This is a genomic window from Streptomyces longisporus, from assembly GCF_039532765.1.
GTDB classification, from domain to species: Bacteria; Actinomycetota; Actinomycetes; order Streptomycetales; family Streptomycetaceae; genus Streptomyces; species Streptomyces longisporus.
Window position 1 is genome coordinate 228,284 of record NZ_BAAASG010000006.1, and the last position, 113,500, is coordinate 341,783.

At 68.7% G+C, this 113,500-nt stretch carries 99 protein-coding genes and 14 pseudogenes (2 of these 113 cut by a window edge); 52 read left to right on the forward strand and 61 right to left on the reverse strand.

Annotated elements, in window-relative coordinates:
* The 5 genes and pseudogenes from ABD355_RS10900 to ABD355_RS44625 all read left to right on the forward strand — a co-directional run.
* On the forward strand, window positions 1-947 hold the 3' portion of the coding sequence (locus ABD355_RS10900) for a thiamine pyrophosphate-binding protein (RefSeq protein WP_344399979.1). Its footprint begins 832 nt before the window's first position; 947 of the gene's 1,779 nt are visible here — the last part of the coding sequence; its start codon lies off the left edge, out of view; it ends in the stop codon at window positions 945-947.
* A complete protein-coding gene (locus tag ABD355_RS10905; protein WP_344399980.1) occupies window positions 919-1,572 on the forward strand; it encodes an SRPBCC family protein in 654 nt (217 codons plus the stop codon). The genes ABD355_RS10900 and ABD355_RS10905 overlap by 29 nt, the downstream gene beginning before the upstream one ends.
* On the forward strand, window positions 1,569-2,588 hold the full coding sequence (locus ABD355_RS10910) for a 3-oxoacyl-ACP synthase III family protein (protein WP_344399982.1): 1,020 nt from the start codon (window positions 1,569-1,571) through the stop codon (window positions 2,586-2,588). Before ABD355_RS10905 ends, ABD355_RS10910 begins: the two co-directional genes overlap by 4 nt.
* A gap of 9 nt (window positions 2,589-2,597) precedes the next feature.
* On the forward strand, window positions 2,598-3,662 hold the full coding sequence (locus tag ABD355_RS10915) for a histidinol-phosphate transaminase (protein WP_344399983.1): 1,065 nt from the start codon (window positions 2,598-2,600) through the stop codon (window positions 3,660-3,662).
* A gap of 226 nt (window positions 3,663-3,888) precedes the next feature.
* A pseudogene (locus ABD355_RS44625) lies at window positions 3,889-4,050 on the forward strand (IS701 family transposase); the annotation flags it as partial.
* Between the two features lie 126 nt (window positions 4,051-4,176).
* On the opposite strand, the gene ABD355_RS10920 reads toward ABD355_RS44625, so the two are convergent.
* Window positions 4,177-5,982 carry an alkaline phosphatase family protein gene (locus ABD355_RS10920; RefSeq protein WP_344399984.1) on the reverse strand — a complete coding sequence of 602 codons (1,806 nt, stop codon included), beginning with the start codon at window positions 5,980-5,982 and terminating at the stop codon, window positions 4,177-4,179.
* Window positions 5,983-6,805: 823 nt separating this feature from the next.
* On the opposite strand from ABD355_RS10920, the gene ABD355_RS10925 reads away from it, so the two are divergent.
* Window positions 6,806-6,979 (forward strand): hypothetical protein, encoded by a 174-nt coding sequence (locus ABD355_RS10925; RefSeq protein WP_344399985.1) that lies wholly within the window; start codon window positions 6,806-6,808, stop codon window positions 6,977-6,979.
* Window positions 6,980-7,034: 55 nt separating this feature from the next.
* Here the strand turns inward: ABD355_RS10925 and ABD355_RS10930 are convergent, their stop codons facing one another.
* Window positions 7,035-7,223, reverse strand: a complete 189-nt coding sequence (locus ABD355_RS10930; RefSeq protein ID WP_344399986.1) for a hypothetical protein — start codon at window positions 7,221-7,223, stop codon at window positions 7,035-7,037.
* Window positions 7,224-8,002: 779 nt separating this feature from the next.
* On the opposite strand from ABD355_RS10930, the gene ABD355_RS10940 reads away from it, so the two are divergent.
* Complete coding sequence (locus ABD355_RS10940; RefSeq protein ID WP_425585721.1) at window positions 8,003-8,167, forward strand: hypothetical protein; 165 nt, start codon at window positions 8,003-8,005, stop codon at window positions 8,165-8,167.
* Between the two features lie 29 nt (window positions 8,168-8,196).
* Here ABD355_RS10940 and ABD355_RS10945 read toward each other — a convergent pair whose 3' ends face one another.
* Window positions 8,197-9,810, reverse strand: a complete 1,614-nt coding sequence (locus ABD355_RS10945; RefSeq protein WP_344399987.1) for an alpha/beta hydrolase — start codon at window positions 9,808-9,810, stop codon at window positions 8,197-8,199.
* Window positions 9,811-10,468: 658 nt separating this feature from the next.
* Here ABD355_RS10945 and ABD355_RS10950 point away from each other — a divergent pair.
* On the forward strand, window positions 10,469-11,212 hold the full coding sequence (locus ABD355_RS10950; RefSeq protein ID WP_344399988.1) for a polysaccharide deacetylase family protein: 744 nt from the start codon (window positions 10,469-10,471) through the stop codon (window positions 11,210-11,212).
* Window positions 11,213-12,242: 1,030 nt separating this feature from the next.
* Here ABD355_RS10950 and ABD355_RS10955 read toward each other — a convergent pair.
* Window positions 12,243-12,830, reverse strand: a complete 588-nt coding sequence (locus tag ABD355_RS10955) for a TetR/AcrR family transcriptional regulator (protein WP_344399989.1) — start codon at window positions 12,828-12,830, stop codon at window positions 12,243-12,245.
* A gap of 106 nt (window positions 12,831-12,936) precedes the next feature.
* On the opposite strand from ABD355_RS10955, the gene ABD355_RS10960 reads away from it, so the two are divergent.
* The 3 genes from ABD355_RS10960 to ABD355_RS10970 all read left to right on the forward strand — a co-directional run bounded on the left by ABD355_RS10960 (window position 12,937) and on the right by ABD355_RS10970 (window position 16,036).
* Window positions 12,937-13,752 carry an oxidoreductase gene (locus tag ABD355_RS10960; protein ID WP_344399990.1) on the forward strand — a complete coding sequence of 272 codons (816 nt, stop codon included), beginning with the start codon at window positions 12,937-12,939 and terminating at the stop codon, window positions 13,750-13,752.
* 181 nt (window positions 13,753-13,933) lie between these two features.
* The gene (locus ABD355_RS44630; RefSeq protein WP_425585722.1) at window positions 13,934-14,323 is read left to right on the forward strand and encodes a hypothetical protein; all 390 of its coding nucleotides are present in this window, start codon (window positions 13,934-13,936) and stop codon (window positions 14,321-14,323) included.
* A gap of 687 nt (window positions 14,324-15,010) precedes the next feature.
* Window positions 15,011-16,036: a YihY/virulence factor BrkB family protein gene (locus ABD355_RS10970; protein ID WP_344399991.1), complete on the forward strand. Its 1,026-nt coding sequence runs from the start codon at window positions 15,011-15,013 to the stop codon at window positions 16,034-16,036.
* A gap of 172 nt (window positions 16,037-16,208) precedes the next feature.
* Here ABD355_RS10970 and ABD355_RS10975 read toward each other — a convergent pair.
* A pseudogene (locus ABD355_RS10975) lies at window positions 16,209-16,364 on the reverse strand (TniB family NTP-binding protein); the annotation flags it as partial.
* 1,111 nt (window positions 16,365-17,475) lie between these two features.
* On the opposite strand from ABD355_RS10975, the gene ABD355_RS10985 reads away from it, so the two are divergent.
* From ABD355_RS10985 to ABD355_RS10995, 3 genes are all read left to right on the forward strand, one after another.
* Window positions 17,476-17,688 carry a hypothetical protein gene (locus ABD355_RS10985; protein ID WP_344399992.1) on the forward strand — a complete coding sequence of 71 codons (213 nt, stop codon included), beginning with the start codon at window positions 17,476-17,478 and terminating at the stop codon, window positions 17,686-17,688.
* A 160-nt stretch (window positions 17,689-17,848) separates the two neighbouring features.
* The gene (locus ABD355_RS10990; RefSeq protein ID WP_344399993.1) at window positions 17,849-18,856 is read left to right on the forward strand and encodes an NADP-dependent oxidoreductase; all 1,008 of its coding nucleotides are present in this window, start codon (window positions 17,849-17,851) and stop codon (window positions 18,854-18,856) included.
* On the forward strand, window positions 18,853-19,656 hold the full coding sequence (locus ABD355_RS10995) for an SDR family oxidoreductase (protein ID WP_344399994.1): 804 nt from the start codon (window positions 18,853-18,855) through the stop codon (window positions 19,654-19,656). Before ABD355_RS10990 ends, ABD355_RS10995 begins: the two co-directional genes overlap by 4 nt.
* Before the next feature lie 8 nt (window positions 19,657-19,664).
* Here ABD355_RS10995 and ABD355_RS11000 read toward each other — a convergent pair whose 3' ends face one another.
* A complete protein-coding gene (locus ABD355_RS11000; protein ID WP_344399995.1) occupies window positions 19,665-20,102 on the reverse strand; it encodes a MarR family winged helix-turn-helix transcriptional regulator in 438 nt (145 codons plus the stop codon).
* 130 nt (window positions 20,103-20,232) lie between these two features.
* Here ABD355_RS11000 and ABD355_RS11005 point away from each other — a divergent pair, with 130 nt between their 5' ends.
* From ABD355_RS11005 to ABD355_RS11030, 6 genes are all read left to right on the forward strand, one after another.
* Window positions 20,233-21,741 (forward strand): MFS transporter, encoded by a 1,509-nt coding sequence (locus ABD355_RS11005; protein ID WP_344399996.1) that lies wholly within the window; start codon window positions 20,233-20,235, stop codon window positions 21,739-21,741.
* A 183-nt stretch (window positions 21,742-21,924) separates the two neighbouring features.
* The gene (locus ABD355_RS11010; RefSeq protein WP_344399997.1) at window positions 21,925-22,722 is read left to right on the forward strand and encodes a maleylpyruvate isomerase family mycothiol-dependent enzyme; all 798 of its coding nucleotides are present in this window, start codon (window positions 21,925-21,927) and stop codon (window positions 22,720-22,722) included.
* Between the two features lie 416 nt (window positions 22,723-23,138).
* Window positions 23,139-23,477, forward strand: coding sequence for an inositol monophosphatase family protein (locus tag ABD355_RS11015; RefSeq protein ID WP_344399998.1), 339 nt, complete (start codon window positions 23,139-23,141; stop codon window positions 23,475-23,477).
* A gap of 64 nt (window positions 23,478-23,541) precedes the next feature.
* Window positions 23,542-23,742, forward strand: a complete 201-nt coding sequence (locus ABD355_RS11020) for a hypothetical protein (protein ID WP_344399999.1) — start codon at window positions 23,542-23,544, stop codon at window positions 23,740-23,742.
* A 481-nt stretch (window positions 23,743-24,223) separates the two neighbouring features.
* Complete coding sequence (locus ABD355_RS11025; protein ID WP_344400110.1) at window positions 24,224-24,922, forward strand: nucleotidyltransferase family protein; 699 nt, start codon at window positions 24,224-24,226, stop codon at window positions 24,920-24,922.
* Between the two features lie 46 nt (window positions 24,923-24,968).
* Complete coding sequence (locus ABD355_RS11030) at window positions 24,969-25,835, forward strand: TIGR03620 family F420-dependent LLM class oxidoreductase (protein WP_344400000.1); 867 nt, start codon at window positions 24,969-24,971, stop codon at window positions 25,833-25,835.
* A gap of 255 nt (window positions 25,836-26,090) precedes the next feature.
* Here the strand turns inward: ABD355_RS11030 and ABD355_RS11035 are convergent.
* From ABD355_RS11035 to ABD355_RS11085, 11 genes and pseudogenes are all read right to left on the reverse strand, one after another.
* Window positions 26,091-26,477 (reverse strand): annotated as a pseudogene (locus tag ABD355_RS11035) (PP2C family protein-serine/threonine phosphatase); the annotation flags it as partial.
* A gap of 90 nt (window positions 26,478-26,567) precedes the next feature.
* Complete coding sequence (locus ABD355_RS11040; RefSeq protein ID WP_344400001.1) at window positions 26,568-28,031, reverse strand: aldehyde dehydrogenase family protein; 1,464 nt, start codon at window positions 28,029-28,031, stop codon at window positions 26,568-26,570.
* Window positions 28,032-28,100: 69 nt separating this feature from the next.
* A complete protein-coding gene (locus tag ABD355_RS11045) occupies window positions 28,101-28,616 on the reverse strand; it encodes a flavin reductase family protein (protein ID WP_344400002.1) in 516 nt (171 codons plus the stop codon).
* 45 nt (window positions 28,617-28,661) lie between these two features.
* The gene (locus tag ABD355_RS11050; protein ID WP_344400003.1) at window positions 28,662-29,462 is read right to left on the reverse strand and encodes an SDR family NAD(P)-dependent oxidoreductase; all 801 of its coding nucleotides are present in this window, start codon (window positions 29,460-29,462) and stop codon (window positions 28,662-28,664) included.
* A gap of 19 nt (window positions 29,463-29,481) precedes the next feature.
* The gene (locus ABD355_RS11055; RefSeq protein ID WP_344400005.1) at window positions 29,482-30,786 is read right to left on the reverse strand and encodes an acyl-CoA dehydrogenase family protein; all 1,305 of its coding nucleotides are present in this window, start codon (window positions 30,784-30,786) and stop codon (window positions 29,482-29,484) included.
* A gap of 34 nt (window positions 30,787-30,820) precedes the next feature.
* Window positions 30,821-31,645 (reverse strand): DUF8021 domain-containing protein, encoded by an 825-nt coding sequence (locus ABD355_RS11060; RefSeq protein ID WP_344400006.1) that lies wholly within the window; start codon window positions 31,643-31,645, stop codon window positions 30,821-30,823.
* Between the two features lie 162 nt (window positions 31,646-31,807).
* Window positions 31,808-33,262 carry a FadR/GntR family transcriptional regulator gene (locus tag ABD355_RS11065; RefSeq protein WP_344400007.1) on the reverse strand — a complete coding sequence of 485 codons (1,455 nt, stop codon included), beginning with the start codon at window positions 33,260-33,262 and terminating at the stop codon, window positions 31,808-31,810.
* Between the two features lie 166 nt (window positions 33,263-33,428).
* Window positions 33,429-34,733, reverse strand: a complete 1,305-nt coding sequence (locus ABD355_RS11070) for an MFS transporter (protein WP_344400008.1) — start codon at window positions 34,731-34,733, stop codon at window positions 33,429-33,431.
* A gap of 45 nt (window positions 34,734-34,778) precedes the next feature.
* Window positions 34,779-35,156, reverse strand: coding sequence for a nuclear transport factor 2 family protein (locus tag ABD355_RS11075; RefSeq protein WP_344400009.1), 378 nt, complete (start codon window positions 35,154-35,156; stop codon window positions 34,779-34,781).
* 6 nt (window positions 35,157-35,162) lie between these two features.
* Window positions 35,163-36,644, reverse strand: a complete 1,482-nt coding sequence (locus ABD355_RS11080) for a carotenoid oxygenase family protein (protein ID WP_344400010.1) — start codon at window positions 36,642-36,644, stop codon at window positions 35,163-35,165.
* Window positions 36,645-36,869: 225 nt separating this feature from the next.
* On the reverse strand, window positions 36,870-37,034 hold the full coding sequence (locus tag ABD355_RS11085) for a hypothetical protein (RefSeq protein ID WP_425585723.1): 165 nt from the start codon (window positions 37,032-37,034) through the stop codon (window positions 36,870-36,872).
* 549 nt (window positions 37,035-37,583) lie between these two features.
* On the opposite strand from ABD355_RS11085, the pseudogene ABD355_RS11090 reads away from it, so the two are divergent.
* Window positions 37,584-37,762: pseudogene (locus ABD355_RS11090) on the forward strand (transposase); the annotation flags it as partial.
* A 33-nt stretch (window positions 37,763-37,795) separates the two neighbouring features.
* Here ABD355_RS11090 and ABD355_RS11095 read toward each other — a convergent pair.
* The 8 genes from ABD355_RS11095 to ABD355_RS11130 all read right to left on the reverse strand — a co-directional run bounded on the left by ABD355_RS11095 (window position 37,796) and on the right by ABD355_RS11130 (window position 48,011).
* Window positions 37,796-38,716, reverse strand: a complete 921-nt coding sequence (locus tag ABD355_RS11095; protein WP_344400011.1) for an SDR family oxidoreductase — start codon at window positions 38,714-38,716, stop codon at window positions 37,796-37,798.
* A gap of 504 nt (window positions 38,717-39,220) precedes the next feature.
* Window positions 39,221-40,684, reverse strand: a complete 1,464-nt coding sequence (locus tag ABD355_RS11100) for an aldehyde dehydrogenase family protein (RefSeq protein ID WP_344400012.1) — start codon at window positions 40,682-40,684, stop codon at window positions 39,221-39,223.
* A 351-nt stretch (window positions 40,685-41,035) separates the two neighbouring features.
* Window positions 41,036-42,064 carry a DUF8021 domain-containing protein gene (locus ABD355_RS11105; RefSeq protein ID WP_344400013.1) on the reverse strand — a complete coding sequence of 343 codons (1,029 nt, stop codon included), beginning with the start codon at window positions 42,062-42,064 and terminating at the stop codon, window positions 41,036-41,038.
* Between the two features lie 136 nt (window positions 42,065-42,200).
* The gene (locus ABD355_RS11110; protein ID WP_344400014.1) at window positions 42,201-43,013 is read right to left on the reverse strand and encodes a helix-turn-helix domain-containing protein; all 813 of its coding nucleotides are present in this window, start codon (window positions 43,011-43,013) and stop codon (window positions 42,201-42,203) included.
* Window positions 42,964-43,806 carry a DUF8021 domain-containing protein gene (locus ABD355_RS11115; protein WP_344400015.1) on the reverse strand — a complete coding sequence of 281 codons (843 nt, stop codon included), beginning with the start codon at window positions 43,804-43,806 and terminating at the stop codon, window positions 42,964-42,966. The genes ABD355_RS11110 and ABD355_RS11115 overlap by 50 nt, the downstream gene beginning before the upstream one ends.
* The gene (locus tag ABD355_RS11120) at window positions 43,806-45,050 is read right to left on the reverse strand and encodes an acyl-CoA dehydrogenase family protein (protein ID WP_344400016.1); all 1,245 of its coding nucleotides are present in this window, start codon (window positions 45,048-45,050) and stop codon (window positions 43,806-43,808) included. Before ABD355_RS11120 ends, ABD355_RS11115 begins: the two co-directional genes overlap by 1 nt.
* A gap of 185 nt (window positions 45,051-45,235) precedes the next feature.
* Window positions 45,236-46,345: an LLM class flavin-dependent oxidoreductase gene (locus ABD355_RS11125; protein WP_344400017.1), complete on the reverse strand. Its 1,110-nt coding sequence runs from the start codon at window positions 46,343-46,345 to the stop codon at window positions 45,236-45,238.
* Between the two features lie 97 nt (window positions 46,346-46,442).
* Window positions 46,443-48,011, reverse strand: a complete 1,569-nt coding sequence (locus ABD355_RS11130; protein ID WP_344400018.1) for an SDR family NAD(P)-dependent oxidoreductase — start codon at window positions 48,009-48,011, stop codon at window positions 46,443-46,445.
* A gap of 246 nt (window positions 48,012-48,257) precedes the next feature.
* Between ABD355_RS11130 and ABD355_RS11135 the strand changes: the two genes are divergently transcribed.
* The 5 genes from ABD355_RS11135 (at window position 48,258) to ABD355_RS11155 (ending at window position 52,774) form a co-directional block, all read left to right on the forward strand.
* Window positions 48,258-48,755, forward strand: a complete 498-nt coding sequence (locus ABD355_RS11135) for a flavin reductase family protein (RefSeq protein ID WP_344400019.1) — start codon at window positions 48,258-48,260, stop codon at window positions 48,753-48,755.
* A gap of 104 nt (window positions 48,756-48,859) precedes the next feature.
* A complete protein-coding gene (locus ABD355_RS11140; protein WP_344400020.1) occupies window positions 48,860-49,789 on the forward strand; it encodes an alpha/beta hydrolase in 930 nt (309 codons plus the stop codon).
* A 71-nt stretch (window positions 49,790-49,860) separates the two neighbouring features.
* On the forward strand, window positions 49,861-50,922 hold the full coding sequence (locus ABD355_RS11145) for a sugar ABC transporter substrate-binding protein (protein ID WP_344400021.1): 1,062 nt from the start codon (window positions 49,861-49,863) through the stop codon (window positions 50,920-50,922).
* A gap of 8 nt (window positions 50,923-50,930) precedes the next feature.
* Entirely contained in the window at window positions 50,931-51,980 is a 1,050-nt protein-coding gene (locus ABD355_RS11150) for an ABC transporter permease (RefSeq protein ID WP_344400022.1), read from the forward strand.
* A 5-nt stretch (window positions 51,981-51,985) separates the two neighbouring features.
* The gene (locus tag ABD355_RS11155) at window positions 51,986-52,774 is read left to right on the forward strand and encodes an ATP-binding cassette domain-containing protein (RefSeq protein ID WP_344400111.1); all 789 of its coding nucleotides are present in this window, start codon (window positions 51,986-51,988) and stop codon (window positions 52,772-52,774) included.
* 376 nt (window positions 52,775-53,150) lie between these two features.
* On the opposite strand, the gene ABD355_RS11160 is transcribed toward ABD355_RS11155, so the two are convergent.
* Both ABD355_RS11160 and ABD355_RS44635 read right to left on the reverse strand, forming a co-directional pair.
* A complete protein-coding gene (locus tag ABD355_RS11160) occupies window positions 53,151-53,636 on the reverse strand; it encodes a transposase (RefSeq protein WP_344400023.1) in 486 nt (161 codons plus the stop codon).
* A 79-nt stretch (window positions 53,637-53,715) separates the two neighbouring features.
* Window positions 53,716-53,991: pseudogene (locus ABD355_RS44635) on the reverse strand (IS110 family transposase); the annotation flags it as partial.
* 572 nt (window positions 53,992-54,563) lie between these two features.
* Here ABD355_RS44635 and ABD355_RS11165 point away from each other — a divergent pair.
* The 6 genes from ABD355_RS11165 to ABD355_RS11190 all read left to right on the forward strand — a co-directional run bounded on the left by ABD355_RS11165 (window position 54,564) and on the right by ABD355_RS11190 (window position 61,446).
* Window positions 54,564-54,917: a hypothetical protein gene (locus ABD355_RS11165; RefSeq protein WP_344400024.1), complete on the forward strand. Its 354-nt coding sequence runs from the start codon at window positions 54,564-54,566 to the stop codon at window positions 54,915-54,917.
* Window positions 54,802-55,398 (forward strand): fumarylacetoacetate hydrolase family protein, encoded by a 597-nt coding sequence (locus ABD355_RS11170; RefSeq protein WP_344400025.1) that lies wholly within the window; start codon window positions 54,802-54,804, stop codon window positions 55,396-55,398. Before ABD355_RS11165 ends, ABD355_RS11170 begins: the two co-directional genes overlap by 116 nt.
* Window positions 55,399-55,550: 152 nt before the next feature.
* Window positions 55,551-56,840, forward strand: coding sequence for a bifunctional glycosyltransferase family 2/GtrA family protein (locus ABD355_RS11175; RefSeq protein ID WP_344400026.1), 1,290 nt, complete (start codon window positions 55,551-55,553; stop codon window positions 56,838-56,840).
* Window positions 56,841-56,857: 17 nt separating this feature from the next.
* Window positions 56,858-59,116 carry an ArnT family glycosyltransferase gene (locus ABD355_RS11180; RefSeq protein ID WP_344400027.1) on the forward strand — a complete coding sequence of 753 codons (2,259 nt, stop codon included), beginning with the start codon at window positions 56,858-56,860 and terminating at the stop codon, window positions 59,114-59,116.
* Between the two features lie 51 nt (window positions 59,117-59,167).
* On the forward strand, window positions 59,168-59,911 hold the full coding sequence (locus ABD355_RS11185; RefSeq protein WP_344400028.1) for a response regulator transcription factor: 744 nt from the start codon (window positions 59,168-59,170) through the stop codon (window positions 59,909-59,911).
* Complete coding sequence (locus ABD355_RS11190) at window positions 59,908-61,446, forward strand: sensor histidine kinase (protein ID WP_344400029.1); 1,539 nt, start codon at window positions 59,908-59,910, stop codon at window positions 61,444-61,446. The genes ABD355_RS11185 and ABD355_RS11190 overlap by 4 nt, the downstream gene beginning before the upstream one ends.
* 109 nt (window positions 61,447-61,555) lie before the next feature.
* Here ABD355_RS11190 and ABD355_RS11195 read toward each other — a convergent pair whose 3' ends face one another.
* The 6 genes from ABD355_RS11195 to ABD355_RS11220 form a co-directional block, all read right to left on the reverse strand.
* Window positions 61,556-61,819, reverse strand: coding sequence for a hypothetical protein (locus ABD355_RS11195; RefSeq protein ID WP_344400030.1), 264 nt, complete (start codon window positions 61,817-61,819; stop codon window positions 61,556-61,558).
* Between the two features lie 430 nt (window positions 61,820-62,249).
* Complete coding sequence (locus tag ABD355_RS11200; protein WP_344400031.1) at window positions 62,250-62,462, reverse strand: ATP-binding protein; 213 nt, start codon at window positions 62,460-62,462, stop codon at window positions 62,250-62,252.
* Window positions 62,463-62,500: 38 nt separating this feature from the next.
* Window positions 62,501-63,451 (reverse strand): branched-chain amino acid ABC transporter permease, encoded by a 951-nt coding sequence (locus tag ABD355_RS11205; RefSeq protein WP_344400032.1) that lies wholly within the window; start codon window positions 63,449-63,451, stop codon window positions 62,501-62,503.
* Window positions 63,452-63,513: 62 nt separating this feature from the next.
* A complete protein-coding gene (locus tag ABD355_RS11210) occupies window positions 63,514-64,377 on the reverse strand; it encodes a branched-chain amino acid ABC transporter permease (protein WP_344400033.1) in 864 nt (287 codons plus the stop codon).
* An 11-nt stretch (window positions 64,378-64,388) separates the two neighbouring features.
* Window positions 64,389-65,585 carry an ABC transporter substrate-binding protein gene (locus ABD355_RS11215; protein WP_344400034.1) on the reverse strand — a complete coding sequence of 399 codons (1,197 nt, stop codon included), beginning with the start codon at window positions 65,583-65,585 and terminating at the stop codon, window positions 64,389-64,391.
* On the reverse strand, window positions 65,582-67,258 hold the full coding sequence (locus tag ABD355_RS11220; RefSeq protein WP_344400035.1) for an ATP-binding cassette domain-containing protein: 1,677 nt from the start codon (window positions 67,256-67,258) through the stop codon (window positions 65,582-65,584). The genes ABD355_RS11215 and ABD355_RS11220 overlap by 4 nt, the downstream gene beginning before the upstream one ends.
* Before the next feature lie 275 nt (window positions 67,259-67,533).
* Between ABD355_RS11220 and ABD355_RS11225 the strand changes: the two genes are divergently transcribed.
* Entirely contained in the window at window positions 67,534-68,133 is a 600-nt protein-coding gene (locus tag ABD355_RS11225) for a hypothetical protein (protein ID WP_344400036.1), read from the forward strand.
* Between the two features lie 28 nt (window positions 68,134-68,161).
* Here the strand turns inward: ABD355_RS11225 and ABD355_RS11230 are convergent, their stop codons facing one another.
* The 7 genes from ABD355_RS11230 to ABD355_RS11260 form a co-directional block, all read right to left on the reverse strand.
* A complete protein-coding gene (locus ABD355_RS11230) occupies window positions 68,162-69,844 on the reverse strand; it encodes a thiamine pyrophosphate-binding protein (protein ID WP_344400037.1) in 1,683 nt (560 codons plus the stop codon).
* Window positions 69,845-69,865: 21 nt separating this feature from the next.
* Complete coding sequence (locus ABD355_RS11235) at window positions 69,866-70,615, reverse strand: SDR family NAD(P)-dependent oxidoreductase (RefSeq protein ID WP_344400038.1); 750 nt, start codon at window positions 70,613-70,615, stop codon at window positions 69,866-69,868.
* 29 nt (window positions 70,616-70,644) lie between these two features.
* A complete protein-coding gene (locus tag ABD355_RS11240) occupies window positions 70,645-71,526 on the reverse strand; it encodes an SDR family oxidoreductase (protein ID WP_344400039.1) in 882 nt (293 codons plus the stop codon).
* 152 nt (window positions 71,527-71,678) lie between these two features.
* The gene (locus tag ABD355_RS11245) at window positions 71,679-72,464 is read right to left on the reverse strand and encodes an IclR family transcriptional regulator (protein WP_344400040.1); all 786 of its coding nucleotides are present in this window, start codon (window positions 72,462-72,464) and stop codon (window positions 71,679-71,681) included.
* A gap of 84 nt (window positions 72,465-72,548) precedes the next feature.
* Window positions 72,549-73,391 (reverse strand): fumarylacetoacetate hydrolase family protein, encoded by an 843-nt coding sequence (locus tag ABD355_RS11250; RefSeq protein WP_344400041.1) that lies wholly within the window; start codon window positions 73,389-73,391, stop codon window positions 72,549-72,551.
* On the reverse strand, window positions 73,388-75,064 hold the full coding sequence (locus tag ABD355_RS11255) for a bifunctional 3-(3-hydroxy-phenyl)propionate/3-hydroxycinnamic acid hydroxylase (protein ID WP_344400043.1): 1,677 nt from the start codon (window positions 75,062-75,064) through the stop codon (window positions 73,388-73,390). Before ABD355_RS11255 ends, ABD355_RS11250 begins: the two co-directional genes overlap by 4 nt.
* Before the next feature lie 4 nt (window positions 75,065-75,068).
* Entirely contained in the window at window positions 75,069-75,563 is a 495-nt protein-coding gene (locus tag ABD355_RS11260; protein WP_344400044.1) for a VOC family protein, read from the reverse strand.
* Between the two features lie 247 nt (window positions 75,564-75,810).
* On the opposite strand from ABD355_RS11260, the gene ABD355_RS11265 reads away from it, so the two are divergent.
* From ABD355_RS11265 to ABD355_RS11275, 3 genes are all read left to right on the forward strand, one after another.
* Complete coding sequence (locus ABD355_RS11265; protein WP_344400045.1) at window positions 75,811-77,274, forward strand: benzaldehyde dehydrogenase; 1,464 nt, start codon at window positions 75,811-75,813, stop codon at window positions 77,272-77,274.
* Between the two features lie 34 nt (window positions 77,275-77,308).
* Window positions 77,309-78,829, forward strand: a complete 1,521-nt coding sequence (locus tag ABD355_RS11270; protein WP_344400046.1) for a carotenoid oxygenase family protein — start codon at window positions 77,309-77,311, stop codon at window positions 78,827-78,829.
* A gap of 430 nt (window positions 78,830-79,259) precedes the next feature.
* Complete coding sequence (locus ABD355_RS11275; protein ID WP_344400047.1) at window positions 79,260-79,631, forward strand: CocE/NonD family hydrolase C-terminal non-catalytic domain-containing protein; 372 nt, start codon at window positions 79,260-79,262, stop codon at window positions 79,629-79,631.
* Window positions 79,632-80,008: 377 nt separating this feature from the next.
* Here ABD355_RS11275 and ABD355_RS11280 read toward each other — a convergent pair whose 3' ends face one another.
* Window positions 80,009-80,182 carry a response regulator gene (locus ABD355_RS11280; protein WP_344400048.1) on the reverse strand — a complete coding sequence of 58 codons (174 nt, stop codon included), beginning with the start codon at window positions 80,180-80,182 and terminating at the stop codon, window positions 80,009-80,011.
* Window positions 80,183-81,118: 936 nt separating this feature from the next.
* Between ABD355_RS11280 and ABD355_RS11285 the strand changes: the two genes are divergently transcribed.
* Window positions 81,119-82,588 carry a multicopper oxidase family protein gene (locus tag ABD355_RS11285; RefSeq protein ID WP_344400049.1) on the forward strand — a complete coding sequence of 490 codons (1,470 nt, stop codon included), beginning with the start codon at window positions 81,119-81,121 and terminating at the stop codon, window positions 82,586-82,588.
* Window positions 82,589-82,597: 9 nt separating this feature from the next.
* Here the strand turns inward: ABD355_RS11285 and ABD355_RS11290 are convergent.
* Window positions 82,598-83,395, reverse strand: a pseudogene (locus tag ABD355_RS11290) (IS5 family transposase).
* Window positions 83,396-83,741: 346 nt separating this feature from the next.
* On the opposite strand from ABD355_RS11290, the gene ABD355_RS11295 reads away from it, so the two are divergent.
* The 3 genes from ABD355_RS11295 (at window position 83,742) to ABD355_RS11305 (ending at window position 84,815) form a co-directional block, all read left to right on the forward strand.
* Window positions 83,742-83,864, forward strand: a complete 123-nt coding sequence (locus ABD355_RS11295; protein ID WP_344400050.1) for a hypothetical protein — start codon at window positions 83,742-83,744, stop codon at window positions 83,862-83,864.
* Between the two features lie 95 nt (window positions 83,865-83,959).
* Window positions 83,960-84,256 (forward strand): hypothetical protein, encoded by a 297-nt coding sequence (locus ABD355_RS11300; protein WP_344400051.1) that lies wholly within the window; start codon window positions 83,960-83,962, stop codon window positions 84,254-84,256.
* Window positions 84,257-84,452: 196 nt separating this feature from the next.
* Window positions 84,453-84,815 (forward strand): hypothetical protein, encoded by a 363-nt coding sequence (locus ABD355_RS11305; protein WP_344400052.1) that lies wholly within the window; start codon window positions 84,453-84,455, stop codon window positions 84,813-84,815.
* 569 nt (window positions 84,816-85,384) lie between these two features.
* On the opposite strand, the gene ABD355_RS11310 is transcribed toward ABD355_RS11305, so the two are convergent.
* Window positions 85,385-85,888, reverse strand: coding sequence for a nuclear transport factor 2 family protein (locus tag ABD355_RS11310; protein WP_344400053.1), 504 nt, complete (start codon window positions 85,886-85,888; stop codon window positions 85,385-85,387).
* Between the two features lie 134 nt (window positions 85,889-86,022).
* Window positions 86,023-87,054 carry a medium chain dehydrogenase/reductase family protein gene (locus tag ABD355_RS11315; protein WP_344400054.1) on the reverse strand — a complete coding sequence of 344 codons (1,032 nt, stop codon included), beginning with the start codon at window positions 87,052-87,054 and terminating at the stop codon, window positions 86,023-86,025.
* Window positions 87,055-87,180: 126 nt separating this feature from the next.
* Between ABD355_RS11315 and ABD355_RS11320 the strand changes: the two genes are divergently transcribed.
* The gene (locus tag ABD355_RS11320) at window positions 87,181-87,828 is read left to right on the forward strand and encodes a TetR/AcrR family transcriptional regulator (RefSeq protein WP_344400055.1); all 648 of its coding nucleotides are present in this window, start codon (window positions 87,181-87,183) and stop codon (window positions 87,826-87,828) included.
* A gap of 583 nt (window positions 87,829-88,411) precedes the next feature.
* Here ABD355_RS11320 and ABD355_RS11325 read toward each other — a convergent pair.
* Window positions 88,412-88,750, reverse strand: coding sequence for a hypothetical protein (locus ABD355_RS11325; protein ID WP_344400056.1), 339 nt, complete (start codon window positions 88,748-88,750; stop codon window positions 88,412-88,414).
* Window positions 88,751-88,924: 174 nt separating this feature from the next.
* On the opposite strand from ABD355_RS11325, the gene ABD355_RS11330 reads away from it, so the two are divergent.
* Window positions 88,925-89,410, forward strand: coding sequence for a VOC family protein (locus tag ABD355_RS11330; protein ID WP_344400057.1), 486 nt, complete (start codon window positions 88,925-88,927; stop codon window positions 89,408-89,410).
* A 78-nt stretch (window positions 89,411-89,488) separates the two neighbouring features.
* Here ABD355_RS11330 and ABD355_RS11335 read toward each other — a convergent pair.
* Window positions 89,489-90,724, reverse strand: a pseudogene (locus ABD355_RS11335) (IS701 family transposase).
* 155 nt (window positions 90,725-90,879) lie between these two features.
* On the opposite strand from ABD355_RS11335, the pseudogene ABD355_RS11340 reads away from it, so the two are divergent.
* Window positions 90,880-91,503 (forward strand): annotated as a pseudogene (locus ABD355_RS11340) (transposase); the annotation flags it as partial.
* Between the two features lie 481 nt (window positions 91,504-91,984).
* Complete coding sequence (locus tag ABD355_RS11350) at window positions 91,985-93,538, forward strand: helix-turn-helix domain-containing protein (protein WP_344400058.1); 1,554 nt, start codon at window positions 91,985-91,987, stop codon at window positions 93,536-93,538.
* A 391-nt stretch (window positions 93,539-93,929) separates the two neighbouring features.
* On the opposite strand, the gene ABD355_RS11355 is transcribed toward ABD355_RS11350, so the two are convergent.
* The 5 genes and pseudogenes from ABD355_RS11355 to ABD355_RS11370 form a co-directional block, all read right to left on the reverse strand.
* Window positions 93,930-94,922 (reverse strand): D-2-hydroxyacid dehydrogenase, encoded by a 993-nt coding sequence (locus ABD355_RS11355; RefSeq protein ID WP_344400059.1) that lies wholly within the window; start codon window positions 94,920-94,922, stop codon window positions 93,930-93,932.
* Between the two features lies 1 nt (window position 94,923).
* Window positions 94,924-95,565 carry an aldehyde dehydrogenase family protein gene (locus ABD355_RS44640; RefSeq protein ID WP_425585724.1) on the reverse strand — a complete coding sequence of 214 codons (642 nt, stop codon included), beginning with the start codon at window positions 95,563-95,565 and terminating at the stop codon, window positions 94,924-94,926.
* 125 nt (window positions 95,566-95,690) lie between these two features.
* Window positions 95,691-96,364: pseudogene (locus tag ABD355_RS44645) on the reverse strand (aldehyde dehydrogenase family protein); the annotation flags it as partial.
* Window positions 96,365-96,405: 41 nt separating this feature from the next.
* Window positions 96,406-97,660, reverse strand: a pseudogene (locus ABD355_RS11365) (NAD(P)/FAD-dependent oxidoreductase).
* 339 nt (window positions 97,661-97,999) lie between these two features.
* A pseudogene (locus ABD355_RS11370) lies at window positions 98,000-98,296 on the reverse strand (ATP-binding cassette domain-containing protein); the annotation flags it as partial.
* A 94-nt stretch (window positions 98,297-98,390) separates the two neighbouring features.
* Between ABD355_RS11370 and ABD355_RS11375 the strand changes: the two are divergent.
* Together ABD355_RS11375 and ABD355_RS11380 are read left to right on the forward strand one after the other, a co-directional pair.
* Window positions 98,391-98,939, forward strand: a complete 549-nt coding sequence (locus tag ABD355_RS11375; RefSeq protein ID WP_344400060.1) for a SigE family RNA polymerase sigma factor — start codon at window positions 98,391-98,393, stop codon at window positions 98,937-98,939.
* The gene (locus ABD355_RS11380; RefSeq protein WP_344400061.1) at window positions 98,936-99,628 is read left to right on the forward strand and encodes a SecDF P1 head subdomain-containing protein; all 693 of its coding nucleotides are present in this window, start codon (window positions 98,936-98,938) and stop codon (window positions 99,626-99,628) included. Before ABD355_RS11375 ends, ABD355_RS11380 begins: the two co-directional genes overlap by 4 nt.
* 228 nt (window positions 99,629-99,856) lie before the next feature.
* Here ABD355_RS11380 and ABD355_RS11385 read toward each other — a convergent pair whose 3' ends face one another.
* The 7 genes and pseudogenes from ABD355_RS11385 to ABD355_RS11415 all read right to left on the reverse strand — a co-directional run bounded on the left by ABD355_RS11385 (window position 99,857) and on the right by ABD355_RS11415 (window position 104,132).
* On the reverse strand, window positions 99,857-100,402 hold the full coding sequence (locus ABD355_RS11385; protein WP_344400062.1) for a hypothetical protein: 546 nt from the start codon (window positions 100,400-100,402) through the stop codon (window positions 99,857-99,859).
* Window positions 100,403-100,833: 431 nt separating this feature from the next.
* A pseudogene (locus ABD355_RS11390) lies at window positions 100,834-101,163 on the reverse strand (hypothetical protein); the annotation flags it as partial.
* 70 nt (window positions 101,164-101,233) lie between these two features.
* Window positions 101,234-101,488 carry a DUF6192 family protein gene (locus tag ABD355_RS11395; RefSeq protein WP_344400063.1) on the reverse strand — a complete coding sequence of 85 codons (255 nt, stop codon included), beginning with the start codon at window positions 101,486-101,488 and terminating at the stop codon, window positions 101,234-101,236.
* A 153-nt stretch (window positions 101,489-101,641) separates the two neighbouring features.
* Window positions 101,642-102,202: a SigE family RNA polymerase sigma factor gene (locus tag ABD355_RS11400; protein WP_344400064.1), complete on the reverse strand. Its 561-nt coding sequence runs from the start codon at window positions 102,200-102,202 to the stop codon at window positions 101,642-101,644.
* A gap of 219 nt (window positions 102,203-102,421) precedes the next feature.
* Window positions 102,422-102,874 carry a hypothetical protein gene (locus tag ABD355_RS11405; RefSeq protein WP_344400065.1) on the reverse strand — a complete coding sequence of 151 codons (453 nt, stop codon included), beginning with the start codon at window positions 102,872-102,874 and terminating at the stop codon, window positions 102,422-102,424.
* A 101-nt stretch (window positions 102,875-102,975) separates the two neighbouring features.
* A complete protein-coding gene (locus ABD355_RS11410; protein WP_344400066.1) occupies window positions 102,976-103,977 on the reverse strand; it encodes a peptidoglycan-binding protein in 1,002 nt (333 codons plus the stop codon).
* A gap of 8 nt (window positions 103,978-103,985) precedes the next feature.
* A complete protein-coding gene (locus tag ABD355_RS11415; protein ID WP_344400067.1) occupies window positions 103,986-104,132 on the reverse strand; it encodes a hypothetical protein in 147 nt (48 codons plus the stop codon).
* A 317-nt stretch (window positions 104,133-104,449) separates the two neighbouring features.
* Between ABD355_RS11415 and ABD355_RS11420 the strand changes: the two genes are divergently transcribed.
* Window positions 104,450-108,247: an nSTAND1 domain-containing NTPase gene (locus tag ABD355_RS11420; RefSeq protein ID WP_344400068.1), complete on the forward strand. Its 3,798-nt coding sequence runs from the start codon at window positions 104,450-104,452 to the stop codon at window positions 108,245-108,247.
* Between the two features lie 223 nt (window positions 108,248-108,470).
* Here ABD355_RS11420 and ABD355_RS11425 read toward each other — a convergent pair.
* Window positions 108,471-108,802 (reverse strand): annotated as a pseudogene (locus tag ABD355_RS11425) (IS701 family transposase); the annotation flags it as partial.
* 358 nt (window positions 108,803-109,160) lie between these two features.
* Here ABD355_RS11425 and ABD355_RS11430 point away from each other — a divergent pair.
* The 3 genes from ABD355_RS11430 to ABD355_RS44650 all read left to right on the forward strand — a co-directional run bounded on the left by ABD355_RS11430 (window position 109,161) and on the right by ABD355_RS44650 (window position 111,068).
* Entirely contained in the window at window positions 109,161-109,331 is a 171-nt protein-coding gene (locus ABD355_RS11430; protein ID WP_344400069.1) for a hydrophobic protein, read from the forward strand.
* 359 nt (window positions 109,332-109,690) lie between these two features.
* The gene (locus ABD355_RS11435; RefSeq protein ID WP_344400070.1) at window positions 109,691-110,095 is read left to right on the forward strand and encodes an STAS domain-containing protein; all 405 of its coding nucleotides are present in this window, start codon (window positions 109,691-109,693) and stop codon (window positions 110,093-110,095) included.
* A gap of 397 nt (window positions 110,096-110,492) precedes the next feature.
* On the forward strand, window positions 110,493-111,068 hold the full coding sequence (locus ABD355_RS44650) for a DinB/UmuC family translesion DNA polymerase (protein ID WP_425585725.1): 576 nt from the start codon (window positions 110,493-110,495) through the stop codon (window positions 111,066-111,068).
* Here the strand turns inward: ABD355_RS44650 and ABD355_RS44655 are convergent.
* A pseudogene (locus tag ABD355_RS44655) lies at window positions 111,001-111,846 on the reverse strand (amylo-alpha-1,6-glucosidase); the annotation flags it as partial. The gene ABD355_RS44650 and the pseudogene ABD355_RS44655 overlap by 68 nt on opposite strands.
* 540 nt (window positions 111,847-112,386) lie before the next feature.
* Window positions 112,387-112,572, reverse strand: a complete 186-nt coding sequence (locus ABD355_RS11445; protein ID WP_344400072.1) for a hypothetical protein — start codon at window positions 112,570-112,572, stop codon at window positions 112,387-112,389.
* Between ABD355_RS11445 and ABD355_RS11450 the strand changes: the two genes are divergently transcribed.
* Together ABD355_RS11450 and ABD355_RS11455 are read left to right on the forward strand one after the other, a co-directional pair.
* Window positions 112,562-112,777, forward strand: a complete 216-nt coding sequence (locus ABD355_RS11450) for a hypothetical protein (RefSeq protein ID WP_344400073.1) — start codon at window positions 112,562-112,564, stop codon at window positions 112,775-112,777. The genes ABD355_RS11445 and ABD355_RS11450 overlap by 11 nt on opposite strands.
* Before the next feature lie 295 nt (window positions 112,778-113,072).
* Window positions 113,073-113,500, forward strand: the 5' portion of a protein-coding gene (locus ABD355_RS11455) for a VOC family protein (protein ID WP_344400074.1). 13 nt of this gene lie beyond the right edge of the window; 428 of the gene's 441 nt are visible here — the first part of the coding sequence; the start codon lies at window positions 113,073-113,075; its stop codon lies off the right edge, out of view.

The window sequence follows — 113,500 nt, forward strand, 5'->3', positions numbered from 1 at the left end:
TGGCCGGCGTGATGGGCCATGCCAACGTCGAGGACTGTCTGCGGCGGGCGGACGTGTGCCTGCTGGTCGGCACCCGGCTGCCGGTCCTGGCACGCGGGGGCCTTGAACAGGCCCTGGCCGCCACCGAAGTCGTATGCCTGGATCCTGAACCACCGTTCGTGCCGGGCACCGCACTGATCGGACATCTGCCGGACACGCTGCGCGCGGTGACCGGCCGGCTCCCGCCACGCTCACGCGCCTGCCCTCGGCACGCCGGCCCGCTTCCCACCCTCGTACCCGGCCCGGATGCACAGGCGCGAGGCCGAACCATCCCCTACGCCCAGGCGGTCGCCGCAGTGGAGGCGGCCCTCCCGCACGATGCGCACGTCTTCGTGGACGCCGGCAACGCGGGGGCCAGTGCGGTGCATCTGCTCCCGGCACCGCGCCACGGACGCTTCGTGCTGGCGGTCGGCATGGGAGGCATGGGCTACACCTTCGGTGCCGCAATCGGCGCCGCGCTCGCCAGCGGCCGGCGCACCTATGTACTCGCCGGGGACGGGGCTTTCTTCATGCACGGGATGGAAGTGCACACGGCCGTGGAGTACGCCGCACCCGTGAGCTTCGTCGTCTTCAACAACAACGCCCACGCCATGTGCGCGGTGCGTGAGGAGTACCTCCAGGGCGGCGTCCGCAGCGACGACCTCTTCTCCCGGACCGACCTCGCCGCAGGCATGGCCGCGGCCTTCCCGTCCCTGGAGGTCACAGGAGCCCACGACGCTGCACACCTGCGCCGTGCTCTGCTGCGCAGCAACGCGGGCGGCGGCCCGGCGTTCGTCGCGCTGGACTGCGACCCAGGTGAGATCCCTCCGTTCCGCCCCTTCCAGTCCTTCCTCGAAGCCACCCGAGGCACCCAGGCCACCGACAGCAAGGAGAGCTTCTATGAGCGAGGCGTCGTCCACGTTGGCTGACATCCCCGGTCTGATGAGGATCGAGAACCCCGGCAAGGAGGAGTTGACCGCGCACTGCATGGAGCTCACCCATGCCGTCTACCCCCACCACCAGGTCTACGGGCAGTACTGCACCATCCACGAGTACGTCGACTGCCCCCCGGAGCAGGTCTACGACTACCTGCGCCAGGGCCACCACCTGGAGGAGTGGACGTGCAGCCTGCGCAACTTCGCGCCCGCCGATGCACCGGGGCTGTGGGTCGGCTACGACCGGCTTGAGGACGACACCAGGATCTACTGCAAGGTGGTCGCCAATCCCGAGGCCATGACCGTGGACTACCACTGCTCCTGGGACCAGGGCGAAAGGCTGTGGATGATCTACCTGATGCGCGTCGTGCCGGCTCGCCTGGTGCTCGACAAGCCGGGATCGGTGATCACCTGGACCAACTGCCGGCACCCGTACTACGACGACAACCCGAGCCCCGACCTGGCTCCCCGCCCGGACCGCCCCTGGGTGGGCGATTTCTGGGACCTCTTCTACGCGGGGCACACCGTGGAGATGAACAACCTGAAGGCGATCCTCGAACACCGCCACCGCAATGGTCTGCCGGTCAGCGTGGCGCCGGTGAGGGCGGTGGCGCAGTGACCACGGTCAGCCTCACCGACGTCGCAAGCTACCTGCCCGGCGAGCCGGTTCCCGCGGGTTTCTACACCGAGTACCCCGGAGCCGAGGACAAGCTGCGCAGCCACCCCATGTTCAAGGTCCCGCCGATGCGGCACCACGTGGCGCCGGACGAGACCAACGCGGACATGATCGAACGTGCCGTGCAGCCCCTGATCGAACGGCAGGGAAGGGACGAGATCCGAGGTGTGGACGTGCTGTTGGTGCACAGCCAGCTGCCGGACCTGCCTTTCGTGGGCGCCGGCACCGAGGTGGCACGTCGGCTGGGCCTGAACCCGGAGTGGCTCATCGACGTGGCCAACGCGGGCTGCGCGTCCTTCGTGTACATGGTGAAGCTGGCGCGGCAGATCCTGAGCACCACCGACGCGAAGACCGCGCTGATCTGCAATGCGCAGAGCGCCGCGGGACAGTGCTTCACGCAGTCCGAGGTGCGCCGGCTCGCCCAGGCCGCGATCCCGGGCGACGGCTGCGGCGTGGGCTATGTGACGACATCGGCCGACAGCCCGGTGCTCGACGTGGAGACGAGGCATATCGGCGAGTACGCCGGGGACATGACCGTGGCGGTCGACGACGGCCGCAAGTACTGGGAGCCGGGCGAGTCCCAGCTGCGCATCGGCTTCACCGACTCCAGCGTCGCCAAGGTCCTGGCACGCGGCAACCGCCTCGTCCCGGAGGTGGTCACTGACCTGTGCCGGCGGCTCGGCGTGGCGACCGCGGACATCGACGTCCTCATCACCAACCAGCCCAACCGCACCTTCCTGCGGAACTGGCGAGAGGCGCTGCAATTACCCGCCGAACGGCATCTGAACACCTTCGACGAGTACGGCAATCTCTTCGGCGCGGCGATCCCGATCACCCTGGACCGTGCGATCCGGTCACACCAGGTCGCGGACGGTGATCTGGTGGTTCTCGGGGGGTTCGCCCATGCAGGCGACTTCGCCGGTGCCGTCGCCGTGCGTTGGCGCGGCGGGCGGGGCTGACGGATGAACATGCCCGTGCTGCATCGACTGGCCCTGAACGAGAGCCCGTACCCCCCGCTGCCCTCGGTCCGCAAGGCGATGCAACGTGCCGTTGCACAGGCCCACCGGTACCCGCAGTTCTATCCCGACGACCTCACCGAGCGGATCGCCGCATGGTGTCAGGTGAGTCCCGACCGCGTCGTGGTCGGCAGCGGATCGGTGGGAGTGGCCCTTCAGTTGCTGCAGGCTGTGGTCGAGCCCGGCGACACCATGGCCTACGCCTGGCGCAGCTTTGACGCGTATCCCCTGTTGGGCGCCATGGTCGGTGCTCACACCGTCCCCGTACCCCTGGCGCCCGACGGATGCCAGGATCTGGATGCCCTGCTGGCGGCGCTCGACGATCGCACCCGGGTCGTGGTGCTGTGCAATCCGCACAACCCCACCGGGACCCTGGTCGGCGCCGACGCGCTGTCGGCGTTCTTGCGTCAGGTTCCCCGGCACGTCACCGTCCTTCTCGACGAGGCGTATGTGGAGTTCGCCCGTGACGCCGATCTGCCTGATGCCCCCGCCCTCTTGGGTCACCACCCCAACCTGCTGGTCCTGCGCACCTTCTCCAAGGCGTACGGCCTGGCCGCCCTGCGGGTCGGCTACGGACTCGGCGACCCCGACCTGGTGGCACGAATGCGCCGGCAACAACTGCCCTTCGGGATCAACGCGGTGGCGACGGCGGCCGTGCACGCATCGCTTTGCGCCACCGACGAACTGCGCCGACGCGTGGACACCGTCATCGCCGAACGCAACCGGCTCCACCACCAACTCGTCCAGCGTGGCTGGCACATACGCCCGGGCCACGCCAACTCCCTGTGGCTCGCCGCCCCCGATCCGGTCGACGAAGGTGCCGCGGCACTCACCGCTGCCCACATCCAGGCGCGTCACTACCCCGGCGAGGGACTGCGGCTCACCGTCGGCAGCCGGGAGGCCAACGACACCGTGCTCGCCGCGTTGGCGGGAGTGGCCGACATGAAGCGTCAGGCAGGCATGCATCGAACGCACCACAGAACGAGGCGGTGGGCGCGTACCACCGGCGGCCGGTGAACGGTGGGACGGGGCAGGCCGAGACTCATGAGCAGCAGGAGGGGGGTCAGCATGGCCGAGGCGGATGCCAGGGCGGGAATCGGCATAGGTGGCGGCACCAAGGCGGGGCGGTCCCGCGCCGGTGGCGGCATCGCTGCAGTGTGATGTCCTCGCGGATCGACCGCGCGCGGGCGGAGGCGAGGACCAGGGCCGTCGCCGCGGCGTCCCGCACGGCCACGCCGGCACCACCACCGCCTCGGCCGCGCTGCCGGAGCGGGCCACCTGTTACCTATCCACCAACCGGCCCCGCCCCGACGCACCTCACGCCGCCACGAGCCCGCAGCCGCCGGCCGACCTCGCCGAGATCGTCCGCCTCTACGGCCTGCGGCCATGGATCGAGCAGAGCTACAACTGCGTGCTCTGTGCACCCCGGACGGGCGGGGTCGCGGCCGGGTCGACGGTTCCCGGCGCAGCAGATGACATCGAGACCATCGACACGGTAGGACAGGGGAGGGCGTTCCCCCGTCCTGGCCGGTCAGCCGACGGTCAGGGAGAAGGGACCGCCCAGCACCGAGTAGCCGTCATTGGCGAGGTAGTACACGTCATACGTACCCGCGCCGCCCAGTTTGTCGGTCGGGAAGGTCAGGGCGCCGCTGGCGTTGGGGGCGTAGGACCAGGTGAGCGAGGCCTGCTTGCCGGGGGTGACGCCCGCCGGGTAGATACCGATCCAGTTCTTGGCGCTCACCTGGGAAGCCGACGGCACCGAGTAGCGGAAGGTGACGTTGCCGCCGCTCGCGACCGCGTTCAGGTCGCCGGTGAGCGTGGGGACGGTCGCGGTGGACGGCGCGAACGCGGCGTTGAGCGGCGTGGCGTAGGTGTCGTTGGCGGTCAGTGCGGGCAGACCGAGGGCCGCCTCGATGGTGCGGCCTATGCCGTAGTGGTCGTAGTGGAGCGGGCTGCTGGTGCCGGCCGGGACGGTGCCCTGGGAGCCGACAACGGTGGTGACGACGTGATTGTAGGCCTCGCCCTGGCTCTCGTCCCACGTCAGAAGCAGGAGCGAGCGCTGCTGGGTGAAGGCCGCAGAGGCGAGGACCGGCGCGAGGGTCTGCTTCAGCCAGCCGTCCTGGGTCTTGAGGCTGGTGGCATTGCCGTTGCCGGAGGCCTCTCCGTCGTAGTAGTCGTCGGCGGCGACCCAGGAGAAGTTGGGGGTGGTGGCCGCGGACTTCAAGTCGGTGGTCAGCTGCGTGGTGTCGAACAGGTGGGCCGCGCAGCGGGAGGCGTTGCCGCTGATGTCGGTGTAGTTGATGAAGGGAGCGTCGTCGGGCTCGTAGTAACTGTCGTGGTCGTTCTTGGTGTTGCAAGGGGTGCCCATGCCCTGCTCGTAGGCCTTCCAGGTCTTGCCTGCCGCCTCCAGGGTGTCGCCGAGGTTGCGCTGGGGCGAGTTGATGTTGGGGAAGTACGTGGCGCCCTTGGTGTAGGTGTCGCCGCCGGCGATGGCGAGGTAGTTCTCGTCGCTCGGGTGGTAGACGCCGTGGAAGTCGGTGAGCGTGGCGCCCTGGCTCATGAGGCTGTGCATGTACGGCGTGTCCGCCGGGTCGTTCATGACCTCGGAGTAGTCGGTGTTCTCCATCATGACCATGAACACGTGGTCGTAGCCGGGGACCTTGGAGACAGGCGGGGCGAGCGGGGCCGGCGCGTCGACCGGGGTGTCCAGGGTGAGGGCGAGGTTGTCGAGGTAGCCGGTCTCACTGCTCGTCGACAGGAACTGCACCTCGACCTGGATGGAACGGGTGCCGGCCGGGACTGCGCCGTTGCTGCTGCGCGAGAGGAACTTGGTGGCCAGGCCCCGGTCGCTCGCGGAGACCGTGGGCAGCTTGGCGACGGGGCCGATCGGGTGGCCGCTGCCGTCGTGGAAGTGCAGGCTCACTGCGGCATGGCCGCTGTAGGTCGTCCAGCCGCCGAGCCAGCCGGACAGGTCGTAGTGCACGCCTCCGCCGTCGATGGCTGAGGCGGCCGAGGAGACGTCGACGGTCTGCGTCATCGCGCCGTCGCCGAAGTTTCCGGGCCCGAAGAAGGCCTTGCCCGGGGTCTTGCCGTCGCTGGGATACCCGAAGGCGGCGACGGAGTGACACACGACGTTCAAACCGCCGGCCTCGGTGGTCCAGCCGGGGATCGTAGTGGCCGCCGCCCAGTCGCCGGTGCAGTAACCGCCGCTCTCCGCATCGCCGTTGACGATCAGGTTGCCGCTGCTTCCGGCCGCCCGGGCGAGGGAGGGAACGACGACGATCAGTGCCCCGAGGAGAGCGAGAAGCCCGCCGAGGGATCTCCAGCGCAGTCGCATACTTGGTACCTCGTCCCCTTGATAAGGATGCCGTGAGGACACGCCCGCACGGCCTGAAGGTGCGCAACGAACGGGACATGACTACTGGTTGTCGCTGTCGAGCGGAAGAACTACGCCCGAACTTGACCAGACAAGTTCACGGCGGATGAGGCCTTGGTCGCCGCGCGGGCCATGACGAGCTCCGTGGTCGCCGTGGCAGGTGCACGCGACCGACCGGGCCGCCGAGCGCGAGACGACGGGCAGGCGGGGCGGGCGGCCCCTCGTCCACCGCACCGGCCTCTACCGCGTGGCTACGCGCGCGAGAGGGCTCTGGCCCACTCCATTGAACGCGCCGCCTCAGGCTCCCGCAGCCGGGGCAGGCCGCCTGCCGGGCCGTGCTCGGGGCCTCCACCCGGGCGGCCCTGCCGGTCATCTCAACCGACCCCACCAACACGTTCTCCAGCGAGGAGAACAGCAACTCTTCCTGCGGCCCTACGTCCACAGCCATGCCCCACTGACAGCCGTGGGCCGCATGAGCCGGTCGCGGGCGATGCCGCGCCGGGCGTCATCGTGCTTCTTCGCGCGCGACCCCGCGGGGTGTCGTATCGGGCCGGTGGGCCAGCATCTGCTCAGTCGTCGCCTGCCTGTGAGGGGTCATCATGCGTTCCATTCGCCGTGCCGCGTCCACTGTGGTGTTTGTGTGCTTGCTGCTGGCGAGCTGTGAGCCCGGCTCGCTCGGCACGTCGACGTCGTCCGAAAACCGGAGCCCGGCGGCGGGAGCATAGGCACGGCCGCGCCGGCTGGGCCGACCGCGGTGGGGGCGGGTCTGCAGAAGCAGTACACGGTGCAGCAGCAGATGGCCGTCGGCTCCTGCCACTACCGCTACGAGCACGGCGAGTCGCTGGAGGATCCGAAGTGCACGCCGGGCGTGATCTCCCCGGCGGTCACCCAGGCGAACTTGAAGTCGGTGATCTGCCGTAACTCAACGCCGCCTCCTACGGCTGCACCGGTTCCATGAGGTCGGCCGAGCTCGACCACCTGATCAGCCTGCGGCTCGGCGGGGACCCCAACGACTACCGGAACCTGTGGGTGGAGCCCGCCGATCCCGGTCGCAAGGGTTCCGGGGTGAACAACAGCGCCGACGAGAACCGGAACGCCCACGGCCCGTTGAGGTCGATCCGGGGGGCGTCGGAGTCCAGCACGGCGTGCGGCGCCAACCGCCCGCGGCCGGGCGTGAAGTCCTCGAAATAGCGTGCAGGCATGCCAGAGTCCTCCGGACGGGCTCGGGTGATGCGCGCGAACGTACTACCGAAGGCGTGTTGCGGGAAGACGCTCCCGCCACTGCAGTCTTGCCGGTCCGGATGCCCGGCTGTTCGGACTCGATCCCGGCACGCTGCCGTTTGAGCGACGTGGCATCTGGGCTGTCGCGCGGTACGGGAGAGAAGGGCGCCGCGCCCGCGGCGCCGAGTGTTCTTCCGCACGTCGGGGGCACCTCGTCCGGCACCGCTTCTGTGCTGGGGACGACTGCAGGTGTCTGCCCTGGATCACGGGTCACCTCGATCGGGTCACTGCGGCGCCCGGGCTGCGAGCCGACTGGACCATCCGCATGGTGATGGCCACGTCGGACGAACGGCAGGCATTCTGGATCGACTCCACCATCGTCCGCGCCCATCAGCACGCCACGGCCACGGCCTGAAAGAAGGGGGACCCTCCGGCAGGACGAACCGGACGATCACGCCCTCGGCCGCTCCCGAGGCGGACTGACAACCAAGATCCAGCTCGCCTGCGACGGCCAGGGACGGCCGCTGGCCGTCACGCTCATGGCCGGCCTGCGTCATGACGGCGTCTGCGCACGCCCGCTTCTCGAGCGGATCCGAGTGCCCCGCATCGGTCGGGGCCGATCGAGCTGCCGCCCGGACCGCATGGTCGCGGACAAGGCCTAACGCCTCCGGCGGCTTTCGCGCCTGCCTCCGCAAGCGCGGCATCAGCCACACCATTCCAGAAAAGCGGGGCCAGCAACGCCACCGCCGTAACCGGGGCCGTGACGGCGGTCGCCCACCGCGGTTCGACCGACGTCTACTGCCGACGCAACACCGTCGAACGCTGCTTCAACCAGCTCGAGAACTTCCGCGGCATGGCTACCCGATACGACAAGACCGCCGCCTGCTACGAAGCAGCGGTCTCTCTCGCGTCATTCCTGCTCTGAGCAAGATCCGTTTGAAGACGGTCCCTGGATCATTCCTCGCGACCGTCAGGGGAACTCACCGCTATTGGAAGGGGCTTGGAGGGGCACGTCATGTCGTGTGCCGGGACCGTCCCTTTGAGTAGATAGGCGTCGACGACCGAGTCCACGCACCTGTTGCCGTTCTGGTACTGGCCGTGGTCGCCGCCGCCGGTGACCGTGACCAGCCGCGAGCCCTTCAGCGCCTTGTGCGCGCGCAGTGCGCCCTCGTAGTACGTGGCCGGGTCATGCACGGAGTTGAGCATGAGCGTCGGCGGCAGTCCCTTGCCGGTGACCTTGGTGTGCGGGGCGTCCGACGTCGGCCAGTACACGCATGTCGCCGCATAGGCCAGCTCGCGGGCGCCGACCAGCGGGTACTTCTGCGTGTCCTTGGCGCTCTGCCGCAGCCAGTATCCAAGGTCGCGGTTCCACGGGGTGTCGTTGCAGGTGACGGGGAAGTAGGTGGCGTTGAAACCGGGGGAGAGGTAGTTGGTGAACGCCTTCTGGACCAGCTGACGTTGCGCCGTTGTCGCCGTGTCCCAGTGGTCCAGGGCTGCGAGGACGGAGGCCAGCGGGCGCCACCCCTGATCGGCGTTGTAGAGCGCCTGGAGGGTGAGGTTGTCCAGCTGGTTGGGACCGACCGTCAGCGAGCCGATGGTGATCGGGTGATCGTGCAGTGAGGCGCGGCGAGCCTCCCACTTGGCCTTCGCCTCGGCAGCCGTGCTCCCGTAGTGGTAGACGGAGTCGTACCTCGCGATCCACGGCAGGAAGTCCTGCTCGAAGCGGCGCTGGAAGCTCATCGGCTGGCCGAGCTCGGCCTGTTGCCAGGTCCCGTCAAAGGCCAGGTTGCTGTCCAGCACGGCGCGCTCGACGTGCTGCGGGAACTGCGTTGCGTAGTACGCCCCGAGCCAGGTGGCGTACGAGGGGCCGTAGTACGCGATTTTCTGCACTCCGAGCAGGGCACGGAACAGGTCCAAGTCGTGCACGGCCTGATCCGTATTGAGGTACTCGACCAGATCGCCGCTGCGCTTCTCGCAGTCCTTCGCGAACTGCCGGGAGCGGTTGACGACGCCCTGGAGCGCGGCGGGGGAGCGGTCGCGGAAATCGCCGGCGTAGAAGCCCTGGAACTCGGCGTCGGTCTGACACGTGGCGTGCGAACTGCTGCCGACGCCGCGCTGGTCGAAGCTGACCACGTCATACGCGGCGCCGACCGCGGGCGACGCCTTGACGAACGCCGCGGGCCGGATCAGCCCCGAGGCGCCCGGTCCGCCGGCGGCCATCATCAGCACCCCGCGCCGGTGGGCGGGATCCGTCGCGCGGTGCCGGGACACCTCGATGGTGAGGTCCGTGCCGATGCCTGGGTGATGCCAGTCGCGGGGCACGGTCATCACCGCGCATTCCAGGGTCGGTGCCTGGGCGCACGGCTGCCAGTCCAGCCGCTGGGCGGCGTAGCGGGCCGCAGCGGACGGCGACCCGCCGGCCGGTCCGGGCTGATGCGTAGCCTGTGCTGCCGTCGGCGCCACTGCCGCCGCGACGGCCGCGGCCATCACACCTGATGCGGCGGCCGCAGGCCACCGTGCGGTGCGGAACGCGCACGCCGAAGACGCGAACTTCAAGAACTTGGACATGGATAGTCTGGACACCGAACCCCCTCACCGCCGTGCTGGGCTGCGCGGCGTCTGATTCGATGTTCGGGCCCGGACGGCTACCGATCGATCATGCTGATGCCCGTCTTGTGGGTGGTGCCAGCACCACCCCGCGCTCCACCGAGGCGGGAGCGGTGCTACTTGTTCGCGCTCCGGCAGACGCCCGCCCACGCGATGGCCAAGGTCGCCGACGCGGACGGGCAGGCGACGGGTGGTCGCGCGGATCACGGACGCTGATGGCGGCCTGGTACAGGTCTGCCGCCTGCCTGCACAGTGCCATGCTGTAGATCACGTCGTCGGTCGCGCTGACGGCCGACCAGGGCCTGCCACCGTGGCCGTGGGTGCTCTTCCTCACCCCGGACACCAGCACGGACGAACGGGCCAAGCAACGCGATTCCTCCTTGGCCATCCGTGGGTTCTACCCGTTCCTGCACCTCAACCTCGCTGCGGACTTCCACACCGCACGGGGAGCCGGGGTGGCGGCAGGCGCGGCCGCAGTGATGACGGTCACTATCGGTTACTTTGTGACAAAGGCTGCAAATGCCCGTGAATCCTTTGCTTCGGTCAGGCATTCGGTCATCGTCGTGGGGTCCGTCCGTGTCATCCCGAGATGGCCAGCCATGCCAGGAGCAAAAACAGAATGCAGAACTCCAGTTCCGTCCGTCTGCTGCGCCGTGCGGCTCTCGGCTGCGCGGTGGCCCTCTCGTTCGCCCTGGCCGGTGCCGGTACGAGCGCAAGCGCCGCAACCGGCGCCGGCGCGCAGGCCGTCCCTGTCGGCGCCCCGAGCGCTTCGATCGCCCACAGTGCGGCGACGTACGGCCGGACCGTGGCACTCACCTTCGACGACGGCCCGGGGCCGTTCACGGGACAGGTCCTGGACCTGCTCGCCCAGTACCACGTACAGGCGACGTTCTGCCAGATAGGCAACCAGGCCGCCGCGAACCCCGCCCTGGTCAAGCGCATCCTCGCCGACGGCCACCGGCTGTGCGACCACACCGTGGACCACCCCCAGCCGATGCGTACCCTCCCGCACGCCACGCAGGTCCACGAGATCACCGCGGCCAAGGAAATGATCAGCAAGGCCGGCGGGCCGGGCACCCGGATCAGGTGGTTCCGTGCCCCCGGCGGCGACTTCAGCCCCGAAAACCGCCGGATAGCCGTGCAGGACGGTCTACGCCCGCTGGGCTGGACCGTCGACCCCCGTGACTGGTCGCGCCCCGGTGTCGCCTCGATCGTCGCCACCGTGAAACGGGAACTGCGCCCCGGCGGCATCGTCCTCATGCACGACGGCGGCGGCAACCGCAGCCAGACCGTGGCGGCCCTGCGCGAGCTGCTCCCCTGGATGACCCGGCAGGGCTACAGTTTCAGCCTTCCCGCAAGCTGACGCAGCGGCTTCATTCCGACACACCCGGGACCCGACGAGGTCTTCACGGGTACGGAAAGGGGCAGCCGCTCGGCGTGCGGTGCTCTCGCGCCGACAGGGTCTCCAGGCGGTGATGTGGTTCTGCGAGGTTCGACACGGCCCCGCTCAACGAAGGCGCTGGACTGCCGAACGCCAGCGCTGCCAACTCCAGCAACAGGCCGTCGACGTCGTGCCTGCGCCGCCTGCCCGGGCTGGAGCCCGGCCTCCCCGGCTGCGCAGGAGTGAGCGGGAACCGCAGGAACCGCGGGCTCGGCGGCGCGGACCTGGTATCCGAGTGAGGTCACCTGCCCAAAGTGCCAGGCCGGCCCGAACTACCGTGCACGCCCCACGGCCCGCACCACGAGCAGGTGGAGTGGGCGAAGGAGTTCACCCGCAAACTGTGGGGCTGAGGTACCACCACTGCGCCGCCGGGCCAACGTGGCACTGTGTCGTTTCCCAGGGGAAACGACACAGTGGGAGGAAACTCTGGCTGACCTACGAGCCTCACACGGTGTTTCCGCAGGTGGAAGCGTCGCGGTGCCCTTGTGAGCTGTGAGTGGCGGCGTGCGGCGAGACGGGTCAAGATAAGTACGCCGGGCGACGAAGCCCCTGGATTCGTCCCTGGTAGCGGGCCGACCGACAAAATGCGCTGACCTGGTGAAACGCAGCCACTGCCAGGTGACGATCCCGCGTAGAGGTGTGGAAATTCCCGCTGAACGGCCGTATGCCGGCGTCGTCGGTACGGGTGCTCGCGACCGGTTGCCAGACGGGGAAGCGGCCGGTGGCGAAGACTTCGAGTGTGATGAGGAAGACCGTGAAGGCCGCCGGGATGTGACGGAGCGGAATGGCGGGATGGTTGGCACCTGGGCGCGGTATCCGTCATCTGTGGCTGGCCGCCAGGTGGTTTCGCGCGGGATACTTCACCATGCCGCGGTGGGTTCTGGTGGGGCAGCAGCGCCTGTGCGCCGCCTTCCGTGGGGCAGCCAGGCTCGTCCACGAGGCGAAGAGCGGGCTACCGCGCAGGTGAGGCGTCGAGCAGCGCGAGGGCGTTGTGGACGCCCTGGTCGAGGACGTCGTCGGCGAGCTTCCGGTCGGCCAGGGCCCGGGAGAGTTGCAGCGCCCCGACCATCATGGCGAAGACGCTCAGCGCCTGCGCGCGTGCCGAGGGCGGGTTGTCGGGTGCCAGACGGGCTGCGATGTCGTCGATGACGGCCAGCATGCCCCCGGTGAACGCCTGCTTGGTCGCGTTTGTGCAGCGTCCGATCTCGTCGAGCAGGGCGGCGGTGGGGCAGCCGTTCTCGGGGTCGTCGCGGTGTCCGGGGGACAGGTACGCGCGGACGAACTGTTCGAGCCCGGGGCGGCCGGGCGCGAGTGCTTCAAGGCTCGCGTTCTGCGCGCTCAGCTGGTCGGCGACGGCGTTCGCGATGAGGTCCTCCTTGGAGGTGAAGTGGGCGTAGAAGGCGCCGTTGGTCAGGCCCGCGTCCGCCATGAGCGTTGAGATCCCGGAACCGTCGATGCCGTCCTTCTTGAACCGGCGGCCGGCCGCGTCGATGATCCGCTGCCGCGTCGCCTGCTTGTGGTCTTTCGTGTAGCGCGCCACGCACTCCTCCTTGTCGCTCCGGCCGGGAGGCCGCTTGCCGCCTGCCGATTCCCATCCTAGAGTAATTGCATTACGGTCATAATCCAATCGCTGAGGAGGTCCCAACATGACCACAAACCGGCCGGTAGCACTCGTGACCGGAGCATCGTCAGGCATCGGCAAGTCGGCCGCGCTCGCGCTCGTCGACGCAGGTTTTGAGGTCGTCGGAACGAGCCGCCGAGTCTCCGGGGATGCCCGCCGCGACGGCGTGACATTCCTCGACCTCGACGTGGCCAGCGACACCTCGGTCGCCCGCGCGGTCGACCGCGTGATCGAGAAGTTCGGGCGGATCGACGTCCTGGTCAACAACGCCGGCATCGGCTCCGCCGGCGCCGGCGAGGAACGCTCCCTTGCCCAGGACCAGCAGCTGTTCGACATCAACGTCTTCGGACTGATCCGCATGACCAAGGCCGTCCTGCCGCACATGCGCGCCCAAGGCCGCGGCCGGATCATCAACATCTCGTCCGTCCTCGGGTTCGTCCCCGCGCCGTACATGGCCGCCTACGCCGCGTCCAAGCACGCGGTCGAGGGCTACTCCGAATCCATGGACCACGAGGTCCGCCAGCACGGCGTCCGCGTTCTGCTCGTCGAGCCCGCCGTGACCAGGACCGCGTTCGAGGCGAACTCCCCGAAGCCCGCCATGCCTCTGCCGGTCTACGAGCAGCAGCGGCAGGTCTGCGAGCGCCTGATGGGCGCGGCAATGAAGGACGGCGACGATCCCGCCACCGTAGCCAAGGCGATCGTCGCCGCGGCGACCGACCCGAAGCCGAGGCTGCGCTACCCCGCCGGGTCGACCGCCGGACGCGTCAGCGCCCTGCGCCGCCTCGTCCCCTCCCGGGCCTTCGACCGGCAGATCCGCAAGCTCAACCAGCTGCCTACCTGACCGACACCTCCCGAACGCCGCTGCCCCGGCCGCTCCTTTTCGTAGCGCTTCCAGCGGATGGCACGGCGCTTGTAGCGCTGCGAGGCCGGCAGCCGGTTCAGGCCTACCTTCTTCAAGATCCGCCAGAGGCCGGACGTGCTGATCGCCACGTCGTGGTAGCGCTGCAGATACGCGGCGATCTTTGCGGGCCGAAGTGGTACTGCCGGCGCAGCCAGTTCAGTCAGGCTGGTCGTTCACCCACTGGAGCCTGCGCAAGCTTGCCGACTACTTCGGCCATCCACCGGCCGGGGTGTGCCGGGTGGTCATCGGCCGCGAGCGGCTGCGGGGGCTGCTGCACCGCCATCACACCTCCTTCCAGCGCACCCGTACCTGGAAGGAGATCAAGGATCCGGACGCCGACGCCAAACTGGACCGCATCGAGGAGGTGACCCGGCGCTTTCCTGACCGGTGCTTTCGCCTTCGACCAGTTCGGGCCGCTGTCCATCCGGCCCTGTCACGGCAACTGCTGGGCCAGACGCAACCACCCCGACCGGCTGCCTGCCACCTACCACCGCACCCACGGCATCCGTAACTTCCACGATTGTTACAGCCTCGCCGACGACACCCTCTGGGGGTGTGGTGCGCACCCGCAGGGCGCCGACCACACCCTGGCCTGAAGACCCATCCGTGTCGTCCGGCCTGACGGCGCCCCCCATCTACGTATCCTCGGCAACTGGTCCGGGAACAAGACCAAGAGCATCCGCACATGGGCCACCCGCCACAAGAGCGAGCTGTGCTTCACCCTGACCCAGGCGTCCTGGGCCAACCCCATCGAGCCGCGCCTTGGGCCGCTGCGCGGCTTCGTCCTGGGCAACAGCGACCCGCTCAACCACCCCACGGCCGCCCGCGACCTGCACGCCTATCTGCGCTGGCGCAACACCCACCGCCGCCACCCCGACGCCCTGGCCGCCCAGCGCCGCGAACGCGCCCGCATCCGCAGCGAACGCCAGCGCCGCCGGGGCCGACCCCGGCCGCACGGCTGACGCGGCGGGCGGCCCAGATGTCGCGGGCGATGCCGAGGCCGTCTGCGCAGGGGATTTCTTCGGTGACGGCCTTGTACATGTACTTGCCGGCCTCCCAGGCGGCGACGGGGACCGCTCCGCCGAGGAGAAATGCCCTCTGAGGTACCGCGTCACGGTACGAATGCGCCAGGCAGGGCACCTGGACCGGTAGACCTCTGTTGGAGGGCCGGGCGAACGGCCCGACGTGGAGGAGAGCCATGAGTCGACTGGCCCGGCTGGATGCCTATCAGCGACGGCACCGATGGGCGGGCCTGCCGCTGGCCGTGGCGTACAAGTTCTTCGACGACCAGGCCACGTACCTCGCCGCGCTGCTGGCCTACTACGCGTTCCTCTCGCTGTTCCCGCTGTTGCTGATCCTGGTCGCCGTGCTCAGTGCCGTCCTGCACGGCAACCACGAGCTGCAGCAGTCCGTGCTGCACTCCGCCCTGAGCGAGTTCCCGGTGATCGGCGACCAGATCGGGAACAACATCCACTCCTTCCACGGCAGTGGCATCGCGCTCGCCGTGGGTATCGCGGGCAGCCTGTACGGGGCACTCGGCATCGCGCAAGCAGCGCAACACGCCCTGAACAAGATCTTTGCTGTCCCGCGTCACGCTCGCCCCGACCCGCTGCGTTCGCGGCTTGAGGGGTTGAAGTTCCTCGCTCTCCTGCCTTTCGGCTTGGCGGTAACCGTCGCGCTGTCGACTGCCGAGTCAGCGGCCAGCGTGTTCGGAGCACGGCTGGCTGTCGGGGTGCGTCTGGCTGCCGCACTCGCGGCCATCGTCGTGAACGCCGCCCTGTTGCTCTTCAGCTACCGGCTGCTGACCAGGCGCCGGCTGCCGCTGCGCCTGATGTCCGGCACGGCGCTGGGCGGCGCCTGTGCCTGGCAGCTGCTGCAGTGGGGCGGTTCGTACTACGTCAGCCATGTCCTGAAGGGCACCACGGCGACCTACGGGATGTTCGGCATTGTGCTCGGCCTGCTGGCCTGGCTCTATCTGGGGACAGTGGTGTATCTGGTGACGGCGGAGATCTGCTCGGTGCGCTGCATGCGACTGTGGCCCCGCAGTCTGCTGAGCCCATTCACCGAAAGGGTGAAGCTCACCCCCGGCGACCAGCGCGCCTACCGCTCGTACGCGACGACGGAGACCTTCAAAGGCTTCGAGAAGATCACCGTTCGCTTCACACCACCCCCCACGGGGAACGACGACAATCCGGATCCGCCCAAACCGACCTGTGGCGGCTAAGGCTCACGACACGTGCCCCAGGGCAGACGACAGCGCGGGCAACGGCGTCCAGGCAGGCGCGCGTTATGCGTTCTATGTGGAGCGTGGGGTGGTGGGTTGTAGGTAGTTCTGGCGTGTAATGGCTTGTTTGGCGTTTTTGCTGGTCAGTGCTGTTTGTGCTGGTGGGGTGGGGTTAGCGGCTTCGGGTGCGGGGACGGTGGTGGGTTTCGGCGAGGTGGTCGAGTCCTACGGCGGCGAGGGCGGTTTTGGTGATGCGTTCGGTGCCGTCGCAGATGGCGGCTTGGCGGATGAAGCGGGTGAGGGATCCGATGCGGCCGGCGGTGCGCCTGGCCGCGCAGGGTGAGGCAGGGCTGCGGGCGCTGGACCTTCTGCAGGACGTGCGCCGGATCCTGGTCGGCGGCCTTCTCCGGCGGTCGGCCGAGGTCGCGGAGCCGTGTCTACGGCCCCACCCGATGCACTCCGTGCATCGGGTGGGGCCCGGGGAAGTCGTTCACGCCTCGACTCCGCGAGAGGCACGTCGGCGATCGGTTTCCACATGATGTGCGCGCCGTCGTGCCACTGCTCGACAAGGTGCAGCCGGTCCGCGACCACGGCCGTGGACACCGGCTGTTCGATGTCTGCCAAGTCGCTCTGGAGTACGACCGCGGCGTCTTTTGGCGCCTTCTGCGGCGTAGGGAGAAGATGTGGGCATAGCGGCTCGGGGCGGCCTTGAAGGCGGCTCCCGTGCCGAGGCCATGGCGAAGATCATCGAGGGGAAGCGTGAAGAGAAGCCGCCCCCCGAAGCCTCGGATCCCGAGCAGTCGGGTCGGCGGCCGCGACTTCGATCACGGGCAAGCCCGGTTCTACGATGTGCGCGTGGTTGATCGACTCCCGCCGCCAGCGTATACAACCGACCAGCGGAGGTGGCGTGTGGCGCGGCCACCGCACGCCCACGTGTTCCGACGCGGCGGCTCGGAACGCCTCCATCAGAACGCACTCCCCGGATACGTTCCGAAGACTGTGTACTCCCAGCGGTAATAACACGACCAGTAGCTCACCACGCGCCGCTCCGCGCGCGCGAAGAAGGCTGGATTCCGGGCGATGAACTCCCCATAGAGCCTGCGCTGGGGTGAGCTCGGGACAGTGAGCCCGACCAGCCCCCGCCCGATCACGTCAAGGATCTACAGCACGTACTCGCCGGCCAACTGGAGGGGGAGTTCGCCGTCCAGGTCGATCCAGGCCGAGCGGTGGGTGAGCCGGGGTGGTCCCGGTCCCAGGCGCGGGCCTCGGCCTTGCCTAGCGGGGCGTGCCGTTGAGGGTCACCACCGCCGGCTCGGGCCAGGTCTTGGGCTTCGCCAGGCGGAATTCCAGCCCGTGCTTCGGCGGAGCCTTCGGGGTGCGGGAAGTCGTCCCTGGTACGGGCAGAGGTGCTGCCCCTGCTGCGGGCCGAAGGCGTGAGTGTGAGCGAACTGCGTCCCGTGCCCGGTGTTCGGGCGTCTGCGGTACTTGCGCGGGCGCTGACGGGGGTCCTGGAGCCAGGCCTCGGTGAGATTGAACGGCTGGGCAAGGCCGAGGAGTTGGCAGGGCTGCTGGAGCAGGGTGACGATGTGCTCGCCGAGCTGCGCGACAGGATTCTCGCTCGCGGCGAAAGCGCGGTACGTCGCCGACCTTGACCGGGGCGGCATAAGACCTCGGAGGTCACGTTTCGAGGTCGGTACGGCTCTCGGGATGGAGATCGGCGGGCGGCGTGCCCGGCGTGTGGCGAACATCATGCACCAGGCATACCTACTGGTCGGTACGCTGCGGCGGAAGCCGTGAACGACAGGAGGCGCGATGTCTGCGACCAACCGCCAGATCCGTCTGGCAGCCCGCCCCGTGGGCGAGGTCAAGCCCGAGGACTGGGAGCACTTCTCAGGGCCCGTCGACGAGCCGGGCCCGGGCCGATTCGCGGGCCGGACGCGCGTCATCTCCCTGGACCCGGCGATGCGTGGCTGGCTGGACGACCGTCCCTCCTACCTGCCGCCGGTGGGCATCGGCGAGGTGATGCGCGCCGGGTCGGTCATCGAGGTCACCGCGTCGAATCACCCCGACTTCCAGCCGGGCGATCACGTGGTCGGCACGTTCGGCGTCCAGGAGTACGTGGTTTCGGACGGCAAGGGTGCCCTGAAGGTCGACACCTCCCTCGCCCAGCCCTCGACGTATCTCGGCGCGCTGGGCATGCCCGGCATGACCGCCTACTTCGGTCTGCTGGACGTCGGGGCGCTGAAGGACGGTGAGACCGTCGTGGTGTCGGGGGCGGCCGGGGCGGTCGGCACGATCGCCGGCCAGATCGCGAAGGCCAAGGGCTGCCGGGTCGTGGGCATCGCCGGAGGCCCGGAGAAGTGTGCCATGCTCGTCGACGAGCTGGGATTCGACGCGGCCATCGACTACGGCGCCGAGGACGTCAGGAAGGCGTTGCGCCGGGAGGCACCCGACGGCATCGACGTCTACTTCGACAACGTCGGAGGGGAGATCCTCGACGCGGCCCTGACGCGGCTGGCGATGCACGCGCGGGTCGTGGTCTGCGGTGCGATCAGCCAGTACAACAACGCCACGCCGGTCAAGGGCCCCTCCAACTACCTCTCGCTGCTGGTGCGCCGCGCCCGCATGGAGGGCTTCGTCGTCTTCGACTACGCCAAGCGCTACGCGCAGGCGGGGCAGGAGATCTCCGCCTGGATCGGAGCCGGCCGCATCAAGGTCAAGGAGCATGTGGTGAAGGGGAGTGTGGACGACTTCCCCGAGACGCTGGGGATGCTCTTCCGCGGGGAGAACGTCGGCAAGCTCGTCCTGGAGCTGGCATGACGGCCGCCGAGAGCGCCGTCGCCGCCCGGCCGGGACAGGGGGAGGGCGCAACGCTCCAGGGCAAGGTGGCGATCGTCACCGGCGGTGCCAGTGGACTGGGCCGGGCCACGGCCCTGGCGCTGGCGGAGGCGGGGGCACGCGTGGTCGTCGCGGACCTCGACGCGCGGGGCGGCCGCGAGGTGGCCGACATGGTCGGCGGCCGTTTCCGCGCCTGCGACGTCTCCGATCCCGACGCCAACCGCGCGCTGGTGGACTTCGCCCAGGAGCAGTACGGCGGCGTCGACATCGCCTTGCTCAACGCCGGAGTGGCGACCGGATGCGGCGTCGGTGAGGACTTCGACCTGGCACGCTACCGTCGCGCGATGGGAGCCAACCTCGACGGCGTGGTCTTCGGAACCCATGCGGTGCTGCCGGCGCTGCGGGCCCGCGGGGGAGGGGCCATCGTGGCGACCGCGTCCCTGGCGGGCCTGGCCGCCGTACCGCTCGATCCTCTGTACGCGGCCAACAAGCACGCGGTCGTAGGGCTTGCCCGCTCCCTGGGGCCGGCTCTCGCGGCGGACAACGTGCGCTTCAACGCCGTCTGCCCCGGCTTCGCGGAGTCGCGGATCATCGATCCGCTGCGCGACATGCTCTCCAAGCAGGGGCTGTCGGTCATTCCGGCCGAGGTCGTGGCGGACACCGTGCTGCGGATCCTCACCGGAGACGGCACGGGGGAGTGCTGGTTCATCCAGCCCGGCCGCGATCCGGAGCCGTTCCGGTTTCGTACGGTCCCTGGTCCCGGCGAGCCTGTCGGCGTCTGAGAAGACCGTCAGGTGGTGGTGGGCTGAGAGGCGAACGCGCGCTCGAGCAGTGTGTACAGGGTGTCCTGCTCCTGCTCGCTGAGTCTGCTCAGCCCTGCCAGCGTCTTGTTCATCTTCCCGCGGATCACGTCGATGACCTGCTCACCCTCCTCGGTGAGCAGGACGTTCTTGACGCGCCGATCGGAGGGACTCGGCTCGCGGCGCACCAGGCCGCGCTTCTCCAGCCGGTCGACGATTCCGGTCATATTGGAGGCGTCGCAGGTCAGCGTGGTGGCCAGCGTGCTCATAGAGGCGGGTCCCCGGCGCAGCACGTTCAGCGTCTTGCCCTGGCTGGCCGTGAGGCTCTCGCTCGCGGCGGCGACCGTGAAGTCGCCGTAGTAGGCAGCCAGGGACACCGAGAGCAGCTCCATGAGCCGGGAGGTGTCGACGCGATTGGGTGCTGTCATGAGCGTCACCTTACGTCTGAAAACTTGACGATCTCAAATATCGATGGCTACGGTCTCACCCATTACTTGAAGTTCTCAAGCTTCGATGTTCTCAAGTAGTTCGTCGAGCTCTCACGTAGGGAAGAGATCCGTGCCTCACGCGCAGCAGACGGCACCCCGGAGACAGCCAGCAGACACCGCGGTCGTCCTGGTGCTAGGCCTCGCCGCGATGGTCGTCTCCATGATGCAGACGCTCGTCGTCCCGATCCTGGGACTCATCCAGAGCGACCTGCGGGCGACCACGGCCAACGTCAGCTGGGTGACCACCGCCACGCTTCTGTCGGCCGCGGTCTTCACACCGCTGCTCGGCCGCTTCGGCGACCAGCACGGCAAGAAGCCCACCCTCGTGGGCGTGCTGCTCGTGATGATCGCGGGCTCGGTGCTCGCCGCCACCACCGCCTCGCTGACGTGGCTGATCGTCGCCCGAGTGATGCAGGGTGCGGCCACCGCCATCTTCCCGCTCGCTCTGTCCATCCTGCGTGAGGAGATCAGGCCGGAGAAGCTGCACGGCGCCATGGCCCTGGTCAGCGGCACGCTCGCGTTCGGCAGCGGACTCGCGCTGGTCGGCGCCGGGCTTCTCACCCGCGGCTCCGACCCCGACTACCACCGGGTTTTCTGGCTCGCGGTCGTGCTCGCGGTGATGGCCCTTGCGGGTGTGCTGTTCACCGTGCCCGCTTCCCGGACGACCCCGGGCGGGCGCACGGACTGGCTGGGCGCGGGCACCCTGGCGATGCTGCTGGTGCTGCTGCTTCTGCCGGTCTCGCAGGGACACGAGTGGGGATGGACGTCCGGCCGTACGCTCGGCTCCTTCGCCGGGGCCGTCCTCATGGCGGTGGTGTGGGTCGTCGCCGAGCGCCGGGTCAAGGAACCCATGGTGGACATGAAGATGTTCGTCCACCGGCCCGTTCTCTTCACCAACCTGGCCGGGCTGCTGCTGGGCTTCGCGATGTTCGCCCAGTTCATCGGTGTCTCGTACCTCGTCCAGATGCCGGAAGGCGTCGTCGGCTACGGCTTCGGCGCTTCCGTGCTCGAAGCGTCCGTCGTGTATCTGCTGCCGACCACACTCGTCTCGCTCGTGGGCGCCCAGTTCGGCGGTGTCCTGGTGCGCCGACTCGGCGCGCGCTTCACCCTGGCCGCCGGGGCCTGCTTCGGAGTGCTCGGCTTCACGTGGCTGAGCGTCGCGCATGATGTGACGGCCTCGGTGATCGGCGCCGGCATGGTCATCGGCCTGGCGATCAGCTTCGGCTACGCCGCCATGCCCGCTCTCATCGTTGCCGGCGTGCCCGCCCACCAGTCCGGCATCGCCAATGGCATCAACTCCATCTCCCGCTCGGTCGGCAGCGCCGTCGCAAGCGCGGTGATCACCTCCCTGCTGGCGTCGAAGACCATCCCGCTGCCGGGCGGAGGGCCCGCACTGCCGCAGGAGAGCCAGTTCACGACGACCTTCGTGATCGCCGGAGCGGCCTTCGGCCTGGTCGTCGCCGTGGCCCTCGTCGGCATCAAGTCGTCGCACGCCCCTCGTACGTCCGTGCCGAGGAAGGTCGCGGACTCCTCGACGGCGGGGCTCGCGGAGGCGGAGGCCGGTGCCGAGCTCGTGTGACCGTGCTTCAGGCGCTGCCGCCGCCTTCAGGCTCTGCCGCTGTCTCCAGGCGTTGCCGCCGTCCGGAGTCATCGAAAGGTTCAGCCACCACAAAGCAGTCCTCACCCAGCCGTCTGCTTGACCCCGCAGTCTCCTTGACCCCGCAGTCTCCTCGAACCCGCAGTCTCCGAAAGGCATGTCACGATGACGACGTCCGACCACTCCCAGCACGCACCCGCTGCCACCTCGGTCGATCACCGCACCGCGGTCGCGGCGGAGACCGCCCGGTTCGTCGCAGCGGTCAAGGACGCCGACCTGGCCACGGCGGTGCCCAGCTGTCCCGGCTGGACGCTGGCCGACCTGGTCAGGCACACGGGCAGCGTCCACCGCTGGTTCTCGGTCCTGCTGCGGGCCCGCATCCAGGAACCCCCGCGCACGCGTGACGTGGACCTTCAGCTCCCCGACCAGGAGGACGGATACGTCGACTGGCTGGCCGAGAGTGCGACCGTGGCCGCGGACGCCTTCGCGGCCACCGACCCGGACCTGCCGATGTGGGCCTGGGGCGCCGACCAGCACGCCCGGTTCTGGGCACGCCGGATGCTCTTCGAGACCCTGCTGCACCGGGCCGACGCCGAGGTCGCACTCGGACTCCGGCCCGCGATCGACCGCCCGGTCGCGGTCGACGGGATCGACGAGTTCCTCGTCAATCTGCCCTTCGCCACCTTCTTCGCGCCCAAGGTGGCCGACCTTCGTGGCTCCGACACGACCATCCGCTTCCGCACGACCGACGGGGACGACGCCTGGGTCGTCCGCCTGCGGCCCGACGGCTTCGGGCTCGACCCCGCCCACCCGACCGCGGCCCCCACTGACGCGACCGTCCAGGGAACCGCGGCCGACCTGCTCCTCCTCGTCTACGGCCGACTGCCTTACCAGGCAGGGGCCTTCGCCCACGAGGGCGACGAGCACTTGCTGACCCACTGGTTCGCCAACTCCGCGTTCTGAGAAGGCATCGGCCCCTCACACGCTCACCAACTGGGCCTGGCGACACCGCCGTAGGACCAGGTGGAGCCCTTCGACATCTCGAAGTGCAGATGCGGCCAGGTCGCGTTGCCGGTTGGCGCCGGCCTTGCCGAGCTGCCTTCCGGCACTGACCTTCTGACCGGCCTTCGCCTGCCGTTCCGAGAGATGGCAGGAGGTGGAGAGGTGGCCGTTGTCCGCTGCAGCCCGATTCATTGCCCGTAGGCTTTCCCGTCCGGTTCCGGTTTTCAGGCGTACGGACCACGTGCGTAGAAGCCGAAGGTGACCTTGTGCCCGGGCACGGGCGACGGCACCTGTTTTCTGCCGGGAGTGCCCGCACGGGGAAGGGGGGTGCTGCGGTCCTGCAGGCGACCTGGAAATGGACGTGGTGGCCGAGGGCGGTGGGGCAGGTAGAGCCGGGGTTGCCGTCGGCGTCGGTTCCTTTGAAGGTCACGGACGCCGACCGGGAGGTCGAAATCGTCCTCCGATGCTTGATCCGCCAGGAGCATCCCGACGACGCGTTCATCGGTGAAGAGTTCGGCGTCCATGGACACGGAAGACGGCGCTGGATCATCGACGCCATGCACGGCACTGCGAGCTTCCTGGCCGGTGAACCGGAGTGGAGCACATTGATCGCCGTCGAGGAGGACGGCCGCATCACCCTGGGCATAGCCTCCGCCCCCGCCGCGGGCCGCCGGTGGTGGGTCGGGCCGGACTCCGGTCCTGGACCGGGTTTCTGAGGCCACTGAGTTGGGGGCTCCTTGCGCGGTGTTCCAGCACGCCTATCAACGAGAGGAACTCCGTATGGAGGACAGTAACGCCAAACGCTTCGGGAAGCGCCTGGCTCGTTGGGTCAAGCGACGCTCCGAAACCGTGTCTCATCTGCGGGAATGGACCCGTCATCAGGGACGGGATGTCCCGGGCGAATTCCTGCAGGGCGGGGCGTACAAGCTCGGCAGCGGGGCCGCGACCCTGATCATCGTGTGGTGGGAGACCCGGCACTGAACCCGGTGGTGGTGGCCGTCTCGGGGCCCACCACGTGCTCGGCACCCCCCGTTCGGATCTCACGGCCTCCGGCTGGCACACCACGTAAGCGCAGTCGCTGCGGGATGGGACACGCACGTACCGTTTCCCATGGCGGCCTACCTCATCCGCCGCCCGGACCGACGGACCGGCAAGGCCCTTGCACCTGAGCCGTCCTTCGCCGTCACCGCAGACCATGTGGCGCACCCCCGCCTGGTACCCGGCTTCGACACGGGGCGACCAGACTCGTGCGACGGGCCCGCCAACCAGGGGACAGAGCGCGCGAAGACCGGTTTACGCCTCTTCCCGTCCCGGCAGGACGGGTATCTACAAGAGCATGATCCGATCCGGCCTGTCGCCCGATGCTCGCCTGTGCGTGCAGAGACCGGGCGGGCCCGCCGCGGCCGGCCCGCTACCCCTGGTCTGCGGGCGAGACGACCCGCTGCCGGCCCGGCAGGCCGTCATTCTTGCGGGGGGAAGGGGTAGTCGGCTCCTGCCGCTGACCCGTGAGCGGCCCAAGGCGATGGTGGAGGTCCACGGGGTGCCGATCCTGCGGCACCAACTCGACTGGCTGGCTGGTTGTGGTGTCGAACGCGTCGTGGTGTCTGCGGGGCATCTGGCCGAGGGCATCGTCTCGTACCTCGACTCCCGTCCGTCTCCGCCACGGACCGAGGCAGCAGTCGAGAAACGGCCGCTGGGGCGCGGCGGTGGACTACGCCGGGCAGCGCGGGCCCTGCCGTACCCGGGGGAGCCGTGGTTCGCCCTCTACGGAGACATCTGGACTTCTTTCTGCCTGTGCGGGATGCGCGCCCATCACCTGCGCGGTGGCGTCGCCGCGACCGTGGCCCTCGCCGGTCCCGGCCTGCCCGGCAGCGCGGTGGCCTACGACGAGCTGGGCCGGGTGACGGACCTCGCCCCGACCACCCCGGGGCCGGGCCGGGTGAACGCCGGTGTGTACCTGTTTGCCTGGCAGGTCGTCTCTCTCCTTCCCGAGGAGGGAGATCACGCCGACAGCACACTGCCCCTCCTGGTTGGCACTCGTCAGCTGGCCGGTTACGCGATCGACGCGCCCTGGCAGGCGGTGAACACCCCGGCGGACGTGATCAGGCTGGAACGCGATCTCGCCACCCGACGGGCTACCCCTCAGGCTGTGGTCGAGTGACCGTCAGGACAGGCCACGGTCAGGTGAATTCCGAGGAGGGCGCAGTATGGATGTCTCGCCGGTCGGGGTGTGGAGTACAGCGTTCACTCACGGTGATCCCGATCGAGCGAGGGCTGCTGCCTGCGAACTGGAGGAGCTCGGCTACGGCACGTTGTGGCTGGGCGGCACTCCCGGCGGTAACCCGAGCGGGGACCTGCACAGCAGCCTCAACCTCCTCACGGCGACCCGACACGCGGTCGTCGCCCCCTCCTGCATCTCCGTCTGGAACCTTCCGCCCGAACGGCTCGCCGCCGCCTACCAGGGGCTTCCCGCACCGTATCGGCGACGGACGCTGGTGGGCCTGGCCGTCAGTCACGCCGAGATCGCCGCGGCCTACCAGCGCCCCTATACGGCGATGTCCGCCTACCTCGACGCGCTGGACGCGTCCGCCCGCCCGCTGCCGAAAGCCGCGCGGATCCTGGGCGCGCACCGGCCCCTGATGACCCAACTCGCCGCCGACCGGACCGCTGGAGTGCAGCCCTACCTGGTCCCGCCGTCCCACACGGCCCGGGCACGAGCAGCGCTGGGGGCAGGGCCGCTCCTCGCGCCGGTGCAGACGTCCGTGGTGGACACCGACCCGGTCACGGCCCGTGCCACGGCACGGCGGGCGATCCGTCCCTACCTCACGAAGCCCAACTACGTGCGGACCTGGATGGAGGACGGGTTCACCCGGGACGACCTCGCCGACGGCGGCAGCGACCGCTTCGTCGATTCCCTGGTGGTGTGGGGATCCGTCGATGTCGTCGCGCAGCGTGTCGCGGCCCACCTGGAGGCGGGCGCGGACCATGTCGCCCTCCAGATCGTCACCGACACCCCGCATGCCTTCCCGCTCACCGCATGGCGCGCCGTGGCAGAGCGCCTGCCCCGTGTTTGAGCGACGACCTCATCGACCAGCCCCGCCGGAAACACCCGCGTCAGCACCCCAACGCGATCCGGTCCGACAACCGCTCCTCAACCGGCGGCTTCACCTGCCCATCCCGTGGAATGTCCCAGACGACAACGGTCGGGGCACCGAGTTGCAGGTGCGCGCGGACCAGCAGGTCGCAGCAGTCCCGCCAGGCGAAGCTGTTGCGCGCGCCTTTGAGGAGCGGGTGGAAGCGCGGTCGGTAGATCAGCCGGGACCTCTCGCCGGCGGGCCGGCCGGCAGGTCCGGGAAGGTGACGGTTCCGTCGGGCTGGACCAGTGCGGGCGCCAGATGCCCCGCACGCGACGTGACGTGGCTGCGCGTCACGGGGTCGTAGATCCCGTACAGGCAGGTGGCGCCCACGAGGCCTGCGGCACTCTCGGTCGCCTCGTTCTGGTCGATGCGGCCGACCAGGTCGTCCAGATGGCTCAGCAGCTCGTCGGGCGGCAGATCGAGGGCGGAGAAGTTGTGCACCGCGGTCCGCAGTCGACCCATCGTGGCGGCGGCGTGGAGGCCGTGGCCGACCACATCGCACACGGCCAGTGCCACCCGGCTCCCCGGCAGGGGAATGACGTCGAACCAGTCTCCGCCCACGCCCGACTGGGCGGGGACGGTACCTGACCCCTCAAGGCGCGGGGCTGGCCGACAGCACCGTCTTCCTGGCAATGCCGGCCGGCGCCACCGCGCGGGGGCAGCCCGGAATCAGAAGGGGTAGGCGGGGATGTCACCCCGGACGGTTACCCACTGCTGCTCGGTGAAGGCCTCGAGGTTCGCGGTGGCGCCGCCGTGACGGGAACCGTTGCCGGAGTCGCCGCGCCCGCCGAACGGCACGGTGGCCTCGTCGTTGACCGTCTGGTCGTTGATGTGCACGAGCCCGGTGGGAATGCGTTCGGCCAGCGCCAGGCCCTTGGCGATGTCCCGGGTCAGCACGCCCAGCGAGAGTCCGTACTCGGTTCCGGTGGCCAGCCTCACCGCCTCGTCCAGATTGTGGAAGGGCACCACGGGTGCGACCGGGCCGAATATCTCCTCCCGGTAGGCGCGTGCGGTCAAGGGGACGTCGGTCAGCACGGTCGGCCGGTACAGAAGGCCCTCGTAGGTGCCGCCTGCCACGAGCCGGGCACCTGCCGCCACGGTGTCGGTGACGACGGCGTGGGCGGCCTGCAACTGCTGCTCGTCGATCATGGGGCCAACTGCCACCTCGCTCGTCGCCGGGTCTCCCACTGCCACCGCATTCGCCCGCCGGACCAGCGACTCGACGTACTCCTCGGCGATCGACGCGTGCACCAGATGCCGGCTTGAGGCCATGCATATCTGCCCCGCATGGTGGAAGGAGCCGAACGCCCCCGCGGACGCCGCCTTCTCCACATCCACGTCGTCCAGGACGATCAGCGCCGAGTTGCCGCCCAGTTCCAGGTGGACGCGCTTCAGATGCCGCGTTGCCGCTGCCGCGATCGCTTTTCCGGCCCTCGTGGATCCGGTGAAGGCGATCACGGGCACCTGGGGGTGATCCACCAGTGCCTCGCCGATGTCAGCGCCCCCCGGCAGTACGTGCAGCAGGCCGCTGGGGAGCCCCGCCTCCTCGAAAACCCTCGCGATCACCACACCGCCGCAGATCGCGGTCCGGGGGTCGGGCTTGAGGACGACGGCGTTTCCCAGAGCCAGCGCCGGAGCCACCGCTCGCATCGCCAGCACCATCGGTGCGTTGAACGGGGAGATCACACCGACAACGCCGACCGGGCGCCGACGGGAGAACGACAGCCGGTCCTCCACGGAGCGGAGCACCTCCCCGAACGGCGCCGCGGACAGCGCCGCGGCTTCGTGGCACTCCTCCGCTGCCCCGTTGAAGGTCTGGAACTCTGCGAACGCCCTGAGCGCCCCCGACTCCCGCACGATCCAGTCGGCGATCTCGGAGTGGTGCTCTTCGAACAGGTGCGCAGCACGCCGCAGGACCTGTGCTCGTTCGACGTACGGCAGCGCCGCCCACTGCTGCTGCGCCCGCGCCGCCTGCACCACGGCCCGCCCCAGGTCGTCGGGCGTGGCCGCACCGACACGACCCAGCGTCTTGCCGGTCGCCGGCTCGAGCGCGTCGTAGACCTCGCCCGATCCCTTGATCCACTCACCGGAGAATATCCTCTCCGACCAGTCGCCTGCTTCCAGAAACGTCATGATTTTCCGCTCCTCGTAAGGTGATGGAGGGGTGTGGCCGCTGCTGTGCTTCACGTCGCCGCCCGTCGGTCAAACCGAAGCGTGCGTCCGCCTGGGGGGCTGAAGTCGTTCGAAGTGTCCTTGGTGGAACACCAGCGGTCTCACCTGGGGAAATGATGCGGTCCTGTGCAACCGCAGCACGGCGATCACGTGGTCGCCCGCTTCGACTTCGCTCTCCAGTGCGCACTCCAGCCACAGCCCCGTGTCCGGGAGGAAGACCGCGCCGGATTCCCCCGCCTCCCAGGGGACATCTGCGAAACGATCTTCCGCCGTGGAGGCGAGTGCCCGGCACAGGGTCGCGTGGTTCTCGGCGAGCACGCTGACACCGAGCCTTGGTGCTTGGCGCAGCACCTCCCAGGTGCGGGAAGTGCGTGCCGCGCAGAACGACACCAATGGCGGTTCCAAGGAGACCGGCACGAACGAGCTTGCCGCCATCCCGACAGGCCGGCCGCCCGCGAGGGCGCAGATCGCGACCACTCCGGACGGCAGGTGGCCGAACGCGTGGCGCAGTTCTTCGGGCGTCTCCTGCGATCCCTGTATCGACATGTCTCTCCTCGTTCACCGCGCGACAGGCACTGCCGTCTCCGCGGTTCAGTTGATGCCGCCGTCGACGACGAGGTTGATGCCGGTCACGAAGTCGGCGCGGGGGCTGGCCAGGTAGCAGACGGCGGCGGCGATGTCCTCCGGCCGGCCGATGCGGCCGGCGGTCTGGCGGAACACCTCGACGGCGATGTGGCGCTCGTGCGCCTGCCACCCGCCCTCCAGCCGCATTTCGGCAGCGATGGCGGCGAGTTCCGCAGCGGAGCCGGGTGTGTGGATGATCCCGGCACTGATGGAGTTGGCCGTGATGCCGGTTCCGGTCAGGCCGCGGGACAGGCTGCGTGTCATGTTGATCTCCGCTGCCTTGGCCGCTTGGTAGTCGGGGAAATTGGGCGGTTGGTGCAGAGCGATGGCGCTGGCGATCTGGATGACGCGTCCCCAGCCGCGCTCCTTCATGGCGGGGACCAGGCTGTTGACCAGGGCTGCGGTCGAGATCACGTTCAGCTTGTACGTCTCGAGCCAGTTGCCGGGCGAGGTCCCGAACCAGCCGTCGCGCTCCCAGCCTCCATGGCGTCCGCCCGCGTTGTTGACCAGGATGTCCACGCCGCCGGAGGCGAGTAGCTGCCGGCAGACGGCGTCAACCTGGTTGCCGTCCGTGAGGTCGCCGAGCACCTCGTCGGCCTGGCCACCGTTCTCCCGGATCATCGCCGCGATCTTGGACGTGCGCTCCCGGTCCCGGCCGTGGACGACGACGTGGGCGCCCTCGTCGGCCAGTGCCAGGGCGATGCTGGTGCCGATGCCCGAGCTGCTGCCGGTGACGAGGACCCGCTTGCCGTTCAGTTCGAGGTTCATTGATGTCTCCTGGTCCAGCTCAAGCGACGGGTTCGACGATCCGCGGGGCCTCTGCAGCCTTGGCCACGCCGGGCACGGCCGCCATGCCGTCGGTGAACGGTGTCTGCCCCATGAGATGCCGTCCGCTGATCTCCGCCGCAGGGTCGAGCCTGGTGGAGCCGTGGGTCAACGCCACCCGCGCATCGCGTGCGAAGCGCTGAATCGGGTTGCGCAGACTGACCGTGGACGAACCGAGCGCGATCTGGATCGCGTCGATGGCGGCACCACAGACATTGCCTGCGTGCACGAAGTCCATGGTGATCTCGGACTCCTCGGCCGCCGTGAACGGCTGTCCGGCGCGTGCCTTGCGGTCGATGTGGTCCGCGCGGGCGAACAGCAGGCTTTCCGCCGCGTTGATCATGGCGCGCGTCTTGCCCGCGACGACCTGCACCGACGGGGTGGCGGCCAGCGTGTCGTAAGGGAGGTTGAAAGGCTTCTTGCGCCGGCTCTGGTCGAGGAAGCAGTCGAAGGCCCCCTTGGCCATTCCGAGGACCACGGCCATGGTCTCCATGGCCACGATGAGCATCAGGCCTCGGGCGTCGAGGGCGAAGCCCAGCCCCGCGTAGCGTTGGTGCAGGCCGTCCAGACGCCCCGGCAACCCGGCGAGATCCGCGACGCGCCGTTCGGGGACGAAGACTTCCGCAGGCGTCGTGACGCTGTTGCTGGACGAACCGGACAGTCCCATGACGTGCCAGTCGTCGACGATCTCGTACTGGCCCTTCTCCAACAACGCCATCGCGCGCGTCGTGGTGCCAGGGGCGGTTTCCACCTCGATGCCGACGACCAGATAGGAGGCGTGCTTGCAGCCGCTCCCGAAGCCCCACTTGTTGCCGGCCTCGATCAGGTAGCCGCCCGGAACCGGGCGGGCCTTCTGAATCCTCTCCGAGAACAGCGAGGCGCTCGCCACGACCGGCCCCGGCCACTGCGGAGCGCGTGCGTAGACCTCGGTGACCGTCTCCTGCGGGAAGGTGAGCATGACCCGGGTGAACCCGCTCGCGATCATGGTGGTCCAGCCCGCCGATCCGTCGCCGCTCGCCGCCGCGCTGACGATCTCGGCCAGATCGCGCGCCCCCAGGGCGTAACCGCCGAATTCACTCGGCACGGAGGCCAGAAACGCCCCTGACTCGTGCAGCGCGTCGAGCGTGGGCGACGGCAGACAGCCGATTTTCTCGCCTTCCGGGGCGTTCTCCCGAATCAGCGGTACCGCTGCCCGCACGGCGTCACGGATACGGCGCCCCTCCGGTGTCGTGAACGGCGACTCGTGGATGCACCCTGGTTCAGTCATATCTGGCGCTTCTTTCATATACATATCCTTTCGCTCACCAGGCCGATGGCGTGCCGAGCGGCAGGATTTCTCGTATTTCGTCGATACTGCGTATTTCGTTGTCGACCACTTTGAAAAGGGCCATCATGTAAAAAGAGCCGTTGTCGGGTCGCGGGCTGCCGGGAACGGGGTGGAAGTCGACGACGACCACACTTGCCGCGATTCCGCGGGCCACGTCGACAACGGGACAGCGGCGCCCACGGGCCGTCGGCCTGGCGCCTCGGGTGTTGTTCAGGCAACTCGCGACGGTGTGCACGGTGGCGTCCGGAGACAGCAGGGTGGTGAGGGTGTTCGTCACCTTCTTGCCGTTGTCGTAACGGTCACATCGGTATCCGAAGCGAGCCAGGCTGCCGTCGCTTTCCTGCAGTGCGGTCCAGTAGCTGTCCGCCGCAAGGACCAGCCCGTCCCGGTCGCAGGCTCGGTCGGGGGGAACCGGTGCGTCGTAGAGCACGTCGGGTGCCAGCAACTGGTCCACATCGGCGAAGTGCCCGCTCGGATCGGTGCTGATGACGGCCTCTGCCTCGGTCACCTCGTCCCCGACGACCTTCAGTCGCAGGCCGAACGGCCGGCGTTGTCCCGCCGCGACGACGACCCCCATGGTCATGAGCTGCCCCTGGACCGGATCGGCGAAGGTCTGCAGGCCGAGGAAATCCTCGGCGGTCGCCCAGAGCCCATGTCCTGGTGCGATCTCAGTGGCGTTCTCCGTCGCCCGGAAAGAGCGCGCGAGGCTCGCGAGGCTCGGATCGTGCCCCACCAGACTCTGCAGGAAGCTCTCCCCGTGTGTGAAAAGTGCCCGCTCGGCTTCCCAGTCGTGCGTCATTCCGACACCACCTGCCAGCGTCCGCATTCCTGCCTGCCTCCTGTTCTACGGGATAATTTCTATCGGCTCAGGAAGCTTTACCGTAGGCCTCGGCCCTCTCGGTAACCAGACGGCGGATTCGCGTCCACGAAGGCTATCGACTGCGAAAGGATCGGGTGCGACTCACCGGATTCGCCGGAAGTCCGGCTCCTGCCCTTCGAGCACAGCTTGGCGGTACTTCGCGAGCATTTCCTGTTTCACGGCCTGAAGCCGGGCCGCTTCCGGTGCGTCACGGCGGCCGATGGCCTGCAGGACATCGTGCGTGGACTGGGCAAAGAATTCGATGGCCCAGGACGGCGCATGCAACTCCTCGCTCATGCTCCAGGACACATAGGCTTTGATGCCGTTCACGAAGAGTGACAGCAGCGCATTGCGCGCCAGACGGTTCTGCAGCCTTTCGATCAGCTGGAGACTGGATATCGGTGCGGCACTGGTCAGTTGCCGCAGTTCATCGAACAGCGCGTCGAAAATCTCGGCATCGCGGGGACCTGTCTTCCGGGCGGCGATCCCGGCCATCTCGATCATGAGACTGCCCAGAGCCAGAGCGGCACCCTCAGTCGGTTCGGAGTTCGATGCGAGGTAGACGCAGACCTGACGGCTCAGGGGGGCCGGTCCCGGGCACCGGGTCACCAGGCCGTGTCCGCGTCCGGGCAACGTGACCGCCGTCTCCGCGTCCTCCATCATGCGGATGGCCTGGCGGATGACGCTGCGGTCGACGCCGAATCGTTCGGCCAGTTCGCACTCGTTGCCCAGCGGCCGGCCTCGCACCCATTCCTCTGGCGCGATCTCCGACATCATCCGCCGCACGGCCGCGAACGCGGGTATGCGCATCTGCTCGACCGGCTCCGGCACCGGCGTGCCCTTCCAGCCGCCCGTCCGTGCGACCTGCGCGAGGGTGTCCCGTGCCGCGCCGCAGAAGAGCGTACGCGCCTGACGCACGGCGTCCTCCGTACGGCCGCGATCGAGGTCAAGGATGATCCGCTGCCGTATGTCGGCCAGTGCGTCGGCCTCGCGGGCGGTACTCATCCGCGGCAGCAGCGGGGCCAGGACGTCGTTGAAGTACTTCAGCGGACGGCTGCCGCTTTCCTCGATCACCTCGGTGGCGAATCGCCCGAGCAGCGCGGCGGCGTCCGGCACCTCGCCGTCATCCGCCGCCCGGCTCTGCCACATCGGCCTGCCGCCGGCCTGCCGTGACCGGTCACCGATGAGACGTACGGCGCTGATGTGCACGGCACCCCACGCCTCGACGATGTCCGGCAGTCCCAGGCCGGTGAGGTAGGCGTAACCGCCGATCATGACCAGCAGATGTGTGTCGCACGGCTTGGCGACCGCAATGCCGCCCCGCGGGCCGCGCCGTACCCGCACCTCGTCACGTGCCTCCAGCACACGTACGGCCTCCCGCATGACGTCCCGCCCGACGCCGTAGTACGCGGCCAGGTCGGCCTCGCTGCCGTAGACCTTGCCGACCGGCCAGCCATCGCGGATGAAACGTTCCTCCATGTCCCGGGCGACGACCAGAGGCAGCTTGGTCAGTCGCTCCTGGTCGCCGACCACGCTGGAGTAGAGCTCCGACAGCATGTTTCCGGTAGCTCCGGTCGCTTCGGTCGTACGGGGGCGCCGTGCTCCGCCGGGGCCATCGGAGGGCCCGCGAGAGCGTCTGGTTGTGTTCATTGCTGTCCCTCAGATCCGGGGGTGCGGCGGAGCAACGGCGTGATCGCACTCGGTTGCCGGCGGTTCGCCGACGCTAGGGGGTCACCTCCTGTCCGGAGAGGCGTGTGTCCGTCACGCCCGGGACCGTGTGCGTCCTGCCCGCATCGCGAGGAGCGGGCTTGACCACCGCGTAGGTGTACGGCTTCAGCGTGAACATGAGCAGCGCGGAAACGGTGGTGGCGGCCACGGCGAGTGAGATCGGGAGCGTGTAGCCGCCGGAGGTGTCGAAGCCTATGCCGATCAGCGTGGGCCCGGTTCCGATGCTGATCATGCTGCACGCGAGGCTGATGCCGAATATCTCGGCGGATGCCCGAAGCCCGAAGTACCGGGTGACCAGGTAGGGCAGCAGGAGTGTCACGGCGGTCAGCGCGCATCCCATCAGGACGACTCCGACGCCCAGCATCCACAGGGTGCTCCCGGCGGCGAGAAGCAGGGCCAGGCTGATCGCCGGCAGGGTGTAGAGCACGGCGGCGACGCGGTGCGACCTGATGCGGTCGACGAGGGAGCCGGAGAACAGCACGCCGACCATCCCGGACACCGCCATGAGGGACGCCAGGAAAGTCGCCGTGCCGCCGGTGACGCCGCGGCCGGTGAACCAGTGCACCATGTGCGCCTGCGTGCCGATCAACGAACTCGTCGCGAGGCACTCCGCCGCCGTCAGGGTCCAGAAGGTCCGGGACCGGTATGCCTGCTTCGCGGGCAGGCCTTCGAAGACCGCCGGAGCCGGCGTGGCAGCAGCCGGAGAATCCGTGGCGGCATCCGTGCTCCGTACCTTCAGGAAGAACAGGGCCGATATGCATCCGACGACCAGGACAGCGGCGGCCAGCACCTCGTAGGCGGTGCGCCAGCCGAATGCGTCGATCAGCCCTCGCGCCACCGGCGCGACCAGGGACTGCGACAGTGCGGGGGCCACCGCGACCACCAGACCGAGAGCGAGCGCCCGGTTGGCGTCCCACCACGAGGAGACGACGCGCACGTGGGCTACCGGCCCGGCCAGTGCGGCACCGATGCCGATGCAGACGGCGGATGCCCAGAACACGAAGCCGGTTGAGTGCATCCGGGACAGGCCGAACAGCCCCAGGGCGAAGGTCGCGATACCGATGCTGACCGGGATCCGCACCCCGACCCGGTCGATCAGGCGCCCGCTGAAGGGAGTGCTGAAAGCGCCGATGTAGGCGGACACCGTGAACACCAAGGTGAAGACGGAGACGCCCCAACCCATCGATGCCGAAACCGGACCGAGAAAGACCGACAGAGACCCGACGTAAATCGCCGACATGCCGAAGGCCATGCAGAGGAAAGCGGCGATCGTAGCGGAGAGACGAGCATATGACGACATTCGAAAACCCTCTCGCGACCGGGCTCCGTTGCCCGAATTCGACGTCTATCCTGCTTCTTTGGGAGCGCCGTCCCAGTGCTCGGCGAGCTTGCCGTCCTCGATCCGCCACATGTCGAACCAGTAGGAGCGATAGGTCTTGCCCGGGTCGTCCGGGTCGGGCAGGTCCCGGGCCAGCATCATCACGACCTTGTCTCCTTCAGTGACGAATACCGGAGGTTCGGGGGCAGGGCGCATGGATTCCCGGGCCACGCGAGCCTGATCGGTTTTCGTCCACTCGATGATCGCGTCGGCTCCCGAGTCGATGTTGGGATTGTGCTGGACATAGGACTCGGTGAGGTATTCGCGCGCCTGTTCCGATGTTGACGGATCGACGAGGAGTGACATCATCTTGAGCACGATGTCCTTGGGCTGGTCACCGGACATGGTGGGTCACCTCCAGGAGGGGACGAGGGCGCCGTCGATCCACGTCGAATGGATGCCCAGGCGCAGGCGTACAGGAAGCCGCAGCCGGGCGACCGGCCCGCTTGCGAGGTCGAGCGTGTCGAGGATGACGAGTTCGCTGCGCTTTTCCGTCGGCCAGTTGAGCGTGGCGATCAGATAGCCGTCGTCCTCCGCGGACTCAGGGGACTTGGTGAAGTACACGGGGTCCTGGAACGTCGCGGCCGGCCCGGGATACCAGTCGTCACGCGTCCCGGCTACCAGGTCGAAGTGGCTGAGCTGGTTGAACATCACCGGATAGGGGCGGCCGTTGACGTCGGTTTCCAGCTTGTCGCGGTCGAGCGTCGGCACGAAGACGTGGCGGTACGGCTTCGACTCGCGGCGCGGGTCGATGTGCGGCCCTTCGCCGTTGACGACTGCCAGCACCTCCCGCTCGGTGAGCTGCTCCTTGCCGGTGTGGTAGTCGATGTGCCAGCGCACGTGCCGTGTGGTGACGCTGCCAGGCGGTGTCGGCCTGCCGTCCTTGTCGGGCACGACCGGTGCGAAGCCGTTGCCGTCCGCCTCGTACAGGTCGAAGACGATGACACCGTCCTCCTCGTAGGCGTTGATCGTGTGGCCGGGAAAGGCCGGCGGAGCCTGGAACCAGCGCACCTCGGAAGCATCACCGAAGCGCGGGATGACCCCGAAGACCTGCGGAAGGTCGCCGTCGTACACGAAGTGCGGGCCGCCGGCCTTCAGACGGTCGAGGTCGCTGGTGATGGGCATGACCGGGAAGAGCATGAAGTTCTCGGTCAGCGCGCAATCGTGGATCATGGCCGAGTACGGTGCCTCGAACCAGACCTCGTGGATCACCTTGCCCGAGGCGTCGATCACGTAGTAGGCGATGTCGCGCGTGGTCTCGCCTTTCGCGGCGTATCCAAAACCGAACATCTCGCCGGTGTCCGAGTCGAATTTCGGGTGGGCCGTGAAGGTCAGACTCGTGATATCACCGTGCGCATCCCACACGCCCCGGGTCTCGAGGGTTACGGGATCGATCTCGTACGGCAGTCCGTCTTCCTTCGACGCCAGCATCCGGCCGGCGTGGAAGTAGATGGCGGTGTTCGCCGTCGTACGGCTCGTGCCGGCGACGCTCGGGTCGTCGGAGAACGGATCCCGGTAATTCCCGTAAAGGGATCGACGTGCCTTGCGCTCGAGCAGAAAACGCTCGGTGCGTACATAGCGGGTCCGGAAGTCGACGCAGCCGTCCTTGATGCGGAACGCGCGCACCGCACCGTCTCCGCCCGCAGCGGTGGTCATCGGCCACAGTACCGGGACCTCGGGAACATACACCTGGTCGGGAACCGCCTGGACGAACAGACCATCGATGTCCGCGGGTACTGCACCCTCGACGACCTCCAGATCGAACACCTCGATATCGAACCGGCACGGCTCGTCCATTCCCATGGTTATTTCGGGTGAAAACATCTTTGCCATGAAGCCGTCTCCTTTGACTGCTCTCGCGCAGAATTTCGCCACAAGCTGCGTTTCCCGACAGTAAGACGCGGTCACCGCCCAAACCAGACGGTGGAATCACCGCACCCCGCCTCCGTGACGCCCGGGCAGGCACCCGGCGCCGCGCAGGCTCGCTGACCTGGGCATTCGTGATCTGTACCGAGGTCTCGGCGAGCGTCTTCGCGTGAACCCGGCTCGGCTGTGCATCTACCTCGTGATCCGTTTGGTTCGCGTGTTGACGCCTTCGGTGCGGCCGTTGTGGTGGGGGAGAGCGGGTGCGGCGTTGACGGCGGCGGTGAGCTTGGAGTCGTTGCCTTCCGTTGTGGTCAGCCGATGACCGAACTCGCCGGTGAGGCGGGCGATTTCGGTCATCTCAGGCGCTCCGCTGGCGCCCGGCACTTGTGTCAGCGCGGTGGAAGCGGTCGATGACGGCGCCGGACTCCCGGAGCGGACGCGCGTCGGGTGTTCGAGCGCTTCTACCGCGTCGCTTCCACGGACAAGTAAGTGGAAGTTCCGGCTTGGGACTGGCGATCGCCGCCGGCGCCGCGGAGGACAACGGCGGTCGGCTGGAGCTCGACACCCGACCCGGCCAGGGCTGCACCGTTCGTCTGTTGCTGCCGGACGGGTTCGTTGCCGTACTCAGGGGGGCGAGCACCTGTCGAGACCGAAGGAGTTCCACCGGTGAAGCTCAGCACCGAACGACTGGGACGAAATACCACGGCCGCCGCGCGTCTTCACAAGACGCACTGCGTACTGCTGCCTCCCCGGACGTCGGGCGCTGATAGCGTCCGGCGACGACTGGCGCGAGCGGTCCGGTGCTGACACCGGTGAGCGTCAGCGGCTGGTTGACGTTTCCTGTGTGCCGCGGGTGGTGCGGCATCCCGGCCGGTCGGCGGGGATGGGCATGTTGGGCTGGTTCCTGTGAGCGAGCGCAAGCCCTACAAGACCGACGTGAGCGACGAGCAGTGGGCGCTGGTGGAGCCTGTGATCGTCGCGTGGAAGGCCGCGCACCCCTCGGTCAGTGGCTATCAGGGCCGTTACGCGAGCGAGAGATCGTCAACGCGCTGCTCTACCAGGGCCGGACCGGTTGTCGCGTGGCTGGGAGGTCAGTCGACCGTGTCTGTGGAGGCGCCTCATTCCGCCATGTCCAAGCTGTCGGGGTCGTTCATCCGGTCGATCGCGGCTCTGGCGGAATTCGTACGCTCGCGGATCATGGCCTGGAATTCGAGGCGATCGCGGCCGATCTCCTGCCCGACAGGAAAGGCGGCCAGCAGTTCTTCGCAGTTCTCAGCCACCTCTCCGCGAAACTCGCTGTGGCTCAGAATATGGCCCTTGTTGCAGAGGATGGCGTTTACGACCATCTCGCCCATCTCCCGCGGGTCCATCCCGGCATCCCCTGTCGGCCCGCTGGCGCCGACAGGCTGGTCCGCCATGTTTCCGGTCCCGAACTGCGCCTGGCGGTTCTGCTCGGCCAGCAGCATGCGGGAGCGGGTCAGCCCCGGATAGAGCGTCGACACCCCGATGCCGTGGGGCGCGAGCGAGAGGCGCAACGAGTCCCCCAACCCGCGGACCGCGTATTTGGACGCGGCGTAGATAAAATTGTCCACCGAGGGAAGCAGGCCCGCCATCGAGGAAGTCGAAACGATATGCCCGCCCTCGTTCTGGCGCAGCATGTGCGGCAGAAAGCTCATGATGCCGTTGACCACACCGCCCAGGTTCACACCAAGCACCCAGTCCCAGTCCTCGTAGCGCATCGCCTCGACGGTGGGTGCGGTGCCGACGCCAGCATTGTTGACGAGGATGTGTATGGCACCGAAGCGCTGGACGACCCGATCCGCCGCGTCGGCCATCGCCGTACGATCAATGACGTCAACCTCCAAGAATTCGGTCGACGGTCCGACACCGAGGACAGAGCGAGCCTCATCGAGGTGATCGGAGCGCAAATCCGCTACGGCGACGCGGACGCCATGAGCGAGGAGGGCCTGCACGATCCCCAAGCCAATCCCACTCGCACCACCGGTTACAAATGCCACTTTGTTCGTCAGATCTCTCATGTCGCCCTTCTTGTTGCCATGGCGTTGGAAGCAGCGCCAACTCTTGATCTGGATTGACACCGGATGGGGACGGGTTGCTCGGCGTGCTCCCGCCAGGCTCCACCCCAGTGGTCTGCACCCATCTGCGGACCCGCCGCAGGCGATCGCACAACTAGCCGGGCATCACAGCCCGCGGGTCGGGCTCATGGGCCGACGTACGGTGGCATGGTTTCCGAACGCGCGTACCTCTCCGCGCACGGAATCAGCCGCCGCAGTCAGCCACCGCGTCGGGATCTCGCAGGTCAGCGACCTGTTGAAATCAACTGGCCGGGACATCACGCATCGGGCCCCCACGCCGCACACACTGCCTATCAAGCACAAGACCATGGCCGCACGAGTAGGATGCAGCGGCCTTCCGGCCGAGACCGCGGCAGTCCCTCGTGGACGGACACCGCGGGCGCAGGATGCCCATTGCACCTCATCTGCACCTCATCGAGCCGGCGCTCCGACTCAGTGGTGGCTTCGTCAGAACGGATAGCTGGGGATGTCACCGCGGACCGTGACCCACTGCTGTTCCGTGAACGCCTCCAAGTTCGCGGCGGCGCCACCGTGCCGGGATCCGTTGCCGGAGTCGCCACGGCCGCCGAACGGAACCGTCGCCTCGTCGTTGACGGTCTGGTCGTTGATGTGCACGAGCCCAGTGGGGATGCGCTCCGCGAGCGCCAGGCCCTTGGCGACGTCCCGAGTGAGGATGCCCAAGGACAGCCCGTACTCCGTATTGGTGGCGAGCTTGGCCGCCTCGTCCAGGTCGTGGAACCGCACCACGGGAGCGACCGGGCCGAATATCTCCTCCGCGTAGGCGCGGGCCGTGAGCGGCACGTCTGCCAGGACGGTGGGCCGGTACATCAGCCCCTCGTAGGTCCCTCCGGTCACGAGCCGCGCGCCCACCGCGACAGAGTCCGTGACCACAGCATGTGCCGCCTCAAGCTGTCGCTGGTCGATCATCGGTCCCACAGCGACGTCGCCGCCGGCCGGATCGCCCACAACCGCGGCCTGCGCACGCTGTGCAAGAAGCTCGACGTACTCGTCGGCGACCCCGGTGTGAACCAGGTGTCGGCTGGAGGCCATACAGATCTGGCCGGCGTGGTGGAAGGAGCCGAACGCGCCGGCGGACGCGGCCCTTTCCAGGTCGACGTCGTCGAGAACGATCAACGCGGAGTTGCCTCCGAGCTCCAGGTGCGTCCGCTTGAGCCGCTTCGCCGCCGCAGCGGCGATCGCCTTGCCGGCGCGGGTAGACCCCGTGAAAGCGATGACCGGCACCTGCGGGTGATCCACCAGCGCTGCGCCCACATCGGCGCCACCGGGAAGCACGTGCAGGAGTCCGTCAGGCAGGCCCGCTTCCTCGAAGACGCGAGCGATCGCCACGCCACCGCAGATCGCCGTGCGCGGGTCCGGCTTCAGCACAACCGCGTTTCCGAGGGCCAACGCCGGCGCCACGGCACGCATGGCGAGCACCATGGGCGCGTTGAACGGGGCGATGACGCCGACAACGCCGACCGGGAAGCGGCGCGAGAAGGACAATCGCTCATCTATGGAACGGAGGACTTCGCCGTACGGCGCCGCAGCCAGGGCGGCTGCCTCGTAGCACTCCTCGGCTCCACCGTTCGAAGCCTGGAACTCCGCGAACGGCCGCAGTGCTCCCGACTCCCGCACGATCCAGTCCGCGATCTCCGCCTGGTTCTCCTCGAAGGTTCGGGCCGCGCGTCGCAGCACCTGCGCCCTCTCGATGTACGGCAGCGCCGCCCAACTCCGCTGAGCCTGCGTCGCCCGCTCCACTGCTCGCGCGAGATCGTCCGGCGTCGCCGCGCCCACCCGGCCCAATGTGTCCCCCGTGGCGGGCTCACAGGAGTCGTACGAATCACCCGAACCCTTGATCCAGCCTCCGGAGAAGATCCTCTCCGTCCATTCCATGGAGTCGAGCAGTGCCATGATGTCTTCCTCACTTCCCTTGTTCGGTTGGTCGCAACTGGTGCCACGCCCGGAGGTACTCCTATGAAGGGGCGCGTTCCTCATGGGCTTCGAGGAGATCGACGTAGACGGCTTCGGCCGCGCCCATCCCTCACTCGGTAGCCGTCGCACCCGGCTCGGCCGGATCGCCCGCGGCGCGCCGAACGGCGGAGCGCTTCCGCCTCGGGAGCGATCCTGAGGATCCAGTCGGCCATGCATGCCCGGACGCGTCATGGTCGATTCAGCCACTGCCGCCCGCGAAGGCGCCGGCCAGTTGATGCGCCCGTCAGATGTGGTGGGACATCCACACCACCTCGTGCCGTCGGCGACGGTTCACAGACCGGAGCCTGAGTCCCAGCCGTTACCGGCGCCGAAGTTGAGCGGGATGAACACCGGCGCCTCGATCTCGTGAATCCGGCCCGAGTGGATTTTGAATATCTCCAGCCACTGCGTGCTGAACGGCAACGGGTTCGTCAGCCGGTCAACGCCCGGATAACCCGTGAGCGGGACGGACCGGACGTCGCCGTTCTGTATGAACAGCGGAAACGCCGCTACGAGTCCCTTGACCTCGTCGATCACGATGGGCCGCCGCGGCCACACCTTCCACAGATCGGCGAAGAGGCCCGAATCGATCTGTTCGGCAGCACTGCGCACGCTCATGCCGTTCATGAGGATCTGCATCCGCTCCCGCTCATCTGCGGGCGTGTTCTGTGGAAGCAGCAGTTGAGGCGGCGTCGAGTTGCCGGTGGTCCGCAGACCCGTCTCATGTCGCACACAGTCGGCCGCGAACGGAGCGCGGCGGCTGTCCTCGCTCGTCAGTGCGTCGAAATAGGAGTCGGCGATCAACTGCAATTCGACGCGATCATTGCGCTGCTCGAGTGGCACATCCTGCAGGAGCGCATCACGGGGTCGCTCAAGATTCGCCCACGCCGCCGGCTGGATCATGTCAGTGAGGAGATGCTCAACTTCGATGATGCGTCCCTTCAGCACCCTGAGGCGTATGCCGGCGAGATACGGGCGTCCGCGAACCTCCAGCAACCCGCCGACGACGATCTGCTCGGAGACCGCGTCAACGACGTCGACGCGGAAGCCTTCCGGCGCTTTGGTCAGCGCCCGCCACAAGACCCCTTCACCCATCGGAATGGCGATGGTGTTCTCGGTCATGCGCACCTGCGGATCGAGGGGCAGTTCTGCGGGCGAGTGACTGAGCAAGGCGTCAAAGTATCGGTCGGCGAGCGACTTCAGCCAGCTCCGCGCTTCATCGCTCTCGTGGCCCGGCGTCCGCGCATGCGCCACTTCGGTCCCGCTGTCGGCGACAAAGCGGGGCACTGCCTCCGAGTCGATCGTGTGGACGTTCTTCATGACTTGTCCTCTCAACTCACCCACGCAGCAAAGGCTGCCGAAGGGAGAAGCTCACAAACAGGCGTACGCCAGCTTCCACAGATCGCGCGGCCCCTCGCCGCTCTGCATGAACGGCGGCTGCCTGGACGGAGCGGGATCATTCCGGTGCCTCCTTGCGCGCCTGCAACGCGATCTCTTCTGCTGCGACCGCGAGCAGCGCAGCCGACTTTTCGATGGCTGCCGCGTTATCGGGTCCGCTGGCGAGGGCAACAGTCAGGCTGCCGGCGATGCCGGGCCCGTCCTGCTTCAGCGGAATCGAAACGTGGAGGACGCCCGGGTCGGGTTCGTCCACACTGGCGGCGTAGCCGAGCTCGCGTACCGCCCGCATACGCCGCTTGATGGCAAGCCACTCGACATCATCTGACTCGACCCGCTGATAGATCGACCGGACGGCGCGCACCTCGAGCAGGGAGATGAGGGCCAGCCCTGGAGCTCCCCGGAACAGCGGGGCCAGACGCCCCCTGGCGAACGCGCCCTCCGGGAACGGCTCGGCGCCGATCCGATGCTCGTGCATCGTCATGGCGTAATCGCGGTAGATGCGGCTCACAAAGATCAGACCCGGACCGGTGTACTCCGCCGCCATCTTTATAACGGCGGGCTCCGCGGCGCGGATCAAGGGGTCGGAAAGGCGTAGCTGCCGTTCGTAGTGGATGATGCCAGGTCCGAGTAGGTAGCGACCGGGTCTGACACTGAAGATCAGTCCAACGGCCGCGAGGCTCCGAAAGTGCCTGTAGACAGTACTCTCGGACTGGCCCATGGCGGCACACGCTTGCTCCACCGTCCACTCCGGCCGGTCAGGCGTGAACAGGTCCATCACGGACAGCATCCGCTCCGAACTTGTTCCGTGTCGTTGTGTTTCCTCAGCCAATGCCATCTTCTCCCTCGAGTTGCCATCCACCGGATGACGCATGCAGTGGAAGCATCTCCCGGATCTCGTCGATGATCCGAATCTCGCTGTCCACGACCTTGAAGACTCCCATCATGTACATGGCTCCGGCGTCGGGCCGCGGATGGTTCGGGATGGGGTGGAAATCGACCACCACAAAGCTCGCCGCCACACCCAACTCCGTGTCGAGCACCGGGAATCGGCGCTCACGGGCACGCGGACGCGCGGCACGGGTGTCGTTGAGGGCAGACGCACAGCTGTGAACCTTGGCGTCCGGGGAAAGAAGCGTGCGCAATGTATTTGTGGTCTTGGCGCCGTTGTCGAACTTGTCGCACCGGTAGTTGAATCGAGGAATCAGCCCGTCACTCTGCTCGAGTCCTTCCCAGTACGAGTCCGCCACTGCGCGCAGTCCGTCGCGATCGACGCGGCGATCAGCGGGAACCACTGCCGAATAGATGATGTCAGGTTTCAGGAGGTGTGTGGCATCGGCGAAATGTCCATGGGCATCGGAACTGATGATGGCTTCCGCTTCGAGAATCAAACCCCCGCGCATGCGGACACGCTGCGCGAAAGGCTGTGGTTGACCACCTTCGATGGTGACCACGCCCATGCAGACCACTTGGCCCGTGAGCGGATCGGCGAAGCTCTGGATCCCCCCGAATTGCGGCGCCCGACGCCACAGTCCGTGGCCGATCTCCACGAGTGCACCGTTCTCGGTGCTGCGGAAGTCAGCATGCAATCCGAGCGCCTCAGGTGCGCCACTGGACAGTGCGGACAGATAGTCGGCGAGAAGGCCGGTCAGATCACTTGAGTCCATCACGATATACCTACAGGGGAGTGACCGAAATGAACGCGACCATAGTTGAGCGCAGCGCTGTCGGACTGATGCGCGAGATGGCCACGCAGCACCCCGACATTGCGCCAGTACCGGCCCAGCAACGCATCCTTCCTCGCCGCCGAAGAGCCCACCGTCCGGAACATGATGTCGACTGCCTCGTGCGCGAGATGGACGCTTTGCAGCATGACCATCGCCAGGCGCCGGCTGTCGTCTTCCGGACATGGTTCGCCTGTCGTGAACGTGCGATCCGCGAACTCCATGTAGTCGGCCGCGGTGTGCAGCAGCGCGGCTCGCGCCGTATCGACCATGGCGCGGCAACGTCCGAAGTTGAACTGGTACTCGGCCAGATCGGCACGTGAGGCCCCGGTCGGGCCGGTCGCCTTCCGCGCCCGGAAGGTCTCCTCGTAGACATCGAGCGCGCCTTCTGCGGCACCGACGATCACTGCGACGGACTCGGTGATGACGAAGGGCCGAGCGGGGCCGTAGAAGAGCGAACTGTCGCGGTAGACCTCGGCAGGGGGCATCGCCGCTGTCTGCGGATACGGCTTGGTCCGGTGCGCCGGCACGAAGACCTCGTTCATCACGACGCGGTTGGACCCGGTGCCCTGCATACCGATCACGTCCCAGTTCCGCACGATCTCGTAGTCGGCGCGTTCGAACAGCCCCATCCGCAAGGGCGAGTCACCCGGCCGGGGGTCGTCGACCAGGAACGTCAGCAGGATGTGCGTGGCGTGAGCGCACCCAGACGCGTAGTCCCACGCACCGCTCACCCGAAAGCCTCCCGGCACCGCCACACCGGTCCCCTGCGGCGCGGCCACCTCCGGCGCTCGGAAATCACCAAGGGCGCCGTACGCCTCCCGCTGGGCAGCAAGGGGGAAAGTAGCAAGCTGATGCACGTGTCCCGACACGATGGAGAGCACCCAGGCCGTTTCCGGACAGCCCCGCGCCACCGCCGTGACAAGGCGGACAAAGGTCGGCAGGTCGAAGCCGTAGCCACCGAACAGACGCGGCTGGATCACACGGTACAAGCCCGCCTCCACCATGACCCGGTGGGTCTCCGCCAGGACGTTTCCCGCCGCCTCCGTCTCCGCCTGGCAGTCGCGAAGCTGCCCGAGCATCTCCTCGGCACGCAGGATCAGTGCCCCTGGGGACAGATCGGGCTCCGGAGGCGCGATCGAAATGAATGGTGCCGTGCGCTGCTGCGCGCGCATCGGAGCGGTCATGATGTGCCTCTCCTTGTTGAATGGCTGCGGCGAGTGGCCGCGGATCACCATCGAGTGCTGCGGTGTGGGCACACTGGCCCGGCAACGACTGTTCGAGGTGACGGTCGGCTGTCGCGAGCGCTACCTGGCGACACGACGAGTCACGGTGCGATCGCGTCCCAGGCCGCCGACCATCACGCGAGCGATCAGGAGGTTTGAAGCTCGCGAGACCGGCCGTCGAGAGTGCCCTCGCAGGGCCAGCTCTTGACCTCCGGCAGGCACTTGTCGGCGAACAGACGCATGTTCCGCTTGGCTTCCTCGCGCGGCATGCCGCCGAAGTGGAAGTGCGGGAAGAATCCCTGCAGGTTCAGGTCGGCATTGATCCGCTCGAGCGCTTCGATCACCTCGGTCGGGTTCCCGGCCGGCATCACCTTTGCCGTGTTCTCGGCCATCTCCTCGATCTTCTCGGGCGAGATCCGCATCTTCGCGTAGAACTCGTTCCCCTTGGTCGTCCCGAAGCTCTCCTCGGCCATGCCGTAATTCTTCACCGCGGCGCGGAAGTTCACCCGGTGGTACTTGATGGACATCTCCTTGGCGCGGTCGCTGCTCTCGTCGACGAAGATGGTGCCCGACAGCATCGGCGAGGGGGCCGAACGTCGCGCACCGTGCGTCTCCCCCCACACCTGGTGGTAGGTGTCGACGTCGACACCGAGATTGGCGCGTGGCTCCGGATTGATGATCAGGACGCCGATGCCCAGCTCGGCAACGGTCCGAACCGATTCCGGCGAGCCGGCCGATCCGAATATGCGTCCCTCGAAACTTCTGAACGGCCGCGGACGCAGCTCGCGGCGAGGCTGCTTCGTGAGCTCGCCGCCTTCGATGACACCCGTCTCGAGCGCGGTGATGATCAGCTCGGCGTGCTCTCGATAGAGCTGACGGGTCTGGTTGATGTCGACCCGCAGGCCGTCGTACTCCATCTTCCCGAGACCACGGCCGAAGCCGAGCAACAGCCGACCCTCCGTGACGTTGTCGAGCCACAGCGCCTGTTCGGCGACGCGCACCGGGTCGTTCCACGGCAGCACCACGACCTGCGTTCCGAGCTTCACTTGCTTGGTCCTGCCCGCGAGATACGCGAGCGACTGCAACGGTGAGGGCGAGATGGAGTAGTTGGAGAAGTGATGCTCCGTCACCCAGATGGACTCGAAGCCAAGGCCCTCTGCCTCGATCGCCATGTCGAGGTCTTCCTTGAGGAACTGCCTGTCATCGACCTCGTTCCCGCTCTGGTGCTGAAAACCGGTCGCGATACCTACATGCATCATTCGCTCCTTCTGATCGGCCTGCCCGATCGCACTCCCAGATCGACCGCGCCATTTTGATCGTAACTTGTCACCATGTGAGAATAGAAGCTGTTTCTCACCCTGTGTTCTGAGGCGCCGAGCTTGAGGACTGGTCCGGCGCCTTCGTGCCTTCCGCCTCCAGGCGGTAGACCTCCCCCATGGGGCCGAGCGGGGGCAGCGCGAGGTCCGACGGGGTCCGGGCGAGAGCCTCCAGCCACGGATCGAACACGCTCGTTATGCGCTCATCGGTCGCCGACGAGGGGAGGGCGTAGAGCGGCCCGTCACGCAGTGCCTCATGGATTCGCTTCGCAAGAACCGCTTCATCCTCGCTCTCGTGAGTGAGGACGAGTGTCACCGCCAACCCCGTCGCGAGGAGTTCCGCCCGGAGCCCTTCGGTGAGGCCGACCAGGCTGCGGCCAAGCACCGAGTCCGCGCATCTGGCGCTGTCGGCAAAAAGTGCGGTCGTCGGCAGAACCACCGCGACGCCTGCGCCGCCGGAGGACGCGACACGACCGGGCACGAGCCCTCGGATGATGGTGAAAAAACGTCGAAGGGCCTGATGTACTTGCGTCGTCCAGTCGACCGAACTTGAGCCCCCGGGGCTCTGCGGAGCGATGGCAAGGACCAGCGGCGCGGCATCCGACGGGTCTCCCAGCTGCTCCGGCTCCTCCATCACTGTGTCGACCACCTTCATGTCGAGCACGTCCACCTGGCAGCCCAGAGCCGTCAGAGCGCGCCCCGCACGCGTCTCCCCCACGGGTTCGGCCAGAACGACCCGCTCCAGCCGGCGAGTCTTCCGCACAGGAGCGGCGAGTCGGGCCGCCCGCATGAGCGCATCGCGTCGCATCGTGACGACCGGTGCGATGCCGCCGTCGGTGAACACCATCGGCGCGTCTTCGTCGATCGCGTCGAGCACTCGCTTGCCGACGTCGCGAGGGTCGGCGCCTTTCGACAGCAGCTCGCGAGCCGCCTGCTGCGCCTTGGCGCGCTCGATGTCGTCACCCCGCAGGCCGCTGTCGCGATACGCCGCGGGACGCATCGTTTCATGGTCGTGAATGTTCGTATTCACCCCGGACGGGCACAGCGTCGTCACCCCGATGCCCTCCGCCGACAACTCCGAGCGCAGGCAGTCCATCACTGCGATTACGCCGAACTTCGCCGAGGAGTAGACACCGCCGTCGCTCGCCACCATGAGCCCGCCGGCGGAGGAGGTCGCCACGACATGACCGCCCGCGCCTCGTGCGCGCATGACGGGCAGCGCTGTCTCCAGTCCATTGGTGACCCCTTCCAGGTTGACTCCCATCAGCCACTCCCAGTCGGCCGGCCTGCTGTGCAGGATCGTCCCCAGAACCCCGATGCCGGCGTTCAGGCAGAGGACGTCGACAGCACCGAAACGGTCGCCAGTCGCCTCGACGGCATCGAGCCAGGCTTGCCGGTCGGTGACATCCAGTCGATGCGGCATCAGCCGGCTTCCGTGGCGGCGTAGTTGGTCCTGGGCATGAGCGAGGTGGTCGTCCCGCACATCGGCCACGACCACATTCATCCCCCGGTCGAGGAGTGCTTCGGCAATGCCGAGGCCGATGCCGCTGGCACCGCCGGTGACGATCGCCGTATTGCCCGGTACCGCCGCGGAGTGGGTGCGCATGTCCGCACTCCGCGGTTGCTTGCCCCTGGAGCCTTCCCCTGCGCCGCCTCTGCGTCGTACCTCGTCGTCCATGTCTTGGACGTTACCACGAAGCGACATGTATTGCCTCATGGTGAGAATCTATGTATGTTTTGGCGGGCCGGAGTGAGGTGCATCACGGTCAGGGGACCCCAAAAGGAACATCGGCGGGAAGCGACGAGCCCGCGCTTCGGCTCACAAGCCGACTCCGAGAGAGAGGACGAAGCGATGACGATGAACCCGGCAGACTTCCGAGCCGCCATGAGTCACTACCCGACGGCCGTCTGCGTGATCACGACCACCACCAGCGAAGGCGAGGCGGTCGGGATGACCGTCGGCACCTTCACCTCAGTGTCCCTGGATCCACCGCTGGTCGGCTTCTTTCCGGACAAGAAGTCCACGAGTTGGCCGCGCATCGCCCAGACCGGTCGGTTCTGCGTCAACCTCCTGGCCGACAACCAGGAGGACGTGTGCCGCAAATTCGCCGTGCGAGCACCGGACAAGTTCGCGGATGTCGTGCACCGCTTCTCCGAGCACGGCCTGCCCCTGGTGGACGGCGCGGTGGCCCACATCGAGTGTTCGATCCACAGCGTCGCCGAGGCCGGCGACCACTTCTTGGTACTCGGCGAAGTGGACGCCATGACGGTCGGCCGCTCCGCTTCGCCGCTCATATTCCACAAGGGCACCTACGCGCAAGTCGCCCCCACCGCGCGCCAAGTCGCTTGAGCCGTCCCCCCGACGCGCGGCGATTCCCTGACAACGAGGTGCTACGACGCCCGCCCGCGTGGACCGGGTGAAGCCGGGAGCAAGACACCATGGAAAGAGGACACGTGCCGCAGTTTCGAGCAGACGCCTTCGGCCCTGGCGCCGTTCCCGAGGATGTGGCCGCCTACAACGCGGCCATGGCCCGGCAATTCGGCGATCCTCCAGACATCTGGGACGTCGGCATCGACCGAGCACGCAGCGGCGGCTTCATGCCGCTGCCACCGCCCTCGCCTCGTGCGTTCGACATCCAGATCGCCGACCGCCTGTCCCTTCACGTGGTCCCGAGCGCTTGCCCCCGGGCCGTGCTGCTGCACATCCACGGCGGCGGCTTCATACTCGGCGGTGCGGCGCACCAGGATGTCCTCCTGGAGAGGATGGCGGATGCGGTCGGGGTGACATGCGTCAGTGTCGAATACCGGCTGGCACCGGAGAATCCGTACCCGGCCGCATGGGACGACTGTGCAGAAGCCGCTCAGTGGCTGCTGAAGCACGCAGGGGAGCGATTCGGAGCCGAGACCTTCCTCATCGCCGGCGAGTCCGCGGGCGCGTTGCTGGCAGTGGCGACCCTTCAGGACCTGCGCAACCGTGGCCTAGCGGAACGTTTCCGCGGGGCAGCGCTCAGTTTCGGGGTCTACGACTCGACGATGACACCGAGCCAGACGCGCGCACGCACAGGAACGCTCAAGGCCGCGAGCATCGCGAAAATCGTCGATGCCTATGCTCCCGAGGTCTCCCGGCGTCGCGACGCGGACCTGTCACCGCTGTACGGCGACCTCAGCGAGATGCCGCCCGCGCTGTTCACCGTGGGCACATTCGATGCCATGCTCGACGATTCGATGTTCATGTACTGCCGCTGGCTCGCTGCCGGCGGCCGTGCCGAACTCGCGCTCTACCCAGGAGCGGACCACGCGTTCATCGAGACCGCGCATCCCTCGGCGAGTGAGGCCAACGCGCGTATCGATCGATTCCTGGCGTCCTGCATCGAGTCGCACTGACCGCCGGCATCCTGCCTCGCTTTCTTGCTCATCTGCCATCTCACCTTCCGCACCGACTTAGGGACATCGCCATGAGGATCAATCCGTTCCAGGACAAGGCCGCGCAGCATCGCACAGGCGTCGAGAGGAGTGGGGGGAGACCCACCTGCGGGCCGACCGATCCTCCGGACAACGGGTGGGGGTGGCGGCGCGCACACGTCGGCTTCGTCGCAGGCGTGGGCGCGATGGGACTGCTCCTGGCTGCTTGTGGTTCATCGACCGGCTCCAGCAGCGGGTCGCCCAAGACAGTCGTCTTCTCGTCGCCGTCGCTGTCGATCGCGCAGATGAAGTCGATGGCTTCAGCACTCAAGACGGAGGCCCGTGCCGACGGCTGGAAGGCGGTGACCCAGGACCCGAACTCGGACGCTCAGGAACAGGCAAGGCAGCTGAGCGCGGTGGTCTCCTCCGGCTCGGCCGGCGCACTGTTCATCGTCGCGATCTCGCCGTCTTCGCTCAGGCAGGTCGTGCGCGACGCACAGGCCAAGGGCATCCCGGTGGTGACCACCGGTACGCCGGCGGATTACGGATTCGACGGCCTCCAGCCCGGCATCACCTTCGACGCCATCGACTACAAGGCGTACGGGGAGGCTGTCGGCCGAGAGCTCGGCACGTGCATCAACGAGAAGCTCGGGGGCAAGGCCGAGGTGGTGTGGGGCCTCCCGGTGGTCGGCTCGGGCGGCAAGGAGGAGATGGAGAAGGCTCAGAAGGCGGCGCTCCAGGCCACTGCACCGAAGGCCAAGATCGTCACCGAGATCGCCTCGAGCACGCTTCAAGCGGCTCAGACCGACGTCGGTAACGCGCTACAGGGCCACCCCCACGCCAACGCTGTGTTGGCCAGCGTCGACGAAGTCGGGCTCGGCGCCATCAGTGCCTTCGCCTCGGCGGGGAAGAAGCTCCCATGCCTGGCGGATGCCGGCGGTAACCCGCAGATCGTAGCGGCGACCAAGGCAGGCAAGATCTACGCCACCGTCGCCCTCCAGTTCCAGCCGGACGTCGCCCAGTGCTTCAACGCCCTGGTGGCCATGCGGTCCGATAAGAAGCAGACCGGCAAGCAGCTCCATGTCCCGCAGCAGGTCATCAAGGCAGATAAGTGAGACAAGTCATGACTCTCTTGGTGAATCACGATGACGCGCAGATCGGCCTCGACGAGGAGACCAAGGACTCCGCCCAGATCCGGGCGCTCGTCTTCGTCCGCGACCGCGGCATCGTCGTGCTGTGGATCGCACTGATCATCGCGTTCTCGATATGGGCGAGTCCGTACTTCGGCACGTGGGACAACGCCGTGCTGATCGCCAACGCCGCCGCCGTGGCCGCGCTGTATGCCGCCGGAGTGGGCGTTGGCGTCATGTCCGGCTCGCTGGACATCTCGATTCCGGGGGTGGCCGCGCTGGCCGGGGTCGTCTGCGGCAAGCTGGTGAGCAGCCAAGGCTCGGTGTGGTTGGGTATCGTCGTCGCGCTGCTGGTCGGTGTGACCTTCGGGATCATCAACGGGCTGATCGCGCTCCGCGGGTACAACCCGCTCATCATCACCATCGGCACGTTGTCGGTCACATCCGGACTGGCCTCGGTGGTGGCCGGTGGGTACGCCATCCCCGGTCTCACCCAGCTCACGTTCATGGGCTCCAGCAGGTATCTCGGCATCCCGGCGCCGGTATGGATCGTGATGGTGCTGTACGTCGTGCTCACGCTGTTCATCACCCAGACCCGGCACGGCCTGCGCATCATGGCTGTCGGAGGAAACATGGAGGCGGTACGCCGTTCCGGCATCCACAGCAACGTCTACCGCGTCCTGGGCTTCGCCATCGGCAGCTTCTGCGCCGCGCTGGGCGGGCTGGTCTCGACCGCCGTGGCTACGGAGGCCGATCCGTCCGCCTCGCCGGGCATCATCTTCACCGCGCTGACTGCCGTGGCGCTCTCCGGTGTGGCCCTGACCGGGGGCCGGGGCAGTCTGCCCAGGGTGCTCGTGGGGGCGCTGATCCTGGCCACCATCTCCAACGCGCTGACCATTAAGGGTATCCAGCCGTACTGGAGCACCGTTGTCACCGGTCTGCTGCTGCTGTTCGCCCTCGGCATGGAGAGCAGCGTCAAGGCCGCCGTGGAGCGACGGCTGATGAATGCCGCTTCGGCTTCGGCCCACTCTGGGAGGCAGTGATCGCGATGACATCGACGACAGACGCAGCACCCGCGCTCAGGTTGAGCGGGATCGACATGCACTACGGCTTCGTGCGAGCCCTGGACCAGATCGACTTCCATGTGATGAACGGTGAAGTCGTGGCACTTCTGGGCGACAACGGCGCCGGAAAGTCCACGTTGCTCAAGGTGATGTCCGGCGCGCACCAACCCACCGCGGGCACCATCGAAGTGCACGGCCGCGAGGTGGAGTTCCCTTCGCCGAGTGCGGCCACCCACGCGGGGATCCAGATGGTGTACCAGGACTTGGCCCTGGTGGAGGCTCAGGACATCGCCACGAATCTGACCCTGGGCCGAGAGATCCTGCGCAAACCTCCGCTGGGCTGGCTCGGCTTCGTGGACAAGAAAGCACAGCGCATGCGGTCCCAGGCCGATCTGGACCGGCTCGGCGTGAGGACCGCCGCGATGACCCGACCGGTGGAAATGCTCTCCGGCGGTCAACGCCAGGTCGTTGCTCTGGCCCGCAGCGCCACCCGGGTCTCCGGCGAGCGAAGCGGCGTCATGCTGTTGGACGAGCCTACGGCGGCGCTTGGCTACGAGCAGACCAAGCAGGTCGAGTCGCTCATCATGCGCATGGCCGACGACGGCATCGCCTGTGTGCTGGTAACCCACAACCTGCCGCTGGCCATGGAGGTGTCGAGCCGTTTCGTGGTGCTCAACCGCGGCCGCAAGTACGCAGACATCCCCAAATCCGAGGCGAGCCCCGAAGCGCTCGTTGGCTGGATCACCGGGGCTCGCCCCTCCATGTTCGCCTGAGCTTGACTCTGAAGCTGATCGGAAAATCGATGTGCGGGAGGGCAGGCGGCAGCATCCGGGCCGCTTGTGGGCCGAAAGACGGTGAGACGAGACGGTCTGGCTGATGCTGGTGTGAGGGCGACTTTGTGGCCGAGGTTGCGGGTTTTGCGGCCGGGGTCAAGGTGGCGGCGGTGCCAGTCGGCGCCGAGCGCCTGGTAGGAGGCGTCCGGGTCGTTCATCAGGTGTCGGGCGATGACGAGTGTCGAGCGGGCGACGGCGACCAGAGCTTTGGCATGGCCGCGGCGTCTTGACGATGCGCCGGTAGCGGGCGCCGAGGAAGGTGTCGGTGCGGGCGGCGGCGTTGGCGGCCTCACCGAGCGCGCCCTTGAGCCAGGGATTACCCGGCCCGGCCGGCCCCGAGGTGTTCTTCGCTCCGGACGGACTGGATCGTGCGAGGGCACAACTTGGCCCATGACATCACACGTTCAAGGGTGGGGAAGCGGCTCATGTCGGCGCCGATCTCGGCGGGGATGATCCACGCGGTGGCCAGCCCGATGCCGGGAACGGCGTCCAGCTTCTCGGCCAGAGTCCGCGCACTGACCGCGGCGGCCTCGTCCCCGGTGCTTGTGCTGCCTGGCGGGGTGGTGATCTCCTCCAACATCCGGGCGATCAGCCGGTCGAGTTCGTCGATCTGCGCGGTGAGGTGATCGACGGTGGACTGCAGCACCCTCAGCAGCCGGGCGTGGTGGTCTTCGAACTGCCCGGTGAGGGCCTCGATGAGGGCCGGCTTCTTCTTGACCAGCTTGCCCTTGGCGAGGTCGGCCAGGGTGCGCGGGGTGCGTTCCCCGGCGACCATCGCGTCGAGCATGGCCCGCCCGGACATGACGAACAGGTCCGAGACAACGCCGGACAGTTTGATCTGCGCGTCCTGCAGGGCCTTGTCGACGCGGGTGCTTGTGCCGGGTACGTTCCTGGACGAACACGGTGCGGGTGCGGGTGAAGTCCCGCAGCTGTCGCACCGGCGTCGGTGGGACGAACGAGGCGCGGACCATGCCGCGTTCGGCGAGTTTGGCCAGCCAGACCGCGTCCAGCCTGTCGGTCTTCGGGCGTCCGGGGACGTTCTTCACGTCACGGGCGTTGACGAGCCAGCAGTCCAGGCCGCGGCCTCGATCAGATAGAAGAACGGGCGCCAGTACGAGCCTGTCGCTTATGACCACCCGCTCGACGCCCTGGCACACAAGCGGGTCGCCGAGTTCGAGGATTCGACGGGGACCGGCGCCTCCGGCACCACCCCATACGCTGGCAGACAGGCAGGTAGCGGCACGACGGCATGCGGGGTCGTCCTCTTACGGTAGTTGCGCCGACGCTCGGCGAGGAACTCCTCGATCACCTGGTCTGTCAGGGCTGCCGGTTCCAGACCGCGGGCGCCCATCCAGCGGCTCAAGTGGGCCGTGAGCTGCATCAGTTCACAGCCGACTTGGGGGTGTAGCCCTGGCGCAGCACCGTGGTGCACACGCTGGCCGCGTCCGGAGCCAGCGGCCCGGTCACCACCACTCGCGACGGATCACGCTCATACATGACCGCCCTCCCAACTGGGCGTCCACCAGTCAGGCAGGCCGAGCCGCCGCACGCGACCCCTGGGTTATTCCGATCGATCTACGCTTGCTTACCACCTCTACCTGCACGGTCTGTGTCAGCTTGGGATAACGCGAAGCTCGGAACAGTACGAGCATCTGCCCCGCAGTTCGGAGTCGCGGGTGTACCGGGCGATGACCTGGCACGGCTGGAGGCGCGGGAACGGGAGGTCACCGTGCAGGCCGAGACGGTGCGGGAACAGATCACGCAGCTGACCGCCCAGCTCGACGAACTCGGCCGGGCCACCGAAGGAGTCCGGATCACCCGCAAGACACTGCTGGCGCTGCCCGACCCCGGGCCGCCCGCGCCGCCGGCACCCAAACTGCCGGACCATCCGGCCTACCAGCAGATCATGGCGGTGTTCATCGCGGCCGACCATCCGCTGCGTGCGCGGCATGTGTGCGAGGCGATGGATGTGGCGGTCACGCCCAACAGCATCAACAACGTCCGCCTCAAGCTCGAGCGGTTGGCCGGCCGCGGGATCCTGGCCGAGACCGAGCCAGGCGTGTTCACCCATCCCCGGCCGTAGCCCACCGACGACGCCACGACCTGCCCGCTTGCCCCGCACGAAGCGAAAAATAAGGCATCAAGTCTCATACCGCCCTCTCAGACATGTCGCGGGCTACACAGTGGTCAACCTTGTCGCCTTGGAAAACCGCCCGGAGAGGGTCTCGGCAACGGCTGTCGCGACCGCGGTGGGGCCCGCCCTCGTGACCACCGACGACGTACCGACGGGCGGTCGAGGCCTGACCATGACCTGCATTGTCGATGCGCGCGTGACGCAGAAGGCGAACACTTCGGAACTGGTCTTCGACGTCGCTACCGTCATCGCGCATGTCAGCGGCGCTGTCACTCTGTTGCCCGGCGATCTGATCACGACGGGAATGCCGGCAGGGGCGGGTGGCGGGCGAGTACCCGAATCGACCGGCGGCGCGGGACCCGAGGTGATCAGCGTGATCAAGGGCGTGGGCGAACTCGGAAACACCCTGGTGGGGGCCTGGCCGTGGTGATCCGGGGGAGCGCTTTCGGCCATAGATCTGACTCCCCGTCAGTTCCCAGCGTTCTTTCCCCGCCTCCACAGGCAGGGCGGCAACAGTGAGGCCGCGGCCCGGACCAGGGCCTCAGAGCCGCAGTCTGCCGTCCCCTCACGCCCGAGGAAGCCATGACTCCCACCCCCCATCTCACCGAGACCACCGCCCGCCCGGAGCGCTTGGCCCCGTTCCAGCAGGTCGAGCGGTCCCTTCAGCCACAGGCCGGTACCGCGACGGTCGACATCGTCGTGCCGGTCTACAACGAGGAACGCGCACTGCCCGGCTGCCTGCGCACACTCCACGCCCGACTGGCGGCGGACTTCCCCTTTCCATGGCGGATCACTGTCGCCGACAACGCCAGCACCGACGAGACCCTCGCCACCGCCCGTCGCCTCGCCGACGAACTGCCGGGCGTCGGCGTCGTCCACCTCGACCGCAAGGGCCGCGGGCTCGCCCTGCGCACCGTCTGGGGCGCCAGCGACGCGGACATCGTCGCGTACATGGACGTGGACCTGTCCACCGGCCTCGACGGGCTGCTTCCGCTGGTCGCACCCCTGGCCAGCGGTCACTCGGACCTCGCCATCGGTTCCCGGCTGGCACCAGGGTCGCGCACGGTGCGCGGCCCGCGCCGCGAGTTCATCTCCCGCTGCTACAACGGCATCATCCGGCTCACGCACGGCGTCCGGTTCACCGACGCCCAGTGCGGATTCAAGGCGGCCCGCACCGAGGTGCTGCGGCCGTTGCTGCAAGTGACCCGCAACGACGCGTGGTTCTTCGACACCGAGCTGCTGCTGCTCGCCGAGCACAACGGACTGCGTGTCCACGAGGTCCCCGTCGACTGGGTCGAGGACGTCGACACCCGGGTGGACGTGGTGAACACCGCCACCGACGACCTGCGGGGCCTGTGGCGGATGGCGCGGCTCAAGGCATCCGGCGGCGCCCGGGTCGACGTACCGTCTCGCCCCGCACCGGCCGCCGAGCACCCCGACGCGGTCCTCGCACCCGCTACCCGACGTGGCGCGTTGTCGTGGGAGGTCGGCTGCTTCCTGGCGATCGGTGTCCTCTCCACGGTCGGGCAGGCGCTGCTGTACTGGCTGCTGCGAGGTTGGTGGAGCCCGGCCGTCGCCAACCTGGTCTCGCTGTTCGTCCTCACCGTCCTCAACGCGGAGGCGAACCGACGTCTCACCTTCCGGTACTCCACTGCTCCGCCCGCGCGGGCGCACCTGGGCGCCGGGGGCCTGTTCGTCCTGGGCTACCTGGTCACCTCCGGCGCGGTGCTGTGGTTCAAGTCGATCGACCCCGGGGCCTCGACAGCCGCGGAGACCGCGATCCTCGCCACGGCATCCGTCGCGGTCACCTGCGTGCGCTTCGCCGTGCTGCGGCTGGCCGTCTTCACCAGCGCCCCCCGCCGTACCCGTTGACGAGAGCGACTTCCGACATGAGCAATCCCACGCACCTCAAGCCCGTAACGGCCGCCTCAACACCCGACGATTCGCCTGCGTTCGTCCGCTCGCTGCCCGCCTGGGCGGCACCGGTGGCACTCGGAGCGATCCTCGTGCTCGCGGCCGTCCTATACGGCTGGGCACTGGGTTCCCTGGACTGGGCCAACAGCTACTACTCTGCGGCCGTGAAGTCGATGGGGAAGAGCTGGACCAACTTCCTCTTCGGCTCGTACGACCCGGCCGGGGTGATCACGGTCGACAAGCCGCCGGCCGCGCTGTGGCCGCAGGTGATCAGCAGCAAGATCTTCGGGCTGCACGGCTGGGCGCTGGTGCTGCCGCAGATGATCGAGGGCGTGGCAGCGATCCTCGTCCTGCACCGCACCGTGCGGCGCTGGGCGGGGGAGGGGGCGGCGCTGATCGCCGCGCTGGTGCTCACTCTCACGCCCATCACCGTGGCCATCAACCGGGACAACAACCCCGACACGCTGCTCGTCCTGCTGCTGGTGTCCGCGGCGTACGCGCTCACCCGCGCGTTGCAGGCCGAGGGTAGGACCGCGTCCTGGTGGCTGTGTGCGAGCGGCTTCCTGATCGGGTGCGGGTTCCTCACCAAAATGCTCGCCGCCTGGATGGTCATTCCCGCGTTCACTCTCGCCTGGCTCGTGGGAGGAAGCGGCCCCTGGATACCGCGAGTGCGGCGTCTGCTGGGCGCGGGGGCCATCCTGGCGGCGTCCTCCTTGTGGTGGGTCGCCATGGTCGCCCTGTGGCCGGGCGACCGCCCCTACATCGGCGGCAGCAAGGACGGTTCGGCCTGGGATCTCGTGGTCGGCTACAACGGCCTGGGCCGGGTCTTCGGCTCGAGCGACGGGATGTCCCAGACCATGGGCGGGTTCGGCGGCGGGTTCGGTGGCGCGTCAGGCCTGGGCCGGTTGTTCAACGCGCAGGTGGGCGGCCAGATCAGCTGGCTGCTGCCGGTCAGCGCACTGGCCTTGGCCGTCGCCCTGGTAGGCGTGGTGATGCGTCGACGCGGCATGCTGTCCGCCGACGCCCTGCTGCCGGCCTCAGGCTGGCTGCTGTGGGGGACCTGGCTGGTGGTCTGCGCGGCCGTGTACTCGACACAGAAGGGCATCTTCCACCCCTACTACACCACTCAGCTCGCTCCGGCGATCGCCGCCCTGTGCGGCGGACTGACCGCAGCCCTGGTCCGTGTCCACCGTGCCGGCGTGCGCTGGGCGCCCCTGGTGGGCGTGGCCGCGGTCGTGGTCAGCGCGGTCTGGGCCGTGGCACTGGTCCGCCGTGACTCCGACTGGAACGGCTGGCTGGTGTGGCCGGTCCTGCTGCTCGGCTGCGCCGCGGTCGTCCTGCTGCTCCTCGCGCGGCGGCGTGGCAGGCTGCTGACGGTCGCCGTGGGTGCCGCCGTCGCGTCGGTCCTGGTGGCCCCGGGAGCGTGGGCGGTCAGCGTACCGGGCTCGACATCCGCGATGGGCGGCTCCAACCCGACGGCCGGTCCGACGGTGTTGGGCTTCGGCGGGGGCGGCCGCATGCCCCGGCTGAGCGGGAACGACGGCGACCTTCCGTCGGGGATGCCGTCGGGGATGCCGTCGGGCTTCCCGGGTGGTGACGCGCCTTCGGGACAGTCCGGTCAGCCCTCCTCCGGCGATGTTCCTTCGGGAATGCCGTCAGGAATGCCGTCCGGTATGCCCACAGGGGGAGCGAACGGCATGCCCGGCATGCCCGGAGGCTCGACCTCGGGAGACAGCGACATGCCGTCGTTCCCCGGCGGCGGTTCCGGGAAGGCCCCGAGCGGACGCGGCGGCTTCGGCGGTGGCGCGGAACTCACCAGCGAGCAGCGCAAGATCCTCGACTACGCAGTGGAGCACGCACCTCACGCCCGCATCAAGCTCGCCGTCGAAGGCGGTGCCATGGCCGCCAGCTCCTACATCCTGGGCTCGGACGAGACCGTCATCGGCATGGGCGGTTTCACGACCATGGACAACGCGCCGTCGGTGGACCAGTTGAAGGAGTGGACGAAGAGCGGGGAACTACGCTACGTCCTGGGCTCCGACACGAACAGCGGCGGCCTGCCGCCCATGACCGGGTCGGGCAACCACAGCAAGCAGCGTTCCGACTGGATCGCCGACAACTGCACCAAGGTTCCGGCATCGGCGTACGGCGGCACGTCGTCAAAGAAGACCAGCGGTAGCGCGATGGGCTTCGGAGCAGGAGCCGACGTGCTCTACGACTGCGCCGCCAAGTAGGCGACGCCGGAGCAACGAGGACCACACGGGAGAACGGACCAGCATCACGTCATGACCGAGCAGTCCGCAACGACTCGTCCGCGACATCGGCTTCTCGTGGTCGAGGACGAGCCCAGCATCCGCACCCTGCTGGAGGCGACGCTCCGCCTGACCGGATACGAGGTGAGCAGCACCGACACCGGACAGTCCGCCCTCGTCGAGGTCGAACGCCTGCGACCGCACCTGGTGCTGCTCGACGTGATGCTGCCCGACCTGGACGGCTTCGAGGTGACCCGCAGGCTGCGGGCGGCGGGTGACGAATGTCCGATCCTGTTCCTGACCGCCCGCACCGGCACCGACGAGCGCATCCAGGGCCTGAGCGTCGGCGGGGACGACTACGTCTCCAAACCGTTCAGCATCGAGGAGGTGCTGCTGCGTATCGAAGCCATCCTGCGCCGCACGGCACCGGTGGACGCGGCACTCCCACCACCGAGCGTCCTGCGCTACGCCGACCTCGAACTCGACGAGGGCGCTCACGAGGTGCATCGCGCGGGACAGTACATCGCCCTGTCCCCGACCGAGTTCAAGCTCCTGGCCTACCTCCTGTCCAACGCCGGCCAGGTGGTGAGCAAGGTCCAGATCCTCGACCACGTCTGGAGCTACGACTTCGCCGGTGACGCCAGGATCATCGAGACGTACGTCCGCTACCTGCGCAGGAAGATCGACTGCTTCGAGCCGCCGCTCATCCAGACGGTGCGCGGCGTCGGGTACTGCCTGCGGCTGCCCCGCGACCACGAGGGGACGCCGGAGCAGTGATTCTTCGGCTGCCCCGACCGCCCGGCTCACTGCGACAACGACTGATCCTCGGCGTCACTGTCCTTGCCACGGCGGCGGTCCTGATCTCCCAGGCCATCGGCTACGTGGTGCTCCGCTCCTGGCTGCTCGATCGCGTCGACGAGCAGCTGGTGGAGTTCCACCCCCCGACCCCGGCCTTCTACGACGCCCTCCGTGGCGCTTTCCCCGCGCCGGCCGAGCGCCCGGACGTACTGCCGTCGGATTTCCACATCTACTTCTACGACTCCTCCGGGCATCGCCTGAACAACTCCCTCGGCTCCGAGGCAAAGCCGGGGCCTCGGCTGGCCGATCAGGCGCAGGACCTCGGCCTGAGGGACGGGTACCCGGAAACCGTGTCCGCCACCAGCGGTGACGGCCACTGGCGGGTGTTGCTCAATCCCGGCCCGGACGGCATGAGTGCGGTGGTCACCCTGCCGCTCGACACCGTCGACGGCGCCACCTCGAAGCTGCTGTGGCTGAACGCCGTGCTGCTCGCCGTCACGATCGCCGGCCTGCTCGCCCTGGGCCGGTGGGTGGTCAGGCTGGGACTGCTGCCCCTGACCAGGACGGAGCGGACTGCCCAGGACATCACCGCGGGCCGGCTCGACCTGCGACTGCCGGACACCGACCCGCGCACCGAGATCGGACGGCTCGGCCGGGTGTTGAACTCCATGCTCGACAAACTGCAGACCGCCCTGCTGGCCCGCGAGACCTCCGAGGCACGGCTGCGCCGGTTCGTCGCGGACGCCGGGCACGAACTGCGCACTCCGCTCACCGCCATCCAGGGGTACGCCCAGCTCGCGCTGCGTCCGGAACGGCGCCCGGAGCGTGAACTGCGTGAGGCCAACCGGTTCATCGCGCAGAACGCGGAACGCATGAGCCTGCTCGTCGACGACCTCCAACTGCTCGCGACCCTGGACCGCGAACCCTCCTACCGCAAAGAACGGGTCGACCTGCTCTCGCTCGCGGCGGACGCGGTGAGCGCGGCCGCCGTCCACAGCCAGTCCCATCCCGTCGACCTCGGGCCGCTGCACACTCCGGCAGATCCGGGCGGCACCGAGGAACTCGACGTGGCCGAGACGGTCGGCGACACACGCCGACTGGGCCAGATCCTGGAGAACCTGCTGTCCAACGCCCGCATCCACACCCCGCCGGGCACCCGGGTCCACGTACGGGTGGGCACGACAGAGACCGGACCCGGAACGGGCGGCACCGACCGGCCGGGACGCACCTCGGCCTCGCCGCCGCTCCCGGAGCGCCTCCCGGTCAGCGTGATCGAGGTGGCGGATGAAGGACCGGGCCTCGCCCCCGTCGACGCCGAGCACGTCTTCGAGCGCTTCTACCGGGCCGACCCCGCCCGCTCCCGCAGCCACGGCGGGAGCGGCCTCGGCCTCGCCATCGCCGCGGCCATCGCCCAGGGCCACGGCGGCCGTCTCGAACTCGACACCGTCCCGGGAGAGGGCTGCACCTTCCGCCTGGTCCTCCCCGCAGCCGACTTCGGGCAGGGCCGTCGATGAGTCTGTGTCTTCGGCTGCCAGAGGCGATGCGCGGTGCTCGCGCCGGTACGGGCGGCCGACGTTCCGACAGACCGTCGGCCGCGCCGCGTCATGGCTGCGCCGAGGGTTGTCAGGCGCCGGCAGCGGGCGGCCCGGGCGGGTCCGCCGTCGGCTGGGTCCCTGCCGCCGGGGCTGGTGCAGAGCTCTCGTCCTCGGTGGCGGCCTGGTGGACACGCGGGTAGCGCGGCAGCGCGAAGATCAGCAGGAGGCCCGGCAGGCCCATGCCGAGCAGGACGAACAGGGGCACGTCGTAACCGCCGGTCTGTTCAGCCATGTTCTGCGCCACGATCGGAGTGAGGCCGACGCCGACCAGCGTGACCAGTTCCAGCGTCATGCCCTGGATATGTCCGAAGTCGCGCAGTCCGAAGTACCGGCAGCGAGATGGGGGCCGAGGGCAGATTCGGCGCCGCGGCGAAGACTACGGCGATGCCGACCACGACACAGAGTATGAAGGGAGCGAAGGCGCGGGGGTCTTGGAACGGTCGAGGCCCAATGCGTGCGGCCGGGAAGCTGAAATCCTTCCGCCGGGACGTATTCCCTGCCTGTCCCAGGATCTCGTTGCCGGCCGTCCGCCCGGCGCCCTCGGTGTCCGGATCCTGCCAAGGTCGACCGTGGTTACGGCAGGATGGTGCGGGCGCTCGCCGTAGTCGCCCCCGGTGCTTGGTGATCACCATCTCGTCGCAGTCCGGCAAATCGGGCATGTTCATATCGAACTGGCAGAGCCCGTACGGGATGTACTCGCGTGCCGCTGCCCGCCGAGGCTGTCAGCTGTGCTCGATGCTCTGTTCGGCCCAGATCGTCTTGCCCATGGTGGTGTGGCGGGTGCCCCAGCGCTGGGTCGGCTGAGCGACCAGGGGCAGGCCGCGACCACCCTCGTTCTCCGCCGCGCTCCGTTCCTTACGGCTGAGGCGCCTGGCATCGTGGGTTTGCGATTTCGGCACCTCGCGTGCGTGACCGTGGGCGCGGTCGGCCACCATGACAGGACGATGTCTCCCTCACGTTGCGTCGGATGCTGTCATGCGTGTTCCAGCGTCCGTCGGCCGGTGTTGGTGTCGGGCCCGGTTGCGGGTGCTCGGCGGCGGGTGGTCAGACGTCGTACCGCCCGGCAGATCAGGGGCCAGGCTCCTTGTGGGGCGAAGCGTACGATCGCGATCAGCAGGATGCCTTCGATGACCAGGGACAGGGTCTGCTGGTCCTGGAGCAGACGGGTCAGTCCGTAGTAGACGACGCCGACGCCGACCACGGGTCCGAGCACCGTGCCGGCGCCGCCGACGACTGGCATGAGCACGGCGTTCAGGCTCCAGTTGACGCTTGCCACGCCGTCCGGGGAGATGACGACGAACTGGAAGGCGATCACCGCTCCGGCCAGGCCGGTAACCGCGCTGGTGGGTACCAGGGCGGCGAGCCGATGCCGGTAGACCGAGACGCCGAGGCCTGCGGCGGCCGGTTCGTTGTCGCGTACCGCGGCGAGCCGCAGGCCGAAGGCGCTGTGCCGGACGTAGAGGGTGAGGGCCATGGCCAGCGTGGCGACGACGACCGCGATCTGGTAGAGGTTGCCGCCGCTGGGGATCCGGTCCACGGGGAGGGTGAGGCCGCTGGCGCCGCCGGCCCAGTTCCAGTTGCTGAGCAGGGCCTGGAGGGCGATGGAGACGGCCAGGGTGCCCACGGCGAAGTAGTCGCCCCGCAGCCGCAGCAGTGGTACCGCGAGCAGCAGGGCGAGCAGGGCCGCGCCGACGCCCGCGCCGAGGAAGGCCACCGGCCAGGGCAGGCCGGTGTGCACCAGGATCAGGGCCGTGGTGTAGCCACCTGCCGCCATGAACGCGGCCGCGCCGAGCGAGATCTGGCCGCTGAAACCGGCCAGTACGTTCCAGGCCTGGGCAATCGTCAGATACGTCAGCAGTGTGACGCTCAGATCCAGCTGCCCGAGGGAGAGCGCCGGGGCGAGCGCGAACGCGGCGATAGCCACGATCGCGAGGGTGGCAACGTGCCACAGGCCCCTCGGTGCACCTTGTAGGACGCGCGGGGTTTTCATCCGGTGGCCGCCTTTCGGAACAGGCCCTGCGGGCGTACGGCGAGGACAAGGAAGAAGGCGAGATAGACGACGACGTCGCGCATCCCGCCGCCGAACAGCTGGACACTGACCGACTGCAGGACGCCGAGGGCGATGCCGGCGACGACGACCCCGCCGACGCTGCCGATGCCGGCCAGGGCCATCACGGCCATTCCGGTCAGCAGCAGCGGCAGCCCGCTGGTGGGAGTGAAGCTCTGGGCGACGCCGGTCAGGACTCCGCCGGCCGCGGCCAATGCGGCGGCGCCGGCGAAGGTCAGCGCGTACACCTGGGGCACGTTGATGCCGAGCACGGCGGCGGTGGCCGGGTCCGCGGAGGCGGCCCGGACCGCGCTCCCGGCGCGCGTGCGGGTCAGGATCAGGTGGGTGGCGGCGCACAGGACGGTGGTCAGCCCGAAGGCGATCAGGTAGATCGTCTGGATCCGTACGCCGAGGATCGAGACGCCGGAGGTGGCGTAGGAGGCGGGCAGGCTCTTGGGGTGGGTGCCGAACACGCCCTGGAACAGTGCCTGGGCGAGCAGGGACAACCCGAAGGTGCCCACGAGCGGTGCGCTCTTGTCCCCTCTCAGGAGGGGTGTGAGCAGGTACCGCTGGAGCGGGTAGGCGATCAGGGCGACGCCCGCCATGGCGAGCGGGAGGGCCAGCAGCGGGTCCCTGCCGGCGCCCACCACCAGCAGGGACGCCAGGTAGGCACCGCCGATGACGAGCTCGCCGTGTGCCAGGTTCATCAGGCCCAGTACGCCGAACACGAGCGAGATGCCCAGTCCGATCAGGGCGTACAGGCCGCCGGCGAGGATACCGGCGGCCAGGACGTCGAGGCTCACGATGTGCTCCCTCAGTTGAGCCCGGACAGGGAGGCGAGCGGAGAGCCGCCCTTGGCCGGCCAGATCTGCTTGATGACGCCGTTTTCCCACTGGCCGATGAAGGTGGGTGTCGTGCTCTTGTTGTCCACGAACTTCACGCTGCCCAGCGCGGAGACGGTGGTGCTCTCGGCCAGCGCCTTGTTGACGGCTGCGGCGTCGGTGCTTCCGGCGTCCTTGACGGCGTCCATGAGGATGGTCGCCTCGTGCAGCCCGATGGCGACGGAGCCGAGGTCGGTGAGGTTGGTGTACTTCTTGCCGTACTTCTTCTTGATGAGGTCGGTGTACGGCAGACCGGCCGTGTCGGACCAGTTCAGCTGGACCAGGGTGCCGTTACCAAGCTTGCCGAGGGAGCCCCAGCCGGGGGTCTGGGCGCACTGCAGGCCGATGGCCATCTTGGGCTTGTAGGCGAGTGCTTTCATCTGCTTCCACATCGCGAAGCAGTCCGAGGGAGTCATCGAGGCGATCAGCACCTGCGCGTCTGAGGACTTCCCAGCCTTGATGACGTCGGAGAAGTCCGTGGTGCCGGTGGGCACGGCCTTGGTGGCGGTGATGGTGAAACCGGCCTTCTTGCCGGCGTTCGCCCACAACTGGCCGGTGGACTTGCCCTGGCCGTCGTTGTTGGTGACGATCAGCGTCTTCTTGTTGGTCTTGGCTCCGGCGGCAGTCTGGTAGAAGCCCTTGGAGCCGTCGGCGAGCGACTGGAAGGAGTCCCAGGTGTAGCCCTTGCCCTTGGGCAGCAGTTCGACGGGCAGGGCACCCATCACCAGCGGGACCTTCAGCGCGTCGGCCTGGCCCTGCATGTCGATGTTCTGCTGGCAGCACGACCCCAGCAGCCCCACGGCGTGGTCGGTGAGCACCAGGGAACGCACCTGCTGGACCATGGTGTTGGTGTCACTGCGGTTGTCGAGCACCTTCAGCTCGACCTTCCGCTTCTTCCCGCCCACTTCCAGGCCGCCCTCGGCGTTCACCTGCTGCACCGCCAGGAGGTAGCCGTCGCGGACCTGGCTGAGCACGGTGGTGCCGGACAGCTGGATGCTGGTCCCGATGACGATGGGGCCCTCGTCGTTCTTGGAGCCGCTGCTGGAGGCGTTACCCGCACAGCCGGCGGTGGCGGCGAGCAGTGCGGCCGCGCTCAGTGCACAGGTGTGGCGGCGGGTGGGTCTGATCACGAGGGGTCTCCTTCGGATGTGCTGAGCGGATGGGCAGCGGAGGGGGAGGACGGGGAAGGCGAAGAGGAGGAAGAGGGGAGGGATGGAAGGCGGGAGTCCGCGGCGTTGTCGTCGGCGATGCCGAAATAGGCGGCGTCCAGGGCGTCGTCACTGAGCAGGCCCGCCGGGTCACCGGAGTACGAGACGCGGCCGCGAGACAGCACGACGGCGTGGCCGGCGATGCTCAGCGCCCGTTTGACGTTCTGTTCCACCAGGACGATCGCGACGCCCTGGGAGTTGATCTCGGCGAGAGCCTCGTACAGGGCGGCGATGGCCACGGGGGCAAGGCCGAGCGAGATCTCGTCGCAGATCAACACCCGGGGGTCGGCCATGAGGGCCCGTCCCACGGCCAGCATCTGCTGCTGCCCCCCGGACATCGTCCCGGCCTGCTGGGTGGCACGCTCGGCCAGCACCGGGAAGATCGCGTGGACCCGCTCCATACGGCCGCGCACCTCCTCCTTGGCCAGTGCGAGAGGCGCGCCGAGCATCAGGTTCTCGGCGACGGTGAGGCTGCCGAAGATGCGCCGACCCTCCTGGCAGTGGGCGATCCCCAGGCGGGCGCGTTGGTGCGTGGGCATGCCGGTGATGTCCTGGCCGAGAGCGTGCACGGATCCCGATCTCGCCTCGACGGCACCCATGACCGTCGCGCAGAGCGTGGACTTGCCGGCCCCGTTGGCACCGAGCACCGTCACGATCTGGCCGGCCTCGACGCGCATTGAGAAGTCCCGCAGGGCGATCATGTCGCCGTACCCGGCGCTGACCGAGTCCAGGGCCAGTACGGCATCCGGGTCCGAGACCGGGTCGGCGGTCGTGGCCGGGGCCGGCGTGCGGGCGGAAGACGCCTGGTCGTTGTCGCCGTCGCCCAGGTATACGGCACGCACCTCCTCGTCGGTGGCGATCTCGGCCGGTGTGCCCTCGGCGATGGGCCGGCCCCAGTTGAGTACCAGGACGCGGTTGACGAGTTCCCGTACCACTCGCTCGATGTGCTCGACCAGGAGCACGGTGATGCCCTGGTCGTGGACCTGGCGGATCAGGTCGATCGCCTCGTCCAGTTCCCGGCCGACGAGCCCGGCCGCGACCTCGTCGAACATGAGCACCCGGGGGCGGGTGGCCAGGGCCCGCGCCACCTCGAGCCGCTTCAGGTCGAGGACGCGCAGCGAGTCGGCGGGACGGGATGCCTTGGTGTCCAACCGGCACATGGCGAGGATCGCGTCGATCTCGCCGGACTGCATGTGGGGGCACCCCGCCATGGCCCCGACGCGTACGTTGTCCCTGACGGTCAGCCCGTGAAAGGGCCGCGGGACCTGGTGGGCCAGGGCGACACCGCTGCGGGTGATCCGGTGCGCCGGCATGCGATCCAGCCGCTGCTCACCCAGCCACACCTCGCCCTCGCTGGGGCGGTGGACGCCGGAGACCAGCTTCAGCAGGGTGCTCTTGCCCGCGCCGTTGGGGCCGATGACGGCGACCGCCTCACCGGACGCGACCGAGAGGTCGACGCCTTCGAGAGCCGTGACACCGCCGAAACGCTTGGTGAGTCCCCGCACCCGCAGAGACGCACCGGCCTCCGTCGGAGACGGCACACCGGCATCGCCGGCGCCTCTGCGGGGGGCCGCCTCAGCATCCAGTTTGTTCACGTCGTGACTCCTCACCGCCGCGCCGGAATGCCCGGTGATGTCACGCAGCGAGTGGTTGACCGTAACTGGCCGGTAAGCGTACGGTCCTCTATGCCGAAACGCTAGTCCTATTCAGTGGGACATTGGAAACGCTCGCTCAACGGAAGCGGCGCACTGTGGAGGCGACGAGCTTCCTCAGGGCACGGCGGACGTTAGTGCGGGGATCGCTATCGGCTCGTGTTGGGGCAACCAGGCCTGAAAATGCAGACCCGCGACTTGAGAGTTAGGACCTGCCCGTGAGCGTTTTCGATGTGCGGAACGCCGTCAAGGAGCCCGACCGCCTGCTCGCAGAGACGGAGAACCCCCGTCAGCGCGCCATCTTGCTGAACTTCCGCAGACACGCGCTGCTGGAGCTGTGCGGCCGCTGGCAGGAGATCCTCCAGCCCGACATGGTCGTGGACGAGCCGTTCTACCGTGTCAACGAGAACGGCGCCTCGCTGCACCTGCGGGGCAAGGAGGAGATCGGACGCTTCTACGCAGGCATGGTGGACGCGAGGCTGAACGTCTTCGGCCCGATCAGCGAGCGTATCGCCGTGGCCGACTGGGGCCTGGCCATCGAGTCGTACTTCGGCAACCACATACCGGGCCGGGTCCTCGCCGAGCAGGGCGAGGACATCGACGAGCCCGACGCCTTCTACCAACTGACGCACTACATGGCGTCGTTCTGGCCGTACGACGCCGATGCACGGCTCACCGGCGAGCACATCTACGAGGACACGGCCAGCAGGCGCGTCGAGAAGCTGGACCCCGCCGACGTGATCACGCCGGAGAGGGCACGGGAGCTGCTCACACCCCTGCTCGAGGCCCAGCCGTGGCCCCGAGCGGTCGCGAACTGAATTTCGTCGCCCCTTCGGGTACGGCAACTCAGAAGGGGCTGCCGCCCATGATCACCCGCTCCTCCGGCGGGATCGGATCGAGGCTCACGTGGACCTCGACGCAGGACGGCCGCCCGTTGCGCAGGGCCTTCGCGAGGGCCGGCGCGAGTTCGTCGAGGGTTCGGACCTGGTAGCCGTCCGCACCGAGCGCGATCGCGGCGGCGGCGTAGGAGCCGTTCTCCAGCCGGTTGTTGACCACCCGGTCCTTGCCGTGCACGATCTCCTGCGCGTGCAGCGTGGCACCCCATGCCCGGTTGTTCAGCACGACGACGACCGTCCCGAGCCCGGCGCGGACCATCGAGTCGAACTCGCCGAGGCTGTAGCCGACGGACCCGTCACCGGTCACCAGGACGACGTTCGTGCCGGGTTCGACAGCCGCCTGTGCTCCCAGCGCGATGCCCATGCCGACGCCCATGGACCCGAGATAGCCGTGGCAGAGGAACGCTGACACCGGTGCCGAGGAGATCGTCTCCGACAGCCAGAGATAGGTCAGCGCGCCGTCCGCGACGACCACCGAGGCATCGGGCAGGGCTTCGGCGATGACGCGTACCGCGTCGTAGGGGTGTACGCGCTCGTCCTGGACGACCTGAGCGGCCACGGCTTCGCGCCGTCGCCGCAGGTGCGCGTGCAACGTGTCCCGCCAGTCGGCCAGATCAGGACGGGCGGCCGCCTGCCTGACGGCGAGCACCCGGTTGAGGTCCTGGAACACCGGCAGCGGGTCGGCGGCGACCGACAGCGCGACCGGTTGCAGGTGTCCGAGCTCGGCGCCGGCGGGATCGATCTGCACCACGCGCGCGATACGCGGGATCAGCGCGCCGGAGCCGTGCGCGGTCGTGAGGCCGAACCGGAGTCCCGCCATGATCACCAGGTCGGGTTCCGCTCCGGCCGGGAGGCCGTGCAGCGACTGCACGAGACCGAAGTTCATGGGGCTGAGCGAGATCGCGCCCAGACCCTCGTAGTCCGACAGCAGCGGCACGCCGAGTCGCTCGGCGAAAGCCCGGACCTCGCCGCCGGCGCCGGATCTCGGGACCTCGGACCCCACTGCGATCACCGGCCGACGAGCCTCCGACAGCAGCGCGAGGATCCGGTCCGCCCCAGCCTGTGAGAGGCCGGGCCCGTGGTCGGCACCGTGGAGGAGCTCCGTCGCCAGGTCGGGCAGGTCGACCTGTTCGGTCAGCACGTCCCAGGGGATGTCGACCAGGACGGGCCCGCGGGGCGCGGACAGCGCCGTGCGGATCGCGCGGGCCAGGATGCGGGGGATCAGCGAGGCGCGCGTCACCCGGTGCGCCCACTTGGTGACGGGCGTCGCGATCGCCACCTGGTCCAGGCCCGCCTGCAGCGTGTTGGTCTGGTCGTCGGCCAGCGGCCCGGACGCGGCGAGGTAGAGCACGGGGGTGCGGTCCAGGTGCGCGTTGGCCATCGAGGTCACGGCGTTGGTGAACCCTCCGCCGGCGGTGAGCAGCGCGACACCGAGGGCGTTGCGCACCCGCGCATATCCTTCCGCGGCGTGGCCGGCGTTCATCTCGTGCCGGGTGTCCACGATGGGGAGCCGATGGTCGAGCGCGGCCTGGTACACGGCATCGATGTGTGCACCGTTGATGCCGAACATCCGGTCGACACCGGCCTGTTGAAGGAGACGGACGACGAGGTCGCCGCCGGACACGAGAGGCATGGAGTGCTTCCTTTCCAGACGTCAGACGCAGGTTTCGCCGCCGTCGACGGCCAGGACGTGGCCGGTGACGAAACTGGCCCGTGGGGAAGCGAGCCAGTACGCGGCTTCTGCGATCTCCTGCGGCGTGGCCACGCGGCCGAGCGGGGTCTGGGAGGCGACGACGTCGGCGTCGAGGTTCTCGTCGAGTTCCTCGAGTTGTCGCAGCATTCCGGTGCGGGTCAGGCCGGGGGCGATGGCGTTGACCCGGATGCCGTGCCGGCCGTGCTCGGCGGCGGCGGACCTGGTCAGCCCGATGACGCCGTGCTTGACCGCGGAGTACGCGGCCCCGCCGGCGTTGCCCACCAGGCCGGCGACCGACGAGGTGTTCACGATCGCGCCGTGCCCCTGTCGCACCATGACGGCCAGCTCGTGCTTCATGCACAGCCACACGCCACGCAGGTTCACCGAGGACGACAGCTCCCAGCTCGCGGTGCTGAGTTGTTCGAACGGCCCCACAGGCGGCGCGATGCCCGCGTTGTTGAAGGCGGCGTCCAGGGTGCCGTAGGTGCTGACCGCCGCCGCGACCATCCTCTCGACATCACTTTCGACGGACACGTCCGCCTGGACGGCGATCGCCCTGCCGCCCGCGTCGGCGATCGCGTCGGCGGTCTCGGCGGCGGATCCGGAGCGGTCCGCCGCGACGACGCGGGCACCGCGCCCGGCGAACAGCTCCGCCGCCGCCCGCCCGATTCCCGAGCCGGCACCGGTCACGAGCACGACTGATCCGTTCATGCCGCCCACTTCGTTCGTACCGTGCGTGGTCATCGCCGGGACTCCGCAGCCGCCAGGATCTCGTCGTAGACCGGGTTGGCGAGCACCGCCCGCTCCACCGCGGCCCGGCGCGGATCCCCCTCGTCGGTGGGGACCGACGCGAGGATCGCGTCGAAGCGCCGGGCGAGCAGTTCCCGGTGTTCGGCGTGCGTGAGCACATAGAACCGGTCCTCTTGGATGGCCTCCAGGACCCGCTCGCCGACTTCCCGCGGTTGCATCGCCGCCAGGCTCAGGTCAGGTCCGGCGGTACCGCCCGGTAGGTGCGGGAGCGCGTCGCCCGGGGGCGGCGGGCCGTTGTGGATGTTCGTCCGGACGATCCCCGGTGTCAGGACGGACACCTTCACCGGGCTGTCCCGGAGCTCGGCTGCCAGCGCCTCCATCAGCCCCACCACACCGAACTTCGCTGCCGCGTAGAGCGCTCCCGGCGTACCCAGGAGACCGCCGATCGACGCGGTCGAGACGATGTGCCCCGGACGGCCGGAGGCCAGCATGCGTGGCAGGAAGGTCCGGATCCCGTTGAACACGCCCGTGAGGTTGATGTCGAGAACCCAGTCCCACTGTTCGAAGCTCGCCTCGACCGCCGGCGCGAGGAATCCGACACCCGCGTTGTTGACCAGCACGTCCACGCCGCCGTAGTCGCGGTCGAGACGGTCGGCGAGGTCGGTGAACGCCTCTCGGTCCCGCACGTCGAGAGTGACGGCTTCGGCTCGGCCGACGCGCGAGAGTTCGCGCTGCGCGCCCGTGAGGGACTCTGCGACGACACCGCAGATGACCACGTTCATCCCTGCTTGGCACAGGGTTTGCGCCACGCCGAAGCCGATGCCGCTGTCCCCGCCGGTGATGAAGGCGGTCTTGCCCGCCAGGTCTTGCATAAGTGCATTCCTTCCCGGAGGGGGATTAAATGTCCTGAAAAAGGCATGCAAAATACTGAAAAATAGGACCTATAGGGAAAGTGCGCGTCTGGCGCACGGTCGATCCCTGGCACGGCTCGCCGCGCCGACCCCGGACCGAGCAGGACCAGGGGTCAGCCCGCGACGACGGCCATCCGCTCGCTGATCTCCTGCGCGGTGGCCAGGACCTTCTGAGCGATCTCCGTCTCGGCCTCCGGGTAGACCCGGGAGGCGAGGGCGGCCACGCTGACCGCCGCGACCACCTGCTTGTTCTCGTCCCGGATCGGGGCGGCGATGCCGACCACGTCGGGATCCAGTTCGCCGCGGGTGACGGAGTAGCCGATGCGACGGATCCGGCCGAGGCGTTCCATCAGGGCGTCGACGTCGGTGAGGGTGGCCGAGGTGAAGCGGTGCAGTTCGGTGTTCTCCAGCAGCCTGCGGGCCTCGTCGTCCGGGCACCAGGCCAGCAGGACGAGGGCGGAGGCGCCGGCGTTGATCGGCAGGGCGCTGCCGCGCTCGTACGAGATCCGCACCGCGCGGGTGCTTTCCGCGCGGTCCACGCAGACCACCAGGTCACCGGTGCGCCGAGTCAGCAGCACGGTTTCGTGCACCTCCTCGGCGAGCGATTCCATCGACGGCACCGCGACCTCCGAGAGACCGTAACTGCGGCGGGCCAGTCGGGCGATCTCCAGCACGCGTAGGCCGAGCCGGAAGCCGCCGCCCGGGGCTTCTTCCAGGAAACGCGCGGCCACCAGGCTCTGCAGGTACCGGTACGCGGTGGAGCGCGCCACGCTGAGCCGCTCGGCCACGGCGGCTCCGGAGACGACGAGATGGACGTCGTCGAACATGGTCAGGATGTCCAGCGCCCGGTCGGCCGTGGAGTTGCGCTCGCGGTAGCTGGGAGACGTGTTTCCTGACATACGAGAGACTCTAGCGGGTGGGGGCGGGCCGGAGGAGCCCGTGCCGACCCGGCGCAGGGGCGCCGGTCGTCCTGTGGTCATGGTTCACAGCAGGTCCTTGACGACGGTGTTACGGAGTTCTCCGACCCCTTCCACGACGGTGACCAGCTCCTGGCCGGGACGCAGGAACACCTTCGGGTCGCGGCCCGCACCTACGCCGCCCGGGGTGCCGGTGAGGATCAGGTCGCCCGGCAGCAGCGTGATGATGGTGCTGACGTACGCGATCGTGTCGGCGACGTCGAAGAGCAGGTCGGCGGTGTTGGAAATCTGCATGGTGCGGCCGTCGACGCTGCAGGAGATGTCCAGCCCCGAGGCGCCGGGCGGGAGTTCGTCGGGGGTGACGAGCACGGGTCCGACCGGGGTGGTGGCCTCGAAGGTCTTGCCGGAGAGGAACTCCCGGGTGCGGTGCTGCCAGTCCCGTACGGTGACGTCGTTGGCGACCGTGTAGCCGGCGACGTGCTCCAGGGCCTTCTCACGTGGCACATGGCGGCCACTGCGTCCGACGACGACGCCCAACTCGGCTTCCCAGTCGAGGTCGTCGCTGACCGGCGGCATGTGAATGTCGTCGTTGGCGCCGATCAGGGACCCGTCGTACTTCGCGAAGAGGGTGGGATGGGTGGGGGTGGGGCGGCCCATCTCCTTGATGTGCGTGGCGTAGTTGAGACCCAGGCAGACGATCTTGTTCGGGTGGGGGACCAGTGGGGCGAGTGACGCCCCGGCCAGGGGCAGGCGCTCGCCGTCGGCGGAGGCCGCGCGCTCGTGCCAGTCGTCGCCGCAGGCGAGCAGCGCACCCACGTCTGCGTAGGGCAGCAGGACGAGTTCGTCACCTTCCTGCCGGGCGGCGGAGGCCACACGGTCGTCGGCGATACGTACGGTGCTCAGTCTCATCGGGGTACTCCTGGGGAGTCGTACGGGGTCTCGGGGGCGGGATCGGAGGTGGGGGTGGTGGCGCCCGTGGCGGGGCGGGAGGGCGCGAAGCGCCGCAGCGTCACGCCGACGTACTCGGCCCGATCGGGGGCGAACACGGCGGCCACGAACCGGTCAGGACGTACGAGGACGAAGGACCCGGTCAGCCCGGCGAAGAGGGCGTCGAGCCGGCCGTCGGCGCCGGCGATCCCCGTTCGGCCGGCCCGGTCACGCGGCGTGCGGTCGTCCAGGAACACATCCACGGCGGTGGCCTCGGGGAGGCCGGCCCGCACGGCGATCGCCCAGTCGGTGTCGCTCACGCCGATCCCCAGCAGGCTCCAGCCCGGTCCGAGGACGTCGTCGAGCCGTGCGGGGCGGTGGTGCGGCCCGTGCAGCACCCGGGGCTGCGGCAGCATCGCGCCGGCGAGTCCACCGCCCGCGCCGTCCGTCGGGACGACGGCTCCCTCCCGTATCCGGGCGCTGGGGCGGTAACGCATCTCGGTGAGGTAGCGGCGGGCCGGCGGGATGTGCATGGCCGTGCGCACCAGCGCGTCGCGCAGCAGCGCATGCGGTCGGCTGGTGGTCATGACGATCCGGCCGAGCCGCACGGAGAGGTCGATCACGGCCCGGGCGTGCGGGCGCCGCTCGGTGTCGTAGGTGTCGAGCAGCGCGTCACCGGCCCGGCCCGCCAACACCTCGGCGATCTTCCAGCACAGGTTGGCCGCGTCCCTCACCCCTGAGTTGAGGCCCTGGCCGGCGAACGGCGGCATCATGTGCGCGGCGTCGCCGAGCAGGAAGCAGCGGCCCTCGCGCAGCCGGTCGGCCAGCAACGCGTGGAAGCTGTAGGCGACCGCGCGCTCGATCTGGTCGGGCGTGATCTCCCGGTGGGGCCGCAGGAGTTCCCGCACGAGAGCGAACGGGGGAGAGGCACCGGCCTCGCACTCGCCCGGCTTGAGGCGGAACTCGTAGCGGCAACGCCCGTCCTGGCCCGGGACGATGACGCCAGGTCGGTCGGGGTCGCCGTGGTGCATGCCGTAACGCTGGTCGTGGGTGTCCTCAAGGGTGTCGGCCACCAGCCACACGTCAGGGAAGCTGCGGCCGTGCATGGGGATGGACAGCAGGTCGCGCACGGTGCTGCGGCCGCCGTCGCAGCCGAGGACGTACGAGACGTCCAACTCCTCGACCGGCCCGTCCTCGCCGCCTGTTCGCAGGGACACGCATACCCGGTCGGGGTGCTGGGCGAGGGCGGTCAGCCGGGTGCCGAAACGGACGTCGACGCCCGGCAGGCGGCGCAGCTGCGTGCACAGCACCCGCTCCAGGTCGGGCTGGGCGAAGGGGTTCTTGAACGGATGTCCCAGGCGCTGGTCGCCAGTGCCCCGGGCGTGCACGAGCGGCCGCCCGCCCACGCCGAAGTATCTCGTCCCGGTGCCCGGCACCAGGATCGGGTAGACCGCCTCGTCCAGGCCGCCGGCCGACTGCAGGGTGCGCAGGGACTCGTCGTCGAGGCTGATCGCCTTGGCGTCGTCGCTCGTGGTGGCGTTGCGTTCGACCAGCAGCACCCGTATGCCCCGCGAGCCCAGCAGATGGGCGGCCGTCAGCCCGGTCGGTCCGGCGCCGACGACCAGGACAGGTGGCGTCTCGGATGTCGTGGGCACGGGACTACTGGACCGGCTGGTAGGCCGGGCCGCCCTCGGTCAGCAGCCGTTCGACCTCCGCGAAGATCTCCTCGGGGGGCAGGTCGAGGTCGATCGTCTTTCGGAAGGGCTGGCGTACGTCGCGGTCGATGCGGAGGTAGACCTCGTTGCGGTTGCCCTCGGGGTCGAAGAAGTAGATCCCGATCGCGTTGCCGTGGGTGACCTCCTGCTGGACCTCGATGCCCTCGGCTCGGAACCGGCGGTGGAAGTCGATGACCGTCTCCAGGGAGTCCACTCGCCAGGAGACCTGGTGGGTGAGCTTGGCACCGGGAGGGGCGGTGCGTCCTCGTTGCAGGACGAACTCGTGGTGCTCCTCGTCGGGGCACGAGGAGAAGAACACGATGCCGAGTTCCTCGTCCTCGTCGGTCACGGTCAGCCCCAGGACACGGCTGTAGAAGTCGCGCATCGTCTCCAGGTCGTCGACCCAGAAGCCGGTGTGGCCCAGCCCGGTGATGGCCATAGTCCATGTCTCCTTTCCTAGGATGCATGTAGCGTTTTACAGGACAGTAGATCGAGCGGTGTGTCAACGTCAACGGACTCCTACCCCGGGAGGGCGCGGATGGGCTCGCCTCTTGACGAGAGGCCCCTCATGGGTGCAGCGTCCTATTAAACGCTACAGGGCTCCGGTTATATGAGACGCGGTGGCCGCATCGGAATAGTTCATATCGCTACATTTGCGACGTAACGCACTACTGGAACGGGACGCCATGACGTTTCTGGACAGCAGCACCTGGGAAGGTCGCATCTTCTCCGGTGAGTGGATCAATGGCTCGGGTGAGGAGTACGACGCCATCGAGCCGGCCACCGGCAAGACCCTGGGCCGCGTCGGCTCGGCCACCCCGGCGGACGTCGGCAAGGCGGTGGAGCGGGCGGTGCGCGCCCAGCGGGAGTGGGCCGCCCGCCCGTACTCGGACCGAGCCGCCGTACTGCGTCGCGCCGCGCGGCTCTTCGAGGAGCATCAGCACGAGATCGAGACCTGGCTGATGCGTGAGTCCGGCGCTGTCCGGCCGTTCGCCGCCCTGCAGGTCACCAGCGGCGGTGTGGAGGAGTGCCACGAGGCCGCCGCCCTTGCCGGGGCACCGTATGGAGAGCTCCTGCGTTCCGGACAGGAGCGGCTGTCCTTCTCCCGCCGGGTCCCGGTCGGGGGCGCGGGCGTCATCGCTCCCTTCAACGTGCCGATCATCCTGGCCATGCGGGCCGTGGCCCCGGCGCTCGCTCTCGGCAACGCGGTCATCCTCAAGCCGGACCCGCGCACAGCGATCAGCGGCGGCGTCGCCTTCGCCCGCGTCTTCGAAGAGGCGGGCCTGCCCCCCGGGCTGCTGCACGTCCTGCCTGGTGGCGCGGACGTCGGAGCAGCCGTAGTGGAACATCCGCAGATCCCCGTCATCGCGTTCACCGGTTCCACCAGGGCCGGCCGTGCCATCGGCGTCGCCGCCGCCCGGCACTTGAAGCGCGTCCACCTGGAGCTGGGTGGCAACTCCGCGCTGGTCGTGATGGACGACGTCGACCTGGAGCAGGCCGCGTCAGTGGGCGCGTGGGGGTCTTTCGCCAACGCCGGCCAGATCTGCATGGCCAGCAGCCGCCACCTCGTCCATGCCTCGGTGGCCGAGGAGTACACGGAGTTGCTCGCCCGCCATGCCGACGCGATCCCGGTCGGGGACCCGGTCGGCGAGAACGTCGGCGTCGGGCCGCTCATCGACGCGGGGCAGCGCGACCGGATCCACGGCATCGTCACGGACACGGTCGAGGCCGGCGCGCGGCTTGTCGCGGGCGGTACCTACGAGGGCCTGTTCTACCGGCCCACGGTGCTCACCGGCGTACCGCTCACCGCGCCCGCCTACGCCGAGGAGATCTTCGGCCCCGTGGCGCCCGTCGTCCTCTTCCGGGACGTGGACGAGGCGGCCGGGCTCGCCGCCGGCACCGAGTACGGACTGTCCCTCGGCATCCTCACCCGGGATGTCACGAAGGGTCTAGCCCTGGCGGAGCGCGTGCCCACCGGACTGGTCCACATCAACGACCAGACGGTCAACGACGAACCGAACATCCCCTTCGGCGGCGTCGGCGACTCCGGCACCGGCTCCCGTCACGGCGGCGCCGCCGCCAACCTCGAGGCCTTCACTGAACAGCAGTGGGTCACCGTACGCGGCGAACTGCCGCGCTACCCGTTCTGACCGCCCCGACACGCAGACCCGCACGGAGAGCCCCATGCCCGCGAACCCCATCACCGTCGTCCCCCGTGGGACCGGAGAGAGCCCCGCCCCCGTCGGCGCCGGAGCCGACTGGCACACCGGCAACAGGTTCCTCAACGGCCCCTTCGCACCCTGGACGGAGGAGAACGAGGCGTACGACCTGGAGGTGGACGGCGAGATACCGTCCGACCTCGCGGGCGCGCTGTTCCGCGTCTCCTCCAATCCCCGCTTCCAGCCCCGCAACACCGACCGCTATCACTGGTGGGAGGGCGACGGCATGGTATGCGGTGTCTACCTGCGCGAGGGCAGGGCCGCCTACCGCACCCGCTGGGTCCAGACCGACTCGATGAAGGTCGAGGTGGAGGCCGGCGAGGCGATCTACAGCGGCTTCGTCAACGGCGGCACCCAGGGCAGGCTGCCCGACGGCGCCCCGCGCGCCAAGAACGTGGCCAACATCAACGCCGGTCTCTTCGACGACCACCTGCTCGTCTACTTCGACGGCGGACTGCCGCACGCACTGGACCCCGAGACGCTCCGCACCCTCGGCACGTACGACTTCCACGGCGGCGTCGACATTCTATGCACCGGCCACTACAAGACCGACCCGGACACCGGCGACATGCTGTTCTTCGCCGCGGTCGGACCCACCATCACCTGGTACCGCGCCGACGTGAAGACGGCCGAGATCAAGGACTCGCATTCCTTCGACATCGGCGTGCCGGTCCTCATGCACGACTTCGCGGTGAGCGACACGTACGCGATCTTCTTCGTCACGCCCGCCCAGTTCCGCCTCGACCTGGTGGCCCAGAGCAGGCCCGGCGTCGTCTGGGACGAGAACTCCCTTGAACATGGCGTCCAGATCGTCCTGATGAACCGCCACACCCATGAGATCACCTGGCACGAGCTCGGCGGCCACTGGGCCAACACCCACTTCTACAACGCCTACGAGCAGGACGATGAGCTGATCGTCGACGGGCACCGGATCAGCCGCCTCGGCAGCCCGGTCGACCGTCTCTCCACGCCCGTGGGCTCCCACGAGTGGTTCCCGCCGGCCCTGCCCTACCGCTGGCGTGTCGACCTGGCGACCGGACGGGCGACGGAGGAGATGATCAGCGGCGTCTTCGGCGAGTTCCCCAAGATCAACGACGCCTACACAGGTCGGCCGCACCGCTACGGCTACTTCGTCACCACGCGCGGCCTGGCCGACGACACCATGTCCGACGGCCTCGCCCGTCACGACTACCTTCTCGACCGCACCACCGTCGTTGAAGGACCCGACGGCCTGACCAGCCCGAGCGAACCGGTCTTCGTGGCCCGAGAGAACGCCTGCGGCGAGGACGACGGCTACCTGCTCTCGCTGTGGTGGAACCGCGCCACCGACCTGAGCGAGCTCCTCGTCCATGACGCGGCCGACCTGCGCCGCACCCCGCTGGCCCGGGTCAAGCTCCCCAGCCGGGTGCCGTTCGGCTTCCACGGAAGCTGGGCCGACCACGACGTTCTGGACCGGGCCATCGCAGCGAAAGGCGACGGCCGGTAGTGGCGTTGCTCCGGATACGGTCCTCGGTTCCGCTGCCGCGACACCGGCGACACGGCCTTCGACGGTCCTGGGCCAAGCGGAGACGGAGGACGTGGCATCCCGGGTTGAGCCGAGGACGCTTTTCCCACGAAGGTGCGGGCTTTCCTACGAGGCTGCGGGCCGAGTCGAAGGCCCGCAACCCCCGCACCCTCCGGCCGAGCCCGCGCGGCAGTCCGGCCGCCCATGGATCAGCACGATCCGCGACCGGGTGGCCCCGCGCCGGGCCCAGCAGGCCGACAGCGCCGCCATGGCCGTCGGCGCGCGGGGTCGCGGAGGTGAGCGTGCCGGTCAGTTCGGTGGGTGGCTGATACGACCTGTTCCTGCCCGGTCAGCTGCGCGACTTCACGACGCTCCGTGCGGCGGGACGCGAGGCCCGGCTCACGGTCGGCCCGTGCCCGCACGCAGCGACGGGCGTCTTCGCCGAAGCGGCGGCGCAGACCCTGGAGTTCGGACTCGCGCCTGGGGCGAGCAGCCGCCGGAGCGCGCACCCGTACGCCTGTACGTCATGGGCGAGGAGAAGTGGCGGGACTTCGCCTCCTGGCCGCCCACCGGGTACGCCCCGCAGCGCTTCCACCTCCCGGCCGGTGGCACGCTGTCACCGGAGAACCCCGGCGAGTCGGCTCCCGACAACTACCGCTACGACCCCGCGGACCCCACACCCGCCCTCGGCGGGGCCCGGTTCTCACCCGACCTCGCGGGCCGGGTGGACAACTCCCGCCTGGAGGCCCGCCGGACGTGGTCACATACACCAGTGGCGTCCTGAAGGAGGATGGGGAGGTGATCGGCGAGGTCGAAGCCGTGGAGTTCGGCTCGGTCAGCACGTCCCAGCAGCCCTCTATTAGCTCGGTGCACCGTACGGCCTCGCCGGTCCGGGCGGCGAGGATTTCCATCACGGCGAACTCCTTGACGGTGAGCGTAAGCAGGACGCCGTCGCGGCGGGCCGAGTCGACCTGCAGTCCGCCACAGCGGACCACCGACGGCCGGACCACGGTGATTCGCCGGCACAGGTTCCGCACACGGGCGACCAGCTCCGGGACGGCGAAGGGCTTGACCAGGTAGTCGACGGAGTCGCGCGCAGTGAGGAAGAGGGCCGGTACGGTGCTGCCGTCCGCCCTCATCCGGTGCACGTACTCCGCGGAGTCACCGGACGGCGTCATCCGGTCGAAGACGACACAGTCGTAGCCGGTGATGTACCAGCGCCTCGTCGGCGGCGGGGAGGTCTCCGGCCTCGTCGACGGCCAGTCCTCCGCCGCGCAGTGCGGCAGCCACGGCGAAACGCAGATCATCGTCGTCCTCGACCACCAGTACGCGCATGTCGGCCAGAATAGGCGTCGACAGGTGCTGAGGCTTCGGCGAGGACATGAATGCGCTCACAGGCTCGGTCGCTTCCTGTCGTCACCGCTGAACCCTGTCGTCACCGTTGAACCTCTCCACCATCGACGGGTCTCCCAGCCCACGTCGAACCATGGGGCGGGGTGGCGGTGCCTCGCCGATGACCAGGGGGACGTCTCATCGGAGGGCACCGCCACTCATCGGCCCACGACCGCCAACGGCTCCGGACCGACAGAGTCGGCGGCGCGACTCTCCGTCCGGGGTGAACCGGACGGCGCTGCTGCTGACACGAACGATCATCACAGGGGAAACCTGAGCATTCGGTGAGCTCTCCGGACCCCCGGGTTCGTCGCGCGACTCGCCTCGTCCGGCACAGGAGCGTGGTGCGCTGGTGGTACCGCACGCCCGAGTGCGCTGCTGCCCGGCTGCCAGGGTCGCTGTCAGTGCGAGAGCCGGCAATCCGGCCCGATGCGCCTGGAGGCCGACCCGCTGCCGAAGTATGGCTCCGCTGCCCGGCCGATCAGGTCCCGGTGGAGCCGCACCGGGTCATCCCTGGTCACCACTACTCGCACGCGGCTGTGCGTGACGACCGGGCCGTGGACGGCGCGCGCGCCTGCCCTCATCAAATCCTCAGGGTTCCTCAGGAAGTCTCCAGGGCCGTCATGGAATCGAGCCAAGGAGGGGCGCGGTCGTGCAGTCGTTTGTGTACGAGTGGAGCACACAGGGTGGGGAGCGGGCGTGGTGAAGGCCGGAGGACGGAGGCGACGGGCGGTACGTCGATCGCCCATCGCCCTTCTCGGAGTCCTCGTTGTCGGGGTCACTCTCCTGTTTTCGTACCTCGCAGGATACGGGGGTGCAAACCCAAACTCGGCGGCTACTGGAAAGCCACTTCCGACTACCGAACGGCAGGCGGCTGGAATGGTTTCCGGCGCTGCGCTGGTGGAACCGCCCGACCTCAACAAGGCAACCCCTGAGGATCTGACGGTTGAGCTGACGGCGGTTGAGAAAGAAGTGATGATCTCGGGCAAGAAGGTGCTTGCGGAGACCTACAACGGAAGCCTCGTCGGGCCGACCCTTCACGTGGTTCCTGGCCAGCATGTCACCTTGAAACTGACCAACAAGCTTGGTACGGCAACCAACTTGCACTTCCACGGGATGCACCTGTCCCCGAAGGGAAGCGCGGACAACATCATGCTGTCCGCTCAGCCTGGTCAGACTCTGACCTACCATCTCGACATCCCCGCAAACCAGGTACCCGGGACGTACTGGTACCACGACCATGAAATGTGCACCAGGGACGGCGAGTCGATGCCGGGGATGGAGATGTCCTCTGCCCGAGCGAACGCTCGCTGCGATGGCACCGAGAGCCAGATCGGGGCGGGGCTGTCGGGAACAATCATTGTCGGGGACAGCCGCGCATCGTTGCCGCCGGCCTACCGCGGGATCACCGCTCATACCTTGGCACTCAAGGACGCCCAGATCAGCGGAACCAGCTCGATCGTCTACCCGGACGGGGTCCTGGAGCCCGCATCGCCGACGGTTCGCCTGGTCAACGGTCAGTACCGGCCCACGCTGAACGTGAAAGCCGGCGAAACCCAGTTGTGGCGCATAGCGAACGAAGGTTACGCAATCTTCTACGATCTCCAGCTCGACGGCGGCAGCTTCACAGTCGTCGGCCAGGACGGGAATCCCTCAGCAGCGCCGGCTCGGGTGAAACACCTCCTGGTTCCGCCCGGCGGACGCTTCGACGTCCTGGTGACTGCCGGAGCCGTCGGATCGACCTGGCTCAGAACCCTCGCCCACAAGACCGGGCCGGAGGGTGACGGCGACTCCTACCCCAACACCATCCTCATGAAGGTCAATGTCCAACAGGGCCGCGAGAGCGCGGGGTCGGCTGCCGCTGGGGCACCGTCGGGCATGGCCACCTCGCCCCAGGTCACTGGGCCGCTTCCCGGATCCGAACCCGATCTGTCCGGAGAACCCATCGCCCAATCCCGAAGCGTGGCCCTGAGTGACGACGGCGGCAACAACTTCTGGATCAATGGCAAGTTGTTCGACATGAAGAAGCCGACTTTCAAGAAACCGGCCACACTCGGAACGGTCGAAGAATGGACGCTCACTAACACGAGTGGGCACGATCATCCGTTCCATCTCCATATCGCACCGTTCCAGGTCCTCAGTGTGAACAGCCGCGCCCAGCCCCCCGCCGACTACATGGACACCGTGAGCGTTCCCCATGCAGTCAATGGAAAAGCTGGCAAAGTAGTGATCCGGATCCGTTTTACGGACTTCACCGGGATATGGATGTTTCACTGCCACATCACTGGACACGAGGACAACGGAATGATGGGCTACGTGAACGTCATTGCTGCCGGCAGCACTGGATAAGACGCCATTTCAGTTGGTGAGTCTGCGGTGGCATATGAGGGTGGCGGTGAAGGCAAGGAAGTGTTCGGGCTTGCGCTCGTAGCGGCGGTGGAGTCGTCGGCAGCCCGATAGCCAGGACACCGTTCGTTCCACGACCCAGCGGTGCCGGCCCAGCCGGCGGGAGGACTCGATGCCCTTGCGGGCGATGCGGTGCTGGATGCCGCGGGAGACAGCCAGCGCCGCAGGTGCTGGTAGTCGTAGCCCTTGTCTGCATGGAGTTTGCCGGGCCGTCGACGTCGGCGGCCGCGACGCGAGCGGATGGGCGGGATACCGCGGACCAGCGGGATGAGGGCCTGGCTGTCGTGGAGGTTCGCGGCGGAGATGCCGATCGACAGGGGCAGGCCACCGCGGTCGACGATGAGGTGGATTCTCGATCCGCTCTTGCCACGGTCGGTCGGATTGGGTCCCGTCAGCTGCCCCCTTTGAGGGCGCGGACTCTCACCGAGTCGATGGCGCATCGTGACCAGTCCAGCTCGCCGCGGGAGTCGAGTTCGTCCAGGACCAGGCGGTGGAGCTTGGCCCGCACCGTGGCCTCGGACCACTTGGTGAACCGACGAAAGGCGGTCACTCCTGACAGCCCGAAGCCCGGCGGCAGTTGGTTCCAGGTCCACCCCGAGGTGGCCACGAAGATGATCGCGGCCAGTACCTCGCGGTCACTCGCCGACGCCGTCCTCCGCCCTGCGGCCGTTCCGGAGCTGGTGGAACTACCCGCTGAAACAGCTCCCACAGGTCCTCTGGCGCCATCCGCTCCACAAGCGCAGGAGTCATCGCTCCAGACTGCCGCAAGATCACGCCAACTGAAATGGTGTCGGGCCGTCGACGTCGGCGGCCGCGACGTGTCGTCCGCCGAGCCGGAGTTGGGCCGGTCACCGTACTGCCGCCGTCACGGACGCACGCGCGTGAGCAGACGGCACCGCCTGGCCGTGGCGGGCGGTGAGACCAGCTGCCGCGATGGGGCGGAGGCCGGTGTGGTCACTCCGTGTCGGCGCGCCCTCACCGGGGCTGAGGAGCGTGTCGACACGGGACGGCGCCAGCCCCGCGCGGCCCCGGCACCGAGGGGGCCGCCTTCCTCGAGCGCGCCCGCCACGTACACAGCGTCAACTACCGGTTCATCGTGGCGATCACGACCCTGGCGCAGCTGACCCGCAAGGGGCCCGAAGAGCCGGTGTGGCAAGTGGCCAGCCCAGCCGCGAGGGAGGAACGCTTCTCCCTGGACGTGTTGCCGAAGGCGCGGTGAGGGTGGCGGGTCCGGCCCAGCCTGAGTGAAAGGAGGCACGGGCCGGGCCCGCCGCCGCGCGGGCATTGTTGGTGGCGGCTGCAAGGCTGGACGGCATGAACGGAGACGAGCAGCTGCTGCGCGGCCGGGTCTACGGCTTCGACCACGACGACCCCGATCCCGGCCCGCGTCCGTGGCAGACGTACGCCGCGCTCATAGGCGGGCCGCTGGACGGGCTGCTGCTCGACATCACGGGCTGGCGGTCGGAGGAAGTCGACGACGGTGCTGCCCTGTCCACCGAGCTGTCGCGGTGGCCCGGTGGCCGCGCCCTGTACGACCCGCGCCCCGGTGAACCCCGCACGCCCGGCCCGGGTGTGAGCTGTCGTTTCTACTACTCCGGCGATACCCCCTGACCACGCCCCCTCAAGCGCCGATCCCGGCTACCCGCCCGAGCATGGCTGGTCAACTCGGCACCGGGGTTCCAATCGTGACTTCCGGGCCCGCAGGACCTGAGGCGGGTAGATCTCCGGGATGGCGAAGAAGAAGGCGAAGAAGCGGACGGCGACGACGGCCTCGTTAGCGAGGCCGGAACGGCTGACGCGACAGTAGATGCTCGACGGGGTTCCCGGGCTCGGCAGCGTAAGTATCGGTTTCGCGGTGCCGGCGGAGGCCGACGCGATGACCACGCTGCTGAAGGCGGCCGACGACGATCTGGAGGCCGGCCTTTTGGAAGCGCTCGCTCGCGGTGAGTGCGGTACGTGGCTGTTGGACGGCCTTGCGGGCGACGACCTGGCCGAACCTCTCGTGAGGGCGGCGGCAGCGGGAGGCCTCCAGCGGGCGGCGGGCGAGCTGTCCCTGCCGCTGGTCGCGCGGGACTCCCACGGCCAAGTCGTTGGCGCGCTGCTGGGCGTCCCTCCGGCACAATCGTTGCCGGGCTCGCCCGACTGCCGGGCAGTAGACAGCACATCCTGATGTCGATGCTGACCTACGCGAAGATCAAATCGGTCGCCACGGGCCGCGCCATGTCGGCGACATGCCCCTGCCGGGGGCGTCCCCTCGCCCAGGAAGGCCACGATCAGGCGCCCGTCGTCGTCCGTCCGCGGCGCACCCGTCAGCCGGACGATGCGTTCCCGCCCGTCGGGGAAACGCAACCGGGCATCCTGGCCCTGTTGCCCCGCGCCAGCGAGCGGCTCCCGCGCACCCCGCAGAAGGCCGCCCCATTGCGGACTTTGGGCCGGTGTCAGCTCACCCAGCTCGGTCTCAACCGGGATTTGCTGGTTCCCCACCAGCAGCACGGCGGACAAGGAGAAAGGCGACACGCCTCAAGCCTGCCCTGGGACAGGTCCGTCTGGCTTTGTTCGCCAGATTGGACAGTAAGTGCTCACGACATTGGGAGGTGCTTGGCGCGCGCCGTATTCGGTGTTCACGACAGCACATGGGAGGTCGACAGTCCAGCAGGAACGGTGACGGAACGCGCCTTCCGGCGGTTGGGCGGCGCGTTCCGGTGGTGTGTTGCTGTCAGCTGTGGGTCGTTTGGTGGGTCAGGGGGTGGGCGGGGTCCAGCCGGCGGGGAGGCCGGACTGGGCAAGGACGGCGTTGAGGCTGTAGAAGTCCTGGTCGGAGGTGATCTGGCGGCCGTCGAGGGTGAGGAGGGTGGCCAGTGGCACGGCGAAGGGCGTGGGTGCGCCTTTGAGGTGGCCGGAGTAGACGGCCTCGATGGTGAGGTGGTCGCCGTCGCGGTGGGTGGCGTGCACGGTGACGTGGACGTTGTCGATGAGGTTGTCGGTGCGGGCCTTCCATCCGGTGATCTCCTGGCGGCCGTGGAAGGTGACGCCTATGGCCTGGTCGGTGTAGATGCCGCCGGGGGTGAACAAGGTGCCGAGCGCGTTGGGGTCGGTGCCGTTCCAGGCAGTGGACCAGTCGGCGACGATCTTTGGCAGGTGCCGGTCGGTGGGGGGTGCGGCGAAGGCGGTGGTGCCGAGTGCGGTGATGGCGGCCGCGGCGCAGATCAGGGTGGTCATGGCGCGGGTCGGGCGGAGCTTCATGGCGTCGGTCCTCCGGGTGATGTGCGTGGGGTGAGGGATGCGGGTGTTCGGGTGCCTTGAGCGTGCTTCGAGGTTCGGTGGCGGTGGAGCGTGACGGGGCGCGGCCCAACGGTGGTGCCCCGGGACTGTGCGGGTCAGGGAGTCAGGACGACCTTGCCGGTGACGGTGCCGGACTCCGCGAGGCGCAGGGCCTCGGAGGCTCTGGCGAGCGGCAGTTGGGCGGCGATGCGGGGGGTGACGTCGCCGCGGCGGACGGCGGCGAAGACTTCGGTGAGGTCGGTCTGCAGCCGGGCGCGGAAGCGGTCCTTGTTCAGCGTCCGGCCGGCCCAGATGTTGTAGAAGTGGGCGCGGCGGCCGTTGGGCAGGGTGTTCCACATCCAGGTGCGGGCGAGGATTTTCAGCACGGGCCACTGCTTGGAGCCGGAGTCGTCGCGGGTGGAGGCGCTGCCGTAGGCGACGAGGGTGCCGCCGGGGGCGAGCAGGTGCCAGGAGTCGATGACGCTGCGGCCGCCGACGTGGTCGAAGACGGCGTCAACTCCACCGGGGGCCAGCTCCCTGACCTGTGCCGGCACGTTTGCGGCGCGGTAGTCGACCGGGGTGACGCCCAGTTCCTTCAGCGCGGCGTGGTGCCGGGCGGAGGCCGTGCCGATCACCTTCACGCCGATTGCGCGGGCGAGTTGGGCCAGGACGGAGCCGACGCCGCCGCTGGCGCCGTGCACCAGGACGCTCTGCCCGGCGCGCACTTGGGCTGTGCGGTGCAGCATCTGCCAGGCGGTGATGCCGTTGACGACGACGGTCTCGGCCTGAGCCGCGGTCAGGCCGTCCGGGACCTCGACCGCGTCCTTGGCGTCGACGACCACGTGGCTGGCCCAGCCGCCGACCTTGACCAGCGCGGCCACCCGCCGTCCGGCCAGGCCCGGGTCGACTCCCTGGCCGGTCGACAGCACCCGGCCCACCAGGTCGTAGCCGGGCACGAACGGGAACGGCGGCTGGTCGTAGTAGCGCCCGCGGCGCATCTGCTGTTCGGCGAATGAGACGCCGGTCGCCTCCATGGCGATCACTATGCGTCCCGGGCCGGGGTCCGGCACGGCCGCGTGGCGGATCCGCAGGTCCTCCGGGGCCACGATGCCTGGCAGAACGACCTGGACGAGGCGTTCGCTGCTCACGGACACCCCTCCTTTCGAGAGAAGCTGTTGTGTTCGTTAGAAGTTCTAACTCTCTTCTCTGTGAGAGTCAAGAGCGTTCGTGATAGGTTCTAACTAACGACGTGGTGAGAGCACGGGAGGCAGGTTGTGGGCGAGCTGGAGGCGAGGACTCCCAGGGAGCGGTACCGCGCCCAGATACGGGAGGAAATCAAGAAGCACGCCTGGGAGCAGATCGCCACTGCCGGGGCTTCCGCTCTCTCGCTCAACGCCATCGCCAAGCAGATCGGCATGAGCGGACCGGCCCTCTACCGGTACTTCGCCAACCGCGACGAGCTGATCACCGAGCTCATCAGGGACGCCTACCGCAGCCTGGCCACCGCCTTCCGCGCCCGCGCCGAGGCCGGCGCCGATCTCAGCGACCTGGCGCACGCCCTGCGCAGGTGGGCCCTGGACGACCCGCAGCGATACTTCCTCGTCTACGGCACCCCGGTGCCCGGCTACCAAGCCCCCGAAGACACCACCCGGATCGCCTCGGAGATCATGGCCGTCCTCCTCGACGCCTGCACCGCCCAACAGACCCCCGCCACGCCGTCACCGCTGCAAACGCACCTGGACGAACACCGGGACTGGGCGGCACCGCACCCTGCCGGCCCATCGGCGCTGCATCGCGCCCTCACCTTCTGGACCCGCCTCCACGGCGTCCTGTCCCTCGAACTCGCCGGCCACTTCACCGGCATGGGCTTCGACCCGGCCCGGCTCTACACTGCCGAGGCAGAGGCCATCGCGGGCCACTGACAGCAACGACGGCGCAGCAGCGTCATGCGACGCGACGGTTACCCCAAAAATGAGGCGCCGCAAGGGACGCAGCCAGATACAGGTCGTGAACGCCGAAAGTACCGCGCAGTCAGGGGCGGCGCTGTGAGTGGTGCTGTCGAAACCAGTGAACATTTCGACTCGCGTCCTGACCTCACTGCCTTTCCAGGGTGGCGTCCAACAGCCGGTTGCTGATCGAGGTCGGGCGCTGGACCCTGCTCGATACCCCGTACCGAGCAGCGGGCCCCGGGGGGCAGGAGCAGGTTCTGATGTCAACCACGGCAGGTCTCGTGCTGGCGCGCACACCGCCGCTGCGGTGACGGGCTACTGATACTCGGGTGCCTGGTGCCGGTGGTGCTTTTAGGCTGTAGGTTCTCGCGTTCGACGGCATGGGTCAGATCGTTGACCTGGTGCTTCGCTGTCTGTCTCACCCTGCAGCCCGGTGCATCCGTCTCACCAGGTTGTCCATTTCCTCGGCGCAGACGGCGGCGGAGGCTCTGGTCCGTGTGACAGGGGCGCAGCCAGCTCGTGCCAGCGAGCCAACGGTGCGGCACCGGCCGATCGCTCAGTGCCGATTCCCGGTCTTGGAGGAGCCCATGCCGTGGGCGACACGCCGCATGGCCTCGTACAGAGCGGCGTCCTCCGGCCGGTCCGGTAGCGGTCCGCGAGCCGGGGTCTGGAAGGACTGAATCATCCACGCCACGAGGCGGCGCCAGGCGTCCGGGGCGGCGTCGCCGGTGGCTCTGAGGACCCTGGCGTTGGCCATCAGGAGCAGGACGAGGTCCCGGCTGATGAAGTCCTCGCGCAGCTGCCCGCTGTCCTTGGCGCGGCCGATGACTCTCAGGAAGCCCTGGTACGCCTCGGCGCGGAGTGCTTCCAGCGCCTGGGCGCCGGGAAAGCTCATGAGCACTCGAGTGGGCGAGCTGTGCCTTCCGATTGGCAGGGCGGGGCCTGCAGGTGCTCTGCAGGCAGGACTTGCAGGGCCACGTCGACGCTTGACCTCAACCAAACTTGAGCTTCTAGGTTCCTTCCATAGCCGCAGGAACCGACCAGCGGTGCCTTTTCAAGGAGGTTCGCCGTGACCGAGCGCACAGACCACATCGAGATCCCCGACCGCTACCGCTATGCCGTGATTCCGCACATCATGGTCGACGACGCCGCCGCGGCGATCGGTTTCTACCAGCGGGCGTTTGGCGCCCGTGAGGACTTCAGGATCGACGCTCCGGGCGGTGGGATTCTGCACGCCGAGATCACCATCGGACGGTCGGCCCTGATGCTGGGCGACGCCAGCGTGGACGAGGCGGAGGCCGCCTCCTTCGCTGCGCCTGCCGCGCTCGGCGGAGGCACGTCCGTCACGCTGCATGTCTTCGTGCCGGACGTCGACAGCCTGGCGGAGCGCGCAGAAGCCGCCGGCGCTGAGATCCTCCAGCCGCCGAAGGACATGTTCCACGGTGACCGCACTGTCATCCTCAAGGACCCTTCAGGTCACATATGGGTATTTCTGACCCACGTGGAAGACGTCTCGCAGGAGGAGCTTCGGCGCCGCCTGGCCACCGCCGGGTGACTGGACGCCGTACGCGCGGTGATCCGGACCGAATACCGAGCGCCGTACCTGACGGAACTCGCCGACTGAACCGCTCGGTCATGCCTGGGCTGCTTGCCACCGGTAATGGCCGGCCCGCGATCGGGCCTGGTGACGACGTCGCCAGAGGGACCAGCTGAGTCGGTGATCCGCGTCCTGGACGAGCTGGACAACGAGTGTGATGAACAGGCGCTGGATCTCGTTGCAGGTGAGTGGGATCAGCCCACCTGGCCCGGGGTGGTGGGCCTTTTCGTCGGCGCGGACGACGGCGAGGAAGGCGGGGGCGAGCATGGCGAGGGTGACCCAGCGGCCCCAGGAGGGGTATCGGCGGACCTGGTGCTCATCGAGCCCGGCCAGGCCCTTCTCGGCCTGGAAGGTTTCCTCCACCCGCCACCTGGAACCAGTCGTCTTGACCAGGGTGCTCAGCGGGACCGACTTGGTGGAATGACAACGGTAGTGGGCGAGTTCACCGGTGGTGCCGTTGCGCCGGATCAGCAGCTGACGGTAGCCCGGCGCCGGGTCGGCGAGGTCGATGACGGCTCAGTCGTAGAAGCGGTGCCCCTTCGCGCCGCGTCCGGCCGACAGTTTCTGCCGGGCTCGTTTGGGCAGCTTCGCCGCCAGCGCGTCGGCGTGGAACTTCCCTGCTTTGGTGTCCACTTCGGCCGAGCAGGCCACGGCGAGCACGTAGCCCATGCCGCGTTCCTCCAGAGCCGCCCTCAGCTTCGGGTTGCCGCCGTACACCTCGTCGCCGGTTACCCAGTCGATGCGGTGTCCGGCGTCCAGGAACCGTTCGATCATCACGCGGGCCACCTCCGGCTTGGTCACGAAGGCGGTGTCCTCGCCCAGCCCGGCCGCCTGGCATCGCTGGGGATCGGCAGTCCAGGAGCGTGGGACATACAACTCCCGGTCCACTGCCGCGTGCCCGCGGGCGCCCGCATAGACGAGATAGACGGCGACCTGGGAGTTCTCGATCCGTCCGGCGGTGCCGGTGTACTGGCGCTGGACCCCGACGGTGCGGGTGCCCTTCTTCACGTCGCCGGTCTCGTCCACGACCAGCACCGCCGCCTCGTCGTAGAGATGCTCGACAACGTACTCGCGGACGTCATCGCGCACGGCATCGGCGTCCCAGGACGCACGGCACAGCAGGTGCTGCATGCCGTGTGGGGTCTTCTCCCCCGCCCACTCCGCGATTGTCCAGCAGTTCTTGCGGGGGAGGTCCGACAGCAGCCCCAGCGCCAACCGCCCGGCCCGCAACCGGGGTTCGATCCGGGCAAACCGACCCGCGATACGGCTCATGGCCACCTCGAACGCCTCCCGCCAACGGCCGGGATTTATGCTGTGACCTGCGACCACCGTCTCTTCGTAAGTCCACACAACTCACGATGATCAGCGGTGGCCGCACCCGTTCTCGGACCGCCCCCACCAGTGAGATCACGATCTGCAGCTGGAGTATTGAGCGGGCCGGCCGCAAACGCGGCATCGAGGCGGAGGCAGACCGGCTCCGCGACATCTTCCGCGCCGAGTGGGCCCACCAGCCACCGCAAGTTGAGGACGCGCTCGGCAAGCAGATGCTCGCCCTCCTCATCCAGCTGAACGCCGCCTGCACCGCCGTCGACGACCTGGCGAAGGCGGTGCAAGAGCGTTCCCTCAGCACCCGGACACCGAGATCCTGTTGAGCTTCGCCGGGCTCGGCATCCAGCTGGCCGCCCGGATCCTGGCTGAGATCGTGGACGACCGCACCCGCTTCGCCGACGCCCGCGGCCTGAAGGCCTACGCCGGCTCCTTACCCGTCACCAGGGCCTCCGGCAAGAAATCGTCCATCACTGCAGGTGAAGAGCGATCGGCTCAGTCACGCCGACTACCTCTGGGCCTTCGCCTCCCTCCGGGCCTCCACTGGCGCCAACAGCCACTACCGGCAACGACGGCAACACGGAGACTGGCACGCAGCAGCCCAGCGCAACCTCTTCAATCGCGTGATCGGACAGGTCTATCACTGCCTCCAGCACCGCAAACTCTTCGACGAGCACACGGCGTTCCCCGTGGCCACGCCGACGCCGGAAGCCAGTGCCGCCTAACCGCCCGCCGATGTGAGGCAGTCCTGCAGGGCCGCGCGCTGCGAGTCCGGGAGGTGATCATCCAGCGGCGTCTTGCGTGGGCTGTGTTGGCCTTCGCAGATCCAGGCGCCTTCGTCCCCGTCGTACGTCCAGGCGGCGGCGCCCCACATGGGGTGCCCCTGAAGTAGGTGGCGGGCCAGGGCCCCACAGTCGTCTGGAGCTCCCTGGGCTACGAGAGCCTCTTGTACCAGGGTGACGGCTTCGGCCGGGACGTTCGCATCGCCCAGGATAGGAGCCAGGCCCAGGTGAGCCGCCGTCAGTCCGGCACCGCGGCCTGGAGTCTGACCGACTGCGAGGCGGGTCGCCACGCACTACGGCATCGACGTCCTCGAACTCCTGGCAGACCCACCCGGGCCACGGAAGCGCTGCCCGCTGGGCGCCGCCGCGTCCCCGGCCGCCAGGCCGGCGCTCCACGTCCTGCGGCCGTCGAGGGAGGCGCGTGATGACGGACTTCGGCGCGATCGACGCCTTGCTCGCCGGCGCCAAGAAGGAGGTGGCGCTGCCTTCCGCCGAGGAGCGGCGCGCCCTGCGCGAGGAGCTCAGCCTGTCGCGCGCCCAGCTCGCGCAGGCTCTGGGGGTGAGTCCCTCCACCGTCGGAGGCTGGGAGTCAGGACGGGACCCGAGCGGCGAAGTGCGGGAGAAGTACGTGTACTTCCTCGAGGGCGCGAAGGCGAAACTGGCCGCCGAAGCAGCCGAGACAGCGGAGGCGGCCGAGGAAGCCCCGGCAGAGGAGGCAGAGGACGAAGCTCGCGCGGATGCCGAGCAGGCGGCCGGCCAGGACGACGACGTCGACGTGCTCGCCACCCCTGAGCCGTGCGTGCTGTGCGGGCAGATGGCCCGTCACCAGGTCGCTGGATTCACCCAGCACCTGGATCCCGCGGACTGCAATCTCGCCGGGCCCGCGCAGACGAGCGAGCCCGCGGCCCCGGAGAAGCGTGCGCCGCGTCCGAAACCCCGGCGTGCAGCGCCCTCCGGCCGGCAGGGGCAGGCGGGACGTGGCGTCAAGGTCGTGCCCGTCGGCCGCCGCATGCAGACCGCCGACACGCCGGACCTGATCGGCTCCGCCGTCACGGCCGTACTCGCCGAGCACGGCGGCGACGTGGAAGCGGCGACCAAGGCGCTGGTCAAGCGGGCCATCCCGGACGCGATGGCGCTGCTGGATCACACCCGCAAGGGCGGCCGCTACGACATCGTCGCGCACCCGTGGCTGCCCGACGTCCTACGCAAGCAGTCCTCCCGCGGCGCGGACCAGATCTGGGAGGCCCGCCCCAAGTGGGCACGGCCCGAACTGCCCGCGGGTGAGCACGAGGTCACCGCTCTCGACATCAACGGCGCCTACCTGAGTGCGCTCAAGACTCACCTGCCGCTCGGCCAGCTGGAGCACTCCACCGGAGGCCACCATGACCGCCGCCGCGCCGGCGTCCACCTGATCACCGCGCCCGCCTGGGATCACGACGACTACCTGCCCAACCCGGTCGGTAGCCGGGACGAGCCGGATCCGCTGTGGGTGACCGAACCGACGCTGCGCCTGCTGCTGCGGATCTCGGGACCCAAGTACGGCCTGTGCGACCCCCCGGAGATCCACGAATCGTGGACCTCCGGGGCGACAGAGGGACTGCTGGAGAAGTTCCGCGTCGCACTGAAGGACGCCCGGGACAGGGCGATCACCGAAGACGACGAAGTGACCTTGGAGTACGTCAAGGCGATGTACTCGAAGTTCGTCTCGACGCTGGGGGAGTCGAACTACAACCGAGAGCTGTACCGCACCGACTGGATGCACATCATTCGCTCGCAGGCCTTCGCGAACCTGTGGTGGAAGGCCCACCGCGCCTACGACGAGGGCCTGATGGTGGTTCGCGCGATGGGTACCGACGAGCTGCACGTCATCGGCGACTGGCGCGCGGTGTTCGACGAAGGCCGGGGCGTCACCGAGGTGAAGCTCAAGGACGTCTACACCGTCGGTACGCCCGAGATGCGGGACGAACCCGCGGACTGAACCGAGGAAGCGACCATCTCCGACGAGGGGGCTGAGATGACGAGGGGCCGCCGATCCGCCGCTTCTCCTACTGGGGTGAGGTGCCGGCCAACACGTATATGACGAAGACCCAGTTGAACGATCTCGACCTGCCGCGCCAGCCGCGTCGGCGCCACGGTGGAGGGCCGCGACGGTGCAGGCCGCCGCGACAAGACCGTGCTGGTGTGGGCGAACGACAACCTCACCGACCTCAACCACGGTCTGGCCGCCTTGGGCATCGCCCGGCCGTTCCCATCCGGCTACGACCGCCGGCACGAGTTGGGGCACATGGTCATAACCTGGCGGGAGCGATCTCAACTCGAACACCGGATCCCTGCGCGTACCGATCGCACCCGGCCGCGCCGACCGCGTGCTACTCACCTTCAGGCGGGGGCGTGTCGTCGACTACGTATCCGCGCCGCTTGTCCACCACGTTGCGCAGCGGCCTGCCCTCGATGTGCCTGGTGATGTTGTCGAGGAACACCTCGACGAGCGCCTCCCGCTCGCTGGTGGTCTCGCCCGCCGTGTGAGGGGAGATCATCACGCCGGGCATGTGCCACAGGGGAGATTCGGCAGGCAGCGGTTCCTGTGCGAACACGTCCAGGGCTGCGCCGGCGAGCCGTCCGGCGGCGAGGTGGTCGACCAGCGCCTCCTCGTCGACGAGTCCGCCACGTCCTATGTTGATCAGCCGCGCCCCCGGCTTCATGGTGGCGAGCACGGAGGCGTCGACCATGCCCCGGGTGTCCTGGGTGAGGGGGGCGGCCAGGACGACGTAGTCCGCATCCGTCAGCGCGGAGCGCAGGGTCGTCGCACCGTGGACCGTGCCGAAGTCGGGGTCGTCCGTGCGGGACTTGCGGCCCGCACCGCTCACCCGCATCCCGACGGCGCGCAGCAGCCGGGCGATGGCCCGGCCGATCGGCCCCGTCCCCCAGACCAGCGCGGTGGGTCCGGTGATGCCGTCACTGGGGCGCGGGCGCCACTCGCGGCGCCGCTGGTGTTCCCAGGTGCCGGGGAAGTCCTTGGCGAGGGCGAGGATCAGGCCGAGGACGTACTCGGCGGTCGGCTGCTCGTAGACCCCGCGGGCGTTGGTCAGGACAACGCGCGGCTCGTCCACCAGGGCGGGGAACAGGAAGGAGTCCACGCCCGCGGAGGACGCGTGGACCCAGCGGGGTGCCTTCTGCGGATCGTCGGGCCAGGCCTCGCGGATGGCCGGGGTGATGGTCACCCAGGCCAGGAGGACGTCGGCGCCGGGGAGGAGGTAGGGCAGTTCCTCCTCGGTGGCGTAGACGGTGTCCGCGAGGCTTTCGATGCCTGCGGTGGCGGGGGGCCGGTTGCCGCGGTGGAGGACGACGAGTCGGTCGCGCATGTCAAGCTCCGACGGGGACGGCCAGGTACTTGTACTCCAGGAACTCATCGATGCCGACGCGTCCGCCTTCGCAGCCCAGGCCGGACTGCTTGACGCCGCCGAAGGGTGCGGCCGGGTTGGAGACCAGTACGGTGTTGATGCCGATCATGCCGCTTTCGAGGCGTTCGGCGACACGCAGGGAACGGTCGAGGTTCTGGGTGAACAGGTAGGCAGCCAGACCGAATTCGGTGTCGTTGGCGGCGGCGACGGCCTCGTCCTCGGTCTCGAAGGTGCGGATCGCGGCGACGGGGCCGAAGATCTCGGTGTCGATGATCGCGGAGTCGGGGGCGATACCGGCGAGGACGGTGGGCGGGTAGAAGCAGCCCGGCCCTTCGGGGAGTTCACCACCGGTCAGGACGGTGGCACCGCGCTTGACGGCGTCCCGCACCAGGTCGTGTGCCTTGCTGCGGCCGGCGACGTCGATGAGGGGGCCGACATCGGTGCCGGGTTCGGTGCCGGGCCCGACGGTGAGGGCGGCCATGCGGGCGGCCAGGCGGGAGGCGAACTCCTCGGCGACGGAGGTGTGGACGAAGACGCGGTTGGCCGCGCAGCAGGACTCGCCCATGTTGCGCATCTTGGCGACCATGGTGCCCTCGACGGCCACCTCGAGGTCGGCGTCGTCGAAGACGATGAGGGGGGCGTTGCCCCCCCAGTTCCATGGACGTTCGGATGACTGTGTCGGCGCACTGGGCCGCCGACCTGGGTGGAGCCGGTGAACGAGAGCTTGCGGATCTTCCCGCCGCGCAGGAGGGGTTCGACGACGCCGGCGGCGTCGGAGGTGGTGACGATGTTCAGCACACCGGCCGGCAGGCCCGCTTCCGTGAGGATCTGAGCCAGTACGAGGCTGGTAAGGGGGGTCTGGGGGCGGGTTTGAGGACGATGGTGCAGCCGGCGGCGATGGTGGGGACGATCTTGCGGGTGCCCATCGCGAGGGGGAAGTTCCAGGGGGTGATGAGCAGGCAGGGGCCGACGGGCTGACGGGTGACCAGCAGACGGTTCATGCCGTCGGGGGCGGTCATCATGCCGCCGTCGATACGCACGGCTTCCTCGGAGAAGCAGCGGAAGAACTCCGCGCCGCAGGCGACTTCGGCACGCGCCTCGGCCAGCGGCTTGCCCATCTCCAGGGTCATCAGCAGCGCGAGGTCCTCGGTGCGCGCGATGATGATGTCGTAGGCGCGACGCAGGATCTCGCTTCGCACGCGCGGCGGGGTGGCGGCCCAGGCGGCCTGCGCGGCGAGGGCCGCCTCGACGGCACGCCGGCCGTCGCCGGGTGAGGCGTCGGCGACCTGGCACAGTTCCTCGCCGGTGGCCGGGTTGTCGACGGACAGGGTCCGGCCGGACTCCGCGTCCTGCCAATCGCCGCCGATGAACAGCTGCTTGGGAACATCACGGACGACAGTCATCGTGGGTATCTCCTTGTAGGTGTAGAGAGGCTGCCGACCCGTCAGCGGATGCGGTCGAGCGTCTTGTAGTAGGCGCCCGCGAAGGGCAGGAACCAGGCAGTGCCGTTGTAGAGGGGGATGCGGGGCGGGGCGATGTCGCGGACGGGGCTGACCTCGGGGTGGCCGTCCATCACCTTCCCCATGTGGGTGGCCATCTGAGCGCCGTGGCCCGCGTAGCCCAAGGAGTGGTAGACGCCGTCCTCGGTCTGGCCGGCGTGCACGATGCGGTCCATGGCGAAGGCGACGGAGCCGCCCCACACGTACTCGATCCTGGTGCGGGAGAGCTGGGGGAAGTTCCCGCACATCTCACGGAAGAGGACGGCTCCGCTCTTCTTGTCCGAGGTCGGGTCGGACGGTGCGAAGCGGGCGCGGCCGCCGAACAGCAGCCGGTTGTCGGGGGTGAGCCGGAAGTAGTGGCAGACCTTGTTGGAGTCGACGATGAGGCGGGCCTTGGGGATGATGCCCCGGGCGAGTTCCTCGCCGAGCGGCTTGGTGACGATGATGAAGCTGCCCACGCAGACCTGCTGGCGGCGCAGCCACGGGAAGTTCTTGTCGGTGTAGGCGTCGGTGGCCATCATGACCTGCCCGGCACGGATGACACCTCGCTCGGTGTTGACCTCGAACCGGCCGGCGGCGGTACGCCGCACGCCGATGGCAGCGTTGCGCTCGTGGATCTCGACACCGGTGCGCTCGCACGCCTCGGCCATACCGCGCACGAAGCGGCCGACGTGCAGGGCGGCGTTGAACGGGTCGAGCAGGCCGCCGTGGTAGACGTCGGATCCGATTTCCGACCGCAGCTCCGCCTTGCCGATCAGAGTGGTCTCGCGTCCGAAGTACTTGGCCAGGTCGCGCTGTTGGGCCTTCTTGCTCTCGAAGTGGGCGGGGCGGGACGCGACGCCCAGGCGTCCGACCCGGCGAAACTGGCAGTCGATGGACTCCTCGTTCGCGAGCCGCTCGACGGTGTCCACGGCCTCGCCGTAGGAGTTGTAGATCTCGCGGGCCCGTTCGAGTCCGTACCGGCGGATGGCCTGGCCCACGCCAATGGTGAAACCGAGGTTGGCCATGCCGCCGTTGCGGGCGGAGGCACCGGAGCCCGATCTGGCCCTTCTCGACGAGGGTGACGCGGGCGCCCTTGCGGGCGGAGTGCAGGGCGGTGGACAGACCCGTCAGGCCGGCCCCGACGACCACCAGGTCGGCGTCCTCGGTCAGCGGCTTGCCAGCCCCAGCGGCTTCTATCCAGAAGGGAATCGTCTTCATGTCGGGTCCTTAGCGGGGAGTTTCGCAGTCGGGGGCGGACGGGCACCACCAGGAGCCCGGCCGAGGGCCTGTCAGCGGTGGCGCGGCCTGTTGCCGGCGCAAGGCTCGGGTGAGGGGTTCTGCGGGGAGGATGTTCTGACCCTCCCGTCGGCTGCCGAGTTCGCCGACGAGGGCGACCAGGGCGATGAGGAGCGCGCTGGCGACGGTGACGGTCGCAGCTCGTCGAACCGGTGGGCGTTGAAGACCGACCGGCAGGGTGCGGAAGTCACGTCAGCCGCAGTCGGCCGGCGTCTTCTCCGGACCAGCTGCCGGAGCCGCTACCGCCTGTCCGGGCCTCTTCTACAGCACCCTTTCGAGGAAAGCCTGGGTTCGTTTCTCGCGTGGGTTGGCCAACACTTCGCGTGCGTCGCCGCGTTCGACCGCGATGCCTTCGTCCATGAACAGCACTTCGTCGGCGACCTCGCGGGCGAAGCCCATCTCGTGGGTGACGAGCAGCATGGTCATTCCGTTGCCGGCGAGGTCGCGCATGACGGCGAGTACTTCGCCCACGCGCTCGGGGGCCAGTGCGCTGGTGGGTTCGTCGAACAGCATGATGGTGGGTTCCATCGCCAGCGCGCGGGCGATGGCCACGCACTGGGGCCCGGAGACGTGATGGTTGAGAAAGTCTGACCGGCAGGGCAGTCGAACTCCCTTCCGTACCCGTCTTTACAGGGGAACGAGGGAGGGCGCATTGAACGCTGACGAGGAACGCCAGTTCCGCGAGTTCGTGGCGGCGCGGTCGAGATCGCTGCTGCACACGGCCTACCTGCTGACCGGAGACTGGGAGCAGGGCCGGGGCCTGCTCCAGACCGCGCTTGCCTCCACCGCTCGGCGTTGGTCGAAGCTGCGCGACCGGGAACAGCCGGAGATCTATGTCCGCCGGGCTCTCTACCACGCCCAGGTGGATCGCTTCCGGCTCCTCAGCTGGGGTCGGGAAAAGGTCACGGACACCGTGCCGGACCAGCCGTCCGGACAGGTCGCCCACTGGGCCGACACTGTGGTCCAGCGGCAGGACATCATGGCCGCGCTGCGGCGGCTGCCCAAGCGCCAGCGTGCGGTGATCGTCCTGCGTTACTTCGAGGACCGGCCGGACAACGAGATCGCCGCGATTCTGGGGGTCGCCCAGGGGACGGTCCGCAGCCAGACCCACAAGGCCCTCGCCTCTCTCCGCACCACCCTGGCCGAGGCAGGGCCGTCGGCCGCCTCCTCCACCGCCGCCGGAAGGGGCAGCATCGCATGAACGACTCGACCGAACACCCGCTGCACGATGCCTTGCACGCCCATGTCCGGGAGAGCGGCAGCGACACCGCCGGTGCCCATCTGGTCGGCTTGGCCGACGGCGCGTTGCGGGTCGCCCGGCGGCGGCAGTGGCTGGCCCGCGCCGGCGTCGGCGTCGTCGCAGCCGCGGTGGTCGCCACCGCCTGGGTGGCCGTCGCGGACGGCACGACCTCCCGCGCGCACGTGGTCCAGCCCGCCACAGGGGACGGCACCGGGAAGGCGACCCCGGTCTCCCTCCTGCCGGTCACCTCGTCCGTGGAGCGCGCCTGCACCCAGGGCAGCGACGGCTACACCGTGCGCGCGACCGCGACCCATCCGGCGTTCTGCGTCCACACCGACCGGGCCAAGGGCATGGCCGACGTCCGCGTCACCGCTGCGAAGGCCGGGAAAAGCACCGTCGACGGCACCTGGCAGGTCGAGGTGACCCTCAGCCCCGCCGACCGGACCCGTTTCGCCGCCCTCACCGGCTCCATCGCGGGGGCCCCGGTCCCGCGCAACGAATTCGCCATCGTCATCGACGGCAAGCTCTGGGGCAACCCCTCCGTGACCTCGTCGATCACCGGCGGCCGTTTCGAAATCGTCGGAGCCTACGTCGGGGATCTCAGCAGCGCCACCGCCCACGATCTCGCCCACCGGCTGAATCCCAGATGAGTGGTCGACTCCCGCGACGGCGTTGGCACAGTGAAAAGGCCCCGGCAAATCGTGATGGCCGTCGCCGAGGGCTTCGAAGCACAGCGCGAGCCCGTCGGCAAAGGCATCCCGGCCCCATCGCCCTGGCCGACGACTCCGGCGGCGCCATCTCTGGGCGCTGTAGCCGGCCTCGCCTCACCCCCCGGCGTCGACCCACAGCATGGCGGTGAAAGGTCTCGTCAGCTGACGTCAGGCACGCCTCTGGGAGCCCTCCTCGGAAGTGTGCGGTTCGGGATGGTGCGCGGAGGCCTCCGCGACCTGCTTGAGCGCCGACGCCGTGGCAGCGTCACCGACCTTGGCCGGTTGCTCATGCGGGTGGTCTGCGGGGCGGTCGTGGTGGAAGTGGGAGGGCGCCAGCCTGTCGCCGGCTCCGTAGGTCTCCGTGCCCGTAGGTGCCGAGGGGGCAGTGCGAGTATCGGCCGCAGCCGGCCGCCTGCCGTCCTCTGCCATGTCGGGCGGGGGGTGCTCGCTGTGTCGGCTGCGGGGCTGGGTCAGCCAGGCGACGGCCGCCCCGGTGAGCGCCACGGGCCATTCCACGACTCCGGCGGCGCCGAGGACCCCGGCGCCGGTGTAGACCGCCATCCGGCGGCCGCGTGGAGAGATGGCTGCAATTCGGTCCAGTGCACTGTCGGCGGCCATGCTCATCTGCTCGGCTCCGGGCAAGCGGCGCAGAGTGGAGGCGATGGCCCGCAACGGCTGAGGAAGATCCGATGAACTCTCCTTGACCTGGTTCATGGCGTGCTCCCTGCGGCGGGTCTTTCAAGGGGTGCCAGCCCCGAGTTCCCCCTTACCGGACCGCCTATGCCGTAGGGCGGTGGGGCATGTGCGCGAGGTGCTTGCCCCACGTAACGGGACCTCAGCGTGCAGGCAGCGGCGACGACGTCGACGTCCCGGCGGGCCTGGTGAGCGTGCACGGGGAGTGGATCGGCGCCGTTTACGCCGTAGGAGCGGCGATCGCCCAGGCGTGCTACGAGGTGACGGAATCTGTGTGAAGCGCTGTGGCCCGAACCGATGGAATCGCCCTGGCCGCAGAGCCTGCCCTGCGCCGCGCGGTCGTCTATGCGGGGCGCCTCGTGGTGGTGGCAGAGCTCCGAGTGGGTGGTGGGCGTCACGCACCGTCTTGTGTCTGGGCACGGCCAGCAGGCCCCAGACGTACTGTTCGGCCTTCAGTCGCTGGCCGCGCCGCTGCATCGAGGCGGACGGTCTGGAGCCGGGTCCGCGCCTGCGGCGCTCTCGGCCATGTCCGGGCGCGGCGGCAGCAGCGCCACCGCCAGGGCGGGCACGATGGCGAGGATCAGCCATGGGGCGGCGGCCGGTAGGCCGAGGTCGAGGAGGGAGCCGGTGGCGGAGCTGCCGATGAGGACGATCAGGCCGGAGACGGAGGACAGGGCGCCGTTGTAGAGGCCGATGCGTCCGTCCTCGGTGAGGTCGGGGACCCAGGCGCGGGCGGCCGGGACGATCAGCATCTGGCCGAGGGTGAGCAGGACGACGTATGACCATGTAGGGGGCATCGAAGTCCCCCCATGGCCACGAACGCCACCTCCCGGCGCTTGAGCAGGTCGGCCATCACCCGGGAGGCCACCGCCTCGTCCCCACCAGATCCGCGACGGCATCCACCTTCTCCTCCACAGTGACCGGCGTGGACGTCTCCCACCCCACCACCCGCTTCGCGGCGTCCCCGACCCAGGAGTGACGGCCGGTGCGCTTGCTCAGCGGCGGGTGCACGATCACCTCGAACAGGTTCTCGGCCGACGCCAGGATCTTGTGGACTTCCCAGCACACCCCGCCCACCCGCCGCTCGGCCGGCCACTTCGCAGCCACCCACCGGTACGTCCGGACCGTCGAAACCGACAGGCCGACGTCCTCCGCGAAGAACCTCAGCGCCTGGGCCGTGGCGTGGTGGCCAGGCTGAGCAGAGATGGAGTACGTGACCGTCCCGGGCGTGTGGGAACAGGCCGACGGGGTTCCCGCGGATCATTGCGACCGGCGGCCGGCTGCTGGGCATCGATGACCGGCGGGTGCCGCTGAAGCGCTGTCGCGGCGCTGCAACTCCTCGCGGAGCCGGGCGAGGGAACGGTACAGAGTGCTCTTGACCGTTCCGGGCGCCATGCCCAGGGCGGAGGCTGTCTCTTTGGTGGACATCCGCTCCCAGTACCGCAGCACCACGACACTGCGCTGCTGGGGCGGGAGCACGCGCATGATGTCCATCAGCAGCGCGCGGTCAGCGTGCTGCTCGGTCGAGTCCTCGACGGACGCGTCCGGCACCAGCTCTACGGGGAGCTGTTGCAGCTTCCGTGCCCGCCACCACTCCGTCCGGGTATTGATCATGACACGGCGCAGATAGGCGTCCGCGAGCTGCTTGTCTGCTATGCGATCCCACCGGCGGTACGTGCGCAACAGCGCGGTCTGCAGCAGATCCTGGGCCTCAAGCGGGTCGCCGACCAGACGCCGGGCGCAGCGCAGCAGCGCGTCCTGCCGCATGCGCAAATACTCTTCGAATTCCAGCACCTCGCCAACGGGCTTACGAGCGTTCATGATCTGGCTCCTGTGTATGAGCATCGGGGACGTGCCGTGGGGTCGGCGTGGGGCGGCACCGGGCGAACTGAGGTGTGCGCGCCTGCCTGCGTCGACTGTCGCTCGCCCGGGCGCCAGCAGCGGTCGTCTTCGATCACGAAAGGCCGAGGGCGGGGCACTGCGGCAGTGCCCGAGGTGCCCCTTGCCTGCCGTGGGGCACCTCGGGGATGCGGTGGGCGATTACCAGATGGTGGCCCACCCGGGCGCGCACTTGTCGAAGACCAGGCGGCCGGACGCGGTCTTGTGACCCAGGCATTCCTGTACCTGGATGTCGCGGACCGATGAGGCGAAGTTGTAGCCGTCGGAACCGAGTGCCTTGGAGCTACCGGTCACATCGCGCTCGTAGCGGTGGCCTCCGTCGGCGTAGGTGGCCCAGGTCTGGAGGATGGCGAGCTTGTGGTCGGACTTCTTGGTGTCCCACAGCGTGCCGGTCAGCTGCACGCGGCCGTCCCCGCGCTTGTAGATGTGCCCGGAGGCGTGGGCTCCGCCGACATCCCCGCGCGTGTACTGGGCGGTCCAGGCCGACTGGATGGAAGCGTCGGTCGGCTGGGGATGGGCGGTGGCGGTGCCGGACAGTAGTCCGCTGATGAGCATCGCCATCGCGGCAAGTGCGGTCTTGTGGATGAGGCGCATGAGCGTTCTCCTCTCGTCTTGGGCCTGTTGCGGCAGGCCGTGAAGGTGGCTCAGGTCTGTGGATGTCGATGACGGCTTCGCCGTCAGACGGGCCGGCAGGTTCAGAAGGTGCCGGCGTTGAGGGCCTTCTGGAGCTGGGCGGTCGTGCTGGTGTCCCAGGTGTCCTGAGGCGTGAGCCCGAGGTGCTTGTTGAGGGCGGTGACGGTGTCGGGTCCGGTGACGCCGTCGGCGGTGACCTGCAGGTAGGTCTGCAGGGCCTTGACGGTCAGCGGTCCGAAGGCGCCGTCGACGTCCAGCCCGGCCCCCGTCTTGCTGTTGAGGGTGCGCTGCAGGGCGGCACAGGTGGCGGGACCGAACTGGCCGTCCACGGCGAGCGGTGCGGCAGCGGCGACGAGAGCCTTGGGCTTGATGACGTCGCTGCGGCCGGCGAGGGCGGCCTTCATCACGGCGGCGGTGTGCGGGCCGTACTCGCCGTCCACAGTCAGCTTGTGCTTCGACTGGAACGTGCGCAGCGCCTGGTCGGTGGCGGGGCCGAACTGGCCGTCGACGGTGAGGCCGGCCTTCTGCACGGCATTGAGGTTCTCCTGCAGGGCCTTGACAGCCTTGCCGGTGGAGCCTTTGCGCAGGATGCCGTCGTGGCTCGGCATGGGGGCCGCGCCGTCGTAGGCGGGGCGGCCGTAGCCGACCACGCAGGCGCGTCCGCGGACCCGGCGGCGGAACGCGTCGGAGGTGTTGCCCTCCAGGGTGGTGATGGTGCCGTTGGAGTGGACGGCCTCCACCAGGCCGACGTGGTCGATGCCGCTGATGGAGCGGCCGCCGGAGAAGTCGAAGAAGACGACGTCGCCGGGGCGGATGCCGCCCAGACCGTAGTGCCAGCGGCCGTGGTTCTGGAAGGCGCGGGCGTGGGCGGTGGTGAGGGCGTACTTGCCCATCACGGCCTTGAGGTTGTCGGAGTGGGCGGCCTCGTAGCTGATGGACATGTCGCACCACGGGCCGGAGAAGCCGTACCACGACGTGATGAGGTTGTGGTTCGAGCCCGGCGGGTGCTCGGTGGTGCCCAGCAGCTTACGGGCGGCGGCGATCATTCCGTTCGCGGTTCCCATGGCAGATCTCAGAGCTCCATGTCGTCGGGGAGTGCGTCGAGGTCGGAGGTGACCTCGTGGGCGGGGTCCTGGCTGACGCCGGTCTGGTCGGGGTCGATGTCGAAGACCCCCGCCCCGCCCTGCGGGTACGGCGGCGTCTGTTCGCTCTCGCTCATGAACACTTGCTCCTTCATTGCTTCACTCGGGGTGTCGGGCCGCCTGGACACGACGCTGTGCCGGATTCCGTTGAGCCGTCCGACAACTGACGCTGGGTCGGGGCGACCGCTTTGCATCACCGAGTTCAGCGGGCCGGGAATTGAATGGGCAGCCGGTTTCACCGCCCTGAACAATGGACTCGCTGCAGGTCACGGCCACGGCGTTGCGGCGATGGCCAAAGGAGACGTCTTCGGATTGCGCTCCTGCCGCGAGGATGCGTACCTTGTCCGGCGCCGCGTCCACGGGGGAAGCGGGCGGCCGGAGAGGTGAACTGTCGATGGCGGGACGTCCTGAGAGCCCACTCGACCCCAGCACCGGGCCGGTGGCGCGGTTCGCGGCCGAGTTACGCAAACTCCGGGCGGAGGCTGGGAGCCCGACCTACCGGGTGATGGCGCAGCGCGCGGGTCAGGGGACGAGCACCCTGTCGCAGGCTGCTGGTGGTGAGCGGCTGCCGACCCTGCCCGTCACGCTGGCCTACGTCAGGGCGTGCGCCGGTGATCTGCAGGAGTGGGAGGAGCGTTGGCGGCAGGCGGCCGCTGAAGTAGCGGCGGAACCCCGAACCGAGGATGAGGACGCCGAGCCTCCGTACCGGGGTCTGGCCCGCTTCGAGCCGGGTGACGCCGATCTGTTCTTCGGCCGCGACGAACTCACCGACCGTCTGGTCGAGCTGACCCGCTCCCGCCGGTTCACCGCCGTGTTCGGCCCGTCGGGCAGCGGCAAGTCCTCTCTCCTGCGCGCCGGACTCATCCCCCGCCTGCGTGTCCCGGACCCGGCCACCCCACAGCCGGCCGCGCTACGCGTCCTCACCCCCGGCGAACATCCCCTGCGCACCCACGGGCAGCGGCTGACCCCGAAGGACGCCGAGGGCGACACATGGCTGATCGTGGACCAGTTCGAAGAGCTCTACACCCTCTGCCACGACCCGGCCGAGCGCGACCAGTTCATCGACCGTCTCCTGACCGCCACCGATCCCGGCAGCAGACTGCGCGTCGTCATCGCTGTACGAGCCGACTTCCTCGGCCGCTGCGCTGAACACCCCGCCCTGACCGCCGCGTTACAGGACGCGACCGTGCTGGCCGGCCCCATGAACCGCAACGAGTTACGCGAGGCCATCACCAAACCCGCCCAGGCCGCGGGGATGATCGTCGAACGCTCTTTGACGGCGCGGTTGATCGAAGAGGTCTCCGGCGAACCCGGTGCGCTGCCCCTGCTGTCCCATGCTCTCCTGGAGACTTGGCACCGCCGCAACGGCCGTGCCCTCACCGAAGCGGCGTACGAAGCGGCCGGCGGCCTGCAGGGCGCCATTGCCCGCACCGCCGAAGACACTTTCGGCAGGCTCACCCCCGCGCAGGCCGGCCTTGCCCGGCACATGTTGCTGCGGCTGATCACTCCTGGAGACGGCACGCCCGACACCCGACGGCCCACGGACCGCGGCGAACTCGTCAGCAGCGCCCCGGACACCGCTCAAGCCGATGCCGACGTGGTCCTGGAACGATGGGCGCGCGCCCGGCTGATCATCCTGGACGACGGGGCGGTGGACCTCGCCCACGAGACCCTGATCAGCGCGTGGCCCAGGCTGAGCGGATGGATCGACGCCGAACGCGACCGCATACGAACCCACCGCCAGCTGACCGAGGCCGCACGAGCCTGGCACGACCTCGACCGCGACCCAGGCGCCCTCTACCGAGGTACTCGGCTGGCCATCGCCCAGGAGGCGTTCGCGGCACCAGAGCAGCACGCTCATCTCACTCCACTGGAACAGTCGTTCCTGTCCGCCGGCCTCTCGGCCCGCGACCGGGAGCGGCAGTCGGCAGCGCGTTCCGCAAGGCGGCTGCGTACGTTCGTGGTGGCCCTGTCGTGCCTGGTCGTCCTGGCGCTGATGGCCGGCCTGGTCGCTTGGCAGCAGAACCGGGCGGGTCAGCGCCAACGCGTCCAGGACGAGGCCCGCCGGGTCGCAGCCGTCGCGGAAAGCCTGCGTTCGTCCGAGCCGACCATCGCGATGCGGCTGAGCCTGGCGGCGTGGAAGATTGCCGAACTGCCGGAGACCCGATCGGCACTGATGGGTTCTGTGGCGCAGAAGGAACAGGACGCGTTCCGGATCCCGGGCCAGGCGGACGGTACCGAGGTGTACCTCAACCGCGACGGCGGGACTGCGGTCTCCGTCTCCGGAGAGCGGGTCACTCGGTGGGATGTGCGCAGCCATCGGCAACTGTCCTCGTTCAGGATTCCGGGGATGGCCGATGCCTCGTGGCCGGACGTCTCCCGGGACGGCCGCATCCTGGCGTTCGCGTCCACCAGTTCCGGCATCCAGCTCTGGGACCTGGATGCCGGCAAGAAGACCGGACAACTGCCCGGGCACGACGAGGACACGGTCTGGTTCGGGCCCAGCGGACACACACTGGCGGCCTCCGGTCCTGACGACGGAACAGGATCCGTGGCGCGGCTGTGGGACCTGCGGGACCGGCGCGTGGTGTTCAAACACGGGCTGGGCTCCAGTGGTGCGGTGAGTGATGTCGCGACAGGCCCGGCCTTCACCGACGTCAAGTTCACCACCATGAGCCTGGACACCGTCAGCCCCGACGACCGTCTTACCGCGATGTGCCCCGACAATCGGCTCGAGGTGTGGGACATGGCGCGGCGCCGTCGGCTGCCGGGCGCCTGGGAGACGGCGTTTCACAAGGACGAATGCCGCACCGGCACCATCACCTTCACGCCCGACAGCCGCAAGGTGGCCGTCGCCTCGGGAAGCGGCCTGCGTACTTGGGACGTTGCGTCGGGGCGTGAACTGCGCCAGATCAAGCACCGCGGCCTGACACAGGCCGAGTTCAGCCAGAACGGGCGGTTCGTCGCCACGGCGGGCGACAACGAGATCCTCCTGTGGCGGACGGACGATCCAGCCACCCCGGTCTTCCGGATGCCGTGGGCTCACGGCCAGGACCTCGGAGCCATCCGGATCGATCTCAAGGCGGGCGTGCTCCGCTATGCGACAGGCAGTTCGAGCACAACGGTCTGGACGGTCTCGTTGGGACACGCCCTTGATCAGGCGTGGCAGCAGGACACCACCGTGAGCGCGGGCTTCAGCCCCGACGGCGGCTTGCTCGCACAGAGCCGGCAGGCCGGAGGCCGGCACCGGATGCGGCTGTTGGACGTATCCACCGGCAAGGTGCTGGCCGGCCGACTGCCCACTGCGCCCTGCCAGCCACAGTGTTCCGACGTCATGACGTTCGCCTCGGACAGCCGGACCTTCGCCTACTCCAGTGAGAACTACGCGTCCGACGAACCTCCCTGGGTCAAGGTGCTGGATCCCCGCCATCCGAACCGGCCGACCACACTGCGGTTCCCGCCCGCAGCAGACGACAGCGAGACCATCGACGCGATCGCACTCGCCCCTGGTGGCCGAAGTCTTGTGGTGTCGCTGTCCGAGGAGCGCACCGAGGTGTGGGACGTACACCGCAGGGCGAGATCCAGCCGGCTGCCCGGCGTCTGGGGAGAAAGCCTGGCGATCGCGGACGACGACTCTCTCCTGGCAACCACCCAGGGCGACGTGGTCGATCTGCCCTCCAGGGCGGTCACCCACCGTGCACTCATGCAGGGAGTCCCCGCTCGCTTGGCCTTCAGCCATGACGGCCGCCATCTGGCCGGAGGCGACGAGTCGGGCTGGGTGACCCTCTGGGGCCGCCACGGCCGACAGTGGCTGGCCGAGTTCCCTCCCGAGTCGGCCGATGCCCCGGCCGCCGACGACGGCTCGTCAACGGGCGTGTCGGCGCTGGCCTTCTCGCACGACGGCGAAACGCTTGCCGTCGGAACCGCGGACGGCTCGGTCCGGCTGTGGGACGTCGCCTCCCGACGCCCGGTCGGATCCGCCTTCTCCGACCCCGGGGGCGGCGTCATGGCGCTGGCCTTCGGCAAGGACGACCGGACCCTGTATGTCTCTGCCCAGCACATGCCGGTGCTGAAATACAGCGTCGATGCACGGCGGATGGCCACTGATGTATGCCGACGCGTCGAATCTGGTCTGTCGCGCGTCGACTGGTACAGATACATCCCCGACGTACCATACGCTGCCTCCTGCTGAACGGGAGGGGCAGCAGGAGTGGAGTGGGCTCGCCAGGATGATCAGGCCGTGATCGGACACTGACGCTGTCGGCCAAGTACCCGAGCCAGGTATCGAGCAGTGTTCAGCTCCTGTCATGCCACCAGTCCCATCCAACTAATACTCCAGCTGTAGATCGCGAACTTCATGCCTGGGCGGCTTGTCGTTGATAGTGGAGCGCCTGGGATCAGGCCTGGTGACGGCGTCACCAGTGGGAGCAGTCGAGTCGGTGGGCCGTGCCGTGGGCGGGCCGGACGACGAGCGCGATGAACAGGCGCTGGTTTCGTTGCAGGTGAGCGATATCAGTCCGTCCGGCTTCGGGTGGCGGGCGTGTTCGTCGGCGCGGACGACGGTGAGGAAGGCGTGGGCGAGCATCGCGAGGGTGACCCAGCGGTGCCAGGACGCCCAACGTCTGACCTGGTGTTCGTCCAGTCCGGTCAGCCCTTTGCCAGCCTGGAAGGTCTCCTCGACGGTCCATCTGCGTCCAGCGACGCGCACCAGGGTGGACAGCGGCGCCGGGGCGGCTGAGTAGCAGCGGGAGTTCTCAGCGCTGCGCCGGCCTCATGCCGTCGCCCTCGCTCTTGCGTGGCGCTTGTTCAGCTTCTCCTTGGGCGGTGGAGCGCTGTTCGGCCTGCGCTCGGCCTTTTCGATGACGGTCGTGGAGCTGAGCTCCCCCGGTCGCCGGTCTGGGGTGTCGGCAGTACGCGCGCCCCGTACCGGTCCAACCGGGGCCACGGCATTGCTTTGAGCGATGGACGCTGTGTGAGGTGCGAGAAAGGGGGGACTGTCCACGGCGTGCGGCAGACGTATGCCCCTCATTCCTTGGAAGTAACTCATATTTTGTGTGCTTGTAGGGCTGAAGTAAGGGCATCCGGTTGCCAGGAGGTTGATAACGATGGTTCCCCTGCTTCTGGTTCTTCTGCTGGCTCTGATCCTCTTCGGCGCGGGCTTCGCCCTGAAGGCACTGTGGTGGATCGCGGTGATCGTGCTCGCCGTGTGGCTGCTCGGCTTCGTCGTCCGCTCCGCGGACAGCGCGGGCCGCAGGGGCCGCTGGTACCGCTGGTAGACGAAGGACACCGGCGCGAGGAGCGCGCCACGCGCGAGCCATGAGTGGGCCCGGCCGATACGGCCGGGCCCACTGGCGTGAAAGAGAAGCCCACCTGCGGCAGTTGGGAAGATCCGGCTTATCGGGCGCACCGCAGGGTACGTGAGTCATGCACCGGCCCCTCGGACTCAGCAGTGGAACCCTGCTCCTCCTGTCTGCGGGGCCGATGCGTATCGCCTCCAGCCACTGACCTCACGCCGGGTGTTCCGTCCGATCGCCGGCGGACCCCGTCAGGCCACGGCCCATCGCAGTCCAGGGATGAAGGTGGTCGGACGGGGTACCAGGGCTGCTGCCGTGTATACCCCGTTCGAGGAGGGCTTGTGACCGAGCCAGCAGGTCTGAGTGTCGAGGTGTCCGTGATCAGCTCCGACGCCGCGATCATCACCGTCAGTGGGGAGCTGGACGTCGACACGGGCCTCGTCCTGCAGCACCAACTCGCGGGCCAAGTAGTGCATGGACGCCGTCACCTGGTGCTGGACTTGGCGGAAGTACCGTTCATGGACTCCTCTGGGCTGGGCGTCATCATACGAGCCATAAATGAGGTTCGGAGCATCGACGGATCCGTGTCCCTGGCCGCCCCCAGCCAAGTGGTGCGACGTCTGCTCGACCTGACCGGGGTCAGCATGAGCTGCCGGATATTCGACAGCGCGGACGCGGCCTGTGAAGCGCTCCTCGGTCAAGGCGGTGAGACCGTGAACACCACGACGGGCAAGGCGGCTCGATAGCAGATCAACCAGAGCGCCATAGTTCCTCCTCCCGCTGCCGGAAGGAGTTACGCGAACAGGCGCTGGTCGTGCGATGCACCTGATCGACTACCTCGCTGTGGCTGGCTGACTCGTCGTTGCCCTGGCGGTTTCGGCAAGCAGTGTCCGAGGCTGCGACCTTCGTGCATGTCAGGCTGCGGCAGCGTGGCGGGCTACCGGAACTGATGACGGTGCTGGAGCGGTTCACTCCGATCGTGCAGACTCTGCCGCCTGGCACTGCTGTCGCTCAGCTTGGCGGTGCCCTGCGCTGTTTGCGGCGGGGCCGGTCGAGCTTGCGCAACCCATACGGCTGCAGCCTCTGGCGTGGTCCGGGCTGGAGACAGTGGTGGGCATTGGCCAGTGTTGGTCTGTGGCAGCCATGGCGTCTGCCCGCCCGGGAAGAGGCGGCATCCAGTACGTGGCCCCGTCGGAGACGGAACAGTTCCTGGCGCCGCAGCCGATCGAGGATTCGTGCGGTATCCGCCGAGCTCAGGCTGTTGAACTTCGGCGCCTCGGGGTGGAAACGATCGGCCAACTCGCCCTCGTGCCGCCAGCTACCGCGCTGCGGATCCTGGGCCATCCCGCCCGCCTTCTGCAAGAACGTGCTCGCGGGATCGACCGCCGCACGATTCTCCCGGGCAGGGCCCCGGAGCCGGTCCGGGTACGAGCCGACTTCTCCAGGGACGTCTTGGACGGCCTGCAGCCGCGGGCGGCCGCGCTGCAACTGGTCACGGACCTGGCCGCACGGCTTCGGACCCGATCGCAGGCCGCGCGCACGGTCACGGTGACGGTTCGGATGGCTGACCAAAAGGATTTGTCCAAGTCCCGGAGGCTGCCGGCTGCCTCGGCGCACAGCGACGACCTGCTTGGGGGAAGCCAGCCCGGACGAGACCGTGCACTGCGATCGCCGTGTCGTGCGGCCAGATCGAACCCGTGTGGTAGCCGTAGGGGTTGAAGCCCCCCGACTCGCTGCTCAGGGTGCGCAGTCCGTGGCCGGAGTCGAGGTCTGGTGCGCACAGCCGGGCCGCGACCAAGGCACTTTCCTCATGGTTGAGGAGGCCGGTGCCGAGCAGGTGGCCGATGTTGGAGGTGACCGAGTCGAGGGGTCGGCCGTCACGGTCCAGTGCGATGGCCGGGTAGGAGCCTTGGGAGTCCTGCACCCAGAACCGCCTGCGGAAACGGGTGGCCAGTCGCTGGGCCCAGTCCTCCCACTCGTCGGCTCCCGGCCGGCCGAAGGCACGCAGCAGCGCGGCTCCGCCGCGCGCGGCTTGGTAGGCGTACGCCTGTACCTCGCACAGCGCGATCGGGGATGCGGCGAGGCGCCCGTCGCGGTGGCGGATGGAGTCGTCGTGGTCCTTCCAGCCTTGGTTGGCCAGGCCGCGGCCGGTCTGGTCGACGTACTTTAGGAAGCCGTCGCCGCTCGCATCACTCTGCTCGCGCATCCACGACAGGGCCGCCTCGGCGTCCGGAAGGAGCTGTTCGACCTCTTGCGAGGCGAGGCCCCATCGCCAGGCGTCGTGCAGCAAGGTGATCCACGGCGGGGTGGCGTCGATGGTGCCGTAGTAGACCTGCGGCAGGATGAGGGTCTCGCTGAACTGCTGGGTTGTGCGGCGTACTTCGTGCAGGAGCTTGCCCGGCTGTTCCTCGGTCGCCGGGTCGGTGTGGGTGCCTTGGCGGCGGGCGAGGGTGCGCAGGGTGCCGGCGGCAAGCTCGGTCCCCAGGGGCAGGAGCATGCGGGCCGCCCAGAGGGCGTCACGTCCGAAGAGGGTCAGGTACCAGGGGGCTCCGGCGGCCAGGAACTGATCGGGGCGGCCCGCCGGGGTGCCAGCTGAGAGCGGGTCGGTCAGGCGCAGCCGGTCCAGGTCGGCGAGGGACAGCTGCAGCCAGCGGCACAGGCGCCGGTCGGCGCTGCGCAGCACAGGCGTGCTCCACGGCACGTGTTCGGCCGGTGCGGCCGGGAACTGGTCGCCCTCGACCTGTGCCGTCGTGCAGGCCAGGAGCACGGTCCACGACCGGCCGGGGGCCAGATCAATGTCGTACGACAACTGCCCAGCCTGCGTGTCCAGTGCGTCGGGTGCCGAAGTGCTGAGCAGCCGTACCGTGAACCCGTCGCGGGTCCGAACCAGTCCGCCAGTCGTGGCCTGGGCGGGTATGTCGTCGAGGTGCTGCCCGGACTTCACCTCGGCCCGTCAGGCTTCGGACGCGGGCTGGAAAGGTGCAGCCTGATCGACTGTTGTGTGGCGGTGCTGGTGGCAGAACGGTGGTCGGGGGAGTCAGCCGAACCGCACGCTGTCGGGCCTGTAGGTGCCCCAGGTGAGTCCGGTGTGTGGTGGGACGTATTCGGTGGTGCCGCTGCAGGCGAGACCGGTGTAGAGGGTGGCGCCGGTGTCTGGGTTGTCGACGCCGACTGCGGTCTTGTTGAAGCCGATGCATGGGCCGTTGGGAGGATTGAAGATCACGCTGGGCACGCCATCTGTGCCGGTGTGGTCGAATCTGCCCGTGGCGGCCTGGGACGAAGTCGGTAGAGCCGAACTCCAGGCCCAGGGCGTGCTATCGAGCGAGGCCGCGGACAAGGTCCGAGCGGCCGCTATCCCGCACAAGATCACCGAACACGAAGCTCGCCAGGTCACCCGCACCTATGACCTCGACGCGTACGGGGACTAATCGCGTCTGTACGAAACCCAGCGCCCGCCTCCGGGGCCAACCCGGTGCGGGCGCCGTCGGTGTCCCGTCAGAAGAAGCCGTGTCACATCTTCGCTGTGATTACTGACTTCGGCACATCAGGGTGACCAGATGACGGCGGGCCGGCCGCCGCAGGACAGTGGCGCCGGGAGACGGTGCAGACGCAGGCTCCGAGCGACACCCCCTCGGAGGACGTGGACTCGGCAGGTGTTTGAGCCAGTCGCGGACTCTGTTGGTCATTTCCGTTCATCTTCGTATCAGTCACTATCGTGACGGCATGACCTCTCCCGTGAGATTCCAGATCGCCGTGGACGCCGCCGACCCGCACCGCCTCGCCGACTTCTGGGCTGCGGCCCTCGGCTGGGCCGTCGAGGACCACGAACCCGACGTCCGCGCCGCGCTCGACGCCGGGTACGCCGACGACACCGACGTCGTCACCCACAACGGGCGGCTCGCCTGGTCCGCCGCCGCGGCCGCCGTACTGCCGGGCAGCACCCGCGAGGACTCGGGCCGCCGCCTGCTGTTCCAGACCGTGCCCGAGGCGAAGGCCGGCAAGAACCGGCTGCACCTGGACCTCAACGTCGGCCGCGACCGCCTCGACGCCGAGACCGAGCGGCTCACCGCCCTGGGCGCCACCGTCCTGTACCGGGTCGACGAGCCCGGCGGGTTCCATGTGACGCTCCAGGACCCGGAGGGCAACGAGTT

Coding starts and splice junctions, on each gene's coding strand:
- ABD355_RS11385 (WP_344400062.1), bottom strand. CDS start 100,402: ATGAACCAGGTCAAGGAGAGTTCATCGGATCTTCCTCAGCCGTTGCGG.
- ABD355_RS11045 (WP_344400002.1), bottom strand. CDS start 28,616: ATGTCGATACAGGGATCGCAGGAGACGCCCGAAGAACTGCGCCACGCG.
- ABD355_RS11060 (WP_344400006.1), bottom strand. CDS start 31,645: ATGACGCACGACTGGGAAGCCGAGCGGGCACTTTTCACACACGGGGAG.
- ABD355_RS11355 (WP_344400059.1), bottom strand. CDS start 94,922: ATGCGCGACCGACTCGTCGTCCTCCACCGCGGCAACCGGCCCCCCGCC.
- ABD355_RS11040 (WP_344400001.1), bottom strand. CDS start 28,031: ATGACGTTTCTGGAAGCAGGCGACTGGTCGGAGAGGATATTCTCCGGT.
- ABD355_RS11400 (WP_344400064.1), bottom strand. CDS start 102,202: ATGAACGCTCGTAAGCCCGTTGGCGAGGTGCTGGAATTCGAAGAGTAT.
- ABD355_RS11160 (WP_344400023.1), bottom strand. CDS start 53,636: ATGTCCGGGCGGGCCATGCTCGACGCGATGGTCGCCGGGGAACGCACC.
- ABD355_RS11200 (WP_344400031.1), bottom strand. CDS start 62,462: ATGGTGGCCGACCGCGCCCACGGTCACGCACGCGAGGTGCCGAAATCG.
- ABD355_RS10970 (WP_344399991.1), top strand. CDS start 15,011: ATGAGTCGACTGGCCCGGCTGGATGCCTATCAGCGACGGCACCGATGG.
- ABD355_RS11115 (WP_344400015.1), bottom strand. CDS start 43,806: ATGGACTCAAGTGATCTGACCGGCCTTCTCGCCGACTATCTGTCCGCA.
- ABD355_RS11125 (WP_344400017.1), bottom strand. CDS start 46,345: ATGCATGTAGGTATCGCGACCGGTTTTCAGCACCAGAGCGGGAACGAG.
- ABD355_RS11130 (WP_344400018.1), bottom strand. CDS start 48,011: ATGCGCACCCACTCCGCGGCGGTACCGGGCAATACGGCGATCGTCACC.
- ABD355_RS11300 (WP_344400051.1), top strand. CDS start 83,960: ATGAACGGAGACGAGCAGCTGCTGCGCGGCCGGGTCTACGGCTTCGAC.
- ABD355_RS11415 (WP_344400067.1), bottom strand. CDS start 104,132: ATGAGCGAGAGCGAACAGACGCCGCCGTACCCGCAGGGCGGGGCGGGG.
- ABD355_RS11180 (WP_344400027.1), top strand. CDS start 56,858: ATGAGCAATCCCACGCACCTCAAGCCCGTAACGGCCGCCTCAACACCC.
- ABD355_RS11075 (WP_344400009.1), bottom strand. CDS start 35,156: ATGTCCGGTGACCAGCCCAAGGACATCGTGCTCAAGATGATGTCACTC.
- ABD355_RS10915 (WP_344399983.1), top strand. CDS start 2,598: ATGCCCGTGCTGCATCGACTGGCCCTGAACGAGAGCCCGTACCCCCCG.
- ABD355_RS11310 (WP_344400053.1), bottom strand. CDS start 85,888: ATGAAGCTCCGCCCGACCCGCGCCATGACCACCCTGATCTGCGCCGCG.
- ABD355_RS10920 (WP_344399984.1), bottom strand. CDS start 5,982: ATGCGACTGCGCTGGAGATCCCTCGGCGGGCTTCTCGCTCTCCTCGGG.
- ABD355_RS11195 (WP_344400030.1), bottom strand. CDS start 61,819: ATGACGCTGGAACTGGTCACGCTGGTCGGCGTCGGCCTCACTCCGATC.
- ABD355_RS11285 (WP_344400049.1), top strand. CDS start 81,119: ATGGTTTCCGGCGCTGCGCTGGTGGAACCGCCCGACCTCAACAAGGCA.
- ABD355_RS10960 (WP_344399990.1), top strand. CDS start 12,937: ATGACCACAAACCGGCCGGTAGCACTCGTGACCGGAGCATCGTCAGGC.
- ABD355_RS10905 (WP_344399980.1), top strand. CDS start 919: ATGAGCGAGGCGTCGTCCACGTTGGCTGACATCCCCGGTCTGATGAGG.
- ABD355_RS11235 (WP_344400038.1), bottom strand. CDS start 70,615: ATGAACGGATCAGTCGTGCTCGTGACCGGTGCCGGCTCGGGAATCGGG.
- ABD355_RS11050 (WP_344400003.1), bottom strand. CDS start 29,462: ATGAACCTCGAACTGAACGGCAAGCGGGTCCTCGTCACCGGCAGCAGC.
- ABD355_RS10950 (WP_344399988.1), top strand. CDS start 10,469: ATGCAGAACTCCAGTTCCGTCCGTCTGCTGCGCCGTGCGGCTCTCGGC.
- ABD355_RS11105 (WP_344400013.1), bottom strand. CDS start 42,064: ATGAAGAACGTCCACACGATCGACTCGGAGGCAGTGCCCCGCTTTGTC.
- ABD355_RS11000 (WP_344399995.1), bottom strand. CDS start 20,102: ATGACAGCACCCAATCGCGTCGACACCTCCCGGCTCATGGAGCTGCTC.
- ABD355_RS11055 (WP_344400005.1), bottom strand. CDS start 30,786: ATGACTGAACCAGGGTGCATCCACGAGTCGCCGTTCACGACACCGGAG.
- ABD355_RS11085 (WP_425585723.1), bottom strand. CDS start 37,034: ATGACCGAAATCGCCCGCCTCACCGGCGAGTTCGGTCATCGGCTGACC.
- ABD355_RS11120 (WP_344400016.1), bottom strand. CDS start 45,050: ATGACCGCTCCGATGCGCGCGCAGCAGCGCACGGCACCATTCATTTCG.
- ABD355_RS11135 (WP_344400019.1), top strand. CDS start 48,258: ATGACGATGAACCCGGCAGACTTCCGAGCCGCCATGAGTCACTACCCG.
- ABD355_RS11175 (WP_344400026.1), top strand. CDS start 55,551: ATGACTCCCACCCCCCATCTCACCGAGACCACCGCCCGCCCGGAGCGC.
- ABD355_RS11155 (WP_344400111.1), top strand. CDS start 51,986: ATGACATCGACGACAGACGCAGCACCCGCGCTCAGGTTGAGCGGGATC.
- ABD355_RS11110 (WP_344400014.1), bottom strand. CDS start 43,013: ATGCGTCATCCGGTGGATGGCAACTCGAGGGAGAAGATGGCATTGGCT.
- ABD355_RS10930 (WP_344399986.1), bottom strand. CDS start 7,223: ATGCCTGCACGCTATTTCGAGGACTTCACGCCCGGCCGCGGGCGGTTG.
- ABD355_RS11420 (WP_344400068.1), top strand. CDS start 104,450: ATGGCGGGACGTCCTGAGAGCCCACTCGACCCCAGCACCGGGCCGGTG.
- ABD355_RS11010 (WP_344399997.1), top strand. CDS start 21,925: ATGACGACGTCCGACCACTCCCAGCACGCACCCGCTGCCACCTCGGTC.
- ABD355_RS11410 (WP_344400066.1), bottom strand. CDS start 103,977: ATGGGAACCGCGAACGGAATGATCGCCGCCGCCCGTAAGCTGCTGGGC.
- ABD355_RS11305 (WP_344400052.1), top strand. CDS start 84,453: ATGCTCGACGGGGTTCCCGGGCTCGGCAGCGTAAGTATCGGTTTCGCG.
- ABD355_RS11280 (WP_344400048.1), bottom strand. CDS start 80,182: ATGCGCGTACTGGTGGTCGAGGACGACGATGATCTGCGTTTCGCCGTG.
- ABD355_RS10995 (WP_344399994.1), top strand. CDS start 18,853: ATGACGGCCGCCGAGAGCGCCGTCGCCGCCCGGCCGGGACAGGGGGAG.
- ABD355_RS11260 (WP_344400044.1), bottom strand. CDS start 75,563: ATGGCCATCACCGGGCTGGGCCACACCGGCTTCTGGGTCGACGACCTG.
- ABD355_RS10990 (WP_344399993.1), top strand. CDS start 17,849: ATGTCTGCGACCAACCGCCAGATCCGTCTGGCAGCCCGCCCCGTGGGC.
- ABD355_RS11065 (WP_344400007.1), bottom strand. CDS start 33,262: ATGCTGTCGGAGCTCTACTCCAGCGTGGTCGGCGACCAGGAGCGACTG.
- ABD355_RS11170 (WP_344400025.1), top strand. CDS start 54,802: ATGTGGCGGTCACGCCCAACAGCATCAACAACGTCCGCCTCAAGCTCG.
- ABD355_RS11020 (WP_344399999.1), top strand. CDS start 23,542: ATGGAGGACAGTAACGCCAAACGCTTCGGGAAGCGCCTGGCTCGTTGG.
- ABD355_RS11100 (WP_344400012.1), bottom strand. CDS start 40,684: ATGGCACTGCTCGACTCCATGGAATGGACGGAGAGGATCTTCTCCGGA.
- ABD355_RS11150 (WP_344400022.1), top strand. CDS start 50,931: ATGACTCTCTTGGTGAATCACGATGACGCGCAGATCGGCCTCGACGAG.
- ABD355_RS11350 (WP_344400058.1), top strand. CDS start 91,985: ATGACGGACTTCGGCGCGATCGACGCCTTGCTCGCCGGCGCCAAGAAG.
- ABD355_RS11430 (WP_344400069.1), top strand. CDS start 109,161: ATGGTTCCCCTGCTTCTGGTTCTTCTGCTGGCTCTGATCCTCTTCGGC.
- ABD355_RS44650 (WP_425585725.1), top strand. CDS start 110,493: ATGGCGTCTGCCCGCCCGGGAAGAGGCGGCATCCAGTACGTGGCCCCG.
- ABD355_RS11095 (WP_344400011.1), bottom strand. CDS start 38,716: ATGAGAGATCTGACGAACAAAGTGGCATTTGTAACCGGTGGTGCGAGT.
- ABD355_RS11265 (WP_344400045.1), top strand. CDS start 75,811: ATGACGTTTCTGGACAGCAGCACCTGGGAAGGTCGCATCTTCTCCGGT.
- ABD355_RS10945 (WP_344399987.1), bottom strand. CDS start 9,810: ATGTCCAAGTTCTTGAAGTTCGCGTCTTCGGCGTGCGCGTTCCGCACC.
- ABD355_RS11245 (WP_344400040.1), bottom strand. CDS start 72,464: ATGTCAGGAAACACGTCTCCCAGCTACCGCGAGCGCAACTCCACGGCC.
- ABD355_RS11030 (WP_344400000.1), top strand. CDS start 24,969: ATGGATGTCTCGCCGGTCGGGGTGTGGAGTACAGCGTTCACTCACGGT.
- ABD355_RS11250 (WP_344400041.1), bottom strand. CDS start 73,391: ATGAGACTGAGCACCGTACGTATCGCCGACGACCGTGTGGCCTCCGCC.
- ABD355_RS11185 (WP_344400028.1), top strand. CDS start 59,168: ATGACCGAGCAGTCCGCAACGACTCGTCCGCGACATCGGCTTCTCGTG.
- ABD355_RS11070 (WP_344400008.1), bottom strand. CDS start 34,733: ATGTCGTCATATGCTCGTCTCTCCGCTACGATCGCCGCTTTCCTCTGC.
- ABD355_RS11325 (WP_344400056.1), bottom strand. CDS start 88,750: ATGAGCTTTCCCGGCGCCCAGGCGCTGGAAGCACTCCGCGCCGAGGCG.
- ABD355_RS11145 (WP_344400021.1), top strand. CDS start 49,861: ATGAGGATCAATCCGTTCCAGGACAAGGCCGCGCAGCATCGCACAGGC.
- ABD355_RS11240 (WP_344400039.1), bottom strand. CDS start 71,526: ATGCAAGACCTGGCGGGCAAGACCGCCTTCATCACCGGCGGGGACAGC.
- ABD355_RS11380 (WP_344400061.1), top strand. CDS start 98,936: ATGAACGACTCGACCGAACACCCGCTGCACGATGCCTTGCACGCCCAT.
- ABD355_RS11080 (WP_344400010.1), bottom strand. CDS start 36,644: ATGGCAAAGATGTTTTCACCCGAAATAACCATGGGAATGGACGAGCCG.
- ABD355_RS11230 (WP_344400037.1), bottom strand. CDS start 69,844: ATGCCTCTCGTGTCCGGCGGCGACCTCGTCGTCCGTCTCCTTCAACAG.
- ABD355_RS11270 (WP_344400046.1), top strand. CDS start 77,309: ATGCCCGCGAACCCCATCACCGTCGTCCCCCGTGGGACCGGAGAGAGC.
- ABD355_RS11405 (WP_344400065.1), bottom strand. CDS start 102,874: ATGCGCCTCATCCACAAGACCGCACTTGCCGCGATGGCGATGCTCATC.